The organism is Marinitoga sp. 38H-ov, from assembly GCF_011057715.1.
GTDB lineage: Bacteria > Thermotogota > Thermotogae > Petrotogales > Petrotogaceae > Marinitoga.
The window spans coordinates 1-115,343 of the sequence record NZ_LNGH01000008.1 but is presented as its reverse complement, the minus strand read 5'-3'; the positions used below and the strand labels follow the sequence as shown (position 1 = coordinate 115,343).

Annotated in this window: 101 protein-coding genes (1 of these 101 running past the window's edge); 41 read left to right on the top strand and 60 right to left on the bottom strand. The window is 26.5% G+C overall.

Annotation, left to right across the window (positions count from 1 at the left end; all coding sequences use genetic code 11):
• The 7 genes in view from AS160_RS02960 to ruvB are tightly spaced (at most 11 nt apart) and all read right to left on the bottom strand, a layout consistent with a single transcriptional unit that may run on beyond the window.
• A protein-coding gene (locus tag AS160_RS02960) for a uracil-DNA glycosylase (RefSeq protein WP_165144682.1) crosses the window boundary here: on the bottom strand, positions 1-399 show its 5' portion. 267 nt of this gene lie to the left of the window's left edge; only the first 399 of its 666 coding nucleotides appear in the window; the start codon lies at positions 397-399; its stop codon lies beyond the left edge, outside the window.
• Between the two features lie 11 nt (positions 400-410).
• On the bottom strand, positions 411-3,851 hold the full coding sequence (locus AS160_RS02955; RefSeq protein ID WP_165144679.1) for an LptF/LptG family permease: 3,441 nt from the start codon (positions 3,849-3,851) through the stop codon (positions 411-413).
• A 3-nt stretch (positions 3,852-3,854) separates the two neighbouring features.
• Positions 3,855-4,574 (bottom strand): PhoU domain-containing protein, encoded by a 720-nt coding sequence (locus tag AS160_RS02950; protein WP_165144676.1) that lies wholly within the window; start codon positions 4,572-4,574, stop codon positions 3,855-3,857.
• Entirely contained in the window at positions 4,571-5,398 is an 828-nt protein-coding gene (locus AS160_RS02945; protein ID WP_165144673.1) for an NAD(+)/NADH kinase, read from the bottom strand. The genes AS160_RS02950 and AS160_RS02945 overlap by 4 nt, the downstream gene beginning before the upstream one ends.
• A gap of 6 nt (positions 5,399-5,404) precedes the next feature.
• Entirely contained in the window at positions 5,405-5,704 is a 300-nt protein-coding gene (locus AS160_RS02940) for a YggT family protein (protein WP_165144670.1), read from the bottom strand.
• A gap of 1 nt (position 5,705) precedes the next feature.
• Positions 5,706-6,398, bottom strand: a complete 693-nt coding sequence (locus AS160_RS02935; RefSeq protein ID WP_165144667.1) for a YggS family pyridoxal phosphate-dependent enzyme — start codon at positions 6,396-6,398, stop codon at positions 5,706-5,708.
• 1 nt (position 6,399) lies between these two features.
• Positions 6,400-7,425, bottom strand: a complete 1,026-nt coding sequence (gene ruvB, locus AS160_RS02930; RefSeq protein ID WP_165144664.1) for a Holliday junction branch migration DNA helicase RuvB — start codon at positions 7,423-7,425, stop codon at positions 6,400-6,402.
• A 430-nt stretch (positions 7,426-7,855) separates the two neighbouring features.
• Here ruvB and AS160_RS02925 point away from each other — a divergent pair, with 430 nt between their 5' ends.
• A complete protein-coding gene (locus AS160_RS02925; RefSeq protein ID WP_165144662.1) occupies positions 7,856-9,226 on the top strand; it encodes an MATE family efflux transporter in 1,371 nt (456 codons plus the stop codon).
• Between the two features lie 34 nt (positions 9,227-9,260).
• Here AS160_RS02925 and asnS read toward each other — a convergent pair whose 3' ends face one another.
• Positions 9,261-10,559, bottom strand: a complete 1,299-nt coding sequence (asnS, locus tag AS160_RS02920; protein WP_165144659.1) for an asparagine--tRNA ligase — start codon at positions 10,557-10,559, stop codon at positions 9,261-9,263.
• Between the two features lie 90 nt (positions 10,560-10,649).
• Between asnS and AS160_RS02915 the strand changes: the two genes are divergently transcribed.
• The 13 genes from AS160_RS02915 (at position 10,650) to AS160_RS02855 (ending at position 24,676) form a co-directional block, all read left to right on the top strand.
• On the top strand, positions 10,650-11,531 hold the full coding sequence (locus tag AS160_RS02915) for an ADP-ribosylglycohydrolase family protein (RefSeq protein WP_165144656.1): 882 nt from the start codon (positions 10,650-10,652) through the stop codon (positions 11,529-11,531).
• A 121-nt stretch (positions 11,532-11,652) separates the two neighbouring features.
• Positions 11,653-12,963, top strand: a complete 1,311-nt coding sequence (locus AS160_RS02910; protein ID WP_165144653.1) for a glycosyltransferase family 4 protein — start codon at positions 11,653-11,655, stop codon at positions 12,961-12,963.
• A gap of 163 nt (positions 12,964-13,126) precedes the next feature.
• Entirely contained in the window at positions 13,127-14,407 is a 1,281-nt protein-coding gene (locus AS160_RS02905; protein WP_165144650.1) for an extracellular solute-binding protein, read from the top strand.
• Positions 14,408-14,450: 43 nt separating this feature from the next.
• Positions 14,451-15,317, top strand: a complete 867-nt coding sequence (locus tag AS160_RS02900; RefSeq protein ID WP_206528051.1) for a sugar ABC transporter permease — start codon at positions 14,451-14,453, stop codon at positions 15,315-15,317.
• Positions 15,311-16,282, top strand: coding sequence for a carbohydrate ABC transporter permease (locus AS160_RS02895; RefSeq protein ID WP_165144644.1), 972 nt, complete (start codon positions 15,311-15,313; stop codon positions 16,280-16,282). Before AS160_RS02900 ends, AS160_RS02895 begins: the two co-directional genes overlap by 7 nt.
• Positions 16,283-16,292: 10 nt before the next feature.
• On the top strand, positions 16,293-17,096 hold the full coding sequence (locus AS160_RS02890) for a MurR/RpiR family transcriptional regulator (RefSeq protein ID WP_165144640.1): 804 nt from the start codon (positions 16,293-16,295) through the stop codon (positions 17,094-17,096).
• A gap of 13 nt (positions 17,097-17,109) precedes the next feature.
• Positions 17,110-18,792, top strand: a complete 1,683-nt coding sequence (locus tag AS160_RS02885) for an alpha-amylase family glycosyl hydrolase (RefSeq protein ID WP_165144637.1) — start codon at positions 17,110-17,112, stop codon at positions 18,790-18,792.
• A 119-nt stretch (positions 18,793-18,911) separates the two neighbouring features.
• Positions 18,912-19,985 (top strand): lysophospholipid acyltransferase family protein, encoded by a 1,074-nt coding sequence (locus AS160_RS02880; protein ID WP_206528050.1) that lies wholly within the window; start codon positions 18,912-18,914, stop codon positions 19,983-19,985.
• Positions 19,966-21,291, top strand: coding sequence for a hypothetical protein (locus AS160_RS02875; protein ID WP_165144631.1), 1,326 nt, complete (start codon positions 19,966-19,968; stop codon positions 21,289-21,291). The genes AS160_RS02880 and AS160_RS02875 overlap by 20 nt, the downstream gene beginning before the upstream one ends.
• Positions 21,292-21,554: 263 nt before the next feature.
• A complete protein-coding gene (locus AS160_RS02870) occupies positions 21,555-22,490 on the top strand; it encodes an ABC transporter substrate-binding protein (protein WP_165144628.1) in 936 nt (311 codons plus the stop codon).
• A gap of 4 nt (positions 22,491-22,494) precedes the next feature.
• Positions 22,495-23,487, top strand: coding sequence for an ABC transporter permease (locus tag AS160_RS02865; protein WP_165144625.1), 993 nt, complete (start codon positions 22,495-22,497; stop codon positions 23,485-23,487).
• Positions 23,421-24,092, top strand: a complete 672-nt coding sequence (locus tag AS160_RS02860; RefSeq protein ID WP_165144622.1) for an ATP-binding cassette domain-containing protein — start codon at positions 23,421-23,423, stop codon at positions 24,090-24,092. The genes AS160_RS02865 and AS160_RS02860 overlap by 67 nt, the downstream gene beginning before the upstream one ends.
• Positions 24,093-24,124: 32 nt before the next feature.
• Entirely contained in the window at positions 24,125-24,676 is a 552-nt protein-coding gene (locus AS160_RS02855; RefSeq protein WP_165144619.1) for an NUDIX domain-containing protein, read from the top strand.
• An 80-nt stretch (positions 24,677-24,756) separates the two neighbouring features.
• Here AS160_RS02855 and AS160_RS02850 read toward each other — a convergent pair whose 3' ends face one another.
• Complete coding sequence (locus tag AS160_RS02850) at positions 24,757-25,587, bottom strand: DMT family transporter (protein ID WP_165144616.1); 831 nt, start codon at positions 25,585-25,587, stop codon at positions 24,757-24,759.
• 105 nt (positions 25,588-25,692) lie between these two features.
• Here AS160_RS02850 and AS160_RS02845 point away from each other — a divergent pair, with 105 nt between their 5' ends.
• Positions 25,693-26,805, top strand: a complete 1,113-nt coding sequence (locus AS160_RS02845; protein WP_165144613.1) for a DUF362 domain-containing protein — start codon at positions 25,693-25,695, stop codon at positions 26,803-26,805.
• A gap of 22 nt (positions 26,806-26,827) precedes the next feature.
• Here the strand turns inward: AS160_RS02845 and AS160_RS02840 are convergent, their stop codons facing one another.
• The gene (locus tag AS160_RS02840; RefSeq protein ID WP_165144610.1) at positions 26,828-30,541 is read right to left on the bottom strand and encodes a glucodextranase DOMON-like domain-containing protein; all 3,714 of its coding nucleotides are present in this window, start codon (positions 30,539-30,541) and stop codon (positions 26,828-26,830) included.
• 210 nt (positions 30,542-30,751) lie between these two features.
• On the opposite strand from AS160_RS02840, the gene panC reads away from it, so the two are divergent.
• From panC to AS160_RS02825, 3 genes are read left to right on the top strand one after another with little or no spacing between them, the layout of a single operon-like run.
• Positions 30,752-31,594 carry a pantoate--beta-alanine ligase gene (gene panC, locus AS160_RS02835; protein ID WP_165144607.1) on the top strand — a complete coding sequence of 281 codons (843 nt, stop codon included), beginning with the start codon at positions 30,752-30,754 and terminating at the stop codon, positions 31,592-31,594.
• Between the two features lie 4 nt (positions 31,595-31,598).
• Positions 31,599-33,482 (top strand): hypothetical protein, encoded by a 1,884-nt coding sequence (locus AS160_RS02830; RefSeq protein ID WP_165144604.1) that lies wholly within the window; start codon positions 31,599-31,601, stop codon positions 33,480-33,482.
• Positions 33,466-33,939, top strand: a complete 474-nt coding sequence (locus AS160_RS02825; protein ID WP_165144601.1) for a chemotaxis protein CheW — start codon at positions 33,466-33,468, stop codon at positions 33,937-33,939. The genes AS160_RS02830 and AS160_RS02825 overlap by 17 nt, the downstream gene beginning before the upstream one ends.
• Before the next feature lie 17 nt (positions 33,940-33,956).
• On the opposite strand, the gene AS160_RS02820 is transcribed toward AS160_RS02825, so the two are convergent.
• Together AS160_RS02820 and AS160_RS02815 are read right to left on the bottom strand one after the other, a co-directional pair.
• Positions 33,957-35,138 (bottom strand): flagellin, encoded by a 1,182-nt coding sequence (locus tag AS160_RS02820; RefSeq protein ID WP_165144598.1) that lies wholly within the window; start codon positions 35,136-35,138, stop codon positions 33,957-33,959.
• A gap of 21 nt (positions 35,139-35,159) precedes the next feature.
• Complete coding sequence (locus tag AS160_RS02815) at positions 35,160-37,271, bottom strand: hypothetical protein (protein WP_165144595.1); 2,112 nt, start codon at positions 37,269-37,271, stop codon at positions 35,160-35,162.
• A 113-nt stretch (positions 37,272-37,384) separates the two neighbouring features.
• Between AS160_RS02815 and AS160_RS02810 the strand changes: the two genes are divergently transcribed.
• Positions 37,385-39,472: a methyl-accepting chemotaxis protein gene (locus AS160_RS02810; RefSeq protein ID WP_165144592.1), complete on the top strand. Its 2,088-nt coding sequence runs from the start codon at positions 37,385-37,387 to the stop codon at positions 39,470-39,472.
• Between the two features lie 114 nt (positions 39,473-39,586).
• On the opposite strand, the gene AS160_RS02805 is transcribed toward AS160_RS02810, so the two are convergent.
• The 9 genes from AS160_RS02805 to AS160_RS02765 all read right to left on the bottom strand — a co-directional run bounded on the left by AS160_RS02805 (position 39,587) and on the right by AS160_RS02765 (position 48,623).
• Positions 39,587-40,540, bottom strand: a complete 954-nt coding sequence (locus AS160_RS02805) for an asparagine synthetase A (RefSeq protein WP_165144589.1) — start codon at positions 40,538-40,540, stop codon at positions 39,587-39,589.
• A 216-nt stretch (positions 40,541-40,756) separates the two neighbouring features.
• A complete protein-coding gene (gene mutL, locus AS160_RS02800) occupies positions 40,757-42,553 on the bottom strand; it encodes a DNA mismatch repair endonuclease MutL (RefSeq protein ID WP_165144586.1) in 1,797 nt (598 codons plus the stop codon).
• A 4-nt stretch (positions 42,554-42,557) separates the two neighbouring features.
• A complete protein-coding gene (rlmB, locus tag AS160_RS02795; protein WP_165144583.1) occupies positions 42,558-43,277 on the bottom strand; it encodes a 23S rRNA (guanosine(2251)-2'-O)-methyltransferase RlmB in 720 nt (239 codons plus the stop codon).
• On the bottom strand, positions 43,277-43,699 hold the full coding sequence (locus AS160_RS02790) for a ribonuclease III domain-containing protein (RefSeq protein ID WP_165144580.1): 423 nt from the start codon (positions 43,697-43,699) through the stop codon (positions 43,277-43,279). The genes rlmB and AS160_RS02790 overlap by 1 nt, the downstream gene beginning before the upstream one ends.
• 16 nt (positions 43,700-43,715) lie before the next feature.
• Entirely contained in the window at positions 43,716-44,387 is a 672-nt protein-coding gene (locus tag AS160_RS02785; RefSeq protein WP_165144577.1) for a response regulator, read from the bottom strand.
• Entirely contained in the window at positions 44,365-45,960 is a 1,596-nt protein-coding gene (locus tag AS160_RS02780; RefSeq protein WP_165144574.1) for an ATP-binding protein, read from the bottom strand. Before AS160_RS02780 ends, AS160_RS02785 begins: the two co-directional genes overlap by 23 nt.
• Before the next feature lie 22 nt (positions 45,961-45,982).
• On the bottom strand, positions 45,983-46,360 hold the full coding sequence (locus tag AS160_RS02775) for a DUF1987 domain-containing protein (protein WP_165144571.1): 378 nt from the start codon (positions 46,358-46,360) through the stop codon (positions 45,983-45,985).
• 13 nt (positions 46,361-46,373) lie between these two features.
• On the bottom strand, positions 46,374-46,922 hold the full coding sequence (locus AS160_RS02770; protein WP_206528049.1) for a SiaB family protein kinase: 549 nt from the start codon (positions 46,920-46,922) through the stop codon (positions 46,374-46,376).
• A 3-nt stretch (positions 46,923-46,925) separates the two neighbouring features.
• The gene (locus AS160_RS02765; RefSeq protein ID WP_165144565.1) at positions 46,926-48,623 is read right to left on the bottom strand and encodes a cache domain-containing protein; all 1,698 of its coding nucleotides are present in this window, start codon (positions 48,621-48,623) and stop codon (positions 46,926-46,928) included.
• A 71-nt stretch (positions 48,624-48,694) separates the two neighbouring features.
• Between AS160_RS02765 and AS160_RS02760 the strand changes: the two genes are divergently transcribed.
• The 13 genes from AS160_RS02760 (at position 48,695) to AS160_RS02700 (ending at position 65,850) form a co-directional block, all read left to right on the top strand.
• Entirely contained in the window at positions 48,695-49,627 is a 933-nt protein-coding gene (locus AS160_RS02760; RefSeq protein WP_165144562.1) for an enolase C-terminal domain-like protein, read from the top strand.
• 186 nt (positions 49,628-49,813) lie between these two features.
• Positions 49,814-51,706, top strand: a complete 1,893-nt coding sequence (locus tag AS160_RS02755; RefSeq protein ID WP_165144559.1) for a hypothetical protein — start codon at positions 49,814-49,816, stop codon at positions 51,704-51,706.
• A 53-nt stretch (positions 51,707-51,759) separates the two neighbouring features.
• Positions 51,760-52,491 (top strand): hypothetical protein, encoded by a 732-nt coding sequence (locus tag AS160_RS02750; RefSeq protein ID WP_165144556.1) that lies wholly within the window; start codon positions 51,760-51,762, stop codon positions 52,489-52,491.
• Entirely contained in the window at positions 52,488-53,843 is a 1,356-nt protein-coding gene (locus AS160_RS02745; protein ID WP_165144553.1) for a hypothetical protein, read from the top strand. The genes AS160_RS02750 and AS160_RS02745 overlap by 4 nt, the downstream gene beginning before the upstream one ends.
• Positions 53,844-53,854: 11 nt before the next feature.
• Positions 53,855-55,090: an isoamylase early set domain-containing protein gene (locus AS160_RS02740; RefSeq protein WP_165144550.1), complete on the top strand. Its 1,236-nt coding sequence runs from the start codon at positions 53,855-53,857 to the stop codon at positions 55,088-55,090.
• Between the two features lie 125 nt (positions 55,091-55,215).
• Complete coding sequence (locus AS160_RS02735) at positions 55,216-55,551, top strand: ribosomal L7Ae/L30e/S12e/Gadd45 family protein (RefSeq protein WP_165144547.1); 336 nt, start codon at positions 55,216-55,218, stop codon at positions 55,549-55,551.
• The gene (gene infB / locus AS160_RS02730; protein WP_165144544.1) at positions 55,544-57,652 is read left to right on the top strand and encodes a translation initiation factor IF-2; all 2,109 of its coding nucleotides are present in this window, start codon (positions 55,544-55,546) and stop codon (positions 57,650-57,652) included. Before AS160_RS02735 ends, infB begins: the two co-directional genes overlap by 8 nt.
• A gap of 50 nt (positions 57,653-57,702) precedes the next feature.
• Positions 57,703-58,965 (top strand): DegT/DnrJ/EryC1/StrS family aminotransferase, encoded by a 1,263-nt coding sequence (locus AS160_RS02725; protein WP_165144541.1) that lies wholly within the window; start codon positions 57,703-57,705, stop codon positions 58,963-58,965.
• A gap of 9 nt (positions 58,966-58,974) precedes the next feature.
• Positions 58,975-60,837 carry a nucleoside-diphosphate sugar epimerase/dehydratase gene (locus AS160_RS02720; protein WP_165144538.1) on the top strand — a complete coding sequence of 621 codons (1,863 nt, stop codon included), beginning with the start codon at positions 58,975-58,977 and terminating at the stop codon, positions 60,835-60,837.
• Between the two features lie 8 nt (positions 60,838-60,845).
• A complete protein-coding gene (locus tag AS160_RS02715; protein ID WP_165144535.1) occupies positions 60,846-61,757 on the top strand; it encodes an MraY family glycosyltransferase in 912 nt (303 codons plus the stop codon).
• Positions 61,758-61,769: 12 nt separating this feature from the next.
• Positions 61,770-62,978 carry a hypothetical protein gene (locus tag AS160_RS02710; protein ID WP_165144532.1) on the top strand — a complete coding sequence of 403 codons (1,209 nt, stop codon included), beginning with the start codon at positions 61,770-61,772 and terminating at the stop codon, positions 62,976-62,978.
• 53 nt (positions 62,979-63,031) lie between these two features.
• Positions 63,032-64,702, top strand: a complete 1,671-nt coding sequence (locus AS160_RS02705) for a phosphoenolpyruvate carboxykinase (ATP) (protein WP_165144529.1) — start codon at positions 63,032-63,034, stop codon at positions 64,700-64,702.
• Positions 64,702-65,850: an MFS transporter gene (locus AS160_RS02700; RefSeq protein WP_165144526.1), complete on the top strand. Its 1,149-nt coding sequence runs from the start codon at positions 64,702-64,704 to the stop codon at positions 65,848-65,850. The genes AS160_RS02705 and AS160_RS02700 overlap by 1 nt, the downstream gene beginning before the upstream one ends.
• Before the next feature lie 12 nt (positions 65,851-65,862).
• On the opposite strand, the gene AS160_RS02695 is transcribed toward AS160_RS02700, so the two are convergent.
• From AS160_RS02695 to smc, 10 genes are all read right to left on the bottom strand, one after another.
• On the bottom strand, positions 65,863-66,585 hold the full coding sequence (locus AS160_RS02695) for an N-acetyltransferase (RefSeq protein ID WP_165144523.1): 723 nt from the start codon (positions 66,583-66,585) through the stop codon (positions 65,863-65,865).
• Between the two features lie 77 nt (positions 66,586-66,662).
• Positions 66,663-67,454, bottom strand: coding sequence for a cyclase family protein (locus AS160_RS02690; protein WP_165144520.1), 792 nt, complete (start codon positions 67,452-67,454; stop codon positions 66,663-66,665).
• A 12-nt stretch (positions 67,455-67,466) separates the two neighbouring features.
• Positions 67,467-68,870, bottom strand: a complete 1,404-nt coding sequence (locus AS160_RS02685; protein ID WP_165144517.1) for a DUF1116 domain-containing protein — start codon at positions 68,868-68,870, stop codon at positions 67,467-67,469.
• On the bottom strand, positions 68,867-70,408 hold the full coding sequence (gene fdrA, locus AS160_RS02680; RefSeq protein WP_165144514.1) for an acyl-CoA synthetase FdrA: 1,542 nt from the start codon (positions 70,406-70,408) through the stop codon (positions 68,867-68,869). The genes AS160_RS02685 and fdrA overlap by 4 nt, the downstream gene beginning before the upstream one ends.
• A 2-nt stretch (positions 70,409-70,410) precedes the next feature.
• A complete protein-coding gene (locus tag AS160_RS02675; protein WP_165144511.1) occupies positions 70,411-71,088 on the bottom strand; it encodes a DUF2877 domain-containing protein in 678 nt (225 codons plus the stop codon).
• 8 nt (positions 71,089-71,096) lie between these two features.
• On the bottom strand, positions 71,097-72,398 hold the full coding sequence (locus AS160_RS02670) for a uracil-xanthine permease family protein (RefSeq protein WP_165144508.1): 1,302 nt from the start codon (positions 72,396-72,398) through the stop codon (positions 71,097-71,099).
• A gap of 56 nt (positions 72,399-72,454) precedes the next feature.
• On the bottom strand, positions 72,455-74,797 hold the full coding sequence (locus tag AS160_RS02665) for a xanthine dehydrogenase family protein molybdopterin-binding subunit (protein ID WP_165144505.1): 2,343 nt from the start codon (positions 74,795-74,797) through the stop codon (positions 72,455-72,457).
• Positions 74,797-75,267 (bottom strand): (2Fe-2S)-binding protein, encoded by a 471-nt coding sequence (locus AS160_RS02660; protein WP_165144502.1) that lies wholly within the window; start codon positions 75,265-75,267, stop codon positions 74,797-74,799. The genes AS160_RS02665 and AS160_RS02660 overlap by 1 nt, the downstream gene beginning before the upstream one ends.
• Entirely contained in the window at positions 75,267-76,133 is an 867-nt protein-coding gene (locus AS160_RS02655; RefSeq protein ID WP_165144499.1) for a xanthine dehydrogenase family protein subunit M, read from the bottom strand. The genes AS160_RS02660 and AS160_RS02655 overlap by 1 nt, the downstream gene beginning before the upstream one ends.
• A 224-nt stretch (positions 76,134-76,357) precedes the next feature.
• Entirely contained in the window at positions 76,358-79,900 is a 3,543-nt protein-coding gene (gene smc, locus AS160_RS02650) for a chromosome segregation protein SMC (protein WP_165144496.1), read from the bottom strand.
• Between the two features lie 119 nt (positions 79,901-80,019).
• Between smc and AS160_RS02645 the strand changes: the two genes are divergently transcribed.
• Both AS160_RS02645 and AS160_RS02640 read left to right on the top strand, forming a co-directional pair.
• Positions 80,020-80,364, top strand: coding sequence for a DUF1292 domain-containing protein (locus AS160_RS02645; RefSeq protein ID WP_165144493.1), 345 nt, complete (start codon positions 80,020-80,022; stop codon positions 80,362-80,364).
• A 6-nt stretch (positions 80,365-80,370) separates the two neighbouring features.
• Positions 80,371-81,366, top strand: a complete 996-nt coding sequence (locus AS160_RS02640; protein WP_165144490.1) for a bifunctional 5,10-methylenetetrahydrofolate dehydrogenase/5,10-methenyltetrahydrofolate cyclohydrolase — start codon at positions 80,371-80,373, stop codon at positions 81,364-81,366.
• A 24-nt stretch (positions 81,367-81,390) separates the two neighbouring features.
• Here AS160_RS02640 and prfB read toward each other — a convergent pair whose 3' ends face one another.
• The 3 genes from prfB to AS160_RS02625 are packed head-to-tail and all read right to left on the bottom strand — an operon-like array spanning position 81,391 to position 86,310.
• Positions 81,391-82,500 carry a peptide chain release factor 2 gene (gene prfB / locus AS160_RS02635; protein ID WP_165144487.1) on the bottom strand — a complete coding sequence of 370 codons (1,110 nt, stop codon included), beginning with the start codon at positions 82,498-82,500 and terminating at the stop codon, positions 81,391-81,393.
• 4 nt (positions 82,501-82,504) lie between these two features.
• Complete coding sequence (secA, locus tag AS160_RS02630; protein ID WP_165144484.1) at positions 82,505-84,955, bottom strand: preprotein translocase subunit SecA; 2,451 nt, start codon at positions 84,953-84,955, stop codon at positions 82,505-82,507.
• 8 nt (positions 84,956-84,963) lie between these two features.
• Positions 84,964-86,310 carry a hypothetical protein gene (locus AS160_RS02625; RefSeq protein WP_165144481.1) on the bottom strand — a complete coding sequence of 449 codons (1,347 nt, stop codon included), beginning with the start codon at positions 86,308-86,310 and terminating at the stop codon, positions 84,964-84,966.
• Between the two features lie 82 nt (positions 86,311-86,392).
• Between AS160_RS02625 and AS160_RS02620 the strand changes: the two genes are divergently transcribed.
• Entirely contained in the window at positions 86,393-87,838 is a 1,446-nt protein-coding gene (locus AS160_RS02620) for a GGDEF domain-containing protein (RefSeq protein ID WP_165144478.1), read from the top strand.
• Positions 87,839-87,901: 63 nt separating this feature from the next.
• On the opposite strand, the gene AS160_RS02615 is transcribed toward AS160_RS02620, so the two are convergent.
• The 6 genes from AS160_RS02615 to yfcE form a co-directional block, all read right to left on the bottom strand.
• Entirely contained in the window at positions 87,902-88,393 is a 492-nt protein-coding gene (locus tag AS160_RS02615) for a hypothetical protein (protein WP_165144475.1), read from the bottom strand.
• The gene (locus AS160_RS02610) at positions 88,390-88,881 is read right to left on the bottom strand and encodes a hypothetical protein (RefSeq protein ID WP_165144472.1); all 492 of its coding nucleotides are present in this window, start codon (positions 88,879-88,881) and stop codon (positions 88,390-88,392) included. Before AS160_RS02610 ends, AS160_RS02615 begins: the two co-directional genes overlap by 4 nt.
• Complete coding sequence (locus AS160_RS02605; RefSeq protein WP_165144469.1) at positions 88,878-89,519, bottom strand: lactate utilization protein; 642 nt, start codon at positions 89,517-89,519, stop codon at positions 88,878-88,880. The genes AS160_RS02610 and AS160_RS02605 overlap by 4 nt, the downstream gene beginning before the upstream one ends.
• Position 89,520: 1 nt before the next feature.
• Positions 89,521-90,408 carry a cation diffusion facilitator family transporter gene (locus AS160_RS02600; protein ID WP_165144466.1) on the bottom strand — a complete coding sequence of 296 codons (888 nt, stop codon included), beginning with the start codon at positions 90,406-90,408 and terminating at the stop codon, positions 89,521-89,523.
• 3 nt (positions 90,409-90,411) lie between these two features.
• Positions 90,412-90,741, bottom strand: a complete 330-nt coding sequence (locus AS160_RS02595) for a metalloregulator ArsR/SmtB family transcription factor (RefSeq protein ID WP_165144463.1) — start codon at positions 90,739-90,741, stop codon at positions 90,412-90,414.
• 88 nt (positions 90,742-90,829) lie between these two features.
• Complete coding sequence (gene yfcE / locus AS160_RS02590; protein WP_165144460.1) at positions 90,830-91,378, bottom strand: phosphodiesterase; 549 nt, start codon at positions 91,376-91,378, stop codon at positions 90,830-90,832.
• Between the two features lie 95 nt (positions 91,379-91,473).
• On the opposite strand from yfcE, the gene AS160_RS02585 reads away from it, so the two are divergent.
• On the top strand, positions 91,474-92,292 hold the full coding sequence (locus AS160_RS02585; RefSeq protein WP_165144458.1) for an MBL fold metallo-hydrolase: 819 nt from the start codon (positions 91,474-91,476) through the stop codon (positions 92,290-92,292).
• 23 nt (positions 92,293-92,315) lie between these two features.
• On the opposite strand, the gene malE is transcribed toward AS160_RS02585, so the two are convergent.
• From malE to AS160_RS02560, 5 genes are all read right to left on the bottom strand, one after another.
• Complete coding sequence (gene malE, locus AS160_RS02580; RefSeq protein ID WP_165144456.1) at positions 92,316-93,524, bottom strand: maltose/maltodextrin ABC transporter substrate-binding protein MalE; 1,209 nt, start codon at positions 93,522-93,524, stop codon at positions 92,316-92,318.
• A 146-nt stretch (positions 93,525-93,670) separates the two neighbouring features.
• Positions 93,671-94,507, bottom strand: a complete 837-nt coding sequence (locus AS160_RS02575) for a hypothetical protein (protein ID WP_206528048.1) — start codon at positions 94,505-94,507, stop codon at positions 93,671-93,673.
• A gap of 236 nt (positions 94,508-94,743) precedes the next feature.
• Positions 94,744-95,529 (bottom strand): DNA-processing protein DprA, encoded by a 786-nt coding sequence (dprA, locus tag AS160_RS02570; RefSeq protein WP_165144452.1) that lies wholly within the window; start codon positions 95,527-95,529, stop codon positions 94,744-94,746.
• Complete coding sequence (locus AS160_RS02565; protein ID WP_165144450.1) at positions 95,516-95,875, bottom strand: DUF1622 domain-containing protein; 360 nt, start codon at positions 95,873-95,875, stop codon at positions 95,516-95,518. The genes dprA and AS160_RS02565 overlap by 14 nt, the downstream gene beginning before the upstream one ends.
• A gap of 71 nt (positions 95,876-95,946) precedes the next feature.
• Entirely contained in the window at positions 95,947-96,684 is a 738-nt protein-coding gene (locus AS160_RS02560) for a WecB/TagA/CpsF family glycosyltransferase (RefSeq protein ID WP_165144448.1), read from the bottom strand.
• A gap of 191 nt (positions 96,685-96,875) precedes the next feature.
• Here AS160_RS02560 and lon point away from each other — a divergent pair, with 191 nt between their 5' ends.
• The gene (lon, locus tag AS160_RS02555; protein ID WP_165144446.1) at positions 96,876-99,239 is read left to right on the top strand and encodes an endopeptidase La; all 2,364 of its coding nucleotides are present in this window, start codon (positions 96,876-96,878) and stop codon (positions 99,237-99,239) included.
• A 2-nt stretch (positions 99,240-99,241) separates the two neighbouring features.
• On the top strand, positions 99,242-99,820 hold the full coding sequence (gene yihA / locus AS160_RS02550; protein ID WP_165144444.1) for a ribosome biogenesis GTP-binding protein YihA/YsxC: 579 nt from the start codon (positions 99,242-99,244) through the stop codon (positions 99,818-99,820).
• A gap of 636 nt (positions 99,821-100,456) precedes the next feature.
• Here yihA and AS160_RS02545 read toward each other — a convergent pair.
• From AS160_RS02545 to AS160_RS02485, 13 genes are all read right to left on the bottom strand, one after another.
• Entirely contained in the window at positions 100,457-100,885 is a 429-nt protein-coding gene (locus AS160_RS02545; RefSeq protein ID WP_165144442.1) for a transcriptional repressor, read from the bottom strand.
• Between the two features lie 98 nt (positions 100,886-100,983).
• Complete coding sequence (gene nusA, locus AS160_RS02540; protein ID WP_165144440.1) at positions 100,984-102,009, bottom strand: transcription termination factor NusA; 1,026 nt, start codon at positions 102,007-102,009, stop codon at positions 100,984-100,986.
• 13 nt (positions 102,010-102,022) lie between these two features.
• Positions 102,023-102,487: a ribosome maturation factor gene (locus AS160_RS02535; protein WP_165144438.1), complete on the bottom strand. Its 465-nt coding sequence runs from the start codon at positions 102,485-102,487 to the stop codon at positions 102,023-102,025.
• Positions 102,488-102,590: 103 nt separating this feature from the next.
• The gene (dnaE, locus tag AS160_RS02530) at positions 102,591-104,867 is read right to left on the bottom strand and encodes a DNA polymerase III subunit alpha (protein WP_165144436.1); all 2,277 of its coding nucleotides are present in this window, start codon (positions 104,865-104,867) and stop codon (positions 102,591-102,593) included.
• Positions 104,868-104,925: 58 nt separating this feature from the next.
• Positions 104,926-105,120 (bottom strand): 50S ribosomal protein L28, encoded by a 195-nt coding sequence (gene rpmB / locus AS160_RS02525; RefSeq protein WP_165144434.1) that lies wholly within the window; start codon positions 105,118-105,120, stop codon positions 104,926-104,928.
• A 101-nt stretch (positions 105,121-105,221) separates the two neighbouring features.
• The gene (lysS, locus tag AS160_RS02520; RefSeq protein ID WP_165144432.1) at positions 105,222-106,736 is read right to left on the bottom strand and encodes a lysine--tRNA ligase; all 1,515 of its coding nucleotides are present in this window, start codon (positions 106,734-106,736) and stop codon (positions 105,222-105,224) included.
• Positions 106,723-107,223, bottom strand: a complete 501-nt coding sequence (gene greA, locus AS160_RS02515) for a transcription elongation factor GreA (RefSeq protein ID WP_165144430.1) — start codon at positions 107,221-107,223, stop codon at positions 106,723-106,725. The genes lysS and greA overlap by 14 nt, the downstream gene beginning before the upstream one ends.
• A 12-nt stretch (positions 107,224-107,235) precedes the next feature.
• A complete protein-coding gene (nrdR, locus tag AS160_RS02510; RefSeq protein WP_165144428.1) occupies positions 107,236-107,697 on the bottom strand; it encodes a transcriptional regulator NrdR in 462 nt (153 codons plus the stop codon).
• Positions 107,694-108,611, bottom strand: a complete 918-nt coding sequence (whiA, locus tag AS160_RS02505; RefSeq protein WP_206528047.1) for a DNA-binding protein WhiA — start codon at positions 108,609-108,611, stop codon at positions 107,694-107,696. Before whiA ends, nrdR begins: the two co-directional genes overlap by 4 nt.
• 4 nt (positions 108,612-108,615) lie before the next feature.
• On the bottom strand, positions 108,616-109,488 hold the full coding sequence (gene rapZ / locus AS160_RS02500; RefSeq protein WP_165144424.1) for an RNase adapter RapZ: 873 nt from the start codon (positions 109,486-109,488) through the stop codon (positions 108,616-108,618).
• A complete protein-coding gene (murI, locus tag AS160_RS02495; RefSeq protein ID WP_165144422.1) occupies positions 109,482-110,261 on the bottom strand; it encodes a glutamate racemase in 780 nt (259 codons plus the stop codon). The genes rapZ and murI overlap by 7 nt, the downstream gene beginning before the upstream one ends.
• Before the next feature lie 16 nt (positions 110,262-110,277).
• Entirely contained in the window at positions 110,278-110,547 is a 270-nt protein-coding gene (locus tag AS160_RS02490; RefSeq protein ID WP_165144420.1) for a hypothetical protein, read from the bottom strand.
• A 21-nt stretch (positions 110,548-110,568) separates the two neighbouring features.
• Positions 110,569-110,886, bottom strand: coding sequence for a hypothetical protein (locus tag AS160_RS02485; RefSeq protein WP_165144418.1), 318 nt, complete (start codon positions 110,884-110,886; stop codon positions 110,569-110,571).
• 143 nt (positions 110,887-111,029) lie between these two features.
• Here AS160_RS02485 and yajC point away from each other — a divergent pair, with 143 nt between their 5' ends.
• From yajC to secF, 3 genes are read left to right on the top strand one after another with little or no spacing between them, the layout of a single operon-like run.
• Positions 111,030-111,410: a preprotein translocase subunit YajC gene (gene yajC, locus AS160_RS02480; RefSeq protein WP_165144416.1), complete on the top strand. Its 381-nt coding sequence runs from the start codon at positions 111,030-111,032 to the stop codon at positions 111,408-111,410.
• A 21-nt stretch (positions 111,411-111,431) separates the two neighbouring features.
• Entirely contained in the window at positions 111,432-112,841 is a 1,410-nt protein-coding gene (gene secD, locus AS160_RS02475) for a protein translocase subunit SecD (protein WP_165144414.1), read from the top strand.
• Entirely contained in the window at positions 112,841-113,746 is a 906-nt protein-coding gene (gene secF, locus AS160_RS02470; RefSeq protein ID WP_165144412.1) for a protein translocase subunit SecF, read from the top strand. The genes secD and secF overlap by 1 nt, the downstream gene beginning before the upstream one ends.
• Positions 113,747-113,854: 108 nt before the next feature.
• Here the strand turns inward: secF and AS160_RS11445 are convergent, their stop codons facing one another.
• Together AS160_RS11445 and AS160_RS02460 are read right to left on the bottom strand one after the other, a co-directional pair.
• Entirely contained in the window at positions 113,855-115,060 is a 1,206-nt protein-coding gene (locus AS160_RS11445; RefSeq protein ID WP_165144410.1) for a flagellin, read from the bottom strand.
• Between the two features lie 145 nt (positions 115,061-115,205).
• On the bottom strand, positions 115,206-115,343 hold a 138-nt coding region (locus AS160_RS02460; RefSeq protein ID WP_346774415.1), incomplete at its 5' end, for a flagellin.

The window sequence follows — 115,343 nt, the reverse complement described above, 5'->3', positions numbered from 1 at the left end:
TAAGAAAAAATTTAAAGCAGTTGAACCAAGAGCAACAATTATTTTTGGTTTTATAACAGTAATTTGACCTAATAAAAAATGGCTACATTTTTCCATTTCTTCTGCTGTAGGGACTCTATTTTTAGGAGGTCTGCATTTTACAACATTAGTAATATAAAAATTTTCTCTTTCAATTTTAGCAACATCTTTTAGTAGTTTATCTAATAAATTTCCAGCTCTGCCGACAAAAGGTCTTCCTTCTAAATCTTCATTAGCACCGGGACCTTCTCCAACAAGCATTATTGGAGAATTAGTATTACCTTCTCCAATAACAACATTATTTCTTGATAAACTTAATGAACATCTATCACATCTCTTAATTTTATTACCTATTAACTCTAAATCTTCAATTTTAGACATATTTTACCTCCTTAGAAAATACTTATATCTATACCCTTTTCTTCTGTATAACCAAATGATTTTTCTGGTATATCAGTAATAAAAAACTTTAATTCAAAACTTTTTAAAGAAAATTTTGGTAACAATTTAACATCCCCTTTAAAATAAAAAGACCAACATATTATTTGTTTATTTAATTCAAATTGAGTAAAGTTCCAGACATTATTTTTTATATCATAAATAAATGAAACTCTTGCCCAATCATATTTTGGAGAAGTATCATAACCAATACCTGTTTTTAAATATTCATTTTCTATATCATAGTCTAAATTTAAAGTTAATGATTGTTTTGAACCTGATGATCTATATTTTAAATCATAGTGAATGTTTTTGTATTCATTAAATAAGTTTAAATTTCCTTCGTATTCCCCATTATTTTTATCATAAATTGTATATTTTGTTTTTATTTCAGGAATTGTTTCTTTGAAAGTTTCTTTTTTTAAATAATAATCATAATTTATTTCTATTTTATTCTTTTTAAAAGTTATTTCATCACTATTATTGATAACATATATTGGTAAATCACTATTATTGTGATCAAAATCAAACTTATAATTATGTTTTATAAAATCATATTTTATGTATCCGTTAAAATTTGTTTTTACAAATTCAAATGTATCCTTTTTTAAGTCAGTTTTAGTATTGTTTTCTAAATATATTTTTGAATAATTAAAAATATATTTAGATGTAAAAAAATGTCCAATGAACTTTTCATCTTTCATAAAATCAAAAGATCTATTATATCTTAAATCTATACTATTTTTTGATTTTAGAATATTAAAATCAAAAAATACACCAGCAAAATCAGTTAGTTTATTTGTATGAGTAGCCGGATTTGAGACCCAAGCTGGTTCGTTTACCAATACTCTATAATATTGATAATCAGAAACACCGTATTGAAAAACAGATAATGTAGTTCTAAAATTAGCTTTTGTTCCATATGCATAATAATTATATATGTTATTAGGATAATTATTTCTAAAAGCAAACTTTAGTTCAGGGGTTACAGTTGTATCAATAGAGAATATATTATTTTTATACTTTAAAGGATTATATTTATCTGAAATATCATTTTTTATGTATAAATTATAGTTTTGAAAATCATTGTTTTCATATAATCCTGAATAACTTATTTTAATTATATTTTTCTTATCGCCATTAAAAATATTAGAATCAAAAGATGTAGAAATATTAATTTTTTTGTTTTCCCACGAATTAGAAATCTTTGTGGCAGGGCCTGTTATACTTATTTTTGTTGAATTAAGTTTCAAAAATGTTTTTTTATATTTTTTTGTTAAAGAAGGTGTTGTAAGATTTAAAAAATTTACAGATAATAAACTTCTATCTTTCCAAGAAAAAGATGAAGATATAGAGAAATTTCCTAAATCAGTTTTTACATTATTGAATTTTATAGATAAAGAATCAGTATTTGATGAAAAATTATGAGATATTGAAGATGAAAAATCTAAATTATTCAATTTATTTGATAATGTAAAATTTAAATTGTTAATATTATTATCTTTAATACTATTAGATAAAGCTAAAGTACCTAATATAAAGGGTATAGAATAAGTATAATTAATTGTTTGTGAAAGAATATCTTTTTTTACATTTCTAACATATTCTTGAGAAAAAGATAGTTTTGAATTATTTGGAAATGTGTGATTAATTTTTATTGAAATAGTTACAGCATCCTCTTTAAAAGCAAAAGCGGCAATAAATGGTGCTTCTTTTTCACCAGATAAACTTTGAAAATAAAATGGGAAGTAAAAAACAGGTATACCAAAAAATTCTAAAGTAACATCTCTTGCAACTAAAAACTCTTCTGGATAAATAGTTACATGCGAAGCTTTGAAATAATATGTTATACATTCTTTACATGTAGTCATTTTAACTCTTTCGGAAAACACAACATCTTCATTAGTTTTCTTTTCTGATAAATCAGACCATACTCGAACCTTAACATCCCTTTTATCTTTGTTTTTAAATGATTCAATAGAATATGTATTATTTAATACAACATCTTTACTTTCAAAGTTTATTTCCATAGAAGATGCTTCAATTGATCTATTATTAAAAATATATGTAACATTTCCAGATAAATTAGCTTTTATAATTTTATTATTATCATCTAAAATACCAAATCCTTTTTCTGCTTTTATTACAGAGTCCTTATAATTAATGGTAGTGCTTCCTTCAAAGGTTAATTTGGTACCATCAATACTAATATTTGGAGAATCAATGTATACTTTTTCAGAAAAACCTTGAGAACTAAAAATAATTAATATAACAATAACGCTTAATACTCTTTTTAATGGTTCAATTAATTTGTAAGCAGCTCTTGTATCTAGTAAAATAAATAGTATTATACCAATTAAACTAAAAATAATGTTAGGAATCCAAGGTGCTAAATATGGATTTAATATTTTTTCTTTTCCTAGAGCGCTAAGCCATGCACCTGATCCTTGGTATAATACCACTAATACAAATGTAGATATAACACTCCAAGATTTACTTCTAAGATTTATAAATAGCGATAATGCAACACCAAGTAATGAAATAACTATTGGAGCTACAGAGTTAGAAAATTTTTCTTGATAACCAACGATTAGAGCCGATGCATCTCCTCCAAGATTTTGAGTTATTTCTATCTTATGTTTTAATTCTCTTGTTGTCATATCATTTGGGCTTTTTGAAAAACGCAAATATTCTTCAACATCTTTAGAAATATCTAATTTTAGTTTTTTGAAGGTGATATCCAACTTTAATAGCCCATCATCAGATAATCTATATATTCTTCCGTCTTCCATAAACCATGTATCTTTTTCTTTAAAGGCTTTTTCTGCATGGAATACAGTAGTTTTTGAATAATCAATGTCATATAATAATATTCCATATAACATGCCAGAATCTTTATCTATTTTTCTAACATACAGATATTTTTTATCCTTTTCAACTTCTACAAATTTATTCATTTCAATATTAGCCTCAGCATTTTTGTATACGTATTTAGAAATAGCTTCTTTTGCTTTCATATTTGCTTTTGGTACAATAGTATCATATAATGAAAAGGTTATTAAAGATAAAATCATGGACAAAAATAAAAAAGGAATAATTATTCTTTTTGATGGTATTCCTAAAGATTGTAATGCAATTATTTCATTATCATTAGACAATCTCGATAAAACCCAGAATATAGAAAAAAGTATTCCAACTGGAATACCCATTACTAAGAAATAAGGTATATGATATGAAATTAAAATAAAAAGTTTATCTATCCCTACCTTGTTACGAACTATTATATCAGATAATTGATATAGTAACTCCACACTAACAAATACAATAAATCCAACTAATCCCATTAAAAATGGAGATATAAACTCTTTTGATATATATTTTAACAACTTTATCATTAGTTATTCCTCCATAGAATAAAAAATTTCAAATCCATCTCTAGTACATTTATACCTATCCCCAGTAATTATATATATTGAATATTCAGAAATATTTGTAGTTAGATCTGCGAATTTTTCTATATTAGAAAGAATTTCGATATTAGCCATTATAGATCTAAAATTATCTTTTGAGGCTTTTAACATTAAATTTCTTTTAAATGCTTTATATAAATTGTCTATTTCAGAATCTGTTTTACATATCCATTTTGCTATATCAATTAATTCCGTTTCAGAATAAGTATTATCAATAATTAATGAGAATAATTTTAAAGCTTCTCCTAACATATTTTGAGAAATTTCAAATAAATCTTCGAATTGGTAAGGATTAATAGAATTTGGATAAGAAAGAAGATCTATATTATTTTTTGCCATCGTTTCACACATATCAGCCATGCTTTCTAAAACACCGATGATTTTATTTCCTAAAAAAACTAATTTAAAAGATTCTCCATATAAATTATTAATAGCTAATATTTCCATAGCTTTAAATTCTAATCTTGATTCAATAAAGTCAACTCTTATATCTTGTTGAATAATTTCTTTTGAAAGATTAACATTTTTTTCAAAAAAAGCATCTTTAAACTTTAAAAACATGCCTTGTACAAGGCGCCCCATTTTTAATATTTCATTATGGTATGATAATACTATTTTCTTGGTTTCTTCAGGTAATAAATCTATCATATAATTCTCCTTCCAAAACCTAATTTATTGTTCAATACCTTATAAAATGAATAATCATTTTTTTGGGCTAATGTAACCTTTTTATCTGAAGAGGTTACTACAACAGCCATTCCAGCCTCAATTCTATGAACAATATCTCCATCCACGGTGACATATGCATTTCCAGCGTCTATGTGATTTATAATAATTTCAATATAATTATCTGGCGAAACAATAAGAGGCCTTATATTTAATGAATGAGAAGCCAAAGGGTTTATAGATATTAAATTTAAAGCAGGATCAATAATTGGTCCTCCCATAGATAAGGCATATCCAGTAGAACCTGTTGGAGTAGATAAAATTACACCATCTCCAGAAAAATTTAATATACTTTCACCTTTAATCAAAATTTCTAAATCCACCGTTCCAATTGGTTGGCTTTTTTGAACTGTAATATCATTTAAAGAAATTAGCTTTTTGCCACCAACATAACATTCTAATAAAAATCTATCTGAATAATGAAGATTATTAGAAGATATATCAATAGCAGCTTGTTCAATTTCTGTACTATCATATGCTGTTAAAAATCCCAATGTACCTAAATTAATGCCAATTATAGGAACCGAATTTTCTGCGGATAATTCAGCTACTCTTAATACAGTGCCGTCGCCACCTAAAACAATAAAAATATCTGCTTCATTATACAATGAATTATCAGCTAATGCCGAACCAGCAGGCATTATTTTTAATATTTCAATTCCGTTTTTTTGGAAAATATCAATAAATTGATTTTCTATATCTTCTTTTTTAGCTTTTATGGGATTAAAAAATAAAATGGTTTTCAAAATTAATCACCTCAATATTCTAGCTAAATCAAATAGCGTTGTAACTAAAAAATTATCTAATAAAATTAATAATAAAATAGCAACAAATGGTGTAAAGTCAAACATACCAAAAGTTAGATTAAAATATCTTCTTATAGGTCTTTCTACTATTTCCGCTACAGAATCAAAGAAATGCCTTATAGGATGATGATAATTAAAAGAAATAAAGCTAAAAATTGCAGATATAATAATTGATATTTCAAAAAAATTAATAACAATTCTTAAAACAACAGCTAATGAATAAAACAAATTTGCTAGTATAAACAATTTATTCACCCTCCTTATAATATCTTTTTCCAAAAATACTAGAACCAATTCTTAACATAGTAGAACCAGATTCAATTGCTATATGATAATCATTACTCATACCCATAGAAAGTTCTTTTAAATTAGGGTAATATTTGCTATATTCATCTCTTAAGTTTTTAAGTTTTATAAATACATTTTTTATTATATCTTCATTATCTGTATATGGGGCCATTGTCATAAGTCCAACTACTTCTATATTTTCAAAATTCATGGAAAAATCTAATAAATTTTTTAAATCTTTTTCAGTAATACCACCTTTAGTTTCTTCGCCAGATACATTTAATTCGATTAATATCTTTTGTGTCTTATTATATTTTTTTGCTATTCTATCTATTTCTTGTATTTCTTTTTCCCTATATACAGAATGAATATATTTAGCAACTGGTACAATATATTTAATCTTATTTGTTTGTATTCTACCTATAAAATGCCAATTGATATCTAAATCTTTTAATTCCTGAGCTTTAATTCTTAATTCCTGAGCTTTATTTTCGGCAAAATCTCTGATTCCATAATTATATACTTCTTTTATATATTCAATAGGGAACGTTTTTGATACAGCTATTAATAATATATTATTTCTATTATATTTTTCTGCATAAAACTTTATTTTACTTTGGATTTCAGAAAGATTTTTTTTAATAAAATCCATATTAATTCCCCCATAATGAATATAATTTTTTATTATCTTCTTTTGAAATACCTAGATGCTTTAATGCTTTTTCTGTAATCATTCTTCCTCTATGAGTTCTAACTAAAAACCCCTTTTGTAGCAAATATGGTTCATATACTTCGCTTATACTATCAGCTTCTATGCCTAAAGAAGCAGCTAAAGCTTTTAGACCAACAGGACCACCATTATAATAATCTATAATAGTTTTTAATATTCTTCTATCCATTTCATCTAAACCCTCATGATCAATTTCTAATAATGTCATAGTTTTTTCTGCAGAATCAATATCTATAATTCCTTCATTATTTATTTGAGCATAATCTCTTACTCTTTTTAGTAATCTATTTGCAATTCTAGGTGTTCCTCTTGAACGTTCTGCTACTAATAATGCAGCATCATCTGTAATTTCAACATTTAGTAATTTAGCACTTCTTGTAATAATTTCTTTCAATTCATGAGGAGGATAAAAATTCATTTCCATAATAATTCCAAATCTGCTTCTTAATGGTGCGGCAATTAATCCTGTTCTAGTTGTAGCACCTATTAATGTGAAATGATTTAAGTCAATTCTAATTGATCTTGCACCAGGTCCTTTTCCAATTACTATATCTAATTGAAAATCTTCCATAGCAGAATATAATATTTCTTCAACTGATCGATTTATTCTATGAATTTCGTCTATAAAAAGTACATCACCATTTTGCAAATTAGTTAAAATAGCAGCCAGGTCTCCAGCTCTTTCAAGGACAGGCCCGCTAGTAATTTGAATATTTGCCCCCATTTCATTAGCAATTACATTTGCAAGTGTGGTTTTTCCTAATCCTGGAGGACCTGCTAATAAAATATGATCAAGCGGCTCATTTCTTTTTTTAGCCGCATCAATAGTAATTTTTAACTTTTCTTTTACTTTTTCTTGACCGATATATTCATTTAAATATTGTGGTCTTAAATTAATTATTGTGCTTTCTTCGACTTTTTCGTTAGGGTCTAATATTCTATCGTCCATATGATACCTCCATTCTAGTTATATATTATAACATATAATTATTAGGTAATTATTAAATGTCAAAAAATTTAAAGTTTAAAAATAAACAATTATTGATGTATAATAATTATAATTGGTGGAAAAATGGTCAAGAGAAATAGATTAAGAAAAATATAAATACAATGATTTATTTTGATGTTAAATAGATATAGTATAATGAGTAGTTATAAATAATTATAAAGCATATATATTATGTGAACCTTTTGAATTAGATAAAAGAAAACAGAATTTAATAAACATTAAAAAATATAAATTTTAAACAAAATTGTTAAATAATACAAAAATGTTGTAAATAATATAAACATAGATTGATTTAATCAATACTTATTTAGTATATACAAAGCAGTAATTGATTTTAAAATTGAAGATATTGAAATAAAGGAGGAAGTTTATGGCAAATGATACAAAGGGGACATTATTATTAAAAGGTGATCCCAAAATAGCAATTAGAAAATTATCTCTGCCAATGATTTTAGCTATGCTAGTACAAACAATGTATAATTTAGTAGATGGCATATGGGTAGCTGGGTTAGGATCAAACTCATTAGCAGCTATTGGATTATTTTTTCCAATATTTATGATAATAATAGCCTTAGCAGCTGGGCTTGGAGTTGGTGCAAGTTCGGAAATTTCTAGAAAAATTGGAGAGAAAAATAAAGCAGGTGCCGATACAGCTGCAATAATTTCAATATTATTAGCCATAGGGTTAGGGTTAATTACCGCTATAATATTATTCTTTTCAATAAAATCGATACTACAATCTATAGGTTCAGGCGGAGAAACTCTTCAATTAACTTTGGATTATGCGTATATATTAATAATCTTTTCGCCATTATTGATGTTTAATAATACTGCTAATGGTATATTAAGAGGTGAAGGCGACGCTAAAAAAGCTATGTATGCTATAGCAGTTGGATCATTGTTAAATATAGCTTTAGACCCTTTATTTATATATGGATTTAAACTTGGAATTAAAGGTGCGGCATATGCAACTGTTATTTCTTTTAGTATATCATCAATTTTAATTATTTATTGGATGTTTATCAAAAGAAACACTTACTTAACTATTACTTTTAAGGATTATAAGTATGATTCAAAAATATTAAAAAATATATTAAAAGTAGGAATTCCTGCATCTTTAGCTCAAGTTTCTATGTCAATAGCTATTTTTGTTTTAAATGTTTTTGCTGTGAAAGCAGGAGGGGACATAGGTGTTGCTGTTTTTACTAGTGGTTGGAGAATTATTAATTTTGGAACTGTTCCGTTGATAGGTATAGCTACAGCAGTTACAACTGTAACAGGTGCAGCATATGGTCAAAAAAACGGAGAAAAGTTATCCACAGCACATTTATATGCGATTAAATTTGGTTTAACAATAAGTTTTTTTGTAATGTTTTCTATTTTTATTTTTGCACCACAAATTGCTAAAATATTTACATATTCAAAAGATGGATACGTTATTTATGATGATTTAGTTACAGCATTAAAAGTAATGAGTTTATTTTTACCAGGTGTTCCTTTTGGAATGTTCACATCTTCGATGTTTCAAGGCATTGGTCATGGGATAAAAAGTTTAATTGTATCAATAAACAGAACAATAATAATGCAAATATTATTCTCTTGGTTATATATTTTTATATTTAATATAGGACTTCCGGGTGTTTGGTGGGGGATTGTAACAGGAAATGCCGTTTCTGCTGTTATTACTTTTATTTGGGGAAGAATGACTATTAAAAAATTAAGAAAAATTGAAGGAATATAATAATATCCCCATCCTTTTTAGGATGGGGATATTATTATGGATATACTCTATATAATGTTCTTGCAAATGGAATTGCTTCTCTAATATGTTTTAATCCACAAATCCATGCAACAGTTCTTTCTATTCCAAGTCCAAATCCACTATGTGGAACAGAACCGAATTTTCTTAAATCAAGATACCATTGATACTCTTCAATTGGTAAATTATTTTCTTTTAATCTTTCAATTAATACTTCTTCTTCCCAAATTCTTTCAGAAGCACCAATTATTTCTCCATATCCTTCAGGTGCAATCATATCATCACATAATACAACATCTGGATTTTCTGGATCTGGCTGCATATAAAATGCTTTTACAGCTCTTGGATATTTTTCTATTATTACAGGTTTATCAAATTCTTCAGATATTAATGTTTCATCATCAGCACCTAAATCTTCACCCCATTTAATATCTGAACCTTTTTTATTTAATAATTTAATTGCATCAGTATATGTAATTCTTGGAAATGGCGCTTCTATTTTTTCTAATTTAGAGATATCTCTATCTAATGCAATTAAATTTTCTGATGCATTTTCTAATATCTTTTTTACAATATATGAAACTAATTCTTCTTGTAATCTCATATTGTCTTCATGTGTATAATATGCAACTTCTGCTTCATTCATCCAGAATTCAATTAAATGTCTTCTAGTTTTAGATTTTTCAGCTCTAAATGTTGGCCCTAAATTGTATACTTTTCCTAATGCCAAAGCTGCAGATTCCAAATATAATTGACCAGTTTGGGCTAAGTATACTTTTCCATAATCAAAGTATTCTATTTCAAATGTATTACCTGCACTTTCTCCAATAGAACCTGTAAATATAGGAGTATCTACTAAAGTAAATCCATTATTATTATAAAATTCTCTAATAGCTTTTAAAATTTCATGTCTAACTTTTAAAATATGGAATTGTCTTCTTGATCTTACCCATAAATGTCTGTGTTCCATTAAAAAATCAATACCATGTTCTTTGTTTGAAATAGGGTAATCTTCTTTTGGATTATGAATAATTTCAACATCATCTATATGTAATTCAAATCCTACAGGTGATCTTTGATCTTCTACAACTGTACCTCTAACTATTAAAGAACTTTCCATCTTTAGTTTTTTTACTTCTGAATATTTTTCTTCTCCCAAATTGGTTTTCTCAACAACCCCTTGAACAAAACCAGTCCCATCTCTTAATTGTAAAAATGCAATTTTTCCACTAGCTCTCTTATTCCATAACCATCCTCTGAACTCAACTTTTTGACCAATATATTTTTTCATATCCTTGATATATACCCATTCCATATTTCTCCCTCCCAAGCTTTCAATTTTTATATATTATAACATATAATATGTTATAATTAAATTAAATAATCGTTGAAAGGGGGCTATTATATGGAAAAATTAAAAGATAGGTTTGTAGGCGCATTATATGGTTTAATTGTTGGAAATGCTTTGGGTGCTCCCTATAAAAATATTGAATTTAAAGAAATAACAGATTTTTCTAGTGGGGGGGTTTTCAATTTAGATATAGGTGAATGGACAGATGTTTCTTCGATGGCATTATGTTTAGCAAATAGTTTAATAGAAGATGGGTTTGATTTAAATAGTCAAATGAAAAAATATGTAAAGTGGGTAGAAGAAGGGTATATGTCATCTAAAGAAAAATCATTTGGTATAGATAATCAAACATTAGAAGCTATAATATATTTTGAGAAAAATAATAAATTTGTTGATATAACCGAAAAAGATTCAAATAAACCATTAGCTAGATTGGCTCCAGTTCCGATGTATTTTAAAAGTTCTTTCAAAGATGCAGTATATTATTCCGGTCAAAGTTCATATACAACACATAATAATATATATACAATTCATGCATGTAAATATTTAGGAGGATTAATTCAGCAAGCGATTAATGGAACCAATAAGAAAATATTGTTAAGCGAAGTACATAAACATATGGATTTAATATATGATGTAAAATTAAAAATTGTAGATATTCCCTATAAAACAAAAAATGAACTGAGTTCTTCAAATTCTGTATTAGACACATTAGAAATAGTTCTTTGGTCATTTTATAATACAAATAACTTTAAAGATGCAGTATTAACAGCTGTTAATTTTGGCGAAAATACTGATGAAATAGGAGCAATAATAGGTCAAGTTGCAGGTGCATATTATGGCTTTGAAAACATTCCAAAATTATGGACGTTGAAAATAGTAAAAAGAGAAATGATTATGAATATTATTGAAAATCTTTATAATGTATCAAAATAAGGACCTCTATCGAGGTTCTTATTTTTTTTTTACTGTAAAAATAAAAAATATTTTTTTGTAATATAAAAAAAAGAAAAATTATTATATAATATATGTAATTATATATGAGGGGAGGAATTATATGAAAATAGGATTAATGCATTTTAGAGTAGGAGAAACCGATGGAGTTTCTTTGGAGATGAAAAAGTGGAAAATTGCATTAGAGAAACAAAAACATGATGTACAATTTATAGCTGGTACATTAGGAAAAGAAGAAGGGATTAAAATTCCATTGTTAGCATATGAAGAGCCACGGAATTTAATTATAAGAGAAAAAGCGTTTCAATCCTTAGGAGATTGGTCAAAAGAAAAATTAAAAAATGAAATTGATAAATTGGCTGAAGACATATATATTGATTTAAAGGAAAAAATAGGAACTTTTGATGTTATTGTAGTTAATAATATTTTTTCTTTAGCTCATAATTTATCAGCAGCAATGGCTTTAAATAAATTTGTCAAAGAAAAAAAGATTAAGGTTATAGGCCATCATCATGATTTCTATTGGGAAAGAGAATTTTATTCAAATCCAACTTCGGATTATGTAAAAGAAATTTTAGAAAATATTATGCCGCCCGGAGATATTAAGCATATTGTTATTAATTCCATAGCTCAAGAAAGCATTAAAGAAATTAAAGGAGTAGATAGCTTAATTGTTCCAAATGTATTTGATTTTGAAGCTCATTTATGGGAAAAAGATTCATATAATTCAAAAATATTAGAAAAAGTTGGAATAAAAGAGAATGATATTGTTTTTTTGCAAGCTACTAGAGTAGTTAGAAGAAAAGCTATTGAATTAGCAATAGATACAATTTCAGAATTACAAAAAGATATAAAAAATTATATAGGAAAAGAAATTTATTCTGGTAAAAAAATCAAAGAAGACACAAGAATTATATTATTATTACCTGGTTTAGATGAAGAACCGTTATATAAGAAATTATTAATAGAGCATGCTAAAGAAAAAAAAGTAAATGCGATTTTTTGTAATGAATTATTAGAAGAAATTAGAGATGAAAATAAAGGGACATTTTCGTTATGGGATTTTTATACAATTAGTGATTTTATTACTTATCCAAGTGTATTAGAAGGTTTTGGAAATCAACTTTTAGAAGGAATATTTGCAAAAAAGCCAATTTTAGTATATGAATACCCTGTATATGAAAAAGATATTAAATTAAGTGGTTTTGAAATAATAAGCTTAGGAAGTAACGCTAAAAAAATAAATGGAAAATATGAAGTAGAAAATAAAATAATTGAAAAATGTGCTAAAGAAATATTGGATATTTTGTTAAATAAGAAAAAAGCGGAAATTATTACAGAAAAAAACTTTGAAATAGGGAAAAAATTTTATTCATATGAAACATTAAATTTAATATTAAAAGGCATTTTTTAGATTTTAAACTTTAATCTATATTATTCATTTATTATTAAATATAATTTTAAATAATCCAAGAATTCTGAATTGATAAAATATTTTTTTTATTATATAATAAAAAAGAAAATTTTCTTTTTATTTGATAAAAAATGATTTAATTCTTTAAAAAGGGGGTATTTATATGAAAAAGTTATTAGTATTGATGTTGGCTGTTATTTTAGTTTCATCAGTTTTTGCTAAGATTACTTTTTGGACAACAGAAGTTGAATCAAACAGAATGCAAAGAATTAGAGCATTGGCAACTATTTTTAAAGCACAAACAGGTATTGAAGTAGAAGTTGTTCCTGTAGAAGAAAATGATCTTTTAAAACAAATACCTATTGCAAAAAATGCTGGAACATTACCAGATTTATTAGAAGGCGGAATTGAACCAATATTATTATTAGGTTCAGAAAACTTTTTAGATGAAGATTTAGCTACAAAAATAATTATGGATTTTGGAGATGTATACAACGGTGCTGCTAGAATGTTAAACAACGGGGAAGGAAAATATTATGGAATCCCATTCCACGCATGGGTACAAGGAATTTGGTATAGAAAAGATATGTTTGCTTCTCAAGATTTAGGAGATCCTATTAGTTGGTATAATATTGCTTTAGCTGCTAAAGTATTAACTAATCCAGATAAAGGTGTATACGGTATTATATTACCTAAAAAAGCTGATGCATATGCAGAACAAGTTTTTACAGAAATAGCTTTAGCAAATGGAGCAAGACCTATAGACGAAATGGGAAATGTTACATTCAACACACCAGAAATGATTGAAGCATTTAGGTTCTATAAGGAATTAGGAAAATATTCAAAACCTGGTTTTACAACTGTATTAGATGCATTAAAAGGATATTTAAATGGAGAAGCAGCAATGATATTCTATTCAACATATATAATGGATGATATTGCTGTAGAAGAAGTACAAAAAGGAAGGATAAACAAATTTAATCCAGAATTAGTAAAAAATACTGGTTTTGCTAATAAAATGATTAATGTAAGACCTTCTTCATATGGCCAAGTTGTAGCTTTAGGTATTACTAAGAATGCTAATAAAGAAGAAGTAGAAAAATTTGTTAAATTCTTAATGACAGATAAAAACTATGTATATTGGGTACATATGGCACCAGGTGGAATGAATCCAACAAGAAAATCTGTAGCTGAAAGTGAAGCGTTTTTAGATAATCCAGTATTAGAAAGATATGGAAAAGAAAAAATTGCAGAAATTGTAGCAGCATTAGATTCTGTAGAAAGATTTGAATTCTTAAATGGAAAAGTTATTACAGACATGAGTAAATTAAGTGCAAACTTTGTTATAGGAAAAGCTATAAACTATATGTTTGCAAATGATTGGACACCACAACAAACAGCTATGTGGGCACAAAAAGAAGCAGAAAAAGTTCTAGGTAAGTAATTAAAGGGGGAGAATCCCCCTTTTTTTAAAAGGAGGTTTGAAGATGTCTGTAATATCTTTAAGAGAAAAAGAAGCAAGATTTGGTTGGAAGTTAGTACTGCCAACAGTAATATTAATTTCTTTGTTAATCCTATACCCTGTAATTTATAATATATATTTAAGTTTTTTTGAGGTGTCAATTTCCGATGCCCCAAATAAGTTTGTAGGATTAAAAAACTATAGTGAAATATTAAAAGATATATCATTTTGGAAATCATTTGGAATTACAATATTATTTACTTTTACAACAGTATTAGGAAGTATTTTATTAGGATTAGGGGTAGCATTATTAATGAATAGAGAATTTCCAGGAAGAAATATTGTCAGAGCTTTATTATTATTGCCATATGTAACTCCATTAATAGCAATAGTTTTTGCTTGGAGATATATATTTTTGCCTATCGATGGACCATTAATGCAATTTTTAGCAAATTTTGGTATGAATCCAGGCAATGATTTTGTAAATAATCCAAATAATGCATTTTGGGTTGTTTCTGTTTTTAATATATGGAGGAACTTTCCTTTTGTATATTTAATGATTTTATCCAGATTACAATCTATACCAACTGATTATTATGAAGCAGCAGAAATTGATGGAGCAAGCGATTGGCAAAAGTTTTTACATATAACATTGCCAGAACTATATTTTGTTATTGCATCTGTTGCATTATTAAGAGGAATATGGAATTTCTATAAATTTGACGAAGTATATCTTATGTCTAAATTTGCAAATACTTTACCAGTATATATATATGAAAAAGCATTTTCAGGGATTCCAGAACAAGGAGTTGCAGCAGCTATTGCAACTATATTATTTGTAATAATGATTTCATTAATAGGGTTGTATGTAAAGAAGGTGTTAAAATGGTAAAGAAAAAATCATTTATTAGATCTTTTATATTTTGGACATTAATAGCCATCTTAGTAGTTTTTATAACCTATCCATTTGCTTGGATGATATCTGTATCCTTTAGATATGATACAGATGCATTTGAGCCTGGGATAATTCCTGAAAGACCTACATTAGATACATATGCAATACTTTTAGGTTTTAAAAAATCAGTTAGAGAGGAACTTAGTAATGAACAACAACAGTTATTAGATTTAGTAAAATCACTTCCAGAAGAACAGCAAAAAGCTGTTTTAGAACAAATAGAATCTCAAAGAAAAAAAGAATCCTTCCCGTTTTTAAGATTTTTTAGAAATAGTTTAATTTTAGCAGGCCTTAGCGCTTTAGTAAGTTTAATATTATCAATATTTGGTGCATATGCATTTAGTAGGATAGATTTTAAAGGTAGAGGGATAATACAAAGAGGGGTATTGATTGTTTATCTTTTTGGTGGTACAATTTTAGCTGTTCCTCTTTATCAAATATTTGTGAAAATTGGTTTAACTTCAACTGGATTTTCTTCCGCAATTGCACTGTTTATAATTTATATTGTTCAAACAATTCCAGTTTCATTGTATATGTTAGGAAATTATTTTAGAACAATACCTAAATCCATAGAAGAAGCTGCTATAATAGATGGATCAAGTAGAATGGGAGTTATTACCAAAATAATTATTCCACTATCTTTACCAGCAATAATTACAGTATATATTTATGCATTTATGATAGCATGGAATGAGTTTTTATTTGCATCAATATTTGTTCGACCATTTCCTGAATTCTATACATTACCTTTAGGTCTAAATGAAATTTTCAATTCAGAACATGCAATATGGGCAAAAATGATGGCAGCATCAGTAGTAACAGCAGTTCCAGTAGTTGTTATGTTTATGATGATGGAAAAATATTTAACCGGTGGTTTAACAGCAGGTGGAGTAAAAGAGTAGAGGTGATTTTATGATACTTAACAAAATTAAGGGGATATATAATTCATTAACTAAAAGAGAAAAGAAAGTAGCTGATTATATTCTTCAAAGAGCTTCTGATGTAATACATTATAGTATTACTGAATTAGCTAATTGGGCAGAAGTTAGCGAAACAACAGTATATAGGGTTATAAAAAAATTAGGGTTTTCTGGTTATCAGGAATTTAAAATAGTATTAGCAAAGGAATTATCAGAACCAGTTATAGAAGTTGAGGAAGAAGATTTATTTTCAACTATTCATAATAAAATTTGCAATAGTTTGAACGTTATATATCAAAGTTTAAATAAAGAATTGTTAAATAAAGTTGCTGAAAAAATATTAAACTCTAAAAAAATAATATTTTATGCAGTAGGAAGGTCATTTCCTGTTGCTCTTGATAGTTCTTTAAAATTTTCTGCACTTGGATTGTCCGCAGCTGCATATTCAGACCCTCATATGCAAGTTATAGTAGGAGCTAATTTGTCAAATGAAGATATGGTTATATCAATTAGTCATTCTGGATATATTAGAGATGTTTTTAAATCTACTCAAGTTGCAAAAGATGCTGGAGCATATACTGTTGCAATTACGTCTGGAGTGGATTCTCCATTAAGTATGGTTGTGCACGATGTTATTTATACAACACCAAGTGATCCATCTGAAAATGAATTTACTCATGATAGAATAGGTGAAATGTATATTATTGAATTATTATATAATCTAGTAGTTTCAAAAAAATTTACCGATGAACATTTTAATAAGCTTAAAGATGTTATTGAGCCAAAGAAATTTTAAAGAGGTGTTTTTAATGAACGAGAAAATATATGATAAATTGAAGTTCTTATATCCAAATGAAGTAGATAAAGTATATAACAAGCTTATGGAATTAATAGAAAAATATAAAATATCTAATAATGATATAGAATTAACAGAAAAGGATGTTATTCTAATAACATATGGTGATTCAATAAAAAAAAATGGAGAAAAACCATTAAATACTTTGCATAAGTTTTTAAATGAACATGTAAAAGGAATAATAAATACAGTTCATATTTTACCTTTTTTTCCATACTCATCAGATGATGGATTTTCTGTGATAGATTATAAGAAAGTGAATCCTGAATTAGGAGATTGGGAAGATATAGAAAAATTATCAAAAGATTATAATTTAATGTTTGATGCTGTAATAAATCATATATCAAAAGAAAGTGAATGGTTTCGAGAATATTTAAAAGGAAATACAAAGTATAAAAATTATTTTATTGAACAAGAACCAGTTGAAGAATTAAAATATGTAACTAGGCCACGTGCTTTACCATTATTGCATATATATGAAACGAAAGAAGGTAAAAAACATATATGGACAACTTTTAGTGAAGATCAAATTGATTTGAATTATAAGAATACAGATTTGTTTTTGGAAATAGTAGAAATATTATTATTTTATGCAAAAAAGGGAGCAAAATTAATTAGATTAGATGCAATAGGATATTTGTGGAAAGAAATAGGTACATCATGTATTCATTTAGAACAAACACATAAGATGATTCAATTATTTAGAGATATACTAGACTTAACTGCAAAGGATGTAATTTTAGTAACAGAAACAAATGTTCCACATCATGAAAATATTTCATATTTTGGAAATGGATATAATGAAGCGCAAATGGTATATAATTTTTCTCTACCGCCATTAGTATTATACTCTTTTCTTTCAAAAAATGCGTATTATATATCTCATTGGGCAAATACATTAGAAACTTCTAGTGAAAAAACTACATTTTTTAATTTTTTAGCTTCACATGATGGAATTGGTTTAATGCCTGCAAAAGGTATTTTAAAAGATGAAGAAATAGATTTTTTAGTTGAACATACATTAAAAAATAAAGGTTTAGTATCTTATAAAAGTAATCCAGACGGATCAAAATCTCCATATGAACTAAATATTAATTATTTTGATGCATTATATGAAAAAGATGAAGATATGGAATTAAATATTAGAAAATTTGTTTCTGCATATGCAATTGCATCGTCTATGAAAGGTGTTCCTGGAATATATATTCATAGTTTACTTGGATCAAGAAATTATTATGAAGGTGTAGAGAAAACAGGAATGAATAGGAGTATAAATAGGGAGAAGTTAAATTATGATAAATTGGAAAATGAAATAAATGATATTCAATCTTTAAGATATAAAATATTTAATGCTATGAAAAATATGTTGAAAATAAGAGTGTCTCATAAGGCTTTTAATCCTAAAGGCGAACAACGAGTTTTATTTTTAGATAATAGAGTATTTTTATTTGTTAGAGAATATGAGGATGAAAAAATATTAGTTTTAACAAATGTATCTGATAATGAAATAAATTTAAAATTAAAAAACGAATTTTCTGAAAAGCCAAAAGATTTATTATCAAATAAAAAAATAAATGTAGAAAATGATATTTTAAAAATTAAATTAAAACCATACGAAACTATGTGGATAATATAATGGCCCTTTTGAGGGCTATTTTTGTAATTTAAAACAAGTATGATAAAATAATCAAAAGATAAGATAATCAAGTGATATAAAAATGAAAGGATGTTTATATGTACTATGGAGATAGTTTGTTGAGAAAATTTTTAAAACTTATCATAGCTTCATATATTAGAAAAAAATATAATATTAAAGTTATAGGTGAAATACCTAAACCTCCATTTTTGTTAATTGCAAATCATACGCATATATTAGATGGTTTTTTTGTGCAATCTATAATACCCTATCCAATAAGTTTTGTAATGGCTGGAGGGACATATTATCATAAACTGGTTAATCCAATTTTTAAACATTTTAAGTTTATTCCCAAACAAAAAGGTGTACCTGATATAAAAACAGTGAGGAATATTTTTAAAGTTCTAAAAAATGGAGGAGTAGTTGGGCTTTTTCCAGAAGGCTCTACAACATGGACAGGAAATTATCAACAAGTACCTCCAGGGACTGATAAATTGTTAGATAAAATAAAAGTTCCAATTTTAGCAGCTAAAGTACATGGAGGATATTTGTCTAAACCAAGGTGGGCAAAACATGAACGAAAAGGAAGTATAATTGTTGAATTAAATACTTTTAATGATTCTTCTGCTTTAGAATATATAAAATATAATGAATGGGATTGGCAAGAAAAAAATAAAGTTAAGTTTATTGGTAATAAAAAAGCAGAAGGCTTAGAAAGAATTTTTTGGTTTTGTGATAAATGCAATTCATTTAATACAATAGAAGCTAAAGATAATATTGCAAAATGTACTAATTGTTCTTTTGAATATAAAGTTGATGATTATGGATATATAAATGGAAAAAGAATAGATGATATTATTTATACACAAAAAGAAAAATTGAAAAATTATATGATTAATTATTTAAATAAATATATAGTATTAGGTATAGGAATTTTAGAAGAAAGAGAATTGTTTAAGCCTAAATTGATAAATAAAGAAAAGGGAATTATAGAGATCTTTGATTACGGTATAAAATTTAATAAAAATATATTTGAATTTGATAAAATAAAAAATGGTGTGTGCTTTGTATCAACGGTATTTGAGTTTATATATGAAGATAAAGTGTACAGGATAAAATCGGAAAATTATAGTTATTTATTGTATAATATATATAAAATAAGGAGTGGAAATAATGTACATATCGATGGTTGATGATTTTTTTTGGATTTCCATTTTCTTTGGAATTGCTATATTATTAAAAAGATTTATACCAGCATTGCAAAAATTTATTATTCCAAATTCTATCCTTGCAGGATTTATAGGTTTTTTAATGGGACCAAATTTGCTTCATTTGATAGATTTGGATATTGATGGATTGGGAAGAATTATATATCATTTGATGGCTATTGGATTTATAGCTTTAGCTCTTAGAAATGTTGAAAGTAAAGGTAAATATGGTAAAGCAGGGTTTATAATAGTTTCCACATATTTATTTCAAGGTATATTAGGAGTATCAATTGCCAGCTTGTTTTACTTATTTGACAAAACCACACCTATTCCAATTGGGTTTATTGTTCCGCTAGGTTTTGGTCAAGGACCAGGCCAAGCATTTTCAATAGGTTCTCAATGGCAATTATTAGGTTTAAATAATGGAAGTGCAGTCGGTTTATCCGTGGCTGCTGCGGGGTTTGGTTGGGCAACAATAGGTGGACTGATAATTTTAAATATATTATTAGCTAAATGGAAAAAAGATAAATCAAAGATAATTGTTCATAAGAAAGAATTAGTTGTAAAAGATTATGAATTTTCAGATATGGACGGATTAACTATACAATTTGTTTTAATAGGAATAGTTTATTCAATTACTTATTTTTTAATTAAAATATCGACTGAATATTTAAATACATTAGGGAGTCTTGGGCATACTTTTGGCACAGTTTTATGGGGATTTCATTTTGTATTTGGGGCTATTATAGCTATGATATTTAGAAATATATATGTAAAATTAAGAGAAAAAGAAATAGCTAAAGAAAATTACATAAACAACTTTTTATTACAAAGAATTTCAGGAGCTGTTTTTGATTTTATGGTTGCTGCATCAATTAGCGCGGTATCATTAGCAAGAATTAGAGAATACTTTTGGCCAATATTCTTTGTTACTCTATTTGCAGGAATATCAACATATTTTTATGTAATGCTTTTAACTAAGAAAATAATAATAAAAAATGAAATAGAAAATAGAATAGCATTTTTTGGAATGCTCACAGGAACCATATCTACAGCTATGGCATTATTAAGAGAAGTTGATCCTGCTTTAGAATCTGGTGCTGCTGAAAATTTAATATTTGGAAGCGGAATTTCATTAATGATAGGATTTCCATTAATAGCAATTTTAAATTTACCAGCATTATATTTAACATCTGGAAAAATAATTTATAATTTCTATGGATTAGGATTAATGATAGCCTATAATTTTTTGTTATTCTTAATTTTCTTTAGAAAACCAAAAAATACTTGACTTTTCAAAATTAATATGATAAAATAAATAAAAAATATTACGAGGTGTTTAATATGGTAACACAAAAATTAATATCAAATATAAATTTAAATAACTATTATTGGTATGGAAAGGGCATCCACAAGATGACCTCCATACCTTTTTTGTTATTTTATAGGTAAGGAAGTCAATTAAAGTGGATGCCAATTAGGCATCCACTTTTTTTATATCAAAAAATTATATTAAAAAAACTATATTTAAAATATATATTTGGAGGTGTTATTATGAAAAAGGCATTATTATCATTATTTGTATTATTTGTATCTTTAGGGTTTTCTTTAACAGTTGGTATTACACAAATTGTGGATCATCCGGCTTTAAATCAGGTTAAGGATGCGATTATAAAAACTATTAAAGAGGAAAATTCTAATGTCGAAATAGTTTTTCAAAATGCACAGGGTTCATATCAAAATGCTGTTTCTATTGCACAAGAATTTAAAAATTCAGTAGATATTATTGTTGCAATAACAACGCCAAGTGCCCAAGCAGCTGTAAATACCATAAAAGATAAACCAGTTGTGTTTTCTGCTGTCACTGATCCAATTAGTGCTGGGTTAATAAAAAAATTTGGTAAAAATGAAGGAAATGTTGTTGGATTAAGTGATTTATTACCTGTTAATGTACATTTATCATTATTAAAAAAAGTATATCCAAATGCTAAAAATGTTGGGATAATATTTAATCCAGGAGAGCAAAATTCTATTACTTTGTTGGAATTATCTAAAAAATTTGCTAAAGATCTAAAATTAAATATTATAGAAATTCCTGGAACAACTTCTTCTGAGATGATAACTTCTTTAAATACAAAAATAAAAAATATTGATGTTGTGTATATTTTTACAGATAACTTATTAGCTTCTACAATAGAAAGTGTGTCAGACATATTAAATAGTAATTCTATACCTTCAATTTCAGGAGATATTGCATTAGCTAAACAAGCAAAAAGTGTTATAGGTTTTGGTTTTGATTATTACTCTTTAGGACTTGAAACAGGAAAAATTGTAAATGAAATAATCAAAGGTAAAAAAATATCTGAATTAGAATCAAAAACCATGGATATGAATGCATTAAATTTATTAATTAATATTAAATCTGCGAAAAAATTTAACATAGAGATACCTGAATCATTATTGGAAATTGCTGATTTAGTGTTGAGGTGATATTATGGAAGAAATAATAAAACAAGGATTGATTTTATCAATATTATCTTTAGGTGTTTTTACATCATTTAAAATTATCGATATTCCCGATTTAACAACAGATGGATCGTATGTAATTGGTGGAGCTATTACAGTGTTACTATTGCATAATAATATATATTGGCTAATAGCATTGATTATAGGTGGTTTAATAGCAGGTTTTTCTGGGTTTATAACAGGATTAATCCATACAAAAACTAGGATTAATCCTTTACTTGCTAGTATTTTAGTAATGATAATGTTATATTCCATAAATATCAGAATTATGAATGGGCCTAATATGTCTTTGCCAAAGGTTTCTGAAGAATCTTCTATAAGTTTATCAGGAACAAAATTGGATTTTTTGCTAGATAATAATGAAAATAACATTCTTTTAGGAGAAAAATCCAAAAATATTTTTATAAATCCTTTTGCTGAAAATGCATTATTAAAATTATCAATTTTTGTATTTATTATTTTTTTATTATATTATTTGTTTTTAAAAACAGAGTTAGGTACATTATTAAGAGCATTTGGAACAAATAAACATGGCGTATTATCTCTTGGTGTAAACCCTAATATATTAAGTGTTTTAGGGTTAACTATAGGAAATTTTTTGTCTGGAATTAGTGGTGGATTATTTTCTATGTATGCAGGATTTGTTGATGTAAATATGGGGCAAGGTATGTTAGTAACAGGATTAGCTGCAGTAATATTAGGTGAAATAATTTTCAAAAAAGATTTTCTTTTTAAAATACCAGCACCATTAATTGGTGGAATATTATATCAAATTGTTATTAGTTTGGTTATTAAGTATGGATATAATATAGGATTTAAAGCAAGTGATTTAAAGATGGCAACAGCATTATTTATTATCATCGTTATAGCTACGAGAAATATGGAGGTGAAAAAATGGTTGAACTCGAAAATATCACTGTCATTTACAACAAAGGAGAAAGTAATGAAAAAATTGGCTTAAATAATTTTAGTTTAAAAATAAATGAAGGAGATTTTGTTACTATAATAGGGTCAAACGGTGCAGGAAAAACAACATTGTTTAAAGTATTAATGGGTTTGGTAAAACCAAATAGCGGGAAATATTATATAAATAATGTTGATGTAACAAATAAGACGCCTTTTCAATTATCTAAGTTAATTAGTATTGTATATCAAAACCCAGATATGGGAGTTTTCCCAGATTTAACAATAAGAGAAAATCTAATTCTTGGAGCAAAAAAGGGTATGAGATTTCTAAAATTTGGTAAATTGCCTACTTTAGAACTATTATCTTCATTAAATATGGGATTAGAAAATAGATTAAATACTAAAGTAAAAGAGTTATCAGGAGGGCAAAAACAAGCATTGGCATTGATATTAGCTACAATATCAAAACCTAAATTGTTATTATTAGACGAACACACTGCGGCATTAGATCCAAAAGCTACAGAAAAGATTATGGAATTAACAATAAGAATAAATAAGGAGTTTAATATTACAACATTAATGATATCTCATAATACATTAGTAGTTTCTAAATTTTCTCAAAAAATAATAAGAATAGAAAATGGATGTATAGCCGCCTAATATGATAAAATATAATGAAAGGCGGTGTTGAAATGGAAAATATAAAAAGTTTTTTTGAAAAAGAAAAAATAAGTTTTGATATAAGTAGATTATTTAAAAATTATAATCAAAAAATAGCTGTAATGTGTTATGCTGAAAATGAAGAAAATGAAATTCTAATGCTTGAAAGAATAAAAGAACCATTTGCAGGTAAATTAGTTCCGCCAGGTGGGAAAGTAGAAAAAAATGAAGATATTATTCAAGCAATTAAAAGAGAATTTTTGGAAGAAACAGGGTTTATACTAAATGATTTAACTTTAAAAGTTTTTACATCTGAAGAAGGGCCAGAGCATTATAACTGGATTTTATTTATTTTTCTTGGAAAAATAAATAAACAAAAATTAAATTATTGTAATGAAGGAATTTTAAAATGGGTTAAAAAAGATAAGCTTTTAGAAGAAAACTTGACAAATATTGATAAACAGATTATACCTTATTTATATGAAAAAGAAGGAATATATTATATAGAAATAAATTATGATGAAAACAAAAATGCAAAGATACTTAATATTGAAAAATATCAAAAAAACATTATGAGATTATAAAATTTATCCTTTTATATTAATTATTATGATAATAATTTATGCATATTTATAGAAAATTGAGACCTTTTGAGGTCTCGATTTTACATTTCTCTAAATTCTTTAATTCCAAATCGAACCGATGCAATTATTAATGCAGACAGTAGTATTAAAGCACCAATTATTTGTTGAGTAGTCATAGTTTCTTTTAGAAAAATATATGCGGATAACATTGCAAATATAGGTTCTCCCACAAAAATAAATGCTGTTGTATTTGTAGAAACAACCTTTTGATATTTTAGTTGAATTAATGTTGCTAATGTTGAAGCAAATACTGCAGTAAATATTGCAGTTCCAACCATTGGAAGCGTAATATTAATTGGTTTTGTAAAAGCCAATGCGCCATTTAATAAAGCAACAATTAAAAATTGATAACCTAATAATGAAGTTTCTTCTACAATTTTAGAATATTTTGTAATATATACCATTGATAATGCAAATGCTATAGCACAGATAAAGGTTAAAATATCTCCTAAATTAATACCATTAATGCCACCAGACAAGAAATATGAACCTATTGCAGCTAGAGGTAATGCTATTATATGGTTTATATGAGGCTTTTCTTTTTCTACTAAAAATGAAAATAATGGAGTTAATATAATATATAAAGAAGTAATAAAACCACTTTTAGATGCTGTAGTTAATGTTAAACCTATAGTTTGTGTAATAAACCCTAGTGCTATGAATAAACCTATAATTACACCATATTTAAAGTTTTGTTTTTTCCAAATAATAAAAGATAATAATGATGCAATTGCAAATCTTAATGCAAGAAATATATAAACATCATCACCACCAACAGTCACTTTAACTAGTGGGAAAGTGCTACCCCATATAAATGTTACTAGTATTAGAAAAAAATATGCTCTTAACATTTAATCCCCCCTATCAATTTTCATTCTTGATTATTTTATCACATTTTTTTTTATTAGTAAATATGATATAATTAGTAAAAAGAACTTTTTTAAGGAGGAGTTTTTATGCCATCAAAAGTTTATTTTACTAATTTAAGGACAAAACCTGGTATGAATTTGTTAGACAAGTTAGAAAGATTAGTAAAAAAAGCGGGAATTGAAAGCATAGATTTTAATAATAAGTACGTAGCGATAAAAATTCATTTTGGAGAACCTGGGAATTTAGCATATATCAGGCCGAATTATGCAGCAAGAATAGTAAAAATAATAAAGGAATTAGGTGGGAAACCATTTTTAACTGATGCCAATACATTATATTCAGGAAGAAGACATAATGCAATTGATCATTTACAAAGTGCGTATGAAAATGGGTTTAATCCGTTAACAACAGGTTGTCATGTTATAATTGCTGATGGTTTAAAAGGTACAGATTATACTGAAATACCAATTAATTTGGAATATTGTAAAACTGCAAAAATAGGGAATGCGGTTGCAGATAGTGACATAATTATAGCTATGACACATTTTAAAGGTCATGAACAAGCTGGTTTTGGTGGAACTTTAAAGAATTTAGGAATGGGAGCAGCATCTAGAGGAGGAAAATTAGAATTACATTCAACATCTCAACCTAAAATTGTAGAAAAAAACTGTGTGGGATGCGGAATTTGTGTAAAAAACTGTGCTCATGATGCTATTCATTTAAATGAGGAAAAAATTGCATATATAGATTATGATAAATGTGTAGGATGCGGACAATGTGTAGCTGTTTGTCAATATAATGCAGCTCAAGTAATATGGGATGAATCATCTGAAATAATGAATAAAAAAATAGCAGAATATACATATGCAATTGTTAAAGATAAACCAGCATTTTATATTAATTTTATAATGAATGTATCACCTGATTGTGATTGTTGGTCAAATAACGATTATCCACTAGTTCCTGATATTGGTATTGCTGCATCATTTGATCCTGTTGCTCTTGATATGGCAAGTGTTGATTTAATAAAAAATGCTCCAGCTTTACCAGGAAGTAAGATATACAAAGATCATTCACATGATTTTGTTGGTGAAGATAAATTTAAATTTGTACATCCAAATGCTGATTGGGAAGCAGGATTAAATCATGCAGAAAAAATAGGTCTTGGAACAAAAGAATATGAATTAATAGAAATATAAATCCCCTTCTTTAAGAAGGGGATTAAAATTCAATCTCTACAGGAACCAATGTTGCGTATTCAGTATTATTATAAGAAGATAAAACATCATATTGATTATAACCTTCTGGTACAACAATATCTAAAACATAAGGTCCAAAATCTCCAGCATCTTCAGGATATCCGCCAAGTGTCCATTGTGTTTCTTCTGGAGTTACTGCTCTAAAGTTATCAGCACCATATCCATCTTGAGAACCTACCATGAAATATGCATAAATCTTATTACTACTTAAATCAATAAATTTCTTCATAACAATAACAGTTATTATTTTTTCTCCTGGATCAGCTTCTACTTGAACACCTTCAGGTAATTCTTGTTCATCAGATGTTGCTAATAATTGACCATAGCTTGGCCATCCAGCAACTTTTATAAAATAATCCCAAGGATGATTATTATCAAATTGCACTCTGGCACCATCTTTATATGTTTTTGTTAAACCACCATCTTTAGTATCTAAATAAATATTTATTAATTGATGTGAAAAACCTTTAGGTGCTCCCCATGGGTTTGTCACTTCACCAAATTTAAATTTAAACACAAATGAATCATCAGCATCAAATACTTTTACCCATTCAATATCCCATAATCCTTTATATGGTTCAAAAGCACCATCTTTTGGATATTTATAACCACCAGGGCCATCTTCATCTCCTATAGGATCTTCAAATGTTTTTACTAATTTTCCTCCAATTTCTTTAGGAATCATTATGTGTACTGGACCAGCATTAGGTGCAAAATCAACATCGCTAGAATTATTTTTTTCTGTATAAGCCATAACAACTGCTAAATTAAATTCGTTACCACTCTTAATTCCAATTAAATCATAAGGTATTTTAAATTCAACTATATTTCCATTAATTGCAATATATTCAGAGGATTTACCAGCAATCATCCATCGTTCAGTACCACTTGCATTGTAATAGTATAAATCTTTACTATCAGGATATTTTCCTATGTTAAAACTAAATCTTTTAGCTAATGCAAAACCAAGATCAGTAATTTCTTCGCCAGTTTTTGAATAAGCTGTTCTTGTATTTAGTTTATTTGCTCCAGGCATATCTGTATAAAGTTCCAATTTATATGGTTTTCCAGCTAATTCATCGATAGATTTTTTAAGTTCAACTGCAACATATATATTAGAATTGTCTCTTCCTACATAAAAACCTGCAATTAAATCTCCTTCTTTATACATTACGCCAGAATCATCATCTAAATAATAACCGCTTTTTTCCATTTCTATATTATCAACGATACCATCTAATGTAATTTCAACCTTTCCAATATTTCCTTTAGAAGCAACAGAAGGTTTTTTATTTGCTATAAACAAGTAGCCAGGTATTTTATCTTCAGAAATTCCTGCTTTTCTATATAATTGAACCAATAATTTTTTAAAGTGCATGTCAAATAAAACTTCATTATTTCCTGCATCTTGATCTGAACCGTACCACCAGAACCAGTCGCTACCTTCTGCAGCATATAATATATCCAATGCTTTTTTGAATTCTTCCTCAGTCATTTTATCCTTATTATCCATTAATGCTTTTCTTGCTTGAGATAATCTTTCCCAACCTTCATTTTCTTCTTTTTCCCCATACCAAGTATCTAAACTACCGCCTACCCATGAACCTTTTGGTAATTGGTTTATCTCATTAGAAACGCCATAGCTTTCAATGTATTCATTTGGAGTAACTAATTCAATATATGGATCATTTGATAATGCTTGGTAAAATAATTTTCTAAAATCATTTCCATTATTAGGGTAATGTTCCCATGCGTTTTCTCCATCTAAAGCAACGGTTACTACCATATTTCCTTCATCATTCATTTTTTGAATATTATGCAATGTAGATAAAAAGTCTTTAACAGCATTTTCTTTTGACATAGTAGAATATTTAAATCCTATCCTATCTGATAAATCTGTATCTCTAAAAAATACAACTAAACTTTTTCCATCTACAGTAACTCTATATGGTTTGTATAATTGATGAGGATCTCCAGTATTTACTCCAGCTTTTTGAAGTATTTGTTTGTCTGTAATTATCCATTTTATATCATTATCAGTAAACATCGGAACTAAAGGAGTACTTACTGCTTGTTCTGAAGGCCACATACCTAATGGTTTTCTTTCAAAAATAGAGGTAAAATATTCAAGCCCTCTTCTAATTTGTGCTTCAGCATCTTCTGGCCAACCCATATCAACTAATAATGGTAAAATTGGATGATAATAAGGTGTTGTAGTTAATTCTATTTTTCCTTCATCCCACAATTTTTTATATTTTTCTACTATTTCTGACATAAGCTTATAGTGAACAGAAATAACATATTCTAAATCTTCTTTTGTATAATTTTTATCCTTTTCAACTAAGGATTTTAATTTTAGATCACTATTAATATATTCATTATTAATCCAGTATAGATTCCAAGCAACCTTTAAATCTAACCAATCTTGTTCAGTAAACTCAATATTTTTATCTCTTTTTTCTCTCAATTCAGCATATCTTGGATGAGAATCAATAAACTGAGAGTTTATATCAAAGAAATGCCATTTTACAAATTCTTTTTCTTCATCAGTTAAATTATCTTTTAGAGATAATTCTAAATATTTATCTTTTGCATTATTATTTACATAATCCATTAATTGAATTAATAATACAGGTGTTATATTGAAAGTTACACTTCCTGAAGTTAAATATTTATCAACTAAATCTGCCATATATGGATAATCATTTATAGCATGAGCTCTAACCCAAGGCATTTCAGCATTTAAATCTCCAGGTATTTTATATGAAGGTTGATGATGATGCCATACTATAGCAACCTTTAAAGGTTCTTTATTATCATCGCCTTTAGGTATTTTTGACAAAAAATTTTCTACAGAATTTTCTGTAATATTTTCAATTTCTGCAGTATCTTCTGTAGAAGATTGAGGAGGAATATCTCTCCATGAAGCGACATTATCCTCTTGAGTTTGATCAATATCTTCTACTATTACAACTCTATTAGATAATTCTTCACCTTTTTCATCTTTTTCTACTGTATCCCAATTGCCTCTTGTGTATTTATATTCTAATCGTTTTCCAACTTCTGTTTCTAGTTTAAAAGTTGCTTTGTTTCCTGATCTTTCCATAACAAGTTGTCCAGGATCCCAGTCATTAAAATTCCCTACAATATATATGTCATCAGAAGATGGGGTATTTGTAGGTAATGTAACTATAAAAGTAACAATAGCTTTTTCTCCAGGTTGAGCTTTTGTTTTTATTTCGGCAGGAATATCTGCCCAGCTTTTTACTTCATCTGCAATAATTTTATTTTCATCTGCAATAACTTTTCTATTATTTATTTCTCCACCGTTTTCATCCTTTTCAACAGTTCCCCAATTACCTCTTGTATATTTATATTCTATTTCAGCATCTTTTTCTACTGATAACGTTATTTCTCCTATATTTCCATTTCTAGTAAGAATATATTTTTCGTCTCCAGGATTCCAATCATTGAATGAACCAACTATGTATATGTTTTCATCTTTAGGTGTGTTTGAAGGTAAATTTACTTTAAATGTTAATGTTATTAATGATGTTTCATTTAAATTTTCTGAAACAGCAGGAATTTCATTTGTTGAAGTTGTTTGTTGAGCACCACAACTAATAAAAAGGATTGATAAGAGCGCGGTTAATACAATAAACACAAGTTTTCGCATACTTTTTGTAACCCCCTTTTAAAAATTTGATATTTATGTATTTATTATATATTAAATTTAAATGCATTTAATTATACATCATTATTATATAAAATTTCAAGTTTTTAACTAAAAAATTTTTAGTCATATTTAATATTAAATGGATATATTTTGAAAAGAATAAATAATATGATAAAATTCATTTAGAAAATGAGAAATGGAGGGAAAAACATGGAAGTAATAAAAACAATTTCTGAAATGAAGGAAATTAGAAATAAATTTATTAGAGAAGGTAAAACTATAGGTTTTGTACCAACTATGGGCTATTTACATAAGGGACATTTATCTTTAGTTGAACAAGCTAGAAAAGATAATGATATTGTCGTAGTAAGTATATTTGTTAATCCAACACAATTTGGTCCTAATGAGGATTTTGATAGATATCCAAGAGATTTAAATAGAGATTTAGAATTATTAAAACCATATAATGTTGATTATATTTTTAATCCTGAAGTGGAAGAAATATATGCAAAAAATTATTCTACTTATGTAGAAGAAACAAAATTAACAAAAGTGTTATGTGGTAAATCTAGACCGGGTCATTTTAAAGGCGTTACAACAATAGTAAATAAATTATTTAATATAGTAAGACCAACAAAAGCATATTTTGGTCAAAAAGATGCACAACAATTTAGAGTATTAAGAAAAATGGTTGATGATTTAAACATGGATGTTGAAATGATAGAAATGCCTATAATTCGTGAGGAAGACGGTTTAGCAATGAGTTCTAGAAATATATATTTAAATTCCGAAGAAAGAAAACAAGCTTTAGCTTTAAGTAAGTCTCTTAAAAAAGCCAAAGAACTATATGAAAATGGTGAAAGAGATACCAAAAAGATAAAAGAAGAAATGAAAAGAGTATTTGATAAAAATCCACTTGTTAAGATTGATTATATAGAAATAGTTGATGAATATAATTTAGAAAATGTAGATATTATTGAAAAAAAGGTTTTAGTAGCAGTAGCCGCTTTTGTTGGTAAGGCACGATTAATAGATAATATAATATTAGGGTGATATTATGTCAAAAATATCCATGAGAGGATTAATTAATATATTTTCAATAATATTTTTATCTTTATCTATTTTTTTATCAATATATTTTATTGATATTAGTATGGATGATAGTTACTTTAATCCTATTTCTGAAAATATAATAACAGGATTAAATGAAAAAGGGAAATATATTTCACTATATTTTGAAAGCGAAATAGATAGATTAAAATTATTACCAAAAAATTTTTCATATAGTGCTACAGACACCGGTGAAATATTGCAAGTTTTAAAGGATCAATTAAAAAAATATCCTGAATTTGAAGAGTTTTTTGTAGCAAATTCTGATGGAGAAAGTATTTCTAGTTCTAACATTTTTACTAATATTTCAAGGTATAGGTATTTTAAAGAAATTTTTACTGATAATAAGGAATGGGCAATTAGCGATATTTTCACATCGAAAATTTCAGGTGATACTTCAATAATTTTAGCCGTATCTTATTATTATGGAAATAATAAATATATATTTGGCGGAGCATTAAATTTAAAAAATCTATTTTTAGAAAATAATTCTTTTAAATTTAATGAAGTTGGTGAAATCTTTTATATAGATAATCTTGGAAGTTATTTTGGAGTAAATAATGATGGTACAATTAATTCTGGAACAATAGCAAAAAATTTTAGAGATAGTATTATTAGAAATTCAGATAAAACTAAAGAATATTTAGAAATAAAATTTAATAAAAAGAATTATTATGTATTTTTAAGTTCAATAGATTTTATAGATTGGAAGATAGGCTTTTTTATTGAAAAAAGTTATATATTTCCAAGTTTTATAAGATATTATATTTACGGGATATTATATTTAATTATAATTATAATTATAAGTGTTATTGTAAATTATTCAATATTCAAAAAACGTTTAATAATCCCATTAGATAAAATGAAATTCGAATTGAAAAAGTTTAATGAATTAAGATTTAAAGAGGTTAATATAGAAATAAAAGAACCATTATTAATAGATATATCTGATAATTTGCAATTAACTGCAATGAATTTAAGAGAATCATTTAATAATTTTTCAAGTAAATTATATACATTAGAAGATAATATTCAAAAAACTGAAATTTTAATAAATGAAGAGATAAATAGAATTAATGAAGAAAATGATACAATGGAAAAGTTATCCAAAACTTTTGAAGCAATAACAAAATCTGTTAATGATTCACAAAATCTTTCAGAAAACTTTAAAAATAAACTAAATTTATATGATTCAGAACTTGAAAAACTAAGACATAGTGTAATAAAGTCTAAATCTAAAATTTCTTTTTTAAATGAAATTACGTCTAAAGTTACAGATATATCCGAAAAGGTTAGTGATTTGTCCTTTAGAGCTGAAATATTATCCTTAAACGCCGCGTTAGAAGCATCAAAAGAAAATGGGAATTTATCATTTGCTGTGATTGCATCTGATATGAGAGATATGTCATATGTTTTAAAAGATTATAATATAAAAACCGCTTCTCAAGTAAAACATATTACAGAAAATTTGGATGAATATAAGGATGATTTAGATGAATTATTTAAAACTATTGATTTAAATATATCAGAAATAAGAAAAGTAACATCAAATTATCAAGATTTAGAGAATTTTATAAAAGAATATTCAATTTCATCAACTCAAGTAAAAAATGCTTTGAATATTTTAAAATTAATAATTAATAAAAATAAAAGTATAATGGATAATATAGTTGAAAACTTTAGTGAAATCAAGAAAAATTATGAAGATTTGAAAAAAATATTTATATCTAAAAAATCTCCAAAAAATCTTGAAGAAATATTTAAAAAATTAGATGAATTAGAAAGTAAGGATGAAAATATAGGAAGTGAATCAAATGAAGAATCCTTTTGAAAATTTAAAGAAATTAATTCTTTTAAAAGAAAAAATTATTCATTATGTTATATTTAAAATAGATAATGTCTTTTATGCTCTAAATACGAAATTTATAAAAGAAATAATTAGTTCAAAAGAAAAAAAAGAATTGCCAAATACACCAGATTATATTGTAGGAATAATAAACAGTAATAACCCCATAACATTGATAGACTTAAAATACTTATTAAAGAAGGAATATCAAGATTATACAAATAAAATGTTTGTTATAAATTTTTTTTATGAAAATAATAATTATGCGTTTTTTACTAAAGAAGTTATAGATATTGTTTCTGTTGAACAATATAATATAATAGATAAAGGAGAAGAATTTAAAGAATATTTTTTTGTAGATAAAACATTTTCATATGAAGGGAATATTGTTTTTGTAATAAATATTGAAAAAATTTTTAAAAAAGAAACCAACGACTATTAATCGTTGGTTTCTTTTTATTATCTAAACAATTGAGTAATTTGTTGAGGTAATTGATTAGCTTGTGCAAGCATTGCTGTACCAGATTGCATTAAAATTTGTTGTTTTGTAAATTCTGCCATTTCTTTAGCCATGTCAGCATCTCTAATACGTGATTCAGCAGCAGTTAAGTTTTCTTGTGCAACTCCTAGGTTTTTGATTGTATGTTCAAGCCTATTTTGAGCAGCACCAAGTTTTGCTCTAAATGCAGATACTTTATAAATAGCAGCGTCAATAGCACTAATTGCAAATTCAGCATCAGAAGATGTTTCTATATTTATAGAAGTATGTAATCCTATATCGGCAGCTTTCATACTTTCAAATCCCATAGAGATGACTTGTCCTTCATTTGCACCAATATGGAAATTTAAAGGGTTTACAGTTGTTGTAACATTTCCATATACAGCAATAGCAGCACCATCAACTTTAGTGCCTGAGGCTAATGTTCCACCAAAGTCATTGATATTAGCTATTTGTGTAGTATCCCAAGAAATATTTATGGATCCCCCGCCAACAGAAACAGTAACTCCGCCTTGTGAAGCGGCTGTATAAATAGCAGCTCCCAAACCTCCAGCTGTTACAGCTGTTATTTTTACTTCTATAGGGGATGTTGCGCTTCCTTGGAATTGACCTACTTCTATAATAACATTAGCATCTTGAGTTATAGTATGAGCAGTTCCGGTAACTTCAAAATGGGCAATACCAGGAGCAACTATTTTAGCGTCTTGCTTTCTTGGTCCTCTTATTGATCCATCTAAAAGATTTTTTGTATTAAATTGAGTAGTTTTTGCAATTCTATTAATTTCATCTCTTAATTCTGAAAATTCATTTTGTAATTGTGCCCTATCAGCATCAGTGTTTGAATCAGTAGTGGATTGTACAGCCAATTCTCTCATACGTTTTAATATTGAATGAACTTCATCCAATCCACCTTCTGCTGTTTGTATCATTGATACTGCATCTTGAGCGTTTCTTATAGCTGTTTCTAAACCTTTTATTTGGTTTCTCATTTTTTCAGAGATTGCTAATCCAGCAGCATCATCAGCAGCTCTGTTGATTCTTAAACCTGAAGATAATTTTTCCAAAGTTTTACCCATGCTTCCTTTTACGTTACTTAAAGTTCGCCAAGCATTTAAGGCTTCCATGTTATGGTAAATTCGCATAAAAACACCTCCGTGTATGTGTTATTTGGTTTTAAAATTAATTGTATAATTTATATTTTCAAATTCATCAGAAAAAGAATTTCCAAATTCATCTAATATTTGAGAAGGGTCTATTTTTATTTCCCAAGTTTGACTTGAATCCAAAGTTATTCCTTCTAATGTACCCCAATATTTTATATATTTGTTTTTTTGAGAAGGATGTAATAATATAGGTGTTATTATATTTGTATTATTTTCAATGATTTTAATATTGATGTTAATATAATCTTTTTTAATAAACTCAGATTCATCTCTAAATTCTATTACTATTCTTGGATTTTCAATAGGTGATGTAATTGGTAAATCATAATATTCATTATTCTCTTCTTCATAATATACATTAGTGCCTTCTATAGACACCTTATATAATATTGGTGGATTATTTTCTTTAACTAGAACTTCAAATGATTTTTTTATCTCGTAATTTGTATCTAAATCTTTTGCATAAATTTCAATATAATTATGACCAATTGGAAACTCATAAGAAGTATATTTAAATAAACGAGATTGAACTGGATTAGATGAAAATAGATTATTTCCGTTAATGTTAATAGAATATACATAGGTTGCAGGATATGAATAATTTGATTTAATATCAAAAACAATATCAAAATCATTCAAAGAAGTAGATTCTGGATCTACATTGATTTTTTCTGGTAAATAATATAATTTTGTACTTTGATCTGAATTTTTTTGTATTAATGAAAAATCTAAATTAAAATTATTTATGGCTTTATAAATTTTAAATGTTCTATATATTTTTTCTGAAAAATTAGTATCATTCTTTAATACGGTAGCTATTAATTCATAATTTCCTTCTTCTAAATACATAGTATCAGTTTCTAATATCATGCTATTACTTGAAATATTTATTTTTTTATAATCAATACCGTCTTTTTTTATTAAAATCTCATAATTTAAATTAGTTGAAAAATCATATTTTTTATCTACAATTATTTTAAAGAACAAAGGATCTCTATTAGTTATTTCTGAGGTATTGTTAATTTTTATGTTATTATCTAAATAATCTTTTTTGTATATATCTAAATCTACAGTAAATTCAGTAAATTTCTCAACATTTAAAATTATATTTGTATTTGTAGAATAATTAGTAATAAGATTTTTTGCGATTAAGGATAATTTATTTATTCCTTCTTTTAAAAAAATAGAATTATATTTAAACTCTTTCTTATCAGTTGTAATTTCTTTAATAATCTCATCACCATTTGATATTGTATACATATAAGAAGCAGGTAATGAATATTTTTCTATTACTTCCATATTAATATAAATAGGATCAATAGTAGTTAAAGATGAATTATTAGTTAATATCGTGCCTTCGTAAGAATTAAGTCTTAATTCAGAACTCAAATTAAATGATGTATCAATATTTTTTGGATTTAATTCGACTGTAGTTCTTCCAAAACCATTATTGGCATTATCAAAAACTTCTACAGAAATAATATATTTTTTATTTTCTAAAAATACAGGCGTTGATTCAAAAGATTTATTTTGAATATTTCCCTCTTCAAGTAAGTTATTATTTATATAAATTTTGTATGAGAAATCACTATTATATATAATGCTTGAGTCAATATTTACTAATATAGAATGATTTCTATATGGTTCATACATATTATTTTCGACAATTTTATTATCTATTAAGTTTTTAAACTTTAATGAAGGTTCTAATTCTTTCTTATAATCATAAACATTTATATATAATTTATTTTCGCTTTCATATTCAATTCCACCTAATATAAATACTCCAATTATCTCGAATCTTCCAGATTCATTTAATTGAAATGATCCAGAAAATAATGTTTCATTTATTCTATTTAATTCAATAGTTTTTATATTATTTTTATCTTCAGTATCAACCATTTTTAAGTATGCTTGTCCAAAATTTCCTAAAGGAGAATCTATTCTTAAAATTACAGTTCCATTAGCTTCGTTAATATCTTTATTTAATTCTCCCTTTGTTTCAGAGGAAAAAGAAATATTTACTTTTATTTGATACTTAGACTCTTGTGGTTTAAGACAAGATGATAATAAAAAGATTATTATGAGAATTGTATATAGAATTTTTTTCATAAAATCCCTCCATGGAATAAACTTTCAATTTATCATTCTTTAAAAATAAAGAAAATCCTAAATACATTTTTAAATAAAATGGTGTATAATTATATAAAAATGGAGGTGAAAGAATGAGCTTAAAAATGAAAATATTTTTTGGATTTATCATTATTTTGATAATAGCTATAATTATAGGGATATTTGGAGTTACTAATACTAATAAACTGAAGTCGTATATTATAGAAATATCAGACGAAAATTTACCGAAAGTTCAAAAAATATTAACTATATATCAATTACAAACAGCAATAGAAAAATCTGAAATGGCATTATTAGGTTTGATTAGTGAAGATTTGAGAAATGAAGAATACCAAAGAATAGACTCTTCTTGGGAATCAATAAACAAGTTAATAAACGAGTATGAATTATTTGATTTAAATGGAGAGGAATTAAAATATTGGGAAGATTATAAAAATAAATTAAAAATGTGGGAAACTGGTCATGCAAGTTTTATGGAATTATCTAAAAAATTAGATGAAACAAAAATACTAGATCCAAAATCTTTAAAATTAGATATAAAAACATATGAAAGTGAATTATATAGATTAGCCTGGTTAATAGAAAAAGCTATATTAGATAAAGAACCTTTTGAAGAAGATTTGAATCCTAGGAATAGTCCTTTTGGTAAATGGCTTGAAAATTACCAAACGGGAAATGATTATCTTGCAGATATGATAAATGAAATGAAGAAATATAACGAAAATTTTTTGAAAACAGCAAAAACAATAAATACTGTAGTTAAGAGTAAAAATGAAAAACAAATACAGCTTATGCAAAGAATATATAATAATTCAATAATTCCAAATTTGGAAAACATTTTTGATACATTTGAAACAATTAATCAAATAGCTGATGAATCTTTGCAATTACAAAATAAAATGTTAGAACAAAGTTTAAATATTAATTTGAGTCTTTTTGAAGAAAGCGTTAGTGTTTTAAAAACAATTGTAGAGTATAATAAAAATCAAGCAAATCAAAAAGCTAAAAATACTATACAAAAAGTTAAAGATGCTATTATAACTATTACAATGGTTATAGGTGTTGGAATAATTTTAGCTGTAATATTTGTAACATTAACCATAAGAAGTATAATTGGTTCTATAAACTTGTTAATGACTAAAATACAAGCTTTTGGAAAAGGGGATTTGACAGTTAACTTTAGAATTAAAGGTAAAGATGAAATAGCAAAAATGTCAAATGTATTAGAAGATATGGCCAAAGAATTAAGAGATTCTATGAAATTAATATATAATGCATCAAATAATTTATCTATTACATCTAGTACTTTGGCATCTGTATCAGAAGAGCAAAATGCTATATCTGAAGAATTAACGAACCAATCAAAAACAATTGAAACAAATACTATTGATGCATCTGCCTCAATAGAAGAGGTTTTATCAGGTGTTGAAGAAATAGCTAGTTCTGCCCAAATGATATCTAACAACGCAGATGAGCTAAATAATAAGGCAACGGAAGCAGCTGAAGCAGCTGTTGATGGTGAGAAATATGTAAATGAAATAGCTAATATAGTTGAAGTTGCTGTAAAAGAATCAGATTATACTCAAAATGTTGTTAATGAACTATCTGAGAAAGTTCAAAATATAGGAGATATAGTTGATACAATAAATAAAATTACTGAACAAACAAATTTACTTGCATTAAATGCTGCTATAGAAGCTGCAAGAGCCGGTGAAGCTGGAAAGGGATTTGCAGTTGTTGCAGATGAAATTAGAAAATTAGCAGAACAAAGTAAAAATTCTACAGAAGAAATATCCAAGATATTATTATCGGTAAAAGAAGGTGCAATTGATGCAACAGGTGCAACAAATAAAATTGTAAATATAATTAGAGATATAGATAAAGAATCAGAAAAGATAGTTTCACAATTTAGAAATATTAATAGTAGAATTGAAGATATTGTATCTAAGGTTCATGAATTATCCTCCGCATCAGAAGAACAAAGTGCATCAACAGAGGAAATGGCTACAGCTATGGATAGGATTTCAAAGGTAATTGATGAAATTTCTGAACAAGTAAAATATATGGTAAGTGCTATTGAACAACAAAATGAAAGCTCAAAACAAGTAAGCAGCTCAGCTGAAGAGGGTAATAATCTTTCTCAATCATTAACGGAATTAATAAAAAAATTCAAAATATAATGAAAAAAGTATAAATATTGTAATTCATTAAGAATAAAATTTATAAAATCCCCATCCATCATTATTTTTGGATGGGGATAATATTATTATGATAATATTATTATATAGAGTGCTTTATATAGAGTGCTTTCCGGGAGTTTTAGCGAATAAACGAGTTTTTTCAACATGATCCAACGCTAACAACCATCTAGTAAATCTTTCTATACCAATACCGCAACCTGCAGAATGTTCTAGTAATCCTTCCTTTGCAACTTTTAAATACTCTTCAAATTGTTCAAAAGGAGTATTTTTTAATTTCATTCTTTTTAATATTTGTTCATATTCATGTTCTCTTTCCCCGCCTGATATAGCTTCCTCAAATCCTTCTGGATAAATTAAATCAAAATCCAATAATACATCTGGTCTATTTGGATCTTGTTTATCATAGAATTCTCTTTCTAATAGTGGAATATCTATCATCCAAAATGGTTCAGTTGCATTTAACGAAGCTAATTTTTCGTAATTATCTCCATATTTTTCTTTTAATTCTTTAACAGTATACCTTTTAAATGGTTTTTTAGGTGTCTTTAGATCTGGGTGATATTTTTTTATAATATCAGGATATTTTTCTTTTATTTTTTCAATTGTATAAATTATAGCATCTTCCATAACCTCAAATACATCTTCTCTGGATGCGTTTAGCATTTCCATATCAATTTGTACAAAATCAAATAAATGACGTCCGCTTTCCATTTTATCTTCTGTTTCTAGCCTAACATTAGGAGATACAATATAAATCTTTTTATGAACCAAAACCGCTACTTGTTTATGCAATATCATAGATTTTGTTATAGAATACTTTTGCCCATAATATTCAAATTCTGTCTCAAAATGAGGATGGTTTAATGGATCAGTAATTGGTGAAACTGTTACTGGTAATAATTCTACAAATCCTTTTTCATCTAAAACTTTTCTAATACATTTTAAAATTTCTGATTGTATTAGAGTTGCATCTCTAAAAATAGGATTTTTTAAATAATCCTTGACTAACTCTACAGTGTCTACTTTTCTGCTTTCTGAATGCATCATAATTCCCTCTCCCTTCATATATAATAAGATATAATAAATAAAAAACCGACGCTGATAGATTATATTCAGCGTCGGTGATTGTATATAACGAGTTACCTCGCGTTACACCAACGCTGTTTTATATTATTATTATTATTATTATTTATGACAAAAATTAACATATGTAACACCACCTATAAAATTTTTTTCTTATTATACAACAAAATAATTACATTGTCAAGTGCGTTCAAAAAAATCATCTAATTTTTTTAATGGCAATTCCATTGAAATAGGTCTTCCATGTGGGCATGTGAGAATATCATAGTCAATAATTTTTTTTATTAGTATATCTAAACCAACAGGTGAATCTCCGGTTTTTACAGCAGCTCTACAAGACATTGTAGCAATTACATTATCAAAAACTCTTTCAGGTGATTCTATACCCTCAAGTCTTAATTCATCTAATATTTCTATAACTGTATTATGAGGATTGCTTATTCTTATATTGGATGGGGTTCCGATGATGTAATATTCGTTATTTTCTTTGTTTATTTCAAAACCCAAAGTTCTAATTTTTTCCATATTGTTTTCTAAAATTTCTTTTCGAGAGTTATCAATATTCAATTTAATAGGCAACATAAGTATTTGAGTTGTGATATTGCCATTTTCAAAAAATTCTTTTTTTAAATCTTCATATATTACTCTTTCATGTGCTGCATGAAAGTCGATAAATTGTATGGAATCCTTTAGCTCTAAAACAATATATCTATTAGCAACTAACCCTAAAAATTTATAATATATATATGGTTCTGGTTTATTATTATCATTATTATTTGATATTTTTTCAAAATTTGCTGTTTTAATATATTTTTCTTTATTGATTTTTATAGGAATAGTATTTTTCAAAGTTTCATTTGTTTTGTATGAATTAACATTTTCTGAAACTACAATTATTTTATTGGATTTTATAGGTATTTCATAAGTTATATTATTTTTTTCGTAATTATTATTATTATACTGGTTTTCATTATTAATAGTTATCTTAAATTTAGTACTATTAATTAAAGTCTCTCTAATTAACCTTTTGAATTTATTATATATTATTCTTGATTCTGAAATTTTAACTTCTAATTTTTGCGGATGAACATTAACATCAACTTCTTTAGGATTAATATCAAAAAAAATAATTCCATATGGATGTTTTCTAGATTCTAACATTTCACCATATCCTGATTCAAAAACTGCAAATAAATCTCCGGATTTTATATACCTATTATTAACAAAAAATATTTGTGCAGTTCTATTATTTCTTGTAATTCTAGGGTGTGAAATAAATCCATAAATTTTAAACCAAGATTCATTGAAGTTTATTTCAAAAAAATCTTCTTTTTTTGTTTCTGGAAAAATAATATTTATTTTTTCTAGTAAATTCATATTTTTTGATATAGAATAAACTAAATTTCCATCTTTTATATAATCAATAGATAAATTAGAAGATAATATGAATTTTTCTATTATTTCTGTTATCATTCTACCTTCCACAGCTGCAGATTTTAAAAATTTTCTTCTTGCAGGGACATTAAAAAATAAATCTTTTACTTCTATAGTAGTGCCTACAGGAGCATTCACTTTTTTTATATTTATAGGCTCTGATCCTATAAATTCAATACTTGTAGCTAAATCATCTTCTGCTCTTTTAGAGGTTATTTTCATTCTAGAAACTCTAGAAATTGCAGCCAGTGCTTCTCCTCTAAATCCATAAGTATGTATATCATATAGATCTTCGACTTCTTTGATTTTACTTGTAGTATGTGGTTGAACAGATAATAAAATATCTTCTTCAGACATTCCTACGCCATTATCAGATATTTTAATATATGTTTTTCCACCATCTATTATTTCAACAACAATTTTATCGGATTTAGCATCAATAGAATTCTCAAATAATTCTTTTACTACAGCAAAAGTTCCAGTTACAACTTCACCTGCAGCTATTTTCATTATTACCGATTCTGGTAATTTAACAATAGCCATAAACTCACCTGCTTTTTTGCCTATAAATTTCAAATAATAAAATTCCAGCACTTACGGATACATTTAAAGATTCAACATTATTTGCCATTGGTATCGATATTAAAGCATCGCATTTGTTCTTAACATTATTTCTAATACCGCTTCCTTCATTTCCCATTACTAAAGCTATATTTCCTGTTAAATCCATTTCATAATATATGTTATGGCTCATATCTGCTCCATATACCCAAAAGCCTCTTTCCTTTATATTTTCAATAAACCTAGATAAATTAGTAACTTTTAAAATAGGTATTCTAAATGCTAAGCCAACAGATACCTTAATTACAGTGGAATTAACCTCGACAGAATTATCTTTTGGAATAACTATTAAATCAGCATTTGCTGCTAAAGCAGATCTAATAATTGCACCAAAGTTATGAGGATCTTGAATTTGATCTAGAATAACTATTGTGGAATTATCTCCTAAATTATCTAAAATTTCTTCGTTGGCATATTTAAATTCTTTTCCAATGTCTATAACAACACCTTGATGTTTTGATAAATTAACCATTTTTTGTAAAACCTTATCTGGGGCAAAAGAATATGGATAATTGTTTTTTTGAGCTAATTCTACCAACTCATTTAGAGTATTATCAACATTCTTACTATCTGTAAAGAAAATATTTTTTATAGGATATTTAGCATTTATAATTTCTTTTAAAACATTTCTTCCATATACATACATTATTTTCTCTCCTTTAATGCTTCTTTTGAAATTTCTAAAATTTCATTTAATCTATAATAATCTTTTTTTAGAAATAAATATCCAATTACAGTTTCAAAAGCAGTTGATTTTCTGTAATTAATATCATTTCCTCTTTTTTTTGCACCCTTAGAGTTTAAACCTCTTTTGTATATATCTTTCTCTTCTTCTGAAAAATTTTCAAAAATTATATCAACTATTTTTGATTGAGAATTAGCACTAATATAATTTTTGCTTTCATTATGCAATTTTCCAGCTTTCTTTTTTCCGTTATCTATTATGTAATTAATAAAGTATAAATTTAAAACAGCATCTCCTATATATGCAAATGTATCAACAGGTACTTCTCGTAAATCTTTAATATTACTTTCAAATAATTTACCTAAACTATCAAGCTCACTCACAATAATTTATCTCCTTTCAAAACTCAATATCACATTCTCCGCCTTTATTTTTAATTTTTATCATTATGTCATTTAATGCTTTTTTTATAACTTGTATACTTTCATTCTCATCAAAATATGTAAAGATTATATTCAAAGGTTTAATTATTAGAAAATTATCAATTACTCTATCTAGAATTTCTATAGTATTGCCATTTAAAGGTTTTTTTATATTAATTTTGAAAACTCCATTTATATTTTGCACATCTATTATATCTTCAATATATTTATTTGTATCTTTTTTTACAGATTGATTATATAGATTTCTTATTTTTGATATTTTTATTTGACTATTACTTAATTTTTTTAAAGCATTTTCGACTTTTTCTTGGTTAATTGGTTTAATGATGAAATAATCAGCACCAAGTGTTAATGCATTAAATATATCTTTTTTATTATTTACAACGCTTATAATAATAATTTTTGAATTTGGAAATCTTTTTTTTAAAACCTTTAAAGCTTGTAATCCATCGGTTTTTTTTAACATTAAATCTAATGTCACAATATCAGGTTGTAATTCCTGATATATATCAACAATATTAAATATATCTTCTAATTCTCCAACAACTTCATGTCCCAAATTAAAAAATATTTTTTTTAAATTATCCCTTATTATTAAATTATCTTCAACTATCAATATTTTTCCCATAAATTCCTCCGATAGAGTAAGTTTTAGGTATTAAAAATTCAAAACAAGTCCCCTTATTTATTTTAGAATGAATTAGAATTTTCCCATTAATTTTTTCTATAATACATTTTACCGCAGCTAAACCAATGCCTCTTCCCGAGAATTCATCAGAATATTTAGATGTAGTGAAACCATCTTCTAAAATAAAATCTAATGAATCATAGTTGGACTCAATTCCCTTACCATCATCACATATCTTTATATGAACATATTTCTTATCCTCAAAGATATCGATGTTTATATTTCCACCAAAACTTTTATTTAATTTTAATCTTTCACTTGGTGGTTCTATACCATGAACTACAATATTTCTAAAAATATGAATAAGAGATTTACTGAAGGTGTATAAATAATCTGGATCAAAAATAATATTTGAATTAATATTTATATTAAAATTATCAATTTTTTTATCGAATTTTTCAGCAAGCTCTATAGTATATTTTTTATACATATTAAAAATATTTTTAAAATCCATATAATACATTTTTTTTATTTCGTAAATCAATATATCCGAAAACTCATTCTGAATATTATTTTTAATTAAATTTTCTAATTTGATTAATTTGTTTTTATCTATCCAAATCATATCATTGTTTAAAAACTCATTTCCTAATGTATTTGATATTATTTCTATTTCATAATTTAAGTAAGATTCTAAATTTCTTTTTTTTATGAATTTTTTTAAAACTTCTTTATCTTCAATATTAGATTGTTTTAAAATATCAAGATCATCCTCTAATTTATTTAATTTTTGAGAAAATTTAATCATATGCCATTGTAGAAAGATACCTTTGTAAGTATGTATTTTTTTATAAAAAATAGAAATAAAATCTTCTATAGTATATTTTTCAATATCTAAAAAAACATCTTTATTTACATAATTTATATAATCATCTATATATTTTTTTATTAAATCTCTATTTAATAATACATTTAAAAGCATTTTTGTATTATTTTTTTCTTCTTCTAATTGCTTTTCTAATTGTTTTTTTTCTGTAATATCATTAATAATACACATTATTTTTTTCTCATTTTTTATATTTATTATTTTGTATTTTATTTTTAATATTCTATTATCTTTTTTGATTTCTTGCGGTAAAAGTTCTAAATAAATATCATCTTTTTCAGAATCTGAAAAAATATGCTCTAATATTCTTTTTTCGATATCATAGTTTGATTCAAAAAGTAATTCTAAAATATTTAATTTTTCAATGTTATTAGTATTAAAAATATTTAAACATTCTTGACTATATTCACTATCAATTAAAAAATCTTTTCCAAAGGTTAAAAAACCTTCGTCTGAGCTATCTAATAATATTTTTAATTGTTTTTTTGTTTCATTTAAAAGCTTATAATTAATATCGCTTATTTTTCCAATTTTTTTTGTTTGTTTTAATAATGATTTATAACTTTTAATTAATGAAATATATTCTATATATAACTCATTGAAAGATAAATTATCTTTTTGAGAGAATTTCTCATGATAATTCAATATATTCATTTCATTAGAAAAAAGATTTTCATATATATCCATCATTAATCCCCCGATTAATATTTTATTTTTTAATTAAATTAAATGGGATACTTAAATCTTCCATAAAATTTTCTGCTATTTCGTATGAAAATTCATCATCTTCATCATAATACCAAATTATTTTGACATTTTTATTATTTTTATATGCTTCTTCTAAAAGATCTAAAATAAACATTATAGACTTTGTACTGCTAGTATTTAAATAATTTACATCAAATTCAAAAACGATTTCATCATCGTGATTTTTTTTAAAAAAATTTTCCAACCATTCAAATATTGGTTTATAAAATTCAAAGGAATTTTCCGGATAAGAATCTCCTTTTAAAGATAATATTCTTTTATCGGGATCAAAATTTATTTCAGGTGTTGATTTGGATGGTTTTATGTATAATTTCTCCATATTCTATCCTCCCTTATACTTTTACTATTAATACAAAATAATAGTATTTTTCATTAAGTTTAATGAAATCATATTTAAATTTATCACAAGAACGTTTTGCCATTTCCAATAACCCAAGTCCAGCGCTACCGTTTTCATTGTATATATGATTTTTCAATTTTTCTTTATATATTTTTTTTATTTCATTTTTGTTGAGAGAATTTATTTTTTCTAGTTTATTTTTTAATTCTAACATATGTTCTTTTTTTATTGTATTTCCGGAGCAAATGAAATAATTATTATTATCTTTTCCTATTAGTATTATAGAATCAGATATATTTTTTTCAACATCTGACAATACTTTTTCATAATTTTTAATATTTTGACTTTGTTCTATAAAAACTGAAAAAACGCTATTCGCGCTAAAGTCCATATTCTCATCTTTTTTTAAATGCTCCCTTAAAGCATTTCCTATTTCCTCAATAATTCCCTGTGAAAAAGGACCAATAAAACTTATTAAAATATCATTTCCCTTAATATGATTTTTCAAATCTAAAATAACATTTGGGTTCAATTTTATCACCTCTCATATTTTAAATCCTAAAACAGTTATATCATCTCTTTGCTCTTCACCGCTCATATATTGCTCTATTTTTTCTTTGAAAATCTTTTTTTGTATATCCATAGGTTTATTATGAACATTTGATATGATTTTCAAAAAATTCTTTCTTCCAAATCTTTTATTTTCAGTGTTATTTTGATCTTCATAACCATCTGTTGCTAAGTAAAATGACATATCTTCCTCTAATTCAATAATATGATCTATATAGTCATAATCTATTTTTGAACGTTTATATCCTATTCCTTGAACATTACCTTTTATTCTTGTTATTTCATAATTTTTATTTGTAAAATATAATGATATTCCAGCACCGCTATATATTAACTTATTTTTATTTATATAACAAATTCCTATTTCTAGCCCATCATCTACTCTGTAATCTTCAATTTTTGAGTTTAAAGTTTTTTTAAATAAAATATTTAACTCTTTTAAGATTTCAGAAGGTTTTCTAATATCTTTATTGTCTGTTATTCTGTTTAACAATGAATTAACAGTCATGGTCATTAAAGCTCCGGGCACTCCGTGACCTGTACAATCTATAACAGAAATATAATAAGATCCATCATCTAATTCTTTGAACCAATAAAAGTCTCCACCAACAATATTTGCAGGTTTCCAATATACAAAAAAATCTTTTAATTTCCTTTTAAGCAGCTTATCTGAAGGTAAAATAGAGTCTTGAATATGCTTGGCGTAATATAGACTATCCATAATCTTTTTATTTTTAATTTCTAATTCTATATTTCTTTCTTCAATAACTTTTTTTAGATTTAAATTTGTATATACTATACTTTGAATATGTAAGAATGCTATTAACAATATTAACAGAATTATCGAGTTTGAAATTGCTCCTTTTATAACTGGAGAATTTATTTCCCATTTTTCAACCATTGTTATAACATACCAGCCAGTAGATGGTAATTTTGTATAAGCGATATAATAATCTTTATCGTTGTATTTAAATTTTGTAATTCCATTATTTTTTTTCAAAATACTTAAATCATTAAAAAACTTTTTATTTATGTAATCTAAATTCTTATGAAGTATAACAATACCTTCTTTGTTAATTACAAAAGATTGACCAGTTTTATAATTTATCTCGTCGTTAATTAAATTTACAAAATCTTTTATTGAGCAATCAATAGAAAGAACACCTATAACTTCCCCATCTTTTATAAGTGCTTTTCCTGTTGATATTAACCATTGTTTGCTAGTATATTCTCTATATGGTGTGCCAATATATACGGAATTAGGGTTTTTAATGCCTTCTAGATACCAAGGTCTAATAGTTGGATCGTATTCTTCAGGAACTTCCCAATTATCAATAATAATTTTTTTATTTTTATACCCAGGATATATAAACTCAATATTTTCATTTGATTCCCGATAATTTTTTAATATTTCTAATACTTTTTTTTCGCTTTCCTTAGATATATATGCATTTAAAAAATCAGAATCTTTTGAAAACGTTTCAGCTATATTAATTAATTCTGTGAAGTAATCATTTATAAATGTTGCAATTACAGAGTTTTCGCTTTTAATATAATCTTGAGATTTTGTTAAATTTGTATTATAATAGTATATAATAGAATTAACACTAATATATATAACAAATATAAAAGATATAATCAAAGCGTAGTTTAGAAGCTTATTTTTTTTCATAATTCACCTCACATGTTATTACTATTTAAATATATTATAACAAAAAAACATGAAATTTTGGAGGAGAGATAATGAATAGAAAAAGAGATGTGTATTATTGGCAAGAAAGAAGTGTTACAAAATATTTAAAAAATGAATGGGTTGAGCATGCTGTTTTTAAAATTAATTCACAAGGTATTGAAGGTATAGGAGCGGGCACTCCAAATCCTGATTATGGCGAAACTTATAAAACAACAATGGCAATTATAGAGAAAATGCGTAAATTAACAGAGAATTGGGAAGATTTAAATGAATATGCTGAGTTTGAAAAAGAAATGAATAATATCGTTAAATTTGATATGTCTTCAAAAACAGCTGTGGAAATAGCGATAGCTGATTATATATTAAAATCAAAAAATATAGATTTGGCAAAGATATTATTTTCAAAAAGATTAATGAATGAAAATATGATAAAAGTATATGTGTATAGTAATATGGATTTTAATGTGTTTAATGAAGTAGAATGTGGCAGTATTTTAAAAATAGAATTTTTAGAAAAAGTTGATATTAAGGAATTAAATGAATTAAAAGAAAAAATAAAAGGATATAATATATGGATAGATTTTAAAGGCTTGTTTGATCATTATGAAATGAGGAGGGTATTGAATTTATTAAAAGATTTAAAAATAGTAGCCTTAGAACAGCCTTTGCCAGTTGGAAATGAATTAGCGGTAAAAGATATAATGTATAAATATCCTATTTTTTGGGATGAATCATTTAAAAATTTAAATGATATCCTAAGGTTAAAAGATTATTCAACAGGGCTTATATTTGAAATAACGAAATTTGGAGGATTAATAAAAACATCGGAATATTTGAATTTAGCAAGAGATATTGGTTTAGAAACTGTAATATCCTCTAGAATAGAACATCCTATTACTTTAAATTGGGCAAAAAAAATAATGAATTCTTTTAATTACGCTGATCTTGATTATAGTCATTATATAATTAAAACATCTAAATAAATAACATAAATAAGGAATCTTGAGGATTCCTTATTTTTTTGCGGATTTTTATTAATAAATTTATATAATAATTAATAATTAGTAATAATTAACATTAAAAATAATATATAAAATTTTTTGATTTAATGTAATGTTGTATAATTGTATTGCAACAAAACTATTACATTTATATTAGGAGGGGTGATTATGAAAAAGAGTATTTTAATTGTTGGTTTTATTTTATTATCCTTTTTATTAGTAAGTTGTTTGCCAAAACCTCAGGAAACTACTACTCTTGAAGATGGTTATTATTTATATTTTTCTAATAGTGAATGGGATTTTGACTTAATACCAGAGTGGAAATTTGTTCAACAAGATGATGGTACATATAAGCTGGAAATTCCTGCATCAGATTTAGTTGAAAATGTACCAGCACCAACAAATAATGAAAAAGTTTGGTGGTGGAAAGTTGTTCAAATTACTGGAGATAGTTCAATCGCATATGGAGGATTTGGAGAATTTGATCCTAGTGTTCCTATAGATCCAGATGTTGTAGAAAATATGGATAAAGTAATTTTCTATTTTGATCCTTCAGCTGATACTACAACAGATCATAAAACTATAGCAGGTGTAATGGGTGATAATACAAAAGATGCATCTCCAATATATTTTGTAGGATCTCCTACAGAATGGAGTTTTGTTGAAATGACAAATGGGATATATGAAACAGAATTATCTACAAAAACAATATTTGGTCCTAAAAATCCATTGGAGTTTAAAATAGGAATTGGTCTAAATCATTGGCCAAATAACGCAGAAGAAAATCCATTTTTATTTGCAGAGAATCATTATTATGGAACAGGTAATAATTCAAAAGCATTTGAAGAAGGAAAATATACTATGGGTGCAAAGGTTACATTCGATCCACACTTTTCAAAAGTAACAGTAGAGCCTATAGAAGAAATTCCATATATATCTGAAGTAATATCAGATATAGATGCTAATCAAACAATAGAAGCTTCTTCTGTTGGTATTGTAAATTATGTATTTAGTTCATACGTATTTATTCAAGATGATACTAAAGGTATAGAAGTTTATAAACCATTTAATATAGCTGATTTAAAAATAGGAGATTTAGTATATGTAGAAGGAGAAGCAAAATATTATGAAAATTCATCTACAAAAGTTTACGAATATAATATAAACAATTCAGCTTCAGTAACAGTATTAAAAAGAGATATTGAATTGAAACCTGAAGAGATTACAGGAATGGAAATTAAAGATAAGTGGGATTATTATGGGAAATTAGTAACCTTTAAAGGAATATGTACAATTTCTGATGATGGTTTTGGCAATGCATCATTCTTATCAAATGGCGCTACAATAGTTGTAAAAAATTATACATCAACAACATTTGAAATAGGAGCAGAATATAATATTACTGGTGTAATAATGTATAATTATGATCAATTAAAAGTAGTACCAAGAGATGAAAATGATATTGCTGCACCAGGTCAAATAATTATAGATGGAGATTTAAGCGATTGGACAGATTATGCTACTAAAACTATTACAGAAGATGCAACTGATGATAGTAAATGGGGAGAGGCAAATGATGTAAATTGGGTAGGTGTAGCTAATGATGATGAATATTTATATATTGGAGCAAATTATAAAGCATCAAATAATGGATTTATAATTTATTTCTCTAAAGTAGGAGAAACTGGTGGAGCTACTGATATGAATTTTGGAGCTTGGAATAGAGTGATACAAACTCAAGACGGAACACCAATTCATTTCTTTGTAGCTGCATGGGAACATAATGATCCAGAATTATGGACTGTTGATAGCACTACAACCAAGACAAAACATGATGATTATATGATATTAAAGAATAATACAGATCCTATAATGGAAGTTAAAATAAAATTATCAGATTTAGGATTAAGTATTGGAGACAAAATTAAATTTGTTGGAACTATAGTTGGAGGTGATGGATCATCATCACCAGATACTATACCAGATAATACATATCCGGATAATTGGGATTGGAATATTCCATTGACAATAATAAATATGTCAGAACATATTATTCAATAAAAACTCCCCACCTCTTTTGAGGTGGGATTTTTAAAAGAATGGAGGTGATGTTTTTGAAAAAGATTGTATTATTAATTTTAATAATTTCTTTGATGTTAATTTTTTCAGGATGTATGATGAAATTATTGAATTTGTCTATTCCAGAAGGTATATATGTAGGTTATGACGGAAATAATTGGTTGCAAACAGATAATAAAAATATTGTAGAAAATAGCAAATTTATATATGATGAAAATTTAAAATTATATAAAGTTACTATAGATGCTTCTAAAATAAATTTTAATGAAGTAGATAATGATGGAAACAAATTTTATATAGGATATTATAAGGTATTTTATGTAAAAAATGATGGGAATATTGTTTCTGATTCTATTCCTGTTTTAAAATCCGGTTTATTAGATAATCAAATAAATATTTATTTAGATGTTGATAAATTATCTAATGGTAAAGGTGTAGGAGTTGGCGATGATACAAAGTTAAACATGAATTGGTATGTAGCTGGTAGCTTTAATAATTGGACACCAGAACAAATGAATAAAGTTTCTAATCATTTTGAAATTGAAATAAATAAAGAATATAAAAAAGGAGAAAATATTGAATATAAAATTCCTGCTTCTACAACCTGGAAACCATGGCAAATGATATTTAATGGAGAAGTATATTCGGATTCATCACAAAATCAAATATATACTTTTAAAAATGATGTGACAGGGTTTATAATAAAGTTTTTTCCGTTGATAAGTTATGTAGAAATTGAAGAGTTGAAAGTTGGTGATTCACAATGAAAAAAATATATATAATTTTTTTGTTATTAAGTTCAATAATAGTTTTTTCTGATGTTCAAATTAATGGAAATTTAGAATCATCATGGACATATACCTTAGAATCATCTCCTGCACAATTCTATTATAATGGTCTAAAATTAGATTTGTATATTAAGCCAAATGATTCAAATTTTTCTGGTGAATTAAATTTAAATAAAGGTAGTGATGATAAATATTATATAACAGATGGAGAATTTGAGTTTAAATTTGATTCAAATATTTTCAGAACACTTTTGAAAAAGAAAAGTGTCAACACAACAGATTGGTTAAATGCATTTAATAATGAAAAAATAGGTGCAGTAAATGGATTTATATTTAAGGTCGATCTGCCCATATTTCGTGCGGAAAATTTTTTAGTAAAAAAAGATGATTCGTCTTCATCACTTTTTATTTCTCATTTAAGAGGAATACCTTTGGGAAATTTCTATTATAGTTATATATATTCCAGAGAATATTTTACAAAATATATATATTATGATTGGAGATTATTTGATTTCAATTTAAATTTAGATAATACACAATTTTTTGGAGAATTTGGATATTCATATGATAAAGGAGAAAAGTATTTAGATAATAATTATTTAGTATTTTTAGGTAATAGAATTATTTTCAATAATATTAATAATGCTTTTTACTTAAAATATTTATCTTTTGGTTATAAAAAAGATTATTTACCTGATAGTTTTTCCAATAGCATTAGAAATGAATTAAATATTGGGAATCTGAACATTACACTTGAGGGATATTATAATTTTCCTGGCTTTTCTTTAGAATATTTAAAAAGTTATTTATTTCTAAATAACTATAATTATCTATACATAGGGGTTCCTTTTGAAAGCAATAAATATGACTTATATGATTCAGAAATTTTTTTAAATATTCCATTGAAAATATTAGGGAATGTAAATATTTCAATTTATAAACATGGATTAGAAGATAATTGGATGAATATAAAAAAATTCAGAGAATTTTCAATTTCTTCTAATATAAATGGGAATATATTTGGATATTATTATAATCTATCGTATATTTTTGGTAATAATGCTGTGAATATAGAAAATTCAACTGTTTATAATGGAGGTTTTTCAGAAGTATTATATGGTACATTATCAAAATCTTTTGGTAATTTTAATTTTTTTGGAAAAGGTATGTATATTTATGGTGTAATAGAAAGGTATAAAACATTATATTTAGAAACAAAATATACAGGATTTTCTAATATGGAATTGTTACTAAGTTTAGGAGATGGGAATTTTGGTGCTTCAAAAGAATTTAAGAAACAAATCTCTTTAACTGTTAGAACAGGATTTTAGGAGGTGTTTTAATGAAAAAAATAATAATATTATTAGCTATATTAACAGTATCAATTGTCTCTTTTTCAAAAGTTTATATTTATAATAATAATGTAGTTTTTGAATTTAAAGACCTTACAGCTTCAAAAGTTTTTTTAGCAGGATCATTTAATAATTGGGATCCAAGTGCTCATCCGATGGAAAAAAGTAAAAATGGATTGTGGAAAATTATGTTGAAATTAGCACCTGGAGATTATCAGTATAAATTTGTGGTTAATGGAACTGATTGGAAGGAAGATCCAGATGCTCCGGGATATACGCCAGATGGCTTTGGTGGAAAAAACGGGGCATTTTCATTAATTTTAGAAAATGGAAAATTAAAGATAGAAATACCTGAAAAACAAGAAAGCGGTATATTAAGTGGGTCATATGCCTTTGATTTGAAATCAAAATTTGATATTGAAAAATATTCATTAAAAAATCCTGAAGTTGTACATGAATTTAATTTAATTATTAATCCTAAAAAAACCGGCATGAATTTAGAAGCTGTTTTAAAAGCAGATAACAATAATTGGCAATTAGAATTATCTTCTTTAAAAGCTGTATGGGAAAATTCTAATTTTAAATTTGGAATGTATAAGAATAAGGCTGTAAATGACTTAATAAATTTTAGTGAAAATATTGAAAAAGAAAATTCTGGCTTTTTTGGAGTATTTAAAACAAATTTTATCAATATAGGAATTGATGCTTATTCAAATAATAATGATCTAAATTATTTTTTATCAAGTAAATTATATTTAGAAAAATTTTATCTTACAGCATTATTTTCTCCTAAAACAAATACATCTCCAATGAATATATATGGAAGAATAGAAGCTAATGGAGTTGGTATAGAGTATAAATATACTGATAAACTAGAATATATTTTATCTGATTTTAGCGATGATAATATTCAAGTTAAATGGATTTATAGCTTTTTTAATGAAAATATATCATTAGAAGGGAATTTTTATAATTATTTGTCATTGTTAGTTGATTATACTTTGAAAAATAATACATATAAGTTAGAATTTGGAGCAAAATATGATATAACAAACGATGCAATGATTTTATTTGATATGCACTATGATAATTTAAACAACTTAGGCTATAAAATAGGATACGAATTAAAAAAAGAAAATATTTCTGTAAAATTCAAGTTAGGACATGATTTTGAGAATGATTTTGAAAATTACTATTTGTATATTAATGCTACTTCTAAATTTTAAAATCCTCCGCAAGGGGGATTTTTTGTTAAATTACTGTTATTTAATTTCTATAATATAATGAACATTTCTTTATTCCAAATTTATATGTTATAATTACTTTAGAAAAGAAAATTGGAGGTAAAAGAATGAATGAAAAAAAGGTTGTAAACCTTTTAGGTTTTGCTTCACGGATGCGGAAAATTATTTTTGGAAAAGATAACATTAAAGAATATATTAGAAATCCAAAAAGAAGAAAAAAGTTTATAATAATCGCATCTAATGTTGGAGAATCTGTAAAAGAAGATACAATAAAAAGATGCGAATCACATAAAGTCCCATATATATTGCTAAAAGAATATACAAAAGAGGATTTGGGACATGCTTTAGGCAAAGAAGAAATAAGTGTGGTAGGTGTTTTAGATGAAAATATAGTTAATGGAATTAAAGAAGTAGCGGATGCTGGAGGTGATTCAATTGTCTAAGACGCGAGTATATCAATTAGCTAAAGAATTCGGAATGCATGCTAAAGAATTATTAAATGAATTAAATGATTTAGGATATAGTTTAAAAAGCCATATGTCAACTTTAGAAGATGATGAAGTAGAAGCAATTAGGGAACTGTTTGAGGAGAAAAATAATGAAAAGAATGTTGAAAAGAAAAAAAGTGAACCCAAAGAAAAAAAGATAGAAAATAAAAATGAAAAAAAATCTAAAGAAATAAAAAAAGAAGAAGTAAAAAAAGAAGAAGAAATAAAAGAAATAAAAATATCTAAATCAGAGTTAAAATTGGATGTTTTAGCAAATAAATTGGGGAAAGGGCAAAATGATATAATAAAAGAATTTTTCTTAAAAGGTAAAATTCTTAGACCGGGTCAAATATTATCAGAAGAACAAGCAGAAGAGATTGCTATGATGTTTAATGCATTACTTGATATAGTAGATGAATCAGAAGAGATAAAAAACGAAGAAAATGTTGAATTAAGTGAAAAAATAGACCCAGAAGAAAAATTTAAAGAATTTTGGAAGAAAATATATGAAGAAAAATCTGATAAATTAACAATAAGACCACCTGTTGTTACTATAATGGGACATGTAGACCATGGTAAAACAACATTGTTAGATAATATAAGAAATACTAGAGTTGCAGAAAAAGAAGCCGGTGGAATTACACAGTCTATAGGTGCTTATCAAGTAAATTATGATGGTAAAAAAATAACATTTATAGATACACCTGGTCACGAAGCATTTACTGAAATGAGAGCTAGAGGCGCTCAAGCTACTGATATAGTAGTTTTAATAATTGCTGCTGATGATGGTGTAATGCCTCAAACAATTGAAGCATATAATCACGCAAAAAATGCTAATGTTCCAATAATTGTTGCGATAAATAAAATAGATAAGCCAAATGCTAACGTAGATTTAACAAAGCAACAAATGGTAGCAAAATTAAATCTTATACCAGAAGATTGGGGCGGAGATACAATTACAGTTCCAATATCTGCTAAATCTGGTCAAGGTATAGATGAATTATTAGAAATGATACTTTTAGTTGCAGAAATGCAAGAAATAAAATGTTACCCTGAAGGGTTAGCGAGAGGGGTTATTATTGAAAGTAGGTTGGATAAATTCTTGGGTCCTGTAGCAACGACTATAGTGAAAGATGGAAAAATAAAGGTTGGAGATTATTTTGTAGCAGGAAATACATTTGGTAAAGTTAGAAGAATGATAGATCCCAACGGTAAAAATGTTAAAGTTGCAGGTCCATCTGATCCAGTTCAAATTTTAGGATTTGAAGAAGTACCAGATATGCATTCTATATTATACGGAGTAAAATCATTACATGAAGCTAAAGATTATGTTGAAAAGAAAAAAGCTCTTGTAGAGAAAGTAGTGCAAAAAAGACATATAAGACTTGAAGATGCATTGAAAATGATGAAAGAAGAAGGAGAACAAAAAATACTAAACATCATTATTAAAGCTGATACATTTGGATCATTAGAAGCATTAAAAAATGCAATAGCAAAATTAGAAAATCCTGACATACAGCTACAAGTTATTCACGGTGGTATAGGTGCTATTACAAAAAGTGATGTTATGCTTGCAACAGCATCTGATGCTGTTATACTAGGATTTAGAGTTAAAGCTGATAGTAGTGCAGTAAAATTTGCAGAAAGAGAAAGAATTCAGATAAAAAGATATGATATAATCTTTAATTTAATAGATGATTTAAAGAAAGCATTACAGGGTATGTTAGAACCTGAAGAAAAAGAAGAAATCACCGGATCTGGTGAGGTTAAACAAGTATTCAAAATAAAAAAGGTTGGAACTATAGCGGGTATTCAATTAAAAGAAGGGTATGTTGAAAGAGATGGTTCAGTAAGATTATATAGACAAGGGAAACTTGTATATGATGGTAAAATAGAATCATTAAGACATTACAAAGATGAGGTAAAAAGAATAGAAGCGCCTAAGGAATGTGGTATAAAAATACTGAATTTTGATGATATTAGCGATGGCGATGAAATGGAATTTTATAAATATATTCAAGTTGAAAGAACCATTGAATTTGGAAAAAATGAATAATTTAAAAGGCTCGCTAATAGCGAGCTCCTTTTAATTTAAGGGGGATTAAAATGAATGTACCTTTGTCTTCTGCTAGTTTAACAAGTTTAGAAAAGAAAATACTAGATGAAATCTTCTCAAGTGAAAGATTGGCTTTAGGTTCTTATTTGAACAAATTTGAAAAAAGTGTTGAGAAATATTTCGGTGTTGAACATGCAATTGCAGTAAATAGTGGAACTTCTGCATTACATTTAATATTAAGATCTTTAAATATAAAAGAAAATGATGGGATGTTAGTAACGCCTTTTACTTTTATAGCTTCTTCAAATGTAGCTCTTTTTGAAAGGGCTCACCCGGTATTTATAGATATTGATCCAAATAATTATAATATTGATTTAGAAAAGATAGAAAAAAGTCTTAAAGATAAAAATCATCCAATTTATAAAAGAATAAAGAATTTAAATAATATAAAATTTTTTATGGGTGTTGATATATTTGGACAACCTTTAGATTGGGATAAAGCAATAGAAATATGTAAAAATAATAAATGGAAAATAATAGAAGATTCTTGTGAAGCAATTGGTGCAAAATATAAAAATAAATATGTAGGTACTTTTGGTGAGGCGGGGACATTTGCATTTTATCCTAATAAACAAATAACAACAGGTGAAGGCGGAATTATTATTACTAACAATGAAGAAATAAGTAAATTATGTAGATCAATGTCTAATCAAGGTAGAGGGGATTCTAATGAATGGTTAGAACATGTAAGATTAGGATATAATTATAGAATGGATGAATTATCAGCGGGACTTGGATATGCGCAAATGCAAAGGCTTGATGAAATTCTTGAAAAAAGAAATAATGTCGCAAATAATTATTTTGATTTATTTAAAAACGAAAAAAGAATAGTATTACCTAAAATAGAAAAATATACTACAAAAATGAGTTGGTTTGTTTTTGTTATTAGATTATCTTTAGATTGGATGTCGAATTTAATAGATATTCCTGATTATGTTAAAAATGTTGATTTACCTTTATATATTGAAAAAAATAATGAGTGGAAAAAAATATTATATAATATTAAAAATATTACATATAGTGTAATAGATGAACTTAATAAAAATGGTGTTCAGTCAAAAAATTATTTTTCACCAGTTCATTTGCAAAAATTCTATAGAGATTTGTATGGTTATAAAGAGGGGGATTATCCAGTTACAGAGCTAATATCTTCTTTAACTATAGCAATACCATTTTATACTGAAATTACTATACATGAACAAAAATATGTTGTTGAAATAATAAAAGACATATTAGATAAATTTGAGAAATAAGGTGACAGTATGAAAAGAAAGATTCAATTAATTATTATAGATTATATTATATTTTTTATTAGTTATATTATAGCTTTGTTTTTTAGATTTCAGACAGATATTATTGAAATACAAAAATACATATTACCAATAATGATCTTTCCTTTGGTAATGGTAATTGTATTATATTTCAATAAAATATATGATTATGTATGGAGATTTGCAACATTAAAAGAAATTAAACCTATAATTTATTCCTCTTTTTTGGGTTACATAATTAACTTTTTTATAATTGAAGGTTTAAGAAGAACATTGTTTTCAAATTTAATTATTCCAATAACTGTAGGATTTATTACAGCGCTATTAGGTTCAATTCTTATTATTTTTAGTAGAGTATGGTGGTTTTCAAAAAATAACGAAAAAAATATAATTAATGTAAAAAATAATATTAGTAATAATGTAAGTAAAAAGATATTAATTGTTGGAGCTGGGGATGCAGGGGTAGAATTGCTAGAAGAATTTATAAAACATCCATTATATGGGAAAGTAGTAGGATTTTTAGACGATGATGAATCTAAAATAGGTAGAAAAATAAGAGATGTTAAAATATTAGGAAAAACCTCGGAAGTTATGAAAATTGTAGAAAAATATTCAATTAACGAAGTTATTATAGCAATACCATCTGCGACTTCAGAACAGTTAAAGAGAATTATAGATAATATTGATACCAAAAAGGTTAGATTAAAAACATTACCAGGGATTTTTGAAATATTAAATAATAAGGTGTCATTAGGATTTATAAGAGATGTAAATATAGAAGATTTACTTGGTAGAAAGGAAATTAAAGTAAATTTTGATGAAATAAAGTATTATATAACGGATAATAAAGTGTTGGTTACTGGTGCTGGAGGAAGTATAGGTTCTGAAATATGTAGACAAGTTGCTGCGTTAAACCCTAAAGAATTATTAATTTTAGGAAGAGGAGAAAATAGTATATTTAATATATCAAAAGAGTTAAATGAAAAATTTCCAAATTTAACTATAACTGAAATTATTGGCGATATTACAAATGAACATAGGATAAAAGAGATATTTAATATATTTAAACCTGATGTGGTTTTTCATGCAGCAGCTCATAAACATGTTCCATTAATGGAAAAGAATCCATCAGAAGCTTTTAGGGTAAATGCATATGGAACATATATTTTAGCTAAGAATTCAATTGATAATAATGTGAAAAGATTTATTTATATATCAACAGATAAAGCAATAAATCCAACATCAATAATGGGAACTTCAAAGAGATTTGGAGAAATAATAATAAGAGCTTTAGCTAAGCAATCAAGTACGAAATTTGGGATTGTTCGATTTGGTAATGTTTTAGGAAGCAGAGGAAGCGTAATTCCTATTTTTCAAGAACAAATAAGAAAAGGTGGTCCAGTTACAGTAACTGATCCAAGAATGAAAAGATATTTCATGACAATACCAGAAGCTGTAGCTTTAGTGTTGCAAGCCGGATCATTTGCTAATAATGGTGAAGTATTTGTGTTAAATATGGGAGAGCCTGTATTAATTGACAAATTAGCTAGAGAAATGATTAAGCTTTCAGGATATATTCCAGATCAAGATATAAAAATAGTATATACTGGTATTAGACCAGGTGAAAAATTATATGAAGAATTATTTTTAGATTCAGAAGAGTTTATAAAAACTGATAATGAAAGGATATTCATCTTAAAAGGAAATGATATTATAGAATTAAATCAGTTAAATAAATTAATAGAAGATATATCTAAAGGATTCAAAGAAAATGATTTTGAATTATTTAATAATTTAATTGAAAAATATATACCAGAAGCTACGTCAAAAATAAAAAAAGATATAGCATATTGAGGTGAATTATGGGGAACTACTTAATTATATTCATGTTATCAATAATAATAACATATATAATGATTCCTATAGCAAAAAAGTTAAGGGTTGTAGATAATCCGGATAATAATTTAAAAATTCATGATGATGCTATACCGTATTTAGGTGGTGTGGCTATATATTTATCTAGCATATGGTTTATAGAGGATATTAGATTTATTATTTTTGGAACATTAATGCTTGTTTTAGGATTATTAGATGATATAATGAATATCTCTCCAAGATTTAGATTAATTAATGAGTTTATAGGGGTTGTATTGACATTATTACCATTTTATAACTCTCTTGGAATAATTTATTCAATTATTTTAACAATTTTAGGTGTAACATTAATTAATGCAGTAAATATGATAGATGGAATGGATGGAATTTGTGGAGGTAATACATTATTTGTAATATTGTTTTTAAGTATAATTTCAAATCATTTAAATTATATTTATATTGTAGTAGCTATATTAGGTTTTCTTTTATTTAATTTTCATCCAGCAAAGATCTTTTTAGGAGATGCAGGGTCCTATTTTTTAGGATATACTATTTTTTATTTAACAGTTATAATGACATCTAATCATGGATTTGGTGGATTTTCCATATCAATAATAGTTTCAGCTTTATTTTATACAGATTTATTTTTTAGTTTTTTAAGAAGAGTTTTGAATAATAAATCTCCATTTTTTGGAGATAGAGACCATATTTATGATAAAATAAAAAGAAGATACAATATATCCGTTAAAAAAACAGCTATGATGACATATACTTTTTCATTTTTATTTGGTATAATAGGTATTATTAGTTGGGATTATCCTTATTTGGGTTTAACTTTAGCATTGATTGAATTTTTATTTTTAGGAATATATTTTAAATTATATTCCTATAATATTTAATGGAGGTAAAATATGGCCTTACTAAAAGGTATAGATGATTCTTATTTTGAATTGACCCCTAGAGTAATAAAAAAATTTTGGTTTACTGATTCGATAGATGAGGATGTTGAAGAAAAATATATATTTGAAGTTAAAGCTAAAACAGGGGATTTTATTTGGCATCCTAATGAATTTAGCGTTGAATTACCTGATTCAATAGATGTTGAAATGGAATATATGCCAACATTATTAACTATTTTTAGACTAAATAAATTTTTTAATAATAAAATGAAAAGCATTTTTTCATTTTTATCTACAGATTCTCTAATGCTAACCGAAAGTATTATAAGTCACGAATTAATGGTTTATACAATAAATGAAAGTGTTGATTTTTCAGCAATATATATAAATAAATCTGGTAGATATTATGAACATCATTTTATATTTTCTAGATATGATTATCAAAGTGTTTTTGATATAAGTATTAAAACTACAATGTCTGAAATAAAAAAGTTTTATAAAACTTTAATAAATGAATTTAATAGATTTAGATTAAATGTTTTACCAGAAATAATTAATCAAGAAGCTTTTTTAAAACATATATCAGAAAAAATTAAGATAGTTGATTTTAATGAATTGAAGAATATAGAAGATAATATTTTTCAATTATATAATATAAATAATATTGACCAAAATATTTCATTAAGCAATTCTGAAGAGGCTTTAAAATCTTTTACTAATTTTATTGGGGAAATGAAAAAGCATAAAAATGATGAAGAAAACGAAGATGACGATGTTGATATTGAAATATTCATGGAAGAAGATGAAGAAAATGATGAGAATGAAACATTATGGGAAATTATAGATGAGATAGAAGAAGAAATAAAAAATATGTTAGAGAGTGAAGATATTGAAAATGAATATATATTAACTAAAGAAGAAAAAATAGAAAGTATATATGAAGAAATTCAAAAAAGTTATGAAGTATTTAATAAAAAAGTGTTAGAAGAAGATGATGAAAAAAGAGAAGAAAAATTGTTAAAAAGTTTGATATTAATATATGGAATAGAAACCATCTATGAATTAAAAAATAAATTGAAAGATGATTTTAAAAATATAAATATAGAAAAAATTTTAGATGATTATTTAAGAAACTCCGATGAAGGTATTGTTATGGAGTATAAGAAATGGTATAGAAAAATAATTAGTAAGTTAGGAAAAAATTTGAACCAAATTATATAACCCCAGTAATGGGGTTATTTTTATTTGATATTTTTTTCACAGGAGGTATATAAATGGCAACTAGGAGTTTTTTTACTAAAGATGAAATTTCATCATCAAATCCTATTTTTTCTAGAATCAGAACCACTATTGAAACAGCATTTTATCGAAATAATGTTGTAAAAGTAGATTCTCCCAAAGAAGCATATAAATTAGCAAAAAACTCTCCTGGAACTATTATCACAGATATTAATGTGTATAAACCGGAATTATTAGCTTTAGATGAAGGAACAAAAATTCTTATATTTAATGATGGCGCTATTACTGGCAGATATGCTGCTGGTAGGAGAATTATTGGCGAGCCTGGAGTAGATGAAAATAAATATGCAGAAATAATTAGAGAAGCAGTATATAATACAAGATTTAAAAAAATGTATCATGCTATATCTTTTACAGGATTGCATGAAGATTTTATTGTAAAAAACCATTTATTAATCCCCGAAGGACATGAAAATATATTATACAATTGGTTATTAAATTTTCAACCTTTAACAGTTGATTTTATTAAAATTTATGAAAAGTCAAGAATGTTAAATGAAGGGGATATTTATATTTTCTCTGATCCTGATTGGAAACATCCGGATTTTCCATTAGGATTATCATTTTTTGATCCTCAACATAATTGTGCTGCAATATTAGGTATGAGATATTTTGGAGAGTTTAAAAAAGGGACATTAACTCTTGGATGGGGAACAGCTAATAGAAATGGTTATGCTTCTTGTCATGGAGGATTGAAAAAATATACTTTAAAAAACAATGAAACTTTTGTAGCTGCTTTTTTTGGATTGTCAGGTTCAGGAAAATCTACATTAACTCATGCAAAACACAATGGAAAATATAATATAACTGTTTTGCATGATGATGCGTTTATAATATCTATGGCAGATGGTTCAACAATTTCACTGGAACCCTCTTATTTCGACAAAACATCTGATTATCCAGCAAATTCAGAAGATAATAAATATCTATTAACTATTCAAAATTGTGGAGCAACTCTTGATGAAGAAGGCAGAGTAATTCCAGTTACTGAAGATATTAGAAATGGAAATGGAAGAGCATTAAAGTCAAAATTATGGTCTCCTAATAGAGTATATAAGATTGAAGAACCAATAAACGCAATATTTTGGTTAATGAAAGATCCAGTATTGCCTCCAATTGTTAAAGTTAATGATCCTATTTTAGCTTCAACATTAGGAGCAACATTGGCGACAAAAAGAACATCTGCAGAAAAACTAGCAGATGGAGTAGATCCAGACGCGTTAGTGTTTGAACCATATGCAAATCCATTTAGAACATATCCTTTATCTGAGGATTATTATAGTTTTAAAAAATTATTTGAAAAAGGTGTTAGTTGTTATATATTAAATACAGGATATTTTCTAAATAAAAAAATAACAAAAGAAATTACATTATCATCTATAGAATTAGTGGTTGAAGGTAAAGCAGAGTTTAAAAAATGGACAAAAAATATTGATATAATTGATATTGAAGGGTATATTCCCAATATGGAAGATAAAGAGTATGTGAATAATTTTGTGAAATCTATGAAAAAAAGATTAGAATTTATAATATCTCGTGAAACTGAAAGAGGAGGAATTGATAAACTTCCTTCAGAATGTAGCGAATCTATAGAAAGTATAATAGAAATGTGCAAGGAAAATAAAAAAGATTTATTGGAGGTATAATGGAACCACTAGCTATATATATAACATTTACAAATTTTTTTACAAGTTTTTTTAAATCATATTTTAAACCATTAATTCCATTTTTTATGGAATACTTTAATGTAAATGAACCAAAAATATTTGTAATGATGGCGTCAATTTTGACGCTATTATCTTCGTTTAGTCAAGTTTTTTTTGGTTATATTGCAGATAAATCAAATAAAAAACTACAATTTTTATATTTATCAGTAATTATAACAATGGTACCTATATTGTTTTTAGGTTATGTAAAAAACATATGGTTATTATTTTTAATTTTCTTAATTGGATATTTGGGGAGTGCTGCCCAAGAACCTTTAGGTGCAGGGATTAGTGGAACTATTGGCAAAGAAAAAAGTACCACCTTAGCAATTTTTATGGTTGGAGGAACATTTGGTTACGCACTAGGTCCTATATTTATTACATATTTTGTTAGTAATTATAATTTAAAAAATTCAGCATATATAGGATTGATTGGAATTGTTATATACACAATTTTATTTTACTTTGCATTTAATTATTTTAAAACACATAAATATTTAAAACCAAAAGTTAAAAAAGGTAGATTTTTTGAAAGTTTTAAAGGTTTTAAATATATTGCGCCAATATGGTTTTTAACTATTCATAGGGCGTTTATTAGCATTATGTTTAGGTCATATGTTCCAATAAAATCTAGAATGTTGGGTTATGATTTGACTGTAGGAGGATTATTAGTAACATTAGGTTTTTTAGCAGGAACATTTTCTAATTTGCTAGGTGCAAAATTAGAGGAAAAAACAAGCGTAAAATTCGTTAATTTATTGTATTTTTCAGCATTTTCAATATTAGTATTTTTATTTACTATATCAACAAATATATGGGTTTTAGCTATTTCATATATATTAGCTGATGCGTTTATGTTTTTAACGATGTCAGTAAATGTTCATTATGCACAACAATTATTACCTGATAACAAAAGTTTTGCATCTGGAGCTTTAATGGGTTTCACTAGAGCAATGGGGAATGTTTTAATTACTATATATTCTTTCTTTTTTGGAAACAATGTACAGTTTATTTTAAATAGCTTATGGATATTTGGAATATTCGGAATATTATTAACAATTTTTTTAATAAAAGAGCAGGCTATTTAGCCTGCCTTGTCTTTAAACAACTGGATTTTCAGGAATTATTAATTCTTTGTTAGCTTCAGCAACTTCAGGAGTTGCAGGAACAAGTTCAGTTTTTACAAGTTGTTGTAAATATTCTTTTATTGATAAATCCCAATATTCTTTAGTTACATAATAAACTTTAGCGCCACCGAGTTCATGTTGTACATCTGGCCATGGATATGATGGTTGTGCCATTCCTAAACCCCATCTTTTCCATCCGTTATAACTTTCATATGTTGCCCACCATTCTTTTGCACCTAATTTTTCAAATGCATATTTTGCTTTAGCATAATACATAATAGCTCCAACTCTTAAACCTCTAACAAATGCCATAGAATGAAGACTAATATGAATTCCATTATTCATAACTCTAGCATTTGCAAATCCTGCTAATTTACCATTAATTGTACCAATCATGAAATATGGATCTTTTAATCTATTTCTATACCATCCTAATAATTCTCCATATACCCTTACGCCAACTATATCATAGAAATCATGATCAACATCTAATAATTTTTTTACAAATGGTAATAATTCAGGAACTTCTTCTTTTTTAAGAGGTCTTATATATAAATAACTACCATCTTTTAATTTAGCCATTTCAGGTTCATATGGTGGTAATTTTAATGATGGACCAGATAATAATGGTTCAATTTCTCTAGCATCAAATGTTAATTTTTCTTGAGATACTTTTTCTGGTAATTCTTTCCACATAATTTTCCCTCCACTATATATTTTATTTTTAATATAATTTTTTCAAACAATATTTTTAATATTATTTAATATAAATATTATTCAATTTCAAATGCTGCTACACGAGCAATACTGGATTCACCATCTACTAATCTCCATGGGAAAATACCAATATACATTCTTCTATTTAATACTTTATCTATATCTCCACCAAGATTTTCAGCGTGAAGAATTAAATGTGGGAATAAATCAATATGCATTAATTGATATGTCTTATGATCAAAATATTCATCTAATGGTTTTCCATATTTCTCTCTAAAATGTTTATCTGCCATAGCAGCAAATTCTGGCCTATATTCTCTTAAAATTGTATTCATAGGGTGATCAGCCGAACCGCAGTCTACACCAACCCATTTAATTTCCATTTCTTTTAACCAGTCAGCAAATCTTTGATCTGGTCCTGGATGGAAATAATAATATTTATTTTCATTTGCTTCTGGTTGATCCCAAGCATATTTATGATACCCTGTATTAATAATTATGATATCTCCTTTTTTTATTTCAAGATTGTTTTCTTTAGCAACTTTTAATAATGTTTCAGGTGTATATATATCAAAATCTCCTACTTCTTTTGAAATATCTAAAATAACGCCTTCATGGAATAAATAACCATCTAATGGCAATGAAGCTATATCTCTTCCACCTGTCATAAAATGTCTTTGACCATCTAAATGAGTACCGTTATGCATACTTGTTTGTACTATTTGTCCATTTACCCTTTGAAGCATCATTCTTTTAAAATACCATAATTTCATTGGCTCATAACCTGGCCATGGTGGTGTTGTAATACCTATCTTTTGAGTTAAATCATACACTTTAATACCTGCCATAATGTTCCCCCCTTAATCTAAATATGTTTTTACAAATGCGTCTAATGCATCTATAAATATATTTATAGGTGGATAGGTTAAACCTGCTCCAACCTGTCCAATACCTGGTTCTTTGTGGGCAATACCAGTATTAATTCTTGGTAATATTCCTTTTTCTACAACTTTTTTAACATTTAATCCTGTAGGTGTTCCTCTAAAGTTTAAAAATGGAATCTTATATGTATTATTTTCTGCATCTGTTATTTCATACATTTTTAATGTTGTTTCAATAGCTTCTTGTACAGTTCCCCCAACGAATTTAACTATTGCTGGAGCACCTGCCATAGCGAATCCACCAAATCCTCCAGTTTCAGTTATAGTACTATCTCCGATATCTGGATTAGCATCATCTTTTGTAAATCCAGGGAAATATAATCCATCAACATCTTGAGCTGGTCCGACAAACCATTGACCTGGTAATCCAGCCAATCTAATTCCAAAATCAGTTCCATTTCTAGCCATTACTGTAACTATTGTACTTCCTTTAATTCCTTCAGCAGCTAATGTTGCTGATTTAGCAGCTGGCATTGATAAGTTTAAGAAAAAGTGATCATTAGAATTTATAAACTCAATAACTTCTTTCTTTTCTTTGTTGGAAAAACTAGTATCTAAAATAGCTGGAGCTATTTCACGTATGAATAAGGATGTAGCGGCTCTATTTCTGTTATGACACTCATCGCCCATTTGTACAGCTTGAGCAATTAAATTCTTTAAATTTATTTCTCCCTTTAATTCAATAGCTTCTTTTAAAACAGGATATAATACTTCTTCCATCCATTTTAATTTTTCAATAACATCTGGTCCATTTGCACCGTATCTTAATACTTTTCCTAGCCCTTCATTCATTGTACAATAGGATTTAATTCCATATGTTTTGTTTTCAATTATAAATACTGGCATTGATGGAGTTGCAACACCGGCCATTGGCCCTACACCATCATGATGATGCCAAGGATCAAACACGATTTCACCAGATTCTATTAATTCAATAGCTTCTTTTTCATCTTTGGCTTTTCCTTCATATATTAATCCACCAATAACAGCACCTTTTAATGGTCCGCACATTCTATCCCATGTAATTGGTGGTCCAGCATGTAAAATCATATTATCATTCATTCCTGGTACAACGTCTCGTGCTATCCCCATACCTACAAGAGTTGGTTGAGAATTCATTATTCTTTCAACAGCTTCTTTATTTGCTGCTTCAACATCAATATTTAACATATTAAAATCATTTAAAATTTTTAATGCTTTAGACCCTCCTAAAGGTGGTTTCCAATCAACGTGAACAACATTAGCTCCTTGCCTTTTTAAATCTTCATAGAAAGATTTTAAACCTATGTTTACTATTTTCAATTCTTCTTTAAATAAACTCATCTTCCCAACTCCTTCCAAACATTAACTGCAAATTTAACTGCGCTTGCATTGCTTGGGAAGACAATTATTCCTTCATCTTCCAGCTTTTTCTTTTGTTCATAATATTTTTGAGGATCTTCATATGTTCCACAAATATTTGCTATAACACAACGATAATTTTCAGATGTTTCTCGTGCAGTTTTTACAGCTTCTGCAATTTCACCTGCAGGATCCATATGTGATCCCCATCCAAGAACAACATCAACCATAATTATTGCGGTTTCCTTATCGAGATATTCTTTTATTAATCTAGATTTTCTCATTGTAAAATCAATCATTGGATGAGGTCGTCCTACAGTAAATTCATCTTCACCCATGTCAACAACGGTATTTTCTTTACTTAAATTAATATTTTCTAATTTATATTTTGGATCAAGTGGAGCTGGTGAATAAATTGGGCCAATTTCTTTTGATAGTAATACCATAGTCTCATCAGCTAATGTTCCACCTGAATATAATCCTCTTATATATTTACCTTCTTTAATTTTTGAAACTTCTTCTTTAACTTTAGACTCAAAATCAAATGATTCTAAGAAATCAAAATAAGTATAAATATCTTTTTCTATGTTTTTACCTTGACACAATAATGCAGCTTTAATGGCAGTATCTTCCAATGTATACCCAACAGTAATAGTAGGATCTTCTACTACACCATTTACAAAATGAACCACATGTTTCTTATTAGATTTTTTCAATAATTCAGTTGCTTTTTCAACTACCTCAGGATAAGGAGGTTTAGAAACTAAGACAATAATATCAGTTTCATCATCTTCTATTAATCTTCTAATTCCCTCAAGAAACATCAATCCACCTACATCCTTTTTAACATCCCTTCCGCCAGTTCCTATTAGTTGAGATATTCCACAGCCAAGATTAGAAATTATCGAAGAAACTTCTTGTGCTCCAGTACCTGAAGCGGCGATAATTCCAATTTTTCCTCTTTTTACGACATTTGAAAATGCCATTGGGACACCATTTATAATGGCTGTTCCACAATCAGGTCCCATAACTAGTAATCCTTTTTCCAAAGCATATTTTTTTAATTCAATTTCTGTTTCTAAAGGTACATTATCACTAAAAAGCATTACATTTAAACCGTGATCTAAAGCTTTTCTTGTTTCAAATCCAGCATATTCACCAGCTATAGAAATAACTGCCATATTTGCGCCATTTAATTTTTTTACAGCACTATCTAAAGAAGGATAAAATTTTTCTCCTTCATCTTCTTCAGCTTCAGCTTTTAATAATTTTTCAACTTCATTTTCAAGTTCATCCATATTAATATTATTACCTTTTATTACTATCAATAAATCATTAGGAGTAGTTTTTTCTAATTCTTCATCAATCATTCCTAACTCTCTCAAAAATTCCTTGTTAGTATCAGTACCCATTCCAACAAGAGCTTCTTCAACATCATCATGCTTTTTAATATCTTCTGTAATAAGCATAAGTGTAACTGAGTCATAATACGAATTTGGTTTAATCAATTTGTAAACCACGTTTATCCCTCCAAATCAAAGAAAAATGAAATACCAATAATCCAACCTAATCCTGAAGTATCCCCCATGTTTAACAAATTAGCCTTATTTCCTTTTTCTAAATATTCTTTAACAGGTTTTGGAGCATATCCTTTAGAAGAATGAGATAATTGAAAATATGATAATTTATTTGTTTTATATTTTGCCTTTTCTAGAATATATGAATCATCAAACTTTCTTTTAATTGAATTAATTAGCAATATTCCAGATAAAATATCATCAAATAATGGAGTTAAACCAGGGCCAAAACCTATTAAATCATCATATTTTTTTTCATTTAATGTAGTAATGATTTTTTTAAATATTCTATTGTCAATTTTTTCTTTCAATAATTCTATATTTTTATTTAATGGTTCAAAATAAAAAATTTGTGTTATTTTTGGATCATATATAATGTAATTATTTAAAATATAATTATTATCAAAAATTAAATTATTATTTTCTAATTTAATTGTTGAAAATTTTAAGAAATTGGGAGGGGCGGTCATTCCTAATGCCCCGACCCTATTTTCATAAGTTGTTAAAGTAAAAATATCGCTATTATCAAATTCAAAATATTTAGAATGTTTGGTTTTAAAAAATTCTTTTAGTTTACTATTTTCTAATCGTTTATCAAACAACAATTTTGAAACTTCAATCATTTTTCACCTTATTCATCTGAAGCACCAGTTAAAGTTAATATAGCGTTAACTAAAATTCCAACAACAGCAGCAAGACCTAACCCTTGTAAAGCGAAATTCCCTGCTTGGAAAACAGCCCCACCTAAACCGGTTACTAACATTAATGACATTGTTACTAGATTTTTCCCTTCTACTTTTACTTGGTTGTTTATTAATGTTTTTGCACCAATACTTGCAATCATACCGAATAATAATATTTCTATTCCACCCATTACTGGTACAGGTATTGATCTTACTAATGCTCCTACTTTTGGTATTAATGCCAATAATATTGCAAAGAATGCTGCTATTCTCATTATCCATGGATTAAATGCTTTTGTAAATGCTAATACTCCAGTATTTTCACTATATGTTGTATTTGCAGGTCCTCCAAAAAATCCTCCTAATGATGTTGCAAGACCATCGCCCATTAATGTTCTATGCATTCCTGGATCTTCATAGAATTTCTTTCCTACTACTGCTGATATTGCAAATATATCACCGAAGTGTTCTACTGATGGTGCAATTGCTACTGGTACTATTGCAGCTGCTGCATACCATGAGAATTTTGGTAAATATATTTCTGGTATTCCTACCCAACTTGCTGTTCCTACTTCTGCAAAACTTACATTTCCTGTTATTGCTGCTACTATATACCCTACTATTATCCCCCATATAACAGGTATTAATCTACTAAATCCTCTTGTATATAATCTTACTATTACTGCCGTAAATAAAGATACTAATGCTATCCACCAATTTCCACTTGCCATATTTATTGCTACTGGACTTAATATTAAACCTATTAATATTATCATTGTTCCTGATATTACTGGCGGGAATAATTTTTCAAATCTCCTAATACCTATAAACTTAATTAATATTCCAAAACCAAACTTTACTAAACCTGCTAAAAATATTCCACCTGTTGCATAGGCTAAGTATGGTTTTAAATCTACTCCAGCTGCTACTGCATCTTGAATGTTATTATATCCAAGTCCAGCTTCATTCATATAATGCATTACTACTGCAACTATTGGAGCAATGTATGCAAAACTAGAGCCTAAAAATACTGGTACCTTCCATTTTGTGATCCAATGAAATAATAATGTTCCAAGTCCAGCTGTGAATAACGCTACATTTACAGGTATACCTGTTAAATAAGGCACCAATACTGTTGCGCCAAACATTGTGAAGGTATGTTGTAATCCTAATAATATTAATCCCCCTGTCCCCATACCTTCACTTCGATCTTCTTGAGGAACGACATTCAAATATTCGCTTTCGCTCATGTTTCTCCCCTCCTAAATAAGATTTGGATAGACACAATTAATTTTTTTTATTTAAATTAATTTCTTTTATTTATAGCTTCTAATATTTTATCTGCAGTTAATGGTAATTCTCTTAAATTCACACCTATAGCATCATATATAGCAGATGCAATTGCTGGAGGGACTGAAATCATAGGATGTTCTCCAACACCCTTTGCTCCAAATGGTGAAGATTCTTCAAATGTTTGAACGAAATCATATTTAATTTCTTCTGGTATATCAGCTATTGTAGGAATCTTATAATCTGTAAATGAAACAGTTAATGGATATCCTTTTTCATTATATTTAATACCTTCAAAAATTGCAGGTCCCATACCTTGAATCATTCCTCCGACAACTTGACCGCCTGCAGTAATAGGATTAATAATTGTTCCTGCATCAAAAACTCCAACCAATTGAATTATTTTTAATTCACCAGTATTAAGATCAATTTCTACTTCTGCGCCTTGTGCGCCAAATGTCCATTCAGCTGCAGCATTTCCCTGCCCTGTTTCTAAGTCGAGATTTGTAAGCATTTCAGGTACAAAACTTCCTCTACCAATTACAGGACCTCCTATTGCGTGTCCATCAGGATATGTATATCCCATTACAATATCTTTTAATAATATATATTTTTCTGGTCTATATTTTACAAATACTCTATCATCTTCTACTTCCAAATTATGTGGAGCAACACCAAGAACTTGAGAAGCAATATTTTTTATTTGATTTAAAGCGTCTTCAGCAGCTCTATATAACGCATTTCCTACTGTCCATAATGCTCTTGAAGCTACAGTTTGCCATTCATATGGATTAACATCTGTGTCATTTGGAGTAACAAAATGAATTTTATCAGGAGAAATATGTAATGCATCTGCAGCCATTTGAACAACTGCAGTATTAAAACCTTGTCCGATTTCTTGTATACTTGCTTGTAAAGTAACAGTTGCATCCTCGTGGAATTTTATAATTACTGCAGAACCAGCATTAGTTGGCATAGCTGGAGCCTTTACTAATGTAGCTAATCCTTTTCCTCTAACCTTTCTAGGACCAGATGGTTCTGTTTTTTTGCCATATTCTATTAATTCAGCCGCTTTTTTCAAACAAGCTTCTGGATTTCCTGTATCATGATGAATTGTTTGTCCCATTGAATTTGTTAAACCAGGTTTGAGTAAATTCTTTAATCGTAATTCAACAGGATCCATTCCTAATTCTTGAGCAACTTCATCAAGATTTCTTTCGGTAGCCCAATGTAATTCTCCATGTCCAAACCCTCTAAAAGCTCCTCCTAAGAAATGATTTGTATATACACCATATGAATCTGTTTTTAAATTTGGAACATAAATAGAACCTGGTAATGTGTAACCAGCAGCTCTTACTACATTAGTTCCATATTCTGCATATGCACCACCATCAAAAATTAATGTAGCTTCCATAGCTGTAATAGTTCCATCTTTTTTAACACCGGTTTTTATTTTTGCATACATTCCTTGTCTAACAACAGCCCTAATGTCTTCTTCTCTTGAATATATTAATTTAATATATCTTCCTTTTAGTTTTTCAGATAAAGCAATTACTATACCTTCCATATTAATACCAGCTTTAGCGCCAAAACCGCCACCAACATATGGTGCAATAACTCTAACTTTGTGTCTAGGTAACTTAAATGCATGAGCTATTAAATTTCTTAAAGTAAATGGAGATTGAGCTGAAGAATATACTGTTAATTTTTCATTATAATCCCAAAATGCTATAGCTCCATGTGGTTCAAGTGGAGCATGATACATTTGAGGTAAAGAATATTCTTTTTCAACTATAATATCAGCTTCAGCAAATCCTTTTTCTACATCACCTTTTCTTGTTTTGTGATGATGGAAAACATTCTTTTCGGGTTCAATATTATATAATGGCAATTTATCATATTTTGCTAAATCAGGATGAATTAATACTTCACCTTTCATTGCTTCTCTAGGATCTTGAATTACTGGTAATTCTTCATATTCAACCTCTATTAACTCGACAGCTTGTCTTGCGATATCTAATGAATCTGCAGCTACAGCAGCAACAGGTTCTCCAACGTATCTAACCCTATCTGGGGTTATAATAGGTCTATCTACCAAATATATACCTTGCCTATATGGAACGTCCTTTCCAGTGACAATAGCTCTAACTCCTGGTAATTTTTCTGCTTTTGATATATCAATATTTTTTATAATTCCATGTGGAATTGGACTCTTTTTTATTGCTGCATGCAACATATTTGGGAAAAACATATCAGTAACATATTTAGCTTGACCAGTTACTTTTTCAATTGCATCTACTCTGTTCATAGGTTTTCCAACATATTCAAATTTAATAGGTGGTTTGTATTCATATCTCATTATTTTGCACCTCCCATTTTCTGGGCAGCTATTTTAACTGCATCTAAAATAACAGTATAACCAGTACATCTACATAGATTTCCAGCTAATCTTTCAACAATAACCTCTTTTGTTGGATTAGGTATTTTTTCTAACATAGCCTTAGTCGACATAATAAATCCAGGAGTACAATATCCACATTGAAATGCATTTGCCTCAACAAAAGCCTCTTGGACAGGATGTAATTTATTATCTTTTGTTAAACCTTCAACGGTTTCAATAACAGAACCATCAGCTTCAGGTGCTAATATTAGACAAGAATTAACAGGTCTTCCATTGTATATTACAGTACAAGCACCGCATTCTCCGTTTCCGCATCCTTCTTTAGCGCCTGTTAAAAATAATTTATCTCTAAGAACATCAAGGAGGGTTTCATTTGGTTTTACATCCACTTCTACATTTTCATTATTTACAGTAAAAGTAATCTTCATTATAATCCCTCCTTTATCATATTCATTTCTCTTAATAATTTTATAGGTAATATTTTTGCCATTCTCTTTCTATATTCAGCGGTTCCTCTAGCATCTGTTATTGGATTTACGCTATCTTGAATTATTTGAGCAAACTGTTCCACATTTTCCATAGTTAATTCTTTTCCTTTTATAAATTCTTCAGCTTCGAATATTCTAATTGGCGTAGGAGCAACAGAAGCTAAAGCAACTCTAATCTCTCTCTTCCCATTAGGATCAATAACAGTTAAAGCCATACCTATTGTAGCTAAATCAACAGCTTTAATTCTTGAAATCTTATAATATCTTCCAATACTTTCTCCTTCAAATGGAATGTGTACCGATTTTACAATTTCTCCTTTTTCTAAAACAGTTTTTCCAGGTCCTTTGAAAAATTCAGTGATTTTTACTGTTCTTTCTCCTTTTTTAGAAATAATGTTTAATTCTGCGTTGTAAGTAAGTAATGCAGGAGCAGTATCTGATGCTGGAGAAGCATTGCATAAGTTTCCTACTACTGTTCCGCGATTTCTTGTTTGATATCCACCTACAACACGAATACCTTGAAATAATGTAGGATAATATTCTTTTACATAATCAAACTCTTCGATTAAAACATTTAATTTTATTCCTGCACCAAAGGTTAGCCCTTTTTCTTTTGAAAAATCAACATTGAAAAGTTCATCAATTCCTTTTAAGTCAATAACCGTTCTTGGTTTAATTACACTGGCTCGCATTTTTACAATTAAATCAGTTCCGCCTAATATAGGATAAACGTTTTCTTGATCAAGTATTTCTAGGGCTTCATCAAGGCTTTTTGGTTTTACATAATCATATGAAAAAGTAATCATGCTTTCCCCCCTTTAAAAAAAATAATAAAAAAAACATACGTTTTTTTAATTTTATTTTAATATATGTTGTATATATTATATTCTTATTTTTAATATATTACAAATAAGAAAACCACAAGGAAAAATTAAACTTTAATTAATAAATGAGTATATTTGTTTTTAATTAATTATAATCTATATTTAACAAATAAAAAATCCCGCATTATAAATGCGGGATAAAAATATTATTTTGTTAAATCTTCTAAAAATTTAAAATTAACTGGTACAACCTGAGAAACACCATGTCTCATAGTGATACCGTGGAATATTTCTCCAATTTCCATCATCAATTTATTATGTGTAATTATCATAAACTGTGTTTTTTCTGCATGATTTTTAATTAATTTAGCTAATTTTGCTGCATTAATATCATCTAATGGAGCATCGATTTCATCTAATAAATAAAAAGGACTTGGATTGACATTCATTAATGCAAATAAAAATGCTGAAGTAATTAATGCTTTTTCTCCTCCTGAAAAAAGTTGTAATTTTTGAAAATTTCTTCCAGGTTTTTTAACAGAAATTTCTACACCTTTTTCAAATGCTTTTCCTTCACCTACCATTTTTAAAACGCCATCTCCGCCTACAAATAATTCTTTAATAAATTGTGCGAATTTTTCATTTACAAGATTAAATGTAGATAAGTATTTTTCTTCAGCTTCATTGTCTATTTTTTCTATCCCTTCTTGGATACTTTTTATTGATTGCATAATATCATCTTTTTGACTTTGCCTGTCGTCTAACTCTTTTTTTACCATTTCATATTCGTCTAATACGCCAAGATCTACACTTCCTAAATGTTTTAATGCTTTTTTTATGTCATCAATTCTTCTTTCTAAAGCAATAATTTCCGCTTCACTAAGCTCATCATATATAAAATCATTTGAAGATATACCTATATTTTTTGCTTTTTCTATTAAAAAATCTTTTTCATGTTTTAAATTTTGGATTTCTAACTCTAATTCATGGGATAGATTTTTTAATTCATCGATCTTATCTTTTAATTCGTTTTTCTTTAGTTCGTATTTTTCAAGTTCGTCAAATTTTTCAGATTTTCCTTCTCTGCTCATTCTCATCATTTTAAAAGCATCTTCTATTTCATCGTTCATTGCTTTAATTTCTTTTTCATAATCAATTAAATCGATTTTTTTCTTATTTATATCTGATTTTAATTCATTAAGAAGATTATTGATAGATTCAATAGTGTTATTTATTGTTTTGGTTTCGTTTTTTATTTTTAAATATTCAGATTTGTATGAATTAATTTTTTCATTAATAGAATTTTTGTACAAATTTAATTCATCTAGTTTGGCAATTTTTAATCGCAATTCATCATGAGTAGTTTTGTTATGCTTTTCTAATTCAATGATTTCATTTTCAAATTTTATAATTTTATCTTTAGCAATATCTATATCATTATCTAAAATTTTTAATTCAAGATGTATCTCTTCTTTTCTTTCTTCATATGAATCTATTCTATTAATTATTTCGTTTAACCGTTTTTTTGATGAATCATAATTATTTTTAAAATCTTTATATGAATTTGCACCATTTAATCTATTATATTTAATTTCATTTAATTTTTCTTCTAATTTTCTTAATTCTAATAGTTCTTTTTTATATTCAAATTCAATTTTTTTTAGCTTCTCTTCATATTCTTTTATTTCTTGATTTATTTCATTTAAATCTTCTTTTAATGTTTGTAATTCTCTTTTTCTAGTTAAAAGTAATGTGGAATTATTACCTTTTGAAAGTCCGCCTGTTATTGCACCAGAAGTATTAATTATTTCTCCATCAGTCGTAGAAATAGTTAAAGATAAATTTGTATATGTTTTTTTGATATTTAAAGCGGTTCTTAATGAGTCCACAACAATAGCATTACCAAAAACATATTCTATAGCTTTCTTATATTCATTGTTATAATTAATTAAATCTACAATATATCCGTAGAAACCAGGTTCATTTTCTAATTCTTTATATTTTTTTATTTTTGGATTAATTAAATCTAAAGGTAAAAACGTTACTCTTCCTGCTTCTTCAGCTTTTAAATAATTAATATACGAAGAAACTTTATTAGAGTTTCTTATAACAACATTTTGAAGTCTATATCCCGCAACCATAGTTATAGCTGTTTCTAGTTCTTCTGGTACTTCAATTAAATTAAGAACAACATCAACTAAATTCTCATCATTATAAAATGCCTCAAAAAGTTTTTTAATTGCATATGAAAAACCTTCATATTCTGTTATTTGTAAGGAAAGATTTTGAATTTTCCTTTCTGTTAAATCCTTATCATGATTTAGCTTTTGTAAATAATTATATGTATTATTTAATTCTGAATGTAGTTCATCAACTTTGTTTTTCTTTTGGTAAATTTCATTATTTAAGTTTTCTTCCTTTTTAGTTATAGTGTTTAATTCATTTTCTAATTCTTTTATTTTATCCTCTAATTCTAAAATGTTTTTTTCTAGATTGTTTTTTTCAGTGTTTAGAAATTTTAATCTTTCTTCTTTATCAGCTAATTCATTAATTAATTTATTTTTTTTATTCTCCGATTCTTTTAGATAATAGTTTATTTTTTTTATTTCCTCTTTTAATTCAGTTAATTTATTAATCTCTTCAGAAATAGAGTTTTCGATTTCTTTTTTTTCTTGTTCAATAATTTTAATCTCATCTATATATTTGCTTATTTCATTTTCATATTTATTTAGTAAATCATTTACCTCTTCAAATCTTTTTTCGTTTTTTTCTAAATCTTCTTCTAATTTTTTCTTTTCCCAATCTTTTTCAACAATTTTTGAATTTAAACTATTAATTTCATTTTCTAATAGTTTTTTCATATCTTCATATGATTTTAAGCGTTGTCTAAAATTTTCTATTTTTTCTCCATATACAGATAACTGCTCTTCTTTTTCTTCAATTTCTCTTTTTAGTTCTTTATATAATCTTTCAATTTCAAAGCTTTCTGATAGATATGTTTTAATTTTATTTTTATTTTCCAAAATAGAATTTTCAACTTCTTTTATTTTTCTATCAATCGAAATGCTCTTTGAACCAAAGTATTTAACTCCAATATTTTTCAATTCTTCATTATATTCAACATGTTTTTTAGCCCTAGATGCTCTATTAGAAAGAGATTTGACTCTTTTTTCAACTTCGTATAATACATCATTAAGTCTTTCAAGATTTTCTTTTGTTTGATTCAACATTTTTAATGCGATTTCTTTTTTATCTAAATAAGTTTTTATTCCAGCTGCATCTTCAATTATATTTCTAATTTGATCAGAAGATGCAGAAACTAATTCTCTAACTTGATCTTGTGATATAATAGAATAAAAGGATTTTCCAACCCCAGCTCCACCAATAATGCCAAATATATCTTTTAAACGTACCGTTCTATTGTCAATTTTATATATATTTTTACCATCTGCTGTTAATATTTTTCCGATATTTCTTATTTTACCTTCATCATCTCGTATTTTTATAAATACTTCAGCTTTTTTAGCAGGAGGATATTTATCAGAGCCACTAAAAATAACATCATTTTTTTCTGAAATTCTAATTTGTTTAGAGGATTGTTCTCCAAGTAGCCATCTAATAGCATCTACAATATTAGATTTTCCGGACCCATTTGGTCCAACTATGCTTACAATATTTGAGTCTAGATTTAAAATGGTATTTTTTGCAAAACTTTTAAATCCTTTAATTCGTAATTCTAAAAGATTCAATATTATAACCTCCTTATTTCCATTATATTATATCATATTTACACCATTTAGAAACTATAATTTCACAATTATAATTTAAAATATAACTATATTATTTTGCAAAACTTGGAGGGATAAAGATGGAAAGATTAGAATTTTTTACAATTACAGGAGAAGACGGAAATGAATATAATTTTATGTTTGTTGAAGAGTTAAAAATTGATGATAAAAAATATTGGATATGTTACGAAGCTTTTAAAGAAGAAAATAGTGAAGATATTGTTTTGGGAGATACAGTCGCTTTTAAAGTAAATGAAGAAAAAGGTGAAATATTTTTAGATGCAGTTGAAGATGATAAGGAATTAGAAAAGATTGAAGAAGAATGGAAAAAAGTAATGGAGGATGTTGATATCGACGAAAATGAAGATTTTATAATCATTGATGAAAATGACGAATTTGTAGAAGATGATAGCGAAGAAAAATAATTGGGGGTGAAGGATTTAATTCAAGAAAAGTTATTTGATATTCAATATTTAATAGAAAAATTTGATAGGCCGTTATTCGAAAAAAATATTGAATTATTTAAGAAAAATAATATTAAACCTAGTTTAGTATGTATTCTCACATCAAATGACCCAGGAAGTATTTCTTATGCTAAAGGTATAAAAGGTATATGTAAATCTTATGATATAGAATTTATTTTAGATAAGGTGGATACAAAAAAAGAATTAGAAGAAAAAATACAATTTTATAATAATAATGAAAAAATATATGGAATAATAGTTATGTATCCAACACCATATGATAAAGATACATATTTTATGAATTTAGTAACGCCTGAAAAGGATGTAGAAGGGTTAAATCATGAATATATGGGGTATTTAGTTCAACATGAGTTTTATAGCGATAATGAAAATTTAAGAAAATTAATAATTCCTCCAACTGCTAAAGGAATATTATACGTCTTAAAAAGAAATTATGTAGTATATGAAAAATATTACCATATTCATGGTAAATATCCTGATGGATTAGAAGAAAATCCATTTAAATTAGAAGGTAAAAAAGTAGTAGTTATTAATGATTCTTTGGCTGTAGGTAGATCCTTAGCATTAATGATGCTTAATGAGAATGCCAGTGTACGTGTATGCCAAAAATATACAGATTTTAATGATATTCTAAGATTTGTATCTTTTTCAGATATAATTGTATCAGCCGTACCTTCAAATAAATTCACTATCCCAACAAAAAATATACCAAAAAATTCTATTGTTTTTGATATATCTTTTGAAGGAAATTTTGAATACCCAGATATTTTTGAAAAAATATATAAGATTTCTCCTAAATGGAATATGGTTGAAAAAGGAAATAGAATAAATGATATGACATTGCATAGATTAGTGTCGAATTTATTTTATTTGATAAATAGAAAGTTACCTAATGAAGATTTAATAAAATTAAAAGAGTTTGAAAAAAGTATATATGATTAAAAAATTCCCCCTACGGGGGATTTTTTAATCATCTTTATTTATTTTTGCAAAATATAATAATTCAGCTTCAATAAAACTATCAAGTTCTCCATCTAAAACAGCATCAGCGTTTGAGGTTTCATGATTTGTCCTATGGTCTTTAACCATTTTATATGGGTATAATACATATGATCTAATTTGGTTACCCCAAGATATATCTTTCATATCTCCCATTAATTTTAATTTTTCTTCCATTTTCTTTTGCATTTCAAGCTCAAATAATCTTGCTTTTAAAATTTGCATTGCAGTTGCTTTATTTTGATGCTGCGATCTTTCATTTTGACAAGCAACAACAATACCTGTTGGTAAATGTGTGATTCTAACAGCTGAATCAGTTTTATTTACATGTTGTCCTCCGGCACCACCAGACCTATATGTATCTATCTTCAAATCATCAGGTTTAATTTCTATATCAATATCCTCATCTAATTCTGGTGTAACAGATACAGATGCAAATGATGTATGTCTTCTATTAGCAGCATCAAATGGTGATACCCTAACAAGTCTATGTACTCCTGATTCATATTTTAATTTTCCATATGCAAAAGATCCATTTATTTTTATGGTAACGCTTTTAATTCCTGCTTCATCTCCAGGTAAATAATCTATAATATCTATCTTATAATTACTCTTTTCTGCCCATCTAGTATACATTCTTAATAACATATCTGCCCAATCATGTGATTCTGTACCCCCAGCACCAGGATGTATAGTTAAAAAGACATTATTGGAATCATATTTTCCTGATAATAACATAGCTAATTCAAACTCTTTAACTTTTTTTTCTATTTCTTTTAATATTTCTAGAGCATGCTCATCCATAGTTGGATCTTCTTCTGAAAATTCTATAGCTACATCTAGGTCTTCAAAAAGGCTTTGTAAAGAATTAAATTCATCTCTTTCATTTTTTAGATGTTGAACTTCTCTTGATATTTTTTCAGCTCTTTTTTGATCATTCCAAAAATCAGGATTTGTCATTTCATTTTCAAGTTCAATAATTCTTTTTTTTGTTTTTTCTATATCAAAAAGATTTTGAAGGTTTTTAAATTTTTCACGTAACTCTTCAATTTTCACCTTTACTTCATAATCTAGCATTTTTTCACCTCTTTATTCTAATTCTTTTATGTGAAGTCTTTTTTTCTTTTCTTTTTTCAGCTCTATTTATAACACTTCCATCATTATGAACAAAATTTAATTGTTTTATTTTTTTCTTAGTTTCTTCTTCTTCCTTACTTGTATCTACTTTAACTATTCTAATCAAATATGAAACTGTATCATCATAAATATTATTAATTAAATCTTCAAAAAGCATATAGGACTCTCTCTTAAACTCCATGGCAGGGTCTTTTTGACCATATGCTCTTAAACTAACAGCTTCTTTCAAATGTTCTATAGCTTCCAAGTGCTTTCTCCATCTTTCGTCTATAATTTTAAGCATAATAAATTTAGCGATTTGATGGAATTCTTCACCAAATTCTTTTTTCTTTGAAACATATTTATCCCATAATAATTTAAATACTTTATCTTTACATTCTTCTATATTATCAAAATCAATTTTTTCTATTATATTAAAAGCTAATAATTTTTTAGAAAGTTCATCCTTATTAACCATTTCATCTTCATCAATAGAAGTTTCAATTATTCTGTCAACTACATCTTCAAATATTTCTTTTAAATGTTCGTCATAGTCATTTTGTTCTAGTATCCAATCTCTGTGTGAATAAATAGAAGATCTTTGATAGTCCATAATAGAGTCTAATTCAAATAATCTCTTTCTAATAGAGAAATGAATACCTTCTACTCTCTTCTGAGCGTCTCTAATAATTTTACTTAAAAGACTATGTTCAATTGGTTGTCCGTCTTCTATTTTTAAAGTATTCATAATATTTTTAAGTTTATCTCCACCAAAAAGTCTTAATAAGTCATCTTCAAAAGATAAGAAGAATCTTGATTCTCCCGGATCACCTTGTCTTCCAGAACGCCCTACTAATTGATTATCGATTCTTCTACTTTCATGTCTTTCTGTACCGATAACATATAATCCGCCTAATTCTACAACGCCTTCACCTAATTTAATATCAGTACCTCTACCTGCCATATTAGTGGCTATTGTTATCATTCCTTTTTGTCCAGCTTGAGCTACTATTTCAGCTTCTTTTTCATGGTATTTTGCATTTAAAACATTATGAGGTATCTCCTCTTTTTTTAACATATAACTTAATAATTCACTTGTTTCAATAGAAGTAGTTCCAACCAACATAGGTTGTCCTTTTTTGTATCTTTCTTTAATTTCCTTTACAACAGCATTCCATTTTTCTTTTTGGGTTTTGAATATTAAATCATTTTTATCCTCTCTAATAACAGGTTTATTTGTGGGGATAACAACAACTTCACAATTATATATTTGTTTAAATTCGTCTTCTTCTGTTTTAGCTGTACCTGTCATACCAGAAAGTTTTTCATACATTCTAAAATAATTTTGGAATGTTATTGTAGCATATGTTAAAGATTCTTCTTTAACCTTAACTCCTTCTTTAGCTTCTATAGCTTGATGTAACCCTTCAGAATATCTTCTTCCTTGCATTAATCTTCCTGTAAATTCATCAACTATTATAACTTCTCCGCCTTGAATTATATAATCCTTATCTCTTTTGAAATAATATAATGCTTTTAATGCATTTAAAGCATGGAATAAATAGTGGATGTTTTTTGGATCGTATAAATTATCAATACCTAACATTTTTTCTAATTTATCAATACCTTCATCTGTTAAAATAACAGCTTTTCCTTTTTCATCTAATGTAAAGTCTTCATCCTTTTTTAATTTTTTAACAATACTAGCAAATCTTAAATATAATTGAGAAGGTGTATCAGATGGCCCGGAAATAATTAAAGGAGTTCTTGCTTCATCTATTAAAATACTATCTGCTTCATCGACTATAGCATAATAGTGACCTCTTTGAACTTTGTCATTTAAATCATATACTAAATTATCTCTTAAATAATCAAATCCAAATTCATTAGCAGTACCGTATGTAATATCACATTGATAAGCTTTTTTTCTATCCTCATTTTCCATGCCGGCTTGAATAAATCCAACAGTAAGTCCTAAAAATTCGTATATTGGTCCCATCCATTGAGCATCTCTTTTTGCTAAGTAATCATTATGTGTTGCTAAATGCACTCCTTTTCCGGTTAATGCATTTAAATATACTGGTAATGTAGCGACCAATGTTTTTCCTTCACCGGTTTTCATTTCAGCTATTTTACCTTCATGTAAAGCGATTCCTCCCATTAGTTGAACATCAAAATGTCTCATTTTTAATACTCTTTTTGAAGTTTCTCTTACTACTGCAAAAGCTTCAACTAATAAATCATCTAATGTTTCACCATCGTTTAATCTTTTCTTAAATTCGATAGTTTTTTCTTTTAATTTATCATCAGATAATTTTTCAATTTGTGACTCTAAAGCGTTGATTTTATCTACAGTTTTTTTATATTTATTTATAAATCTTTTGTTCTTATCGAAAATCTTTGATAATATACTCATTTTGACACCTACCTTAAAATTATTTTTTCTATAAACTTGTTATTATCAGAAGCGTTTATTATTAAAAATTCACCAGGTACGGAATTTCCTATATTTTCTTCAAAAAAAGAATTAATATTAGAATACCAAATATATATTATATTTTCAGGAATATTATTTGAATTATATATTTTTAAATTTGAAAACTTTTTTGTATTTACGATTAAATACTTCATTAACGAAGGCGAAATAGAAGAAAAAATCATTTGATTATCATTAAAATATAAATATACTGGATTTCCAATATCTTCGTAATAAATTGAATAATAATAATATCTACCCAATGAATTCTTATTTATTCCCCATGTTTTTAACTTGTTTTCTAATTTTCCAATATCAACATTACCTGGAATAATAATTGATAATCTTAAATCTTTTCTTGAAAAATATTCAGTAATATATATATTATTTTCTGAACTTATAGTACTAAGTATAAATTTTAAAGACTCTTTAGCATAATTATCATTAGGTAAAAATATTTTAGATATAATATTTTCCATTTCAATAGAAGAAGATAAATCCAAAAATAATATAGAATCTCCAAAAAGTTTATAATCTGGATCAAATTTCGTTAAATTAATTAATTTCAAAGAACTTTCAACATCAATAACAATTTCCTTGTTTATATAATTAATCTTCAAAAATCCATTTATATTATCAGAATATTTATTTATATATTTTTTTTGAAAGGGTTCAATTAAATAATCGAATTTATTATTTTTAAAAGAAATAAAAATATTATCTTTAATTTCAAGCTTTAAGGTATTAAAATCATCTAATAATCTAAATATTTTTTCTAAAGAAATTTCGTTATTATACAATAAAATATGTCCTCCAATAGGATATAACTTTAAATTTAAATATTTAATAAAATATTCTCCTTGTATATATTCTACATCATAACTAAAAAGTTTTTTTATCAAATTAATTAATTTTTCTTGATTATTGTAATCTGTTATTATAATTCCATTAAAATTTGATATAAAATTAATAATATCTTGTATAGGATTTACCCAAAAAATGTCTCTAATATCAAAATTATCATTTGATACAAACAGAAAATCTGATGAAATAAAATTAATAGTGTCTTTTAATTCTTCATCTGTTAAATTTTTAATTAAATAATTATATAATAATTCTTGTCCGGCACCTTCTTTAGAATATAGATATCTAAAAAAAGGAATATTGGAATATAATTCATTAAATAATTCTTTTGGATTATTTAGATACATATAAAAATCAAAGTTATCTATGATTTGATATGAAAATATTTGTATGTTTATAATAAAAAAAAATAAAATAATAATTTTTTTCATAAAATCACCTCGTTTTTGATATAATTATTATATAATAATTATATAAATATATTAAATAAACGTTACAATACAGGGGGAGAAAATGAAAAAAGAAATTTTAGAGAAACTATTACCATATGAAGAATTTATAATTAAATCAAAATTTAATCAAGGGTTTTATTTTATATTTGAAAATTTTAGTAAAATTTTAAAACAAGTATATTCAGATATTTATATTTCAGGAGATGTATTTTCTGTTCCGGATAATATTTTTAAAATCATAAATATGTCTAAAAATGGACATTTTATATTAAAGAATATATATATTGTAGAAGATAAAAACGAACAAAAAGTAAAATTTATTGGGAATAATAAAGAGATATGTTTAAATTATAATATTTTAAAAAAAACCGAGAGTGAAGTGTTTTATTATATTATAAAATCTCTTTCGGAAAAATATGCTATTTCATTGGTTGATATAATGCTTAAAAGTACAAATCTCTCATATAATATGATAAGTATGAAAAAGGTTATAGAAGAAGCATCTAAAATTGAAACCTCTTTAGATAAATTAATATATATTTATTTAACTGCTTTGACAATGCAATATGGTGGAGGATTTAATAGAGCTATATTTTTTAAAAAAGATAACAATAATAATTATGAAATTTTTAGAGCTATAGGATTCAAAAATGAAAATGAGGCATATTCTGTGTGGGAATTTTTGGATAAAATAAATTATGATTTTGATGCGGCTATTAAGAATTATTCTAAAGATAAATATTTTTCATCACTAGAAGAAAAAATAATAGGATTAAAAATTAGTAAAGATGTAATAGGTAATGTTGATAATATACCTTTAATTATGAGTGCAAATAAAGTTCCAATAACTATAAGAAATTATCTGGATTTACATAATGAATTTGCAGTATTATCATTAAAAACTGAAAATAATGAAATAGGTTTTATTTTAGTTGATAACAGATATACAAAAAAGAAAATAACAGAGGATCAATTATACTTTTTAGATTTTCTTTCAAAACAATTTACTATTTTGTGGGAAAATAAAATATATATAGAGTCATTGAGTTTAGAAGCTAAAAAAGATTTTTTAACAGGATTTTATAATAGAAGGTGTTTTGATAAATATATAAATTCTATTATTGAATCTAATAAGAAAAACATAGGTATTGTAATTATAGATATGGATAATTTTAAGAAAGTTAATGATGAGTATGGGCATTATATGGGAGATGAATTATTAAGAAATATATCTGAAATTATATTAAATAATATAAGAGAAACAGATAGAGCATTTAGATATGGTGGAGATGAATTTATTCTAATATTTGAAAATATAAGCAAAAAAGATCTGTCAAATATTTTAGAAAGAATAAAAAATAGTTATTATAAAAAGACGGGATATACATTTTCTGCTGGAGCTGTTATCTGTGAAAATCCAGAGGAAATTAATAAATATATTAAGAAAGCAGATGAAGTATTATATATTTCAAAAAAAGAATATAAGGGAGATTTTGTAATAAGATAATATTTGGAGATTATAAATTAGGAATATATAAAATACTCTCATCCGTATTGTGGATGAGAGTATTTATTTTTTATAAAATAATTCCATAATATATCCGCTAGAAAAAGCATAAATTATAATAAATAAATTTAAAAGTAAGACAAATTTAATATCTAATATTGATAATGCAAAAGGTAACCATTGTATTTTTATTGACCATGCTGCTATTGTTACTGCTATTACTCCTATACTTGCACCATTATTAATTAATTCTGCAAAAAATGGATAAAATGCATAAGCGGGCCCCACCATTAATGTTCCAAAAATACCACCTAATAATTTCCCTTTAAATCCACTTTCTTTTCCAACAAACTTTTTTATTGTCTGTTTAGGAATTACTTCGGAAATAAATCCAGTTAAATATGCAACACTTAGAATAATAGGTAAAAGGTATAAAAATGTCTTTATTGCGTATTTTAATCCTAATATAGCTTTATCGGGGTTAAAAAACATTAATATTATAGCTATCAAAAAGATTATAATTTCTACTTTATAATTTTTTATGAAATTTTTCATAATATCAACTCCATTAAATATGCAATAATGATTATTGAAATTACTGCATAAGTGTTACGAATAATTGTGAATTTCTTTCCAAAATTTTGTAATTCATATGTTAAAAATATAATACCAATCATTACCCAAGATAATAAAAAAGATGATACTAATGCAACACTTGCATTGTTTTCAAAAAGATATTGTGCAATAGGATAACCAGATGCGGGTGGTCCCATCATTATTGCACCAGTTAATAGACCTGTTATTATCCCCTTAAGACCTGAAAAATTTAATAAAAAGTCACCAACTTGTTTAGGAGATAAAAAATTTTGTAAAATACCTATGATTAAAAATATAGAAAATATTCTAATAGAATTTTGAATAAGGTTTTTATTCCCTTTTTTTATAGCTTTTTTAAATTCATTTTTTCCTTTATTTTTTAGTAAATATATATATAGTATTATTACAAGTATAAGTAATGAGAATCCGAAAATTAAATTACTCATAATCCTAAATCTTCTTTAACTAAAATAATTTTAAATCTACCAGGATGTCTAACCCCGGTTTCTACAATAACCCTATGAACACAAATTCTTTGAGGTGACATACAATCATCACATTTTCCTGTATATGTACAAGGGGTATCAAAATTCAACCTTTTTGAATTCATTGGGGATATATATTCTATTCTTTTATTTGCACTTTCAACATCTGGAACAATCTTGTTTATTCCAGCTACTATTATTACATGTTTTGGACCAAATATCATTGGAGCAACACGTGTTCCATTACCATCTAACTGTACAATTTTCCCATCTTCAGTAATAGCGTTTGCACTACATAAGAAATAATCTGCTTTAAACATTTCAAATTGTATTTTTTCTAAATCTTCTTTTGATTTTGCATTATATCTATCTAAAAAATTAAATTTCCCATTTCTTAAAAAATCTAAAACTCCACATTCATTAAGAGTTAGACTTCCGCCAACTGCGACTAAACTATTTTCTCTCATTATTTCTTTTAATAGAGGTACAACATCTTCTTTTTTATCCACTAAAAAAGCGTCATGTTTTTTTCTTTTTAGATTTGTTACAACCTTTTCGCCAAGTTTTTGATACTTCCAATTCCATAATTCTTCTCTCATTCTATTTTCCCCCTTTACAAATATTCTTTTCAAATTGAATTGTTGTATGGCTAATATCAAATTTTTCATGTAATAATGAATTTATTCTTTTCAAATAATCATCTAAATCATAATTATCATTTTCGTTTAACGAAACATGACATTCTAAATACTTATCTTTTCCATCAGTTGTCCACACATGTATGTGATGAACGTCATCAACAAAATTCAATTTTTCAACTTCTCTTTTTATTCCATCAAGATCTATATCATTTGGTATTCCTTGAATTAAAATATTTACGCTCTCTTTTAATAATGAGTAACTTTCATAAATAATATAACCACTAATAAATAATGTAAATAATGGATCCAAAATATACCAGTTATATTTATATATAAAAATTGCTCCAAATATTATTAACACAGATGATAATGTATCGCTAGCAATATGTACAAAAGTAGCTTTAATATTTAAATTATCTTTAGATTCTTTAAATAAAAGAAATGCTGTAATTAAATTTCCTAATAAACCAATAATAGAAATTATCAACATTAATTTACCATCAATTACTTCTGGATTATAAAACTTTTTAATACCTTCAACAATTAAAAATATAGCAACAGCTAACAAAAATACAGTGTTAATAAATGCAGCTAATATTTCAACTCTTTTATATCCATATGTTCTTATAGTATCTTTTGGTTTTTTTGATATTTTCCTGGCAACATAACTTAGAACTAAAGCAAAAGTATCATTTAAATTATGGAGCGAATCAGAAATTAGGGCTAAACTATTTGAAATCATACCTCCAATAATTTCTGATAATGAAATAATTAAATTTGAAACAACAGAAAAAAATAATTTTTTTTCAGTTAAATCATTTTCATGATGGTGATGATGTCCAGACATTTTTTATTCTCCTTTCTCTTTTAGATGTTCAAATACCATATTAATAATGTCTTCAATGTGTTTATCTTTTAATGAATAAAAAACGTTTTTTCCTTGTTTCCTATATTTTACTATATTCATTTGTTTTAGTAGTCTTAATTGATGAGATACTGCGGATTGAGAAATTCCAGCGATTTCTACTATTTTTGATACACACAATTCATTTTTCAGTAATGCGAGTAAAATCTTTAGTCTAGTTTCATCTGCAAAAATTTTATACAGTTCTACTGCATTTATTATTAAATCTCTTTCAGGTAAAGAACTATTTAATTCATCACTTTTAGTATCACTCATAATATACCTCCTATATATGAACACTTATACATATATAGTATATCATATTTTTTTAGTTTGTCAATAAAAAAACTCCTGCTTGCAGGAGTTAATATTCCATATAGATCTTATCATTTAAAATATCAATAAATTTAAACTTAATACCCTCATTAATTTCTATAATTAATATACTATGAGGAGTATTTTCTTTAGGTAAAGAAACGCTGCCAGGGTTTATAACATTAATATTTTCTAATTTTTCAAATTTTGGAATATGTGTATGGCCGTGTATTAAAAATTGGCAGTTATATTTTTTTGCTAATAAAATTGCGTCATCTATATTAGGATCCCATCCATGTGTGAAGAAAAAATTAAATGAGCCGTAACTTTCTACTGAATATGGGGATATTTCTGGAATATTTAACAATTTTAAATCAATTTGTGAGTCACAATTGCCAGTAATAAATGTTCTTTTTTTAAATTCTTTTAACTTGTTTGATAATTCCATAGGGTTATATCCTTCAGGTAAAGGGTTTCTTGGACCATGATACAAGTAATCTCCTAAATGAATTATTCTATCAACATCTTTAATATAATTATAGGCTTTTTCAAAATAATATAATGATCCATGGGTATCACTAATTACTGCAAGTTTCATAATTCACCTCCAAAATAATATACAAAAAATATACAATAATATTTTATCATATTTTATGATATAATAAAATAAAATAATATTGAGGGGGAAAAGCTATGGAGATTTTGTTTTTAGGTACTGCAGCATCAGAAGGTTTTCCTAATCCTTTTTGTTCATGCGAAAACTGTCAAGAAGCAAGAAATGAAGGTAAAAAAAGTATAAGACTACGATCAAGTTTATTAATCAATGATGAAATTTTAGTAGATTTTGGTCCTGATATTGTAAGTTCTGCTAATAGATTTGGAAAAAATTTATCTGAAGTAAAACATATATTTATTACTCATAGTCATTCTGATCATTTGTTTTTTAAGAATTTTGAATATAGAAACCCTATATTTTCTGGATCATTTGAAAAGTTGTTTCATGTTGATTTAATAGTTCCTAATAAATTAGGGAAAGTTTTAAAAGATGAAGTTGAATTGCCTAAAATAAGTTTAATGGCTGTAGAACCATATAAGGAATTGCATTTTAATGGGTATATTATTTATACAATAAAAGCAAATCATACATCTAATTATGATGAAACTCCATTAAATTATATATTTGAAAAGGATAATAAAAAGGTTATGTATGCGGTAGATACAGGAAAGTTTTTACCAGAAACAATGAATTATTTAAAAGAAAATATTAAATATTTAGATGTTTTGATATTAGATGGAACGATGGGATTTAATAAAAAATATGAGTATCATATGGGATTTGATGAGGTAATACAAACAAAAGAATTGTTATATAAGGAAGGAATTGTTGATAATAACACAAAAATAATAGTATCACATTTTTCACATCTACATAATCCTAAACACTCAAAACTTGAAGAAATATATGGAAAACATAATATTATTGTTGCATTTGATGGACTAAAAATAAAATGACGACTCTTTCGAGTCGCCATTTTTTATTTATTAATTGCAGTTCTTATTTTTTCTACAGCTTCTTTTAAAGATTGTGCAGGTTCTAATTGTCCGTTGATTAATTGGCTTAAAGCATCACCCATTGGTCCCCATACTGCTCCCATTTCTGGAACATTAGGCATTGGTTCTCCACCAGCTGCACTTTTAACAAATGCATCAACGATTTCTTTTGGAACTGGTCCACCTTTTTCTTCGATAATAGCAGCAACGTCTGTTCTTGCAGGTAATCTTGGGTCAGCTAAGTAGAATTCATATATACCCTCTTTAGTTGCTAAGTAATTAATTACAAATTCTTTTGCTAAAGCTTTATTTTCACTTCTTGCATTAATCATTAATCCTTGAACACCAACAAATGGTTTTCCAAAGTGTCCATTTCCTAAATCTAATTCTGTTAAAGGTAATACACCAAAATCAATACCAGAATTAATATAATCTTTAACAGCCCAAGGACCATTTATTATCATAGCTGCTAAACCATCTTTAAACATTGAGTCCATTGTTCCGTAATTTGCACCTTGTGGTATTAATCCTTCATCAAAGAATGATTTTATTAATTCAGCACCTTTTATAGCACCATCATTAGCTAATCCTAAATCATTAACATCATAACCATTTTCTTTTGTCCATTTGAAAACATATCCGCCATTTCCAGCAATAAATCCATATGAGAAATAAAAGTTTCCAGCGTCATATACAAATCCTAAAGTTTCATCTGTTGTATATTCAGCAGCAATAGATTTTAATTCTTCTATTGTTTTAGGAGCTTCTTCAACATAATCTTTGTTATATAATAATGCAATAGCTTCAATTGCATAAGGAATACCGTATAATTTACCGTTAACAGTAAAAGCATTTAAACCTGATTCAGCAAATTTAGATGTTTCTATAGCTGAAAATGGTATAGAATCAATTAAACCATTTTCTACTAATTCTCCAACCCAGTCATGAGCACCAACGATAATGTCTGGACCTTCTCCAGCTTGAGCAGCTGTTAAAAATTTTGATTTAATGTCACCAAAATTTACTTGTTGAACTTCTACTAAAATACCAGTATCTCTAGTGAATTTTTCACCAAAAGCTTTCATGAAATCAACTTGTTTTTCTGAACTCCAAACAACGATTTTGTTTGAAGCAGCAAAAATAGAAGTGAATGCAAATAAAACTAATAATACAAATAATGCTACCTTTTTCATTTTTAACCCTCCCTTGAGTATTGTTATATGAAACTGTTACAAATTTATTATAACACAAAAACATATATTTTTAATAAAAAAAATTAATTTTAGCAGTTGATTAGAGCTAAATAATTTAGATTAATAGTAATTAAATGAAAAAAAATCTATTTTATAACAATAAGCATCATATTTTGGCTAATTAATATATAATCACTAAAATATAACGAATATATATCATCTGTAAATATTGTAGATTCAATTTCAAACACAGCTGTATTATTTGAATAAACATGTGAATAAACTTTAAATATAGATTTTATTCTATTTAATAATTGATTATATTCATCATTAGAAACATCTAATGCGATAATTTGTATTGGAAGACCATTAGCTAAATAATCCATCCAAGTTTTTATTATATCTTTTGCAAGTTTTTCGCCTGCTAATTGAGAGCTTTTTTTAATGGCTGTTTTAATTGCATCGTTTTTGGTTATATCAGATCCGCCAGATTCTTCATTAATTGAAGATATTAATTTTCCAGTTGATGCCCAATATGATGATAAGAATATTTTACTTCTAGCAGATTCTAAACCATAATATTTACCTGCATATTCTGAAGTTACTTGACCAGTAATAATAACATCCAATCCTTCATTTGCTAATGAGTTGTAATCAGAAATCTGTTTTATTCTATCGGAATCAAATAAATTAAATCCATATTTAGATAGTTCAGATTCAATAGCTGTTCTTGAAATTTTATTCAATTCATTTGTTAAATTTGTAATAATTACTCCAACCTTTGGCTTTTTCATTTGGTGAAGTATATAAAAGAAATCATCGTCTCCAATATTTTTGGAAACTAAATATTTTGCTTTTACTGTATAAATTCCATTATCTTCTTTTTTTTCTAATATTTCACTACCTTTAATAAACCCATAAGTTTTAGATAGTATAGTTTTATCAACTAATTTGAAGTTCCTAACTTTTGTTTCATTAAACACTTTCATACCTACAACATTTTGTAAAGCTTGAACTCTTGCATTACTTTCGGCATCATCATAACTTACACCTTTTCCTTCGACAATAATTTCTGTATAATTATTGTCTGTAGCAAAATACTCATATGGTTTAGTTTGGGAAGAACATGAAGATAAAAAGAATGCTAATAAAAGAAATATAAAAATTTTTTTATTATTTCTAATATTAATCGCCCCCTTTAATATAATTAAATAATTCTTTATATATTAAATAATTCTTTTAAATTATTTTCTGAAATAATAGGTATAGCACCATTATATATTAATAAATTTGTTCCTTCTGAAGTTTTTCTATTAATATCTCCAGGGACAGCATAAACATCAATGCCTGATTCGAGAGCCAATTTTGCAGTAATTAAAGATCCACTTTTTTTAGCAGCTTCAATAACGATAATACTTTTACTCAAACCAACAATGATTCTATTTCTTTCAGGAAATCTAAAAGGTTGTACAGGAGTTCCTGGTGCATATTCGGATACAATACAACCATTATTTTTTATTATTTGATAATATAAATCATAATTTGATTTTGGATATGGTATATCTATGCCGCACCCTAAAACAGCTATAGTTCCATTTTTTAAAGATCCTTTGTGAGCATAAGTATCAATTCCATAAGCCATACCACTAGTAATAATATATTTTTCAGAAAGGATTTTAGAAAAAAAATAAGCAATGTTTTTTCCATATTCTGAGCATTTTCTTGATCCCACAATACCAACACTATCTTTTTTTAATAATTCTGAATTTCCAATTGCGTATAATACTAATGGTGGATTAAAAATATTTCTTAATTTATTAGGATATTCATCATCAAAATAAGTTATAACTTTAATATTTTTTTCTTTTAGATTATTGTAAAATTTTTCTATTTCTGTTTTGTCAATTAAAGGAATTCTATTCTTTTTTATATTTATCATTATTGATTTATTAGATTCTTTTAAAAATTCCTTCATCCAAATTATAGCGTTTTTATATTTCTCCATTTCTAACTTCCTTTTTATGTTCTTTAATTTCTCTTGTTAAGAAAAAATTTAAAGTTGTTCTAATAGCTATAATAGTAGCTAGTTGTCCAATGTCATTCCAAGTAGGAGCTACGGTAGTTTTTAAAATACTAGATCCAATTAAAAAACCTAGTCCTAAAGAAAAAGAATGACCTAATTCCAAACGACTTTCCCATATAGCTTCTTCGGATTTTTTCTTTAATAACACATCTTTTAAAAAGATTGAAAATCCCTTTATCATTCCAAAAAAGATTACTATAATAGCCATGATATAAGAAATATCTGATATATAACTAACTATAATCTCTACAAAATGATGGATATTCATGTTCATTCCCCCTTTTTTACAATAATTTTACCATAAAAAACACAAAAATAAAAGACAACCCGAAGGTTGCCTTATAAATTAATTACTTCTAAATTTACAGGAGTTTCTTTAGAACGATATACTTTAAAATAAAAGTTCATTAAATCCGGGAATTTTCTAAATCTTTTTGGCTCTCTGATCATTCTATATAACCATTCTAGGCCAAATAATTGAAATAATTTTGGGGCTCTAGAAATTTTTCCTGAAATTACATCAATACTTCCTCCAACACCCATCGCCATTTTTATATTAAGTTTATTTAAATTTTTATATATAAATTCTTCTTGTCTAGGAACACCCATTCCTACGAATAATATTTCAGCTCCGCTATTATTAATCAATTCAATTATATTATTATCATTATCAAAATAACCATGGTGAGTTCCTACAATTGTAATATTTGGGAATTTCTTTTCTAAATGTTCTTTGGCTTTTTCTGCAATACCTGGCTGAGAACCTAATAAGAATATTTTGTGTTTTTGCCATTCACATATTTTTAGCATAGTATCTATACCAGGACATCTTTCTGTATGATATCCCCATTTTTCTAAATATTTTACTACACCTATTCCATCTGGAATAGAAATTGTGGAATTTTGTAATTCGTATTTGTATTCATCATTTTTGAAATATTCTAAAAACATTAAAGCATTAAGAGTTACAACCCAAACTTTTTCATTTGAGTTTAATTTCCTTTCAATAAAATTCCACATATCCTCTTTTTTTCCGGATAATAATTTTAATCCAAACATTTGTATCATTTGAGTCATATTATAACCACCTTTAATAATCGCTTCTGATTAATTTTTCTTTATCTTTACCTTAAATACCTAATAAATTACAAAATATGTGTTAAAATATATAATGCGTTTTTAACGTATCAATTTTATATTCTACCATATTTCTGAATATAATTAATAATATAAATGTTAATTTTAGAATAAAAATGGAGGTTGATTATATGGAAAATAAAAAAAGTGCTATAGATATGTTTATAGATAAATCATTTAAAGAAAGCATACCAGAAGAATTACCTGTAATACCAACAAGAGCTAAACTTGTTATATTTCCTAATTCAATTCTTCCTATGTTAATAGGAAGAAAAAAGTCTATTAATGCTTTAGAAGAATCATTGGAAAAATATAATAATTTATTATTTTTTGTTTCACAAAAAGATATTGAATTAGAAGATCCAAAAATAGAAGATCTTTACAAAATAGGTACTGTTGGGAGAGTTGTTCAAATTGCAAAATTGCCAGATGGGGAATATAAAATATTAGTTGAGGGATTAAAGAGAGCGGAAATAAAAGAAGTATTAGAATCTGAAAAACTAATAAAATTTAAAATAAAAACTCTTGAAAGGAGTTATAAAAACACTAAAACATTGGAAGCTTTAGTTAGAAAGGTAAAAGGATTATTTGAGAAATATATAGGTTTAACAAAAAAGTTCCCTCAGGAAGCTTTAATGATTTTAGAAGACACAAATGATCCTGAAGTTATTAGTGATTTAATTGCATCTGTTTTACCGCTTGAATTAGAGGAAAAACAAGAATTATTAGAGGAATTGCATCCTAGAAAACGTCTTGAACTTGAATTGGAAATATTAATGAGAGAAATAGAATTATTGGAAATAGAAGAATTATTAGAATCAAAAGTAAAAGAGAAAATAGAGAAAGGTCAAAAAGAATATTATTTAAGGGAAAAATTAAAAGCTATTCAAGAAGAATTGTCAGGAGAAGCTGATGAGGAAATTAAAGAATTAAAAGAAAGTATAGAAAAAATAGAAATGCCTGAATATGTAAAAGAAAAGGTTGAACATGAATTGGCAAGGCTAGAAAAGATGTCACAATATTCTCCAGAAGCAAGTGTAGTAAGGACATATTTAGATTGGATTATTAATTTACCTTGGAATAATAAAACTGAGGATAGAATAAATATTAAAAAAGCAGAAAAATTATTAAATAAAAATCATTATGGTTTAAAGGAACCTAAAGAAAGAATATTAGAATTTTTAGCAGTTAGAAAATTATCAAATAAACCAAAATCTCCTATATTATGTTTTGTTGGTGCTCCAGGTGTTGGAAAAACATCTTTAGGAAGATCAGTTGCAGAGGCATTAGGAAGAAAATTTGGAAGAATATCTCTCGGAGGAATGAGAGATGAAGCAGAAATTAGAGGTCATAGAAGAACATATGTTGGAGCAATGCCGGGGAGAATAATACAATTAATAAGAAAATTAGGTGTAAAAAATCCGGTTATAGTATTAGATGAAATCGATAAAATGGGAATATCATATCAAGGAGATCCAGCTGCAGCATTATTAGAAGTATTAGATCCTGAACAAAATTCATCATTTACAGATCATTATTTAGAAATACCTTTTGATTTATCAGAAGTAATATTTATTACAACAGCTAATGTGTTACACACTATTCCTATAGCATTAAGAGATAGAATGGAAATTATACAAATTCCTGGATATACAGATGCAGAAAAATATTATATTGCTAAAGATTATATAATTCCAAAATTATTTGAAGAACATGGTATAGAAAAGAATCAATTAAAAATAAATAAATCAGCATTAGAAAAAATAATATCAGAATATACTAGAGAATCTGGAGTAAGATCTTTAGAAAGAGTTTTAGCTAAATTAATGAGGAAATCAGCTTTAAGATTAGCAGAAGGCGAAAATAAAGTAAATGTTAATGTAAATAATATTAAAGATTTATTAGGGACACCTCCTTATTTTAGATCTAATAAATTGGAAAAACCAGAAATTGGTGTTGCTACAGGAATGGCTTGGACAGCATATGGTGGAGAAATATTACAAGTTGAAACACTGGTTACGTCAGGAAAAGGGAAAATTATTATAACAGGTAAATTAGGTGATGTTATGAAAGAATCAGCTCAAATTGCTCTAACTTTATCAAAAGCATTAATAGAAGAATATGATAAAAAGTTATTAGATAAATTTGATAATTTTAATTTTCATATACACGTTCCAGAAGGAGCTGTTCCAAAAGATGGTCCTTCTGCAGGAGTTACATTAACAACATCTATTGTTTCATCTATACTAAAAAGACCTATAAATAATGAAATTGCAATGACTGGTGAGATAACATTAATGGGTAAAGTTTTACCTGTTGGAGGAATAAAAGAGAAATTATTATCTGCATATAGAAGTGGTATAAAAGAAGTAATAATACCTAAGGACAATAAAAAAGATTTAGAAAAAATACCAGAAGAGATATTAAAAAAGATAAAAGTTAATTTGGTTGATAATATACAAGATGTATTAAAAATAGTATTATTGGAGGGATAAAAATGTTTAAAAAAATAAATTTAACAAAAACTGCATATTCTATAGGAGATTATCCCCCGCCATTAGATTTTGAAATAGCTTTTGCTGGAAGATCAAATGTTGGGAAGTCTAGTTTATTAAATAAATTATTTGGAATAAAAATAGCAAAAATTAGTTCTAATCCTGGTAAAACAAGATCTATTAATTTTTATAATATTGATAATAAAGGGTATTTAGTAGATCTTCCGGGTTACGGTTTTGCTAGTGTGTCTAAAGAAGAAAAAAAGAATTGGGAAAAGTTATTAGAGGATTATTTTACAAATAGGTATTCTTTAAAAATGGTTTTTTTACTAATTGATCATAGGCATGAACCTCAAAAAAAAGATATTGAAATGATACAATGGTTAAGAGAACTCGAAATGCCATTTATGATTATTTTAACAAAATTAGATAAATTAAAACAATCTGAAAGAAGAAAAAAATATGAAATAATAAGAAGAGAAATATCAAAATATGGTGAATATATATATTTTCCTGTATCTTCTAAAACTGGAGAAGGGATAGGAGAATTAAAACAAGAAATAAGTAAATATCTAAAATAATAAACAGGGCAAAAATGATCTGAACCCAAAAAAATGAAATAATAAAAAAACACCCCCGAAAGTGATAAAATAAAAGTAGGGGGTGTTTTTTAATGGCAAAAAAAGGATAGAAGTTTAGGAAGTATTCAGAAGAGTTTAAAGAAGAAGTAGTAATTGAAAAATTACCGTACCAAACAACAGAAAAAATATACTCAATATATAAAACAAGAGAATAAAAAATGCAAAAGAACACCAAGCAAAAAACGAGGAAGACCTAAAAAAGAAAGCGAAGAAATGATGAGGTAAATAAATGAATATTTGAGATTATTAAGCAAAGGAAAATAAACCTAAAAAAATAAAAATAATAGATAGACCTATCCAAATTATGTAAAATAGCAGGTATACTGAGGAATAGTTATTATAGATACAAAAGATGAATGAAAAATATAATTAATAGATTAGAAGTATATTTTAAATTTAAAGGAATAGATGTTTATATATTCATAAAAGGTATTTAAAAATAATCTATCATAAAGAAGTATATATTTCAAAAGATTAAATAACATGGCTCCAGTAGAGTACTGGAGCCATGTTGGATAAATCCTTTATTTGTTTTCTTAATTGTACCACTTTCGGGGGCACATCAAAACGTCCTGCTTATATTTTACATTCTTTGCAATATCCATATACCTTTAATTCAAAATCATTAATTTCAATATTATCAAATGGAAATAAATTTTTCAAATCTTTTTTTTCTATATCAACTTTTAAAGCTTTACCGCAATTTTCGCAAATAAAGAGCACATTATTTTCTTCTTCAACTTCATCAATTAACTCATATCTAGGAGTTCCATCTTCAAAATCAATTTTTCTTATTATTCCCAATTCTTCTAGTAAATCAATTCCTCTTTTTACTGTCATTTTACTTGTTTTATGATTTTTTCTTTTTCTTATATTCATATATACATCATCTAAACTCATTAATCTACCTTTTGATTCAATAAATATTTTTAATATTAATTCCCTTTGTGCTGTCATTCTTTGTTTTTTATCTTTGAGTACTTTTTTCAAAACTTGTTGGGACATATTGTAAAAACCGCCTCCTCATATTTTAGTTCAACTAGATTTTACAGCATAAAGAAAAAAATTAGATTTAAACATTATTAAAATTGTGTTCCTATATCTTAAACAGTATGTATGTCTATTTTCCAACCAGTTATTTTAGCAGCAGCTCTTGCGTTTTGACCACCTTTTCCTATAGCAAGAGATAATTGATTTTCTGGAACAGTTACAACAGCGGTTTTATTTTTTTTGTCTAATTTAATATTTAACACTTGTGCAGGAGCCAAAGCGTTTTTAATTAATTCTTCAATTTCATCAGACCATTTTATAACATCTACTTTTTCAAGATTTTTTAAATCTTCTAAAAGCTGACTGATTCTTATACCATTTTCACCAATACAGGCTCCAACGGGATCAACTTTTGGATCTTCAGAATATACAGCTATTTTACTTCTAACTCCAGGTTCACGATATATTTTTTTAATTTTTACTATTCCATCTTCAATTTCTGGAATATTCATTTTAAATAATTCTTCAACAAATTCTGGTTCACTTCTAGTAACTAATATTTTTGGTCCTTTGGTAGTTTGTTGTATGCTTTTTATATATACTTTAATAATATCTCCTGTATATAATGATTCGTTTGGTATCCATTCTTTTTTTGGTAATTTTGTTTCTAATTTTCCAATTCTTATTTCAGCATATTCAGATGTTACCTTTAAAACTTCAGCTGTAGTAATTTTTCCTTGTAAAGGAGCATATTTATGATATAAATTTTCTTTTTCGATTTCTCTAATGCTTTGTTTTATTACCTGTTTAGCAGTTTGAGCTGCAATTCTTTTAAATTCTTTTTTGGGGTTTATTTTCTTTTTTATAAGTTCTCCAATTTGAGCTTTTGAATTAATTTTTTTAGCTTCTTCTAAAGATATTTCCTCACCATCATTTGTTACTTCTTCTACAACCTTTAAAATTTGATATATAGATATTTCTCCATGAGTTTTATCAATAACAACTTCTACATTTTCCATCTCATAATTATTTTTATAAGCTTTTTCAATAGCTTTTTCTATAATTTCCAACAGGACATCTTTTTTTATATCTTTTTCTCTTTCTAATTCTTCTAGCGCTTCTATTAATACTACATTCATATAAACACCTCCGCTATATATCAATTTCTAGATTTGATCTTAATATTTTTTCATATGGTATTTTAATAACTTTTCCACCATCTTTTTCTTTGATATAGATAACATTATCTTGTATATCTTCAATATAACCTTTTATAGCTGTTCTATTTTCAATTCTTTGTTTAAGTATTACTTTTGATAATTTACCTTTAAATCTAATAAAATCATTTATATTTCTTAAAGGTCTATCTAAACCTGGGGAACTTACTATTAAATCATATGATGATTCAATAATATCTTTATCGTCTAAATACGATTCAATCTCTCTTGAAAAAATTTCACAATCTTCTATTCCTACAAAGCCGTCTAATTTGTCAATAATTATCTCCAACTTTAGTTTTCTTCTTACTTTTTTTAATGATACATCAAAAATCTCTAAATTCATTTTTTTAGCAATCTCATTTGCTTTTTCTTTTATCAAGTCTTTAGTATCGTTCATGTCTTCACCCCCATAATTATATAAAAGAGAGTTCGAGGGCTTAGCCCTCGAACGCATAAAAAATTATTTATCAATTAAATTATATCATAAAAATTATATAAAATCAAGAGGAAATAACAAATCCATAGACTTCCTTTTCAAAGTTAAAAATATCTTCTTTGGAAGTAGTTATTTTTTTGCTTTCATTAGATATATTTTCTCCGAAAACATTGGATAAAATTTTTTTGGATGATTCACTAGCATTCATTTCAATTTCAGATATATTTCTAATAAGCATTCTTCTATTTTTATTAAATGCTTCAAAAGACCCCGCTTTAATTAATTGCTCAATGATATTTCTAGTTATTCCAATTTCTTTAGATCTCAATACAAATTCTTCAAAGGAAGAGTATTTTCCGTTTTTTTGAATATCGTCTAATATAGTTTTTTCAGCGAATTCTCCAACACCCTTGATTACTCTCAATGGCAAGATAATAGAATTTTTATTAAAATTACCATTTGGAGTTAAAATATTTGGCAAATTTATTTTTATGTTCATTAATTTCATTTCATTAAATATATTCATTGTTAATCCTTTGTATTTTATATATTCTAAATAGAATTTTTCAGGATATATACTTTTTAATTCTGCTATCCAATAACTTAAATGAGCATATGCAACACTATGAGATTTATTAAAAGCATATTGAGCAAAATTTTCAATTTTTTCAAATAATATTTTTGCTTCTTTTTCTCCAATAATATTTGAAGCGTTAGAAATAAATTTTGTTTTTAAATGTTTAATTTTATTAATTTCTTTTTTTGAAATTGCTCTTCTAAAATCATCAGATTCTGAAGGAGATAAATTTCCCAATTTTTGAGCTAAAAACATAACTTGTTCTTGAAAAATAATAACACCATTAGTTTCAGGGATAAGTTCTTTCAAATAACTTTTACTAGTTCCATGTAAATATTCGTCAAACATTCCAGAGTTTAATGGACCTGGTCTATTTAAAGCAAGTAAAATATATAATTTTTCAAAAGAATCAGGTTTTAAATTTTTAGCAAGTTTTTTAGCAAGTTTCGATTCAAGTTGAAAAATACCCTCAGTATAACCTTTTGAAATTATTTCATAAGCTTTTTTGTTATTTAAACTTATAAAATGTTCTTTTGTGTAGTTAAAATTAAACTCTTTTAAAAAAGATAATGTATCTAAAGATAGTAAGTCAAATTTTTCGATTCCAATACTTTTTAAATCATCCATTTCCCATAATGTAATAGGAATATCTCTATTTAAATCAAGAGGGATTTTTTGTTTTAAATTCTTATCTGATAGTATAATTCCAGCAGCATGGACAGATTCTGCAATTTCTAGTCCTTCTAAATAAAAAGCTAAAGTATAATAATCTTTATATTTTGAATATAAATGCATATTTTCAGGTGATCTGATATTTTTACTAAATTTATTTGAGTAATCAACATTTAGTATTTCTTTTATTTTTTTAAATACGCTTTTATTTTTCATTCTTACAAATGTTTTTATTTGTGCAATATCAAATTCCTTATTTAACTCCTCGATTATCATATCTCTTTTGTTAGATTCTACATCAATATCAATATCTGGAAGTTCTTTTCTTGAATCATTTAAAAATCTTTCAAAATACAAGTTATATTTAATAGGGTCAATTAAAGTTATGCCTAATAAATAAACAATTAAAGATCCAACAGCAGAACCTCTACCTGGACCAACTAAACTTTCTGCTTTTTTTGCGATGTCTACAATTTTTTTAACAGTTAATATGTAATCAGATACATCTAATTTTCTAATAACTTCTAATTCTATTTTTAACCTTTCAACATATTTATCTGGTAATTTGCTAATTATAGGTAAAATACTTTCGTATAGTTTTTTAAATCCACCTAGTTTGGGTATTCCAATATAAAATTCTGAAATATTATAGTTGGTATTAGTTTTGATAATTTCATCGTGAAGTCTTTCAGTAATATAATATTTTAAATGATAATCTTTTCTAATATAATCACCATCAATATTATTTATGATTTTAGAGAATTGCATTGTAGGATATACAATTTTTTTGAAAATATTAGATTTTTCAAAAAAAGGCAAATCTAAATTCTCGCCATTGTATAATCGTATTAATTTTTTTAAATCTTCAGAATTCTTTGGAAAATAAACTCTATTTCCATTTTCAAATAAAATGTATGGTTTAATTTTAAATTTATTACATAGATTAATAAAATTAATCCATGATTTTGGATGATCTTCATATAAGACTATACTTTCATACCCATATTTTTTTGATATAGGTATTAAATCTCTTAATTGTATATATGATTGACCAATAGATTTAGAAGTAACAATAGGTCCTAAAACTTTCAAAACTATCACCCCAAAATATTATAACACATATTAAAAATAGCGCCCTAAGGCGCTATAATTAAATTGCTCTTTTAACTTTTCCAGCTTTTAAACAACTTGTACAAACATTCATTCTTTTTACTGTTCCATCTTCTAATAAAACTTTAACTTTTTGAATGTTTGGTTTCCACCATCTTCTTGTTGTAACTTTTGAGTGAGCAACATTATTTCCAGCAGTAGGTCTTTTTCCGCAAACTTCACAAACTCTAGCCATTTTAATCAGCCTCCTATATATTTTAATTATTATTTTATACTTAGTTATACCTAGTATATTATATACATAAAGATGAATTTAATATTTAAAAAAGGTTAAAATTATTCATCAGATTCAAATAAATTTTCTTCATCTTCAAAATTCATAGGCTTAACAATAGGATAAGCTATAACATCTCTAATAGTTTCAGCGTTGGTTAAGAACATTACAAATCTATCTATACCAATACCCAAACCGCCTGTTGGAGGTAATCCATATTCTAGAGCTCTGACAAAGTCTAAATCCATCATTTGGGCTTCTTCATCACCCATATCTTTTAACTCAACTTGTTTTTTAAATCTTTGTAATTGATCAACAGGATCATTTAATTCACTAAAAGCATTTGCTAATTCTCTTCCATATATAATTAATTCAAATCTTTCAGTAACTCTTGGGTCTTCTCTATGTCTTTTTGCTAATGGTGAAATTTCAACGGGATGTTCTAAAACAAATGTTGGTTGTACAATATGATGTTCAACTAATGACCATAATTCATCTATATAATGCCCTTTATCTTCAACAGATACTTCGACACCATTTTCTTTTAGCACTTCTACTAATTTTTCATCAGGATCTTCTAAAATATCAACACCTAAATGTTCTTTTATAAAATCTCTCATTTTTACTCTTTTAAAAGGAGGTTTAAAGTCAATTTCAACACCTTGGTAATTAATTTTGGTTGTACCATGAATTTTTTCAACAACATAAGATAAAACATCTTCTGTTAATTTCATCATATCAGTATAATCAGCATATGCTTGATATAATTCCATCATTGTGAATTCTGGATTATGTTTGTAAGAAACACCTTCATTTCTGAAATTTTTACCAATTTCAAATACTTTTTCCATTCCACCAACTACTAGTCTTTTTAAGTATAATTCAGGGGCAATTCTTAAATACATATCAACATCATATACATTTAAATGTGTAACAAAAGGTCTAGCATTAGCTCCACCTAAAATTGGGTGTAAAACAGGTGTTTCTACTTCTATAAATCCTTTTGAGTGTAAAAATTCTCTAATATATCTAATTGCTTTAAATCTAGTAACAAAAGTTTTTAAACTTTCATCATTAGCAATCATGTCAACATATCTTTGTCTATATTTTATTTCCCTATCTTTTAATCCATGCCATTTTTCTGGTAATGGTCTTAATGCTTTTGAGAGTATTTCGAAGTTGAGAATTAATATAGTTAACTCTCCTGTATGTGTTTTAAATGGAAATCCTTCTAATCCAACCCAATCACCAATATCCATATATTTTTTAAATTCATCAAATTTTCCATCAGGAACTTTATCTTTTTTTATATATGCTTGTATTCTTCCAGTATCATCTTTTAAAACTATAAAAGCGGATTTTCCGTGTTTTCTAATAGACATAACTCTTCCAGCAAATTTAAAAATATCATTTTCTAATAGTTCGCCGTCTGAAATGTTTCCATATTTTTCTTTGATTTCTTCAACCTTCATATCTTTTTCGAATCTATAGGGATATGGGTTTCTTCCTTCGTTTCTGATTTCTTCAATCAATTTTAATTTTTGCTCTCTTAAATCGCTCAACTCAAGCACCTCCATATTTTAAAATAGCCAATATTTCTAATTCTCGTTCAACATTAGCAGGGGTTTTAAATTTAATTCTATCTCCAATTCTCTTTTTTAATAACGATTTTCCTAAAGGAGACTCTGAACTAATTTTTTTAGGGTTAGAAAAAATATCTGCTTCTTGTGAATTAACAATTTTATATGTTTCTTCGATATTTTTTCTTAAATCCTTAACTATTACAGTATTTCCTAAGTTTACTTCATCATTATTACTTTCAGATTCATCAATAACTTCTGCATTATCTAAAATATAGTCTATTTCTTTAATTCTAGAATCGATTTTACCTTGTTCGTTTTTAGCTTCTTCGTATTCACTGTTTTCAGATAAATCACCAAGTTCCCTAGCTTCTTTAATTCTTTCAGCGATTTCAGTCATTAATCTTTTCTTTAGAATTTCTTTTTCTTTTAATAAATTTTCATAACCTTCTTTTGTTAATTGAATCTTCTCTCCTGGAACCATATTTAAACCTCCTTATTTATCTTCTTTCTTTTTCAAATCATTAATTATTTTTACAAAATGATCTAAATCGCCAAATTCTTTATATACTGAAGCAAACCTAACATATGCAACATGATCTATTTTTTTAAGTTCATACATTACCATATCACCAATTTTAACACTTTCAATTTCAGATACACCTAATTTTCTTATGTTTTCTTCAACTTGCGCAGCAATACTTTCAATTTCTTCATAACTAATAGCTCTTTTATAACATGCTTTTATTAAACCGTTTAATATTTTTTTTCTATCAAACAATTCTCTTTGACCGTTCTTTTTAATTACAAATATTTTATGTGTTTCATATCTTTCGTAAGTAGTGAATCTGCTATTACATTTTAAACATTCTCTTCTTCTTCTAGTTACAGTTCCTTCTGCAATAGTCCGTGAATCTAATACCCGAGTTTCATCGTGTCCGCAATATGGGCATTTCATTTTTTTTCACCTCTAATTTCTTTTGCTAATTTTTCTATCTTTTTTAATTTATAATACAATGTAGATTTTGAAATATTTAAGTTCTCAGCCATTTCACTTAAGCTATCACTTTCATTTTCTAATCTGTACATAGCGATTTCTTTTAAATCATTGGGTAAATCTTCGAACAAATTATTTTTTATTATTAATTCAATATCTTTAATTTGTTTTGAAGCACTTTCAGCTGTTTTTGAAGCATTGGCAGAGATAAAATTAAACGTTCGCGATACGTTACTTTTTAATTCGCGAACTTTTATTATATTAGAAATTTCCTCTGCTGAGTTATGTGCACCAATTAATTCTAATACATTCAATATATCATTAGAAGATTTTATATATATTTTTATTTTATTATTTTTATTTATATAATTAGCTTTGATTCCTATAAGATTATGTAAAATTTTTATTATCATTTGAGCAAAATCTTCAGTGAAATCAGAAAATATTTCAAAATGATAATTTTTCGTTATAGAAACAGAACCACAACTTAAAAATAATCCTCTAAAGAAAATTCCAAAGAGGTAAGGATCTGATGAAATATAAGATGGAATTTTATCGGAAAATATATCAATTTTTTTATCGTCAAAAACAATTTTTGCATGCATTAAATTAAAATATAACTCACCCATTCTACCTAACTTTAGTCTTTTTTCAACCTTTATATATGTTGTAATCCATTCTTCAAATATTTCTTTTGAAATTTTGTATACTCTTTTTAATGTATTCATTGAAGATACAGATAATTTCAAAAAATATTGATCGCCATTTATTACAAAACTCCCTTTACCTTTAATAAAACCAAAAAGTTCTATTTCAGGATAATCAATTTTTGTGTTAACTAACTCTAATTTTACCTTTTCTGAAAAGAAAGACATAATATCACCTTTCAATATCTCTATGATAAATAGAGACATTGTAATTATTTTGATTTAATAAATAATATAATTGTTCGGCAATATATACAGAACGATGTCGCCCTCCTGTACATCCTATACCGACATTTATAGATACTCTTCCAGTTGAAGAATACCATTTTTGAACTTTGGTTATTAAATTATATATTGATTCAACTGTTTCTTGTGTTTCATTAAAGTGTTCTAAATATTCTTTGATTTCATCATCTTTTCCTGTTTTTATATATAATTCTTTTATATAATATGGATTTGGTAAAAATCTAACATCAAACATATAATCTAAATCATTTGGTGGAGTATATTTAAAACCAAAACTTATTATTCTTATTTTAGTGTTATTTGCTTTTTTTTCATTTAAAATTTCAAGAATTTTTTCTCTAAAGTTAGATGGCTCTAAATTTGTTGTATCAATAATATAATCTGATATCTCTTTTATTGGGGTCATTAATTCTACTTCATTTTCAATAGCCTCATCTAAAGAAGTATAATTGCTTTGTAGAGGATGCCCTCTTCTTGATTTCATAAACCTAGTTTTTATAGTTTCTTGGGAAGAATCTAAAAATATTACTGTAAAATCAATATTTGAAAATTTAAATTTTTCTCGTATTTTTAGTATTTCCATTTTCAGTTTTTCAGAATCTTTCCATCTAATATCACTAACAAAAGCAATATTATTTATTTCAGTGCTATTAAGAAGCATAGCAGTAAATTCATCTATTAAATGTGGAGGTATATTATCAATTGTATAATAATTAATATCTTCCAGTATTTTTAATATTGTAGTTTTTCCAGCACCTGATAAACCAGTAATTAATAATAATTTTCTTTTTTCTACCATAAATTCACCCCATTCTCCCCTAAAACAAGGTGATTATATGAAACGTTAAAATTATTTTTCCCCAATATTCTTTCTGTATTATGTATAAATTTATTTATATTTCCAGAAACATAAAAATCAATCTTTGGATTTTCATATATTACAGGGATTTGATTTTTAAGTGTTTCAACTATCCCATCTGCTGGGTCGATAATGTTTCCATTGACAACCTTATTAATATGTTTTTCTAAAATTGGATAATGAGTACAACCTAAAATAATTTTATCATATGATTTTTGATTTTTTAAATAAAAATTTACTATTGATTCGGCAATAGGGCCATGCCAAATTCCTTCTTCTATTAAAGGAACAAAAAGAGGACAAGCAATTTCATGTACAGAAACATCTTTAGAAATCAATAATTCTCTATATGTACCTGTTCTAACAGTGTTTTCTGTAGCAAGTAGTAATACTTTTTCTTTTTTGTTTATTTGTAAAACAGCATTTTTTAAAATACTAATATATTTAAAACTATATTTATTAATATCAATATAATTTCTTAATATTAGAGAATCAGAAGTATTACAGGCAGCAACGACAATATCTATTCCATTTTCTTCATAAAAATGGAATAAATCTTTTAATATATATATAATTTTTTCTATAGGTTTAGAACCATATGGTACATTTAAAGTATCGCCAAAATAAAAATAGTGGTGGCCTTTAAAGGTATTGACCACCTTTTTTAAAACGGTTAAACCGCCTATTCCAGAATCAAAAAAACCTATTTTCATATAAACACACCACCAATTAACCTTTATTATGGGAGACAGTATTAGCCTTTTCTATTAAATTTTTCAATCCGTTTTTCATTTCTATTTTTTCTAAATTTTCATTTAATAATAAATATAGAAGAATATGAACAATATCTGGATTGTTCATTTTTGAATATATATCTTCAACATTTTCTTTTATATTTTCAAGTATTTCATTGACAACCTCTTCAGGTTCATCTGTTATGAAATCATATTTTTTCCCCATTAAATCAAAGTAAATACGTTTATCAATTCTGTCTCCCATAAATTCACCGCCTAAACTTTATTACCATTTAGGTTCCTCATATGATATATTTTCATTAATTGTATTTTCATTTTTTTCAGAAGGTGTTTCAATTATCTCTTCACCAAGTATTTCTTTTAATTTTAAATTAATATCTTGAATGTATTTTTTCATTTCTTCCTCGTTCTTTTTAAATTCTTCTATTTGTGTTTTTAATGAATCTCGTTCTCTAGTAATGTTTTCATATTCAACATATAGCTCTTCGTTTTCTTTTTTAAGCTTGTCTTTTTCTTCTTTTATTTTGTTGTACTTATTTGTAAGATTGTTAATAATGCTTTCTAATTCTTTTAATAATTCCATTAATATACCCCCTTATATTTTTATTTATTAATTTTTCTATATAAGAAAAAAATTTCCTCTATTATTATATCATAAAAATTTCCATAAATCACAAATCTGTGTTATAATATTCTAAGAAAAAATTATTTGGAGGTGAAGTTATTATGAATTTTTATAGCATAACAAATATTCTTTTTTTTGGTCCACCTGAAGCAGCAGCGCCGCAAACATCTGCTAATACTGCAACAGCATCATCTGGAGGTTTCTGGGGGTTACTATTTCCGTTTATATTAATTTTTGGTATGATGTATTTTTTAATTATTCTTCCTCAAAGAAGGCAAGAGAAAAAACATAGAGATATGTTATCTCAATTAAAAAAAGATGATAAAATTTTAACCCAAGCTGGTATAGTTGGTAAAGTAGTTAATATAAATAATGATTATGTTAGAATAAGAACTGCTGATAAAACAGAATTGGATATTACAAAAAGTTCAATAGTTGCAATTTTATCTAAATCAAATAAAGAAAGTAAAGAAGAAAAGTAATATATCAAGGAGGTTGGTTTTGTGAAAGCGCATAGAGTTAGAGTAATTATATCAGTATTAGTTATACTAACAGCATTATTTATGTTTTTTTGGCCATCAAATGAAAATGTAGAAAATACGGGCGTATTAAAATATTTATCAAATATTAAGTTAGGTTTAGATATTCAAGGCGGAAGTATGTTAGAGTATGATATGAAATTAGATGAAGGTACAGATCCAAATGAAATTATAGACAATGTTATTCTTGTTTTAAGAAAAAGATTAGATGCTGCAGGATATACAGAAGCTGTGGTTACAAAAGTTGTTAGTGGAAACAAAATTAGAGTTCGTGTTGAAATTCCAGGAATTACAGATATTGAAACAGCAGAAAAATTAATTGGTAGTAGAGGAAAGTTATATTTTGCAGAAGTAGTTGAAGTTCAAACATCTGATACAAAACCAAATGTTTCAAGAAATAAATATGTAGTAATTAATGGGAAAGAAGAAGAATTATATGATTATGTAAGAGATATATATGATGAAACAACATGGTATAAGGTAAAGAAATACTTTACATTTGGCGAAGAGCCATTTGAATTTACTGGGACGGAAGTAATAGATGCAAATTCAGATATAAATACTAGAAATAGTGGTTTTAAAGTTAATTTGAAATTTAGTTCTCAAGGCAGTAAAAAATTTGAATTAATTACTGGTAATTTAATCGGAAAGAGATTAGCTATTATTTTAGATAATAGGGTTATAATTGCTCCTACTGTGAATCAAAAAATTACAGGTGGTAGTGCAGAAATAACAGGTATTCAAACTATTGATGAAGCAAGAAATGTTTCAGCACTAATAAAAGCTGGTAATTTACCAGTTGACTTAATTAAATTCCAAGAAAGAACTACAGGTCCTACATTAGGTAGAGATGTTGTTGAAACAATCATTAAAGCTGGATTATTAGGATTATTTGTTGTTATGATCTATATGATTATATTCTATGGTTGGATGGGATTAGTTGCTGATATTGCATTATTATTTAATTCAATGTTATTATTAGGAATATTAGCAGGTACTAATGCAATATTAACCCTACCAGGTCTTGCAGGTATTATTTTAACATTTGGTACAACTGTAGACGGAAACGTTATTATATATGAAAGAATTAAGGAAGAATTAAGGCATGGAAGGCCTCCTTTAACAGCCGTTAGATTTGGTTTTGATAAGGCATTTTGGACATTATTTGATGCTAATTTAACAACAGTATTAGCTGGAGTTGTATTGTACTACTTCGCTACAGGTACAGTTAGAGGGTTTGCAATTACTCTAATTATAGGTACTTTAGGAAGTATGTTTACTAATTTAGTAGTTTCAAGATCAATCCTTGAATCCACAAGTCATCTAATAAATGTGAAAAAATATCAAAAAGCGGCTGTAGAGGAGGGAAAATAATGTTTGATTTTGTTGGAAAAAGAAAAATGTTTATACTATTATCATTATTATTAATAATTACAAGTTTAATTTTTGTTTTTACTAAAGGATTTAATTTAGGAGTGGATTTTGCAGGAGGAACTGAATTTGTTATATCATCAGATAAAGAAGTAGGAGTAGATGAAGTAAGAGATATATTAAGTTCTATTAAATCAGATTACGCTACAGCTAAAATTGCAAAATTAAAAAATCTAAATGTTGAAAATACAGAGTTATATCAATATTTAGTTGTTTTGAAAGAATCATTATCAGGATCAACATCTTTAAAAGAAGAATTAATTAATAATATGAAAGAAAAATTTTCAGAAAAAGGTGTTAAAATTGAATTTTTGGAATTTAATGATGTATCAGGATATGCTGCTGAAGAAATAAAATCATTTGCTTGGTACGCTGTTATTATTTCTTTAATTTTATTACTTGCATATATTACATTAAGATTTAAGTTTTCATTTGGAGTTGGTGCTATTTTAGCTTTAGCTCATGATATTTTGATTACTATGGGATTTTATTCAATGTTTAGTATTGAGATTAATGTGGCAGCAATAGCAGCATTTTTAACTTTAGCGGGTTATTCATTAAATGATACTATTGTTGTATATGATAAGATAAGGGAAAATATGAAGAAATTTAGAGGTAAAAAAAGCATTGAAGAAATTGTAAATATTAGTATTAATGAAGTTATTGTTAGATCATTAAATACATCTATAACAACATTTTTAGTAGTTCTCCCTATATTAATTTGGGGTGGTAAAGCAATTGCTCCATTTGCATTTGGTTTAGCAGTGGGTGTTGTAGTAGGTACATATTCATCATTGTATATAGCAAGTCCTATTGTTATAGGTTGGTTGAAAAAAACAAAAATATAATAATAAAAACAAAAAGGGTGATTGAAACACCCTTTTTGTTTTATATAAATGTATTATAAAAATAAAAAAAGGGCGAATCCATTCGCCCTTAAAATATTATCCTAAATATTATCTAAGTAATTGTAAAACTTGTTGAGGTAGTTGGTTAGATTGAGACAACATAGCTGTACCAGATTGCATTAGAATTTGTTGTTTTGTAAAGTCAGCCATAACTTTTGCCATATCAGCATCTCTAATACGTGATTCAGCAGCTGTTAAGTTTTCAGAGGCTACACCTAAGTTCTTAATAGTATGTTCAAGCCTATTTTGAGCAGCACCAAGTTTTGCTCTAAATGCAGATACTCTATATACAGCAGCATCTATAGCACTAATGGCAAATTCAGCATCAGATGAGGTATCTACACTTATTCCAGTAGTAATACCTAAATCATCAGCTTTCATACTTTCAAAGCCCATAGAAATAACTTGACCTTCATTAGCACCAATATGGAAATTCAATGGATTAACTCCAGAATCTCCAGAGCTTACTTTACCATATACAACAACAGCACCACCATCAACTTTTGTACCTGATGCTAATGTTCCGCCAAAATCGTTTATATCGGCAATTTGATTAGTATCCCATTTGATTTTAATAGATCCACCACCAACACCTATAACTGCAGAACCATTTGATGCAAGAGTTGTAACGCTGTTGCTTCCGCCGGCTGTTACAATTGTTAACTTAACATCAATTCCAGATGTAGCAGAACCATTCAATTGTCCTACTTCAATAATAACATTAGCATCTTGTGTAATAGTATGACCAACACCGTTAGTTCCAAATGTTGTATCAACCTCAAAATGAGCGGAACCTGGAGATACTAATTTAACATCAGCACTTCTAGTTTCTTTTAAAGAACCATCTAATAAGTTTTTAGTGTTAAATTGAGTTGTTTTGGCTATTCTATTAATTTCATCTCTTAATTCAGTAAATTCGTTTTGTAATTGAACTCTATCAGCATCTGTATTTGTATCAGATGTAGCTTGTACAGCTAATTCTCTCATACGTTTTAAGATTGAGTGGATTTCGTCTAATCCACCTTCAGCAGTTTGAATCATGGAAATAGCATCTTGGGAATTTCTAACAGCAGTGTCTAAACCTTTAATTTGGTTTCTCATTTTTTCAGAAATAGCCAAACCTGCTGCATCGTCAGCTGCTCTGTTAATTCTTAAACCAGAGGACAATTTTTCCAAAGACTTTCCCATATCAGACTTTACATTTGTAAGTGTTCTCCAGGCATTCATAGCCTCCATATTATGATATATCCTCATAATTTCACCTCCGTGTGAAATGTAATATTTTATAATCACTATATATTTCGACTGTTTTTCTTTTTTCTTTAGTGGAATATTTAGAAATAATTATAAAAATAAAAAAAGGGCGAATCCATTCGCCCTTAAAATATTATCCTAAATATTATCTAAGTAATTGTAAAACTTGTTGAGGTAGTTGGTTAGATTGAGACAACATAGCTGTACCAGATTGCATTAGAATTTGTTGTTTTGTAAAGTCAGCCATAACTTTTGCCATATCAGCATCTCTAATACGTGATTC

Bases quoted from the DNA above. Each gene is read 5' to 3' on its own strand.
- greA (WP_165144430.1), bottom strand. From the start codon at position 107,223: ATGGTTCCAGGAGAGAAGATTCAATTAACAAAAGAAGGTTATGAAAAT.
- AS160_RS02910 (WP_165144653.1), top strand. From the start codon at position 11,653: ATGAAAATAGGATTAATGCATTTTAGAGTAGGAGAAACCGATGGAGTT.
- AS160_RS02490 (WP_165144420.1), bottom strand. From the start codon at position 110,547: ATGGGAGACAGAATTGATAAACGTATTTACTTTGATTTAATGGGGAAA.
- AS160_RS02625 (WP_165144481.1), bottom strand. From the start codon at position 86,310: ATGAAAAAAATTATTATTTTATTTTTTTTTATTATAAACATACAAATA.
- AS160_RS02735 (WP_165144547.1), top strand. From the start codon at position 55,216: ATGAATGAAAAAAAGGTTGTAAACCTTTTAGGTTTTGCTTCACGGATG.
- prfB (WP_165144487.1), bottom strand. From the start codon at position 82,500: ATGCTAGATTATGAAGTAAAGGTGAAAATTGAAGAGTTACGTGAAAAA.
- AS160_RS02720 (WP_165144538.1), top strand. From the start codon at position 58,975: ATGAAAAGAAAGATTCAATTAATTATTATAGATTATATTATATTTTTT.
- AS160_RS02895 (WP_165144644.1), top strand. From the start codon at position 15,311: ATGGTAAAGAAAAAATCATTTATTAGATCTTTTATATTTTGGACATTA.
- AS160_RS02485 (WP_165144418.1), bottom strand. From the start codon at position 110,886: ATGGAATTATTAAAAGAATTAGAAAGCATTATTAACAATCTTACAAAT.
- AS160_RS02545 (WP_165144442.1), bottom strand. From the start codon at position 100,885: ATGTCCCAACAAGTTTTGAAAAAAGTACTCAAAGATAAAAAACAAAGA.
- AS160_RS02805 (WP_165144589.1), bottom strand. From the start codon at position 40,540: ATGATGCATTCAGAAAGCAGAAAAGTAGACACTGTAGAGTTAGTCAAG.
- AS160_RS02775 (WP_165144571.1), bottom strand. From the start codon at position 46,360: ATGGAGAAATTATACATAAAACCATCCAAATCAACACCTGAAATAAAT.
- rlmB (WP_165144583.1), bottom strand. From the start codon at position 43,277: ATGTATGTATATGGAAGAAATGTTTTAAAAGAAATTATAAATGCTAAA.
- AS160_RS02825 (WP_165144601.1), top strand. From the start codon at position 33,466: ATGAAGAATCCTTTTGAAAATTTAAAGAAATTAATTCTTTTAAAAGAA.
- AS160_RS02860 (WP_165144622.1), top strand. From the start codon at position 23,421: ATGGTTGAACTCGAAAATATCACTGTCATTTACAACAAAGGAGAAAGT.
- AS160_RS02935 (WP_165144667.1), bottom strand. From the start codon at position 6,398: ATGGATTTTATTAAAAAAAATCTTTCTGAAATCCAAAGTAAAATAAAG.
- AS160_RS02535 (WP_165144438.1), bottom strand. From the start codon at position 102,487: ATGAACGATACTAAAGACTTGATAAAAGAAAAAGCAAATGAGATTGCT.
- secF (WP_165144412.1), top strand. From the start codon at position 112,841: ATGTTTGATTTTGTTGGAAAAAGAAAAATGTTTATACTATTATCATTA.
- AS160_RS02780 (WP_165144574.1), bottom strand. From the start codon at position 45,960: ATGGATATATATGAAAATCTTTTTTCTAATGAAATGAATATATTGAAT.
- whiA (WP_206528047.1), bottom strand. From the start codon at position 108,611: ATGTCTTTCTTTTCAGAAAAGGTAAAATTAGAGTTAGTTAACACAAAA.
- yihA (WP_165144444.1), top strand. From the start codon at position 99,242: ATGTTTAAAAAAATAAATTTAACAAAAACTGCATATTCTATAGGAGAT.
- AS160_RS02690 (WP_165144520.1), bottom strand. From the start codon at position 67,454: ATGGCAGGTATTAAAGTGTATGATTTAACTCAAAAGATAGGTATTACA.
- AS160_RS02700 (WP_165144526.1), top strand. From the start codon at position 64,702: ATGGAACCACTAGCTATATATATAACATTTACAAATTTTTTTACAAGT.
- AS160_RS02950 (WP_165144676.1), bottom strand. From the start codon at position 4,574: ATGATAGATTTATTACCTGAAGAAACCAAGAAAATAGTATTATCATAC.
- yajC (WP_165144416.1), top strand. From the start codon at position 111,030: ATGAATTTTTATAGCATAACAAATATTCTTTTTTTTGGTCCACCTGAA.
- AS160_RS02885 (WP_165144637.1), top strand. From the start codon at position 17,110: ATGAACGAGAAAATATATGATAAATTGAAGTTCTTATATCCAAATGAA.
- AS160_RS02830 (WP_165144604.1), top strand. From the start codon at position 31,599: ATGTCAAAAATATCCATGAGAGGATTAATTAATATATTTTCAATAATA.
- AS160_RS02620 (WP_165144478.1), top strand. From the start codon at position 86,393: ATGAAAAAAGAAATTTTAGAGAAACTATTACCATATGAAGAATTTATA.
- dprA (WP_165144452.1), bottom strand. From the start codon at position 95,529: ATGGAGAAATATAAAAACGCTATAATTTGGATGAAGGAATTTTTAAAA.
- malE (WP_165144456.1), bottom strand. From the start codon at position 93,524: ATGAAAAAGGTAGCATTATTTGTATTATTAGTTTTATTTGCATTCACT.
- AS160_RS02865 (WP_165144625.1), top strand. From the start codon at position 22,495: ATGGAAGAAATAATAAAACAAGGATTGATTTTATCAATATTATCTTTA.
- AS160_RS02820 (WP_165144598.1), bottom strand. From the start codon at position 35,138: ATGCGAATTTACCATAACATGGAAGCCTTAAATGCTTGGCGAACTTTA.
- AS160_RS02670 (WP_165144508.1), bottom strand. From the start codon at position 72,398: ATGAGCGAAAGCGAATATTTGAATGTCGTTCCTCAAGAAGATCGAAGT.
- secA (WP_165144484.1), bottom strand. From the start codon at position 84,955: ATGAGTATATTATCAAAGATTTTCGATAAGAACAAAAGATTTATAAAT.
- AS160_RS02600 (WP_165144466.1), bottom strand. From the start codon at position 90,408: ATGTCTGGACATCATCACCATCATGAAAATGATTTAACTGAAAAAAAA.
- AS160_RS02565 (WP_165144450.1), bottom strand. From the start codon at position 95,875: ATGAATATCCATCATTTTGTAGAGATTATAGTTAGTTATATATCAGAT.
- AS160_RS02850 (WP_165144616.1), bottom strand. From the start codon at position 25,587: ATGTTAAGAGCATATTTTTTTCTAATACTAGTAACATTTATATGGGGT.
- AS160_RS02925 (WP_165144662.1), top strand. From the start codon at position 7,856: ATGGCAAATGATACAAAGGGGACATTATTATTAAAAGGTGATCCCAAA.
- AS160_RS02675 (WP_165144511.1), bottom strand. From the start codon at position 71,088: ATGATTGAAGTTTCAAAATTGTTGTTTGATAAACGATTAGAAAATAGT.
- AS160_RS02655 (WP_165144499.1), bottom strand. From the start codon at position 76,133: ATGATTACTTTTTCATATGATTATGTAAAACCAAAAAGCCTTGATGAA.
- AS160_RS02845 (WP_165144613.1), top strand. From the start codon at position 25,693: ATGCCATCAAAAGTTTATTTTACTAATTTAAGGACAAAACCTGGTATG.
- AS160_RS02715 (WP_165144535.1), top strand. From the start codon at position 60,846: ATGGGGAACTACTTAATTATATTCATGTTATCAATAATAATAACATAT.
- AS160_RS02705 (WP_165144529.1), top strand. From the start codon at position 63,032: ATGGCAACTAGGAGTTTTTTTACTAAAGATGAAATTTCATCATCAAAT.
- AS160_RS02615 (WP_165144475.1), bottom strand. From the start codon at position 88,393: ATGAAAAATTTCATAAAAAATTATAAAGTAGAAATTATAATCTTTTTG.
- asnS (WP_165144659.1), bottom strand. From the start codon at position 10,559: ATGGAATGGGTATATATCAAGGATATGAAAAAATATATTGGTCAAAAA.
- rpmB (WP_165144434.1), bottom strand. From the start codon at position 105,120: ATGGCTAGAGTTTGTGAAGTTTGCGGAAAAAGACCTACTGCTGGAAAT.
- nrdR (WP_165144428.1), bottom strand. From the start codon at position 107,697: ATGAAATGCCCATATTGCGGACACGATGAAACTCGGGTATTAGATTCA.
- rapZ (WP_165144424.1), bottom strand. From the start codon at position 109,488: ATGGTAGAAAAAAGAAAATTATTATTAATTACTGGTTTATCAGGTGCT.
- AS160_RS02740 (WP_165144550.1), top strand. From the start codon at position 53,855: ATGAAAAAAATAATAATATTATTAGCTATATTAACAGTATCAATTGTC.
- AS160_RS02890 (WP_165144640.1), top strand. From the start codon at position 16,293: ATGATACTTAACAAAATTAAGGGGATATATAATTCATTAACTAAAAGA.
- AS160_RS02755 (WP_165144559.1), top strand. From the start codon at position 49,814: ATGAAAAAGAGTATTTTAATTGTTGGTTTTATTTTATTATCCTTTTTA.
- AS160_RS02645 (WP_165144493.1), top strand. From the start codon at position 80,020: ATGGAAAGATTAGAATTTTTTACAATTACAGGAGAAGACGGAAATGAA.
- AS160_RS02725 (WP_165144541.1), top strand. From the start codon at position 57,703: ATGAATGTACCTTTGTCTTCTGCTAGTTTAACAAGTTTAGAAAAGAAA.
- murI (WP_165144422.1), bottom strand. From the start codon at position 110,261: ATGAAAATAGGTTTTTTTGATTCTGGAATAGGCGGTTTAACCGTTTTA.
- AS160_RS02685 (WP_165144517.1), bottom strand. From the start codon at position 68,870: ATGAGTTTATTTAAAGAAGAATTGAAAATAGTAAACATAGGTTTAAAA.
- nusA (WP_165144440.1), bottom strand. From the start codon at position 102,009: ATGAATGTAGTATTAATAGAAGCGCTAGAAGAATTAGAAAGAGAAAAA.
- lon (WP_165144446.1), top strand. From the start codon at position 96,876: ATGGAAAATAAAAAAAGTGCTATAGATATGTTTATAGATAAATCATTT.
- AS160_RS02815 (WP_165144595.1), bottom strand. From the start codon at position 37,271: ATGAAAAAAATTCTATATACAATTCTCATAATAATCTTTTTATTATCA.
- AS160_RS02610 (WP_165144472.1), bottom strand. From the start codon at position 88,881: ATGAGTAATTTAATTTTCGGATTCTCATTACTTATACTTGTAATAATA.
- AS160_RS02760 (WP_165144562.1), top strand. From the start codon at position 48,695: ATGAATAGAAAAAGAGATGTGTATTATTGGCAAGAAAGAAGTGTTACA.
- AS160_RS02875 (WP_165144631.1), top strand. From the start codon at position 19,966: ATGTACATATCGATGGTTGATGATTTTTTTTGGATTTCCATTTTCTTT.
- AS160_RS02745 (WP_165144553.1), top strand. From the start codon at position 52,488: ATGAAAAAAATATATATAATTTTTTTGTTATTAAGTTCAATAATAGTT.
- AS160_RS02660 (WP_165144502.1), bottom strand. From the start codon at position 75,267: ATGAAGATTACTTTTACTGTAAATAATGAAAATGTAGAAGTGGATGTA.
- AS160_RS02955 (WP_165144679.1), bottom strand. From the start codon at position 3,851: ATGATAAAGTTGTTAAAATATATATCAAAAGAGTTTATATCTCCATTT.
- AS160_RS02595 (WP_165144463.1), bottom strand. From the start codon at position 90,741: ATGAGTGATACTAAAAGTGATGAATTAAATAGTTCTTTACCTGAAAGA.
- AS160_RS02585 (WP_165144458.1), top strand. From the start codon at position 91,474: ATGGAGATTTTGTTTTTAGGTACTGCAGCATCAGAAGGTTTTCCTAAT.
- AS160_RS02765 (WP_165144565.1), bottom strand. From the start codon at position 48,623: ATGAAAAAAAATAAGCTTCTAAACTACGCTTTGATTATATCTTTTATA.
- AS160_RS02900 (WP_206528051.1), top strand. From the start codon at position 14,451: ATGTCTGTAATATCTTTAAGAGAAAAAGAAGCAAGATTTGGTTGGAAG.
- yfcE (WP_165144460.1), bottom strand. From the start codon at position 91,378: ATGAAACTTGCAGTAATTAGTGATACCCATGGATCATTATATTATTTT.
- ruvB (WP_165144664.1), bottom strand. From the start codon at position 7,425: ATGGACGATAGAATATTAGACCCTAACGAAAAAGTCGAAGAAAGCACA.
- AS160_RS02840 (WP_165144610.1), bottom strand. From the start codon at position 30,541: ATGCGAAAACTTGTGTTTATTGTATTAACCGCGCTCTTATCAATCCTT.
- AS160_RS02785 (WP_165144577.1), bottom strand. From the start codon at position 44,387: ATGGGAAAAATATTGATAGTTGAAGATAATTTAATAATAAGGGATAAT.
- AS160_RS02605 (WP_165144469.1), bottom strand. From the start codon at position 89,519: ATGAGAGAAGAATTATGGAATTGGAAGTATCAAAAACTTGGCGAAAAG.
- panC (WP_165144607.1), top strand. From the start codon at position 30,752: ATGGAAGTAATAAAAACAATTTCTGAAATGAAGGAAATTAGAAATAAA.
- AS160_RS02665 (WP_165144505.1), bottom strand. From the start codon at position 74,797: ATGAGATATGAATACAAACCACCTATTAAATTTGAATATGTTGGAAAA.
- AS160_RS02870 (WP_165144628.1), top strand. From the start codon at position 21,555: ATGAAAAAGGCATTATTATCATTATTTGTATTATTTGTATCTTTAGGG.
- mutL (WP_165144586.1), bottom strand. From the start codon at position 42,553: ATGGCTATTGTTAAATTACCAGAATCGGTAATAATGAAAATAGCTGCA.
- AS160_RS02695 (WP_165144523.1), bottom strand. From the start codon at position 66,585: ATGTGGAAAGAATTACCAGAAAAAGTATCTCAAGAAAAATTAACATTT.
- AS160_RS02560 (WP_165144448.1), bottom strand. From the start codon at position 96,684: ATGACTCAAATGATACAAATGTTTGGATTAAAATTATTATCCGGAAAA.
- AS160_RS02855 (WP_165144619.1), top strand. From the start codon at position 24,125: ATGGAAAATATAAAAAGTTTTTTTGAAAAAGAAAAAATAAGTTTTGAT.
- AS160_RS02710 (WP_165144532.1), top strand. From the start codon at position 61,770: ATGGCCTTACTAAAAGGTATAGATGATTCTTATTTTGAATTGACCCCT.
- AS160_RS02905 (WP_165144650.1), top strand. From the start codon at position 13,127: ATGAAAAAGTTATTAGTATTGATGTTGGCTGTTATTTTAGTTTCATCA.
- AS160_RS02915 (WP_165144656.1), top strand. From the start codon at position 10,650: ATGGAAAAATTAAAAGATAGGTTTGTAGGCGCATTATATGGTTTAATT.
- lysS (WP_165144432.1), bottom strand. From the start codon at position 106,736: ATGGAGGTGCTTGAGTTGAGCGATTTAAGAGAGCAAAAATTAAAATTG.
- AS160_RS11445 (WP_165144410.1), bottom strand. From the start codon at position 115,060: ATGAGGATATATCATAATATGGAGGCTATGAATGCCTGGAGAACACTT.
- AS160_RS02810 (WP_165144592.1), top strand. From the start codon at position 37,385: ATGAGCTTAAAAATGAAAATATTTTTTGGATTTATCATTATTTTGATA.